The organism is Proteus alimentorum, assembly GCF_002607735.1.
Lineage (GTDB): Bacteria > Pseudomonadota > Gammaproteobacteria > Enterobacterales > Enterobacteriaceae > Proteus > Proteus alimentorum.
Genome location: NZ_NBVR01000043.1, coordinates 57,672 through 143,433, shown reverse-complemented (window position 1 = coordinate 143,433; position 85,762 = coordinate 57,672). Strand labels below are relative to the sequence as shown.

69 protein-coding genes are annotated in these 85,762 nt (G+C 39.0%); 42 read left to right on the top strand and 27 right to left on the bottom strand.

From position 1 onward, the window contains the following. Positions 1–142: 142 nt before the first annotated feature. Together idi and B6258_RS17250 are read right to left on the bottom strand one after the other, a co-directional pair. On the bottom strand, positions 143–679 hold the full coding sequence (gene idi, locus B6258_RS17255) for an isopentenyl-diphosphate Delta-isomerase (protein WP_099076316.1): 537 nt from the start codon (positions 677–679) through the stop codon (positions 143–145). Between the two features lie 134 nt (positions 680–813). Beyond that, positions 814–1,458: an epoxyqueuosine reductase QueH gene (locus B6258_RS17250; RefSeq protein ID WP_099076315.1), complete on the bottom strand. Its 645-nt coding sequence runs from the start codon at positions 1,456–1,458 to the stop codon at positions 814–816. A gap of 252 nt (positions 1,459–1,710) precedes the next feature. Here B6258_RS17250 and B6258_RS17245 point away from each other — a divergent pair, with 252 nt between their 5' ends. Next, a complete protein-coding gene (locus tag B6258_RS17245) occupies positions 1,711–2,814 on the top strand; it encodes a glycerol dehydrogenase (RefSeq protein ID WP_099076314.1) in 1,104 nt (367 codons plus the stop codon). A gap of 56 nt (positions 2,815–2,870) precedes the next feature. Here the strand turns inward: B6258_RS17245 and metA are convergent, their stop codons facing one another. Beyond that, on the bottom strand, positions 2,871–3,800 hold the full coding sequence (gene metA / locus B6258_RS17240; RefSeq protein WP_099076319.1) for a homoserine O-acetyltransferase MetA: 930 nt from the start codon (positions 3,798–3,800) through the stop codon (positions 2,871–2,873). Positions 3,801–4,139: 339 nt separating this feature from the next. Between metA and aceB the strand changes: the two genes are divergently transcribed. From aceB to aceK, 3 genes are all read left to right on the top strand, one after another. After that, positions 4,140–5,732, top strand: coding sequence for a malate synthase A (aceB, locus tag B6258_RS17235; RefSeq protein WP_099076313.1), 1,593 nt, complete (start codon positions 4,140–4,142; stop codon positions 5,730–5,732). Between the two features lie 69 nt (positions 5,733–5,801). Continuing rightward, the gene (aceA, locus tag B6258_RS17230) at positions 5,802–7,109 is read left to right on the top strand and encodes an isocitrate lyase (protein ID WP_072065199.1); all 1,308 of its coding nucleotides are present in this window, start codon (positions 5,802–5,804) and stop codon (positions 7,107–7,109) included. A gap of 70 nt (positions 7,110–7,179) precedes the next feature. Beyond that, positions 7,180–8,892, top strand: coding sequence for a bifunctional isocitrate dehydrogenase kinase/phosphatase (gene aceK / locus B6258_RS17225; protein ID WP_420820602.1), 1,713 nt, complete (start codon positions 7,180–7,182; stop codon positions 8,890–8,892). Positions 8,893–8,978: 86 nt separating this feature from the next. On the opposite strand, the gene B6258_RS17220 is transcribed toward aceK, so the two are convergent. The 3 genes from B6258_RS17220 to iclR all read right to left on the bottom strand — a co-directional run bounded on the left by B6258_RS17220 (position 8,979) and on the right by iclR (position 12,698). Further along, a complete protein-coding gene (locus B6258_RS17220; protein ID WP_099076311.1) occupies positions 8,979–9,620 on the bottom strand; it encodes a bifunctional 4-hydroxy-2-oxoglutarate aldolase/2-dehydro-3-deoxy-phosphogluconate aldolase in 642 nt (213 codons plus the stop codon). Positions 9,621–9,697: 77 nt separating this feature from the next. Next, positions 9,698–11,554, bottom strand: coding sequence for a phosphogluconate dehydratase (gene edd / locus B6258_RS17215; protein WP_099076310.1), 1,857 nt, complete (start codon positions 11,552–11,554; stop codon positions 9,698–9,700). 307 nt (positions 11,555–11,861) lie between these two features. Further along, a complete protein-coding gene (gene iclR, locus B6258_RS17210; protein ID WP_075673076.1) occupies positions 11,862–12,698 on the bottom strand; it encodes a glyoxylate bypass operon transcriptional repressor IclR in 837 nt (278 codons plus the stop codon). A 255-nt stretch (positions 12,699–12,953) separates the two neighbouring features. Between iclR and metH the strand changes: the two genes are divergently transcribed. After that, a complete protein-coding gene (gene metH / locus B6258_RS17205; RefSeq protein ID WP_099076309.1) occupies positions 12,954–16,631 on the top strand; it encodes a methionine synthase in 3,678 nt (1,225 codons plus the stop codon). A 133-nt stretch (positions 16,632–16,764) separates the two neighbouring features. Beyond that, positions 16,765–17,343 (top strand): hypothetical protein, encoded by a 579-nt coding sequence (locus tag B6258_RS17200; RefSeq protein ID WP_240531621.1) that lies wholly within the window; start codon positions 16,765–16,767, stop codon positions 17,341–17,343. Positions 17,344–17,405: 62 nt separating this feature from the next. Here the strand turns inward: B6258_RS17200 and lysC are convergent, their stop codons facing one another. Then, the gene (gene lysC / locus B6258_RS17195; RefSeq protein WP_099076307.1) at positions 17,406–18,785 is read right to left on the bottom strand and encodes a lysine-sensitive aspartokinase 3; all 1,380 of its coding nucleotides are present in this window, start codon (positions 18,783–18,785) and stop codon (positions 17,406–17,408) included. Positions 18,786–19,050: 265 nt separating this feature from the next. Between lysC and pgi the strand changes: the two genes are divergently transcribed. The 3 genes from pgi to ubiA all read left to right on the top strand — a co-directional run bounded on the left by pgi (position 19,051) and on the right by ubiA (position 22,311). Beyond that, positions 19,051–20,697 carry a glucose-6-phosphate isomerase gene (gene pgi, locus B6258_RS17190; RefSeq protein ID WP_099076306.1) on the top strand — a complete coding sequence of 549 codons (1,647 nt, stop codon included), beginning with the start codon at positions 19,051–19,053 and terminating at the stop codon, positions 20,695–20,697. Between the two features lie 221 nt (positions 20,698–20,918). Then, positions 20,919–21,428, top strand: a complete 510-nt coding sequence (ubiC, locus tag B6258_RS17185; RefSeq protein ID WP_099076305.1) for a chorismate lyase — start codon at positions 20,919–20,921, stop codon at positions 21,426–21,428. 28 nt (positions 21,429–21,456) lie between these two features. Next, the gene (gene ubiA / locus B6258_RS17180) at positions 21,457–22,311 is read left to right on the top strand and encodes a 4-hydroxybenzoate octaprenyltransferase (RefSeq protein ID WP_023583077.1); all 855 of its coding nucleotides are present in this window, start codon (positions 21,457–21,459) and stop codon (positions 22,309–22,311) included. Between the two features lie 102 nt (positions 22,312–22,413). Here ubiA and plsB read toward each other — a convergent pair whose 3' ends face one another. Then, a complete protein-coding gene (gene plsB / locus B6258_RS17175) occupies positions 22,414–24,897 on the bottom strand; it encodes a glycerol-3-phosphate 1-O-acyltransferase PlsB (protein ID WP_099076304.1) in 2,484 nt (827 codons plus the stop codon). Between the two features lie 130 nt (positions 24,898–25,027). On the opposite strand from plsB, the gene B6258_RS17170 reads away from it, so the two are divergent. The 4 genes from B6258_RS17170 (at position 25,028) to B6258_RS17155 (ending at position 26,830) form a co-directional block, all read left to right on the top strand. After that, positions 25,028–25,399 (top strand): diacylglycerol kinase, encoded by a 372-nt coding sequence (locus B6258_RS17170; protein WP_006536373.1) that lies wholly within the window; start codon positions 25,028–25,030, stop codon positions 25,397–25,399. Positions 25,400–25,526: 127 nt separating this feature from the next. Then, complete coding sequence (lexA, locus tag B6258_RS17165) at positions 25,527–26,138, top strand: transcriptional repressor LexA (RefSeq protein ID WP_023583074.1); 612 nt, start codon at positions 25,527–25,529, stop codon at positions 26,136–26,138. A 154-nt stretch (positions 26,139–26,292) separates the two neighbouring features. Next, positions 26,293–26,547, top strand: a complete 255-nt coding sequence (locus B6258_RS17160) for a type II toxin-antitoxin system RelB/DinJ family antitoxin (RefSeq protein ID WP_099076303.1) — start codon at positions 26,293–26,295, stop codon at positions 26,545–26,547. Continuing rightward, the gene (locus tag B6258_RS17155) at positions 26,537–26,830 is read left to right on the top strand and encodes a type II toxin-antitoxin system RelE family toxin (protein WP_099076302.1); all 294 of its coding nucleotides are present in this window, start codon (positions 26,537–26,539) and stop codon (positions 26,828–26,830) included. The genes B6258_RS17160 and B6258_RS17155 overlap by 11 nt, the downstream gene beginning before the upstream one ends. A gap of 46 nt (positions 26,831–26,876) precedes the next feature. Here the strand turns inward: B6258_RS17155 and zur are convergent, their stop codons facing one another. From zur to ssb1, 5 genes are all read right to left on the bottom strand, one after another. Next, on the bottom strand, positions 26,877–27,407 hold the full coding sequence (gene zur, locus B6258_RS17150) for a zinc uptake transcriptional repressor Zur (RefSeq protein ID WP_099076301.1): 531 nt from the start codon (positions 27,405–27,407) through the stop codon (positions 26,877–26,879). Between the two features lie 401 nt (positions 27,408–27,808). Then, a complete protein-coding gene (locus B6258_RS17145; protein WP_099076300.1) occupies positions 27,809–28,477 on the bottom strand; it encodes a DUF2290 domain-containing protein in 669 nt (222 codons plus the stop codon). Beyond that, on the bottom strand, positions 28,474–30,714 hold the full coding sequence (locus B6258_RS17140) for a DEAD/DEAH box helicase (protein WP_099076299.1): 2,241 nt from the start codon (positions 30,712–30,714) through the stop codon (positions 28,474–28,476). The genes B6258_RS17145 and B6258_RS17140 overlap by 4 nt, the downstream gene beginning before the upstream one ends. Positions 30,715–31,914: 1,200 nt before the next feature. Next, positions 31,915–33,819 (bottom strand): reverse transcriptase domain-containing protein, encoded by a 1,905-nt coding sequence (locus B6258_RS17130; protein WP_099076297.1) that lies wholly within the window; start codon positions 33,817–33,819, stop codon positions 31,915–31,917. 621 nt (positions 33,820–34,440) lie between these two features. Continuing rightward, positions 34,441–34,968 (bottom strand): single-stranded DNA-binding protein SSB1, encoded by a 528-nt coding sequence (gene ssb1 / locus B6258_RS17125; protein ID WP_099076296.1) that lies wholly within the window; start codon positions 34,966–34,968, stop codon positions 34,441–34,443. Positions 34,969–35,220: 252 nt separating this feature from the next. Here ssb1 and uvrA point away from each other — a divergent pair, with 252 nt between their 5' ends. From uvrA to B6258_RS17110, 3 genes are all read left to right on the top strand, one after another. Then, positions 35,221–38,055, top strand: a complete 2,835-nt coding sequence (uvrA, locus tag B6258_RS17120) for an excinuclease ABC subunit UvrA (RefSeq protein WP_099076295.1) — start codon at positions 35,221–35,223, stop codon at positions 38,053–38,055. A 667-nt stretch (positions 38,056–38,722) separates the two neighbouring features. Then, positions 38,723–40,054 (top strand): SLC5/6 family protein, encoded by a 1,332-nt coding sequence (locus B6258_RS17115; protein WP_098941756.1) that lies wholly within the window; start codon positions 38,723–38,725, stop codon positions 40,052–40,054. A gap of 64 nt (positions 40,055–40,118) precedes the next feature. Beyond that, the gene (locus B6258_RS17110; protein WP_099076294.1) at positions 40,119–41,468 is read left to right on the top strand and encodes an L-cysteine desulfidase family protein; all 1,350 of its coding nucleotides are present in this window, start codon (positions 40,119–40,121) and stop codon (positions 41,466–41,468) included. 105 nt (positions 41,469–41,573) lie between these two features. On the opposite strand, the gene B6258_RS17105 is transcribed toward B6258_RS17110, so the two are convergent. Genes B6258_RS17105 through dnaB form a run of 3 tightly spaced genes read right to left on the bottom strand, consistent with a single transcriptional unit; the run spans position 41,574 to position 45,365 of the window. After that, positions 41,574–42,770: an amino acid aminotransferase gene (locus tag B6258_RS17105; protein WP_099076293.1), complete on the bottom strand. Its 1,197-nt coding sequence runs from the start codon at positions 42,768–42,770 to the stop codon at positions 41,574–41,576. 53 nt (positions 42,771–42,823) lie between these two features. Further along, entirely contained in the window at positions 42,824–43,915 is a 1,092-nt protein-coding gene (gene alr / locus B6258_RS17100) for an alanine racemase (protein WP_099076292.1), read from the bottom strand. Positions 43,916–43,955: 40 nt separating this feature from the next. Beyond that, a complete protein-coding gene (gene dnaB, locus B6258_RS17095; RefSeq protein WP_099076291.1) occupies positions 43,956–45,365 on the bottom strand; it encodes a replicative DNA helicase in 1,410 nt (469 codons plus the stop codon). Between the two features lie 155 nt (positions 45,366–45,520). Between dnaB and B6258_RS17090 the strand changes: the two genes are divergently transcribed. Continuing rightward, on the top strand, positions 45,521–46,504 hold the full coding sequence (locus tag B6258_RS17090; RefSeq protein ID WP_099076290.1) for a quinone oxidoreductase: 984 nt from the start codon (positions 45,521–45,523) through the stop codon (positions 46,502–46,504). Positions 46,505–46,573: 69 nt separating this feature from the next. Here B6258_RS17090 and dusA read toward each other — a convergent pair whose 3' ends face one another. Next, positions 46,574–47,545: a tRNA dihydrouridine(20/20a) synthase DusA gene (gene dusA / locus B6258_RS17085; protein ID WP_099076289.1), complete on the bottom strand. Its 972-nt coding sequence runs from the start codon at positions 47,543–47,545 to the stop codon at positions 46,574–46,576. A 478-nt stretch (positions 47,546–48,023) separates the two neighbouring features. Here dusA and B6258_RS17080 point away from each other — a divergent pair, with 478 nt between their 5' ends. From B6258_RS17080 to potD, 6 genes are all read left to right on the top strand, one after another. Further along, entirely contained in the window at positions 48,024–49,379 is a 1,356-nt protein-coding gene (locus B6258_RS17080) for an ATP-binding protein (protein WP_099076288.1), read from the top strand. A gap of 177 nt (positions 49,380–49,556) precedes the next feature. Beyond that, positions 49,557–50,843: a S8 family peptidase gene (locus B6258_RS17075; protein WP_099076287.1), complete on the top strand. Its 1,287-nt coding sequence runs from the start codon at positions 49,557–49,559 to the stop codon at positions 50,841–50,843. Positions 50,844–51,348: 505 nt separating this feature from the next. After that, complete coding sequence (gene potA / locus B6258_RS17070) at positions 51,349–52,464, top strand: spermidine/putrescine ABC transporter ATP-binding protein PotA (RefSeq protein ID WP_098941766.1); 1,116 nt, start codon at positions 51,349–51,351, stop codon at positions 52,462–52,464. Further along, positions 52,448–53,308 (top strand): spermidine/putrescine ABC transporter permease PotB, encoded by an 861-nt coding sequence (gene potB / locus B6258_RS17065; RefSeq protein ID WP_099076286.1) that lies wholly within the window; start codon positions 52,448–52,450, stop codon positions 53,306–53,308. The genes potA and potB overlap by 17 nt, the downstream gene beginning before the upstream one ends. Then, positions 53,305–54,084 (top strand): spermidine/putrescine ABC transporter permease PotC, encoded by a 780-nt coding sequence (gene potC, locus B6258_RS17060; protein ID WP_099076285.1) that lies wholly within the window; start codon positions 53,305–53,307, stop codon positions 54,082–54,084. The genes potB and potC overlap by 4 nt, the downstream gene beginning before the upstream one ends. 112 nt (positions 54,085–54,196) lie before the next feature. Then, entirely contained in the window at positions 54,197–55,240 is a 1,044-nt protein-coding gene (gene potD, locus B6258_RS17055; RefSeq protein WP_099076284.1) for a spermidine/putrescine ABC transporter substrate-binding protein PotD, read from the top strand. Between the two features lie 129 nt (positions 55,241–55,369). Here the strand turns inward: potD and B6258_RS17050 are convergent, their stop codons facing one another. From B6258_RS17050 to B6258_RS17025, 6 genes are all read right to left on the bottom strand, one after another. Further along, positions 55,370–55,681 carry a helix-turn-helix domain-containing protein gene (locus B6258_RS17050; RefSeq protein WP_099076283.1) on the bottom strand — a complete coding sequence of 104 codons (312 nt, stop codon included), beginning with the start codon at positions 55,679–55,681 and terminating at the stop codon, positions 55,370–55,372. Positions 55,682–55,707: 26 nt separating this feature from the next. Beyond that, positions 55,708–56,781: a fimbrial protein gene (locus B6258_RS17045; protein WP_099076282.1), complete on the bottom strand. Its 1,074-nt coding sequence runs from the start codon at positions 56,779–56,781 to the stop codon at positions 55,708–55,710. Then, complete coding sequence (locus tag B6258_RS17040) at positions 56,781–57,299, bottom strand: fimbrial protein (RefSeq protein ID WP_099076281.1); 519 nt, start codon at positions 57,297–57,299, stop codon at positions 56,781–56,783. The genes B6258_RS17045 and B6258_RS17040 overlap by 1 nt, the downstream gene beginning before the upstream one ends. After that, complete coding sequence (locus B6258_RS17035) at positions 57,299–59,818, bottom strand: fimbria/pilus outer membrane usher protein (protein ID WP_099076280.1); 2,520 nt, start codon at positions 59,816–59,818, stop codon at positions 57,299–57,301. The genes B6258_RS17040 and B6258_RS17035 overlap by 1 nt, the downstream gene beginning before the upstream one ends. A gap of 36 nt (positions 59,819–59,854) precedes the next feature. Beyond that, the gene (locus tag B6258_RS17030) at positions 59,855–60,535 is read right to left on the bottom strand and encodes a fimbrial biogenesis chaperone (RefSeq protein ID WP_099076318.1); all 681 of its coding nucleotides are present in this window, start codon (positions 60,533–60,535) and stop codon (positions 59,855–59,857) included. Positions 60,536–60,633: 98 nt separating this feature from the next. Beyond that, positions 60,634–61,173 (bottom strand): fimbrial protein, encoded by a 540-nt coding sequence (locus tag B6258_RS17025; RefSeq protein WP_099076279.1) that lies wholly within the window; start codon positions 61,171–61,173, stop codon positions 60,634–60,636. Positions 61,174–62,045: 872 nt separating this feature from the next. On the opposite strand from B6258_RS17025, the gene yddG reads away from it, so the two are divergent. The 18 genes from yddG to B6258_RS16935 all read left to right on the top strand — a co-directional run bounded on the left by yddG (position 62,046) and on the right by B6258_RS16935 (position 78,994). Then, positions 62,046–62,960 carry an aromatic amino acid DMT transporter YddG gene (yddG, locus tag B6258_RS17020; RefSeq protein WP_099076278.1) on the top strand — a complete coding sequence of 305 codons (915 nt, stop codon included), beginning with the start codon at positions 62,046–62,048 and terminating at the stop codon, positions 62,958–62,960. 265 nt (positions 62,961–63,225) lie between these two features. Further along, positions 63,226–64,500: a bifunctional O-acetylhomoserine aminocarboxypropyltransferase/cysteine synthase gene (locus tag B6258_RS17015; protein ID WP_099076277.1), complete on the top strand. Its 1,275-nt coding sequence runs from the start codon at positions 63,226–63,228 to the stop codon at positions 64,498–64,500. Between the two features lie 465 nt (positions 64,501–64,965). Then, entirely contained in the window at positions 64,966–65,553 is a 588-nt protein-coding gene (locus B6258_RS17010; protein WP_099076276.1) for a TetR/AcrR family transcriptional regulator, read from the top strand. Between the two features lie 26 nt (positions 65,554–65,579). Further along, positions 65,580–66,440, top strand: coding sequence for a transcriptional regulator (locus tag B6258_RS17005; protein WP_099076275.1), 861 nt, complete (start codon positions 65,580–65,582; stop codon positions 66,438–66,440). After that, a complete protein-coding gene (locus B6258_RS17000; protein WP_099076274.1) occupies positions 66,440–66,958 on the top strand; it encodes a FidL-like protein in 519 nt (172 codons plus the stop codon). Before B6258_RS17005 ends, B6258_RS17000 begins: the two co-directional genes overlap by 1 nt. 678 nt (positions 66,959–67,636) lie before the next feature. Next, complete coding sequence (locus B6258_RS16995) at positions 67,637–67,915, top strand: BMC domain-containing protein (RefSeq protein ID WP_004249182.1); 279 nt, start codon at positions 67,637–67,639, stop codon at positions 67,913–67,915. A 20-nt stretch (positions 67,916–67,935) separates the two neighbouring features. Further along, positions 67,936–68,220, top strand: a complete 285-nt coding sequence (locus tag B6258_RS16990) for a BMC domain-containing protein (RefSeq protein WP_006536329.1) — start codon at positions 67,936–67,938, stop codon at positions 68,218–68,220. Positions 68,221–68,234: 14 nt separating this feature from the next. Continuing rightward, a complete protein-coding gene (locus B6258_RS16985) occupies positions 68,235–68,513 on the top strand; it encodes a BMC domain-containing protein (RefSeq protein ID WP_006536328.1) in 279 nt (92 codons plus the stop codon). 73 nt (positions 68,514–68,586) lie between these two features. Then, the gene (locus B6258_RS16980; protein ID WP_099076273.1) at positions 68,587–70,254 is read left to right on the top strand and encodes an acetaldehyde dehydrogenase (acetylating); all 1,668 of its coding nucleotides are present in this window, start codon (positions 68,587–68,589) and stop codon (positions 70,252–70,254) included. 26 nt (positions 70,255–70,280) lie between these two features. Further along, complete coding sequence (locus tag B6258_RS16975; RefSeq protein WP_064721253.1) at positions 70,281–70,544, top strand: EutN/CcmL family microcompartment protein; 264 nt, start codon at positions 70,281–70,283, stop codon at positions 70,542–70,544. 7 nt (positions 70,545–70,551) lie between these two features. Beyond that, complete coding sequence (locus B6258_RS16970) at positions 70,552–71,700, top strand: 1-propanol dehydrogenase PduQ (RefSeq protein WP_099076272.1); 1,149 nt, start codon at positions 70,552–70,554, stop codon at positions 71,698–71,700. Between the two features lie 56 nt (positions 71,701–71,756). Then, positions 71,757–75,185 (top strand): choline trimethylamine-lyase, encoded by a 3,429-nt coding sequence (gene cutC / locus B6258_RS16965; RefSeq protein ID WP_099076271.1) that lies wholly within the window; start codon positions 71,757–71,759, stop codon positions 75,183–75,185. A 100-nt stretch (positions 75,186–75,285) separates the two neighbouring features. Continuing rightward, a complete protein-coding gene (gene cutD / locus B6258_RS16960) occupies positions 75,286–76,236 on the top strand; it encodes a choline TMA-lyase-activating enzyme (protein ID WP_099076270.1) in 951 nt (316 codons plus the stop codon). 13 nt (positions 76,237–76,249) lie between these two features. Further along, positions 76,250–76,765, top strand: a complete 516-nt coding sequence (locus B6258_RS16955) for a BMC domain-containing protein (RefSeq protein ID WP_099076269.1) — start codon at positions 76,250–76,252, stop codon at positions 76,763–76,765. After that, on the top strand, positions 76,765–77,409 hold the full coding sequence (locus tag B6258_RS16950) for a phosphate propanoyltransferase (RefSeq protein WP_099076268.1): 645 nt from the start codon (positions 76,765–76,767) through the stop codon (positions 77,407–77,409). Before B6258_RS16955 ends, B6258_RS16950 begins: the two co-directional genes overlap by 1 nt. A 17-nt stretch (positions 77,410–77,426) precedes the next feature. Then, positions 77,427–78,131, top strand: a complete 705-nt coding sequence (locus tag B6258_RS16945; RefSeq protein WP_099076267.1) for a hypothetical protein — start codon at positions 77,427–77,429, stop codon at positions 78,129–78,131. Between the two features lie 35 nt (positions 78,132–78,166). Further along, on the top strand, positions 78,167–78,583 hold the full coding sequence (locus tag B6258_RS16940) for a DMT family transporter (RefSeq protein WP_099076266.1): 417 nt from the start codon (positions 78,167–78,169) through the stop codon (positions 78,581–78,583). 84 nt (positions 78,584–78,667) lie between these two features. Then, a complete protein-coding gene (locus tag B6258_RS16935) occupies positions 78,668–78,994 on the top strand; it encodes a DMT family transporter (RefSeq protein WP_004245856.1) in 327 nt (108 codons plus the stop codon). A 111-nt stretch (positions 78,995–79,105) separates the two neighbouring features. On the opposite strand, the gene B6258_RS16930 is transcribed toward B6258_RS16935, so the two are convergent. The 3 genes from B6258_RS16930 to B6258_RS16920 form a co-directional block, all read right to left on the bottom strand. Next, complete coding sequence (locus B6258_RS16930) at positions 79,106–79,510, bottom strand: hypothetical protein (RefSeq protein WP_129586869.1); 405 nt, start codon at positions 79,508–79,510, stop codon at positions 79,106–79,108. A 182-nt stretch (positions 79,511–79,692) separates the two neighbouring features. Beyond that, entirely contained in the window at positions 79,693–82,770 is a 3,078-nt protein-coding gene (locus tag B6258_RS16925) for a MexW/MexI family multidrug efflux RND transporter permease subunit (RefSeq protein ID WP_099076264.1), read from the bottom strand. A 12-nt stretch (positions 82,771–82,782) separates the two neighbouring features. Further along, the gene (locus B6258_RS16920) at positions 82,783–83,889 is read right to left on the bottom strand and encodes an efflux RND transporter periplasmic adaptor subunit (protein ID WP_099076263.1); all 1,107 of its coding nucleotides are present in this window, start codon (positions 83,887–83,889) and stop codon (positions 82,783–82,785) included. Between the two features lie 214 nt (positions 83,890–84,103). On the opposite strand from B6258_RS16920, the gene soxR reads away from it, so the two are divergent. Further along, positions 84,104–84,553 carry a redox-sensitive transcriptional activator SoxR gene (gene soxR / locus B6258_RS16915; protein ID WP_099076262.1) on the top strand — a complete coding sequence of 150 codons (450 nt, stop codon included), beginning with the start codon at positions 84,104–84,106 and terminating at the stop codon, positions 84,551–84,553. 5 nt (positions 84,554–84,558) lie between these two features. Here soxR and B6258_RS16910 read toward each other — a convergent pair whose 3' ends face one another. Further along, complete coding sequence (locus tag B6258_RS16910; protein ID WP_099076261.1) at positions 84,559–84,990, bottom strand: hypothetical protein; 432 nt, start codon at positions 84,988–84,990, stop codon at positions 84,559–84,561. Between the last annotated feature and the right edge of the window lie 772 nt (positions 84,991–85,762).

The window sequence follows — 85,762 nt, the reverse complement described above, 5'->3', positions numbered from 1 at the left end:
CCATGTGAGAGTAGGGAACTGCCAGGCATTAAATAAGACGAGAAAGCCAACCCAATGGGTTGGCTTTTTTGCGTTTGGGGGGGTTAAAAGATCAAAAGAATAAGCTATTTATTTTATATTTAGGTTGTTAATAAGATAATTGTTAAATAATACCTTGGCTCCAACGAGAAAATTGTTCAATTCCCATCCGATTTAATATATAACAAAACCAAACACTGTAATTTTTTGCATTATCTTCAATATCTTGATAAAGCGAATCGAGGGAGATCCAGTGGTAACTCATCACTTCATCTGGATTGCTATGCGGTAATTCGTCACTAAACCCAAGAAATAGATGATCAAATTCATGCTCTATCAGATTATCTGTCACTTTTTCGTTATACAGAATAGTTCCAATAGATTGCATATCACATTTCATGCCTAATTCTTCATCTAAACGACGATGAATAGCATCTGAAAGTAATTCGTTTGGAAGCGGGTGGCTACAACATGTATTTGCCCATAAACCACCAGAGTGATATTTAGATATTGCACGTTGTTGAATAAGTAATTGTTGCTTTGAATTAAAAATAAATATTGAAAAGGCTCGATGTAAGGCGCCTACAATATGAGCTTCAAGTTTTGGCATTGTTCCCAGCTCATTATCATTTTGATCTACGAGAATAACAGCGTCTTCCACAAGAAATCACCTTAATAAAATAATATATTGTTATAACGTGAATATAACATGACTGTATATCAAATAACGATTTATTGTGTTGTTCTTTTTATGGCATCACTGTAATGATGCCTAGAATAAGAGGAAAGAAAGATCTAAGGGGTATAATATTGGACACCAATCTTAATAAGTTCTCTACCTTGTGATTTGCGATGTTTATTTGTATCTCTTAATGAATAAATACATCCACAATATTCTTGTTGGTAGAATTGTTCTCGTTTACTTATTTCGATCATTCTGGCTGAGCCACCTTTTTTACGCCAATTATAATCCCAATAAACCATATTAGGATAAGGTGATACTGCTCTTTCACCACAGCCATTTATTTGTTTCATATCTTTCCAACGTGAGATCCCAAGTGAACTGGAAATAACGGAAAAACCATTTTCAGCGGCATAAAGGGCAGTTCTTTCAAAGCGCATATCAAAACACATTGTGCATCGAATACCTCGTTCAGGCTCTTTTTCCATTCCTTTTGCTCTTTCAAACCAATTATCAGTATCATAATCAGCGTCAACAAAAGGAATATTATGTTTTTTAGCAAAACGAATATTTTCTTCTTTACGAATTAAATACTCTTTTTGAGGATGAATATTGGGATTATAGAAAAAGATAGTGTAATCAATACCTGAAGCTTGTAATGCTTCCATGACTTCACCAGAACAAGGAGCACAGCAAGAGTGTAGTAAAAGCTTATTTGCATTTGCAGGTAATGTGAGCTTTTCTCGTATAAGAGTCATAGATGATCCTGAATAGCATTATTTTAGTTGTAAAATGATGCCTTTATTATAGTGATAAATACGTAGATAATCTGCTTTTTTAAAACTATTTAAAAATAACCATTTGTTTTATATAAATTAAATATAATGAGCGAAAATGATTTAGGTAATGACTATCAGAGAGTTTACTAGATTCATATTATGATGAGAGGTAAGATGAAATACTAATTCTGCTGCTGTTTGTAGCAAAATCTAAAATAAAGGAATTTAGTTATGTCATCTATATTACCTCGCTCTGTAACTTCGCCAAAAAAATTCTTTATTGGCAGCCAATTACTCTCTTCTGTCGGTAAATATGTAAAAGATTTTGGTGATAATGCATTTATTATTAGTGATGAGTTTTTTTTAGAAAAAGTAACTAAAGAAGCCGCTCCTTCTCTAAAAGAAAATGGCATTGTTTCGTTGGTTGAAAAATTTAATTACGAATGTACTGAGGCAGAAGTTAATCGCCTTGGTAAAATTGCTGTTGAAAATAAAGCGAACGTTATTATTGGTATTGGGGGCGGTAAGACATTAGATGTGTCTAAAGCGGTTGCTTATTACCAGCACATTCCTGTTATTTTATTCCCAACTATCGCTTCAACTGACGCACCTTGTACTGCATTATCTGTGTTGTACAAAGAAAATGGTGAGTTTGATAAATATTTATTCTTACCACAAAATCCAGATGTTGTTATTGCTGATACTGCTATTATTGCGTCTGCCCCACAGCGCTTTTTCTCAGCAGGTGTTGGTGATGCCCTAGCAACTTACTTTGAAGCGCGTGCTTGCTATCAAGCAGATGGCTTAAACTTAGTCAATCAACGTCCATCACGTACAGGCCTAGGTTTAGCACAACTTTGCTTTGAAATGTTAAGTGAAAATATTGATAAAGCAATGGATGCTATTCGTCATAAAATTACTACTCCTGCGTTAGAGCAAACAATTGAAGCGACAATCTACCTTAGTGGGGTTGGTGCGGAAGCCGGTGGCTTAGCGGCTGCTCACGCAGTAAATAATGGTATGTCTGCGGTCGAGTCTTTACACCGTGTCCAACATGGTGAAAAAGTAGTATTTGGTTTATTAACTCAATTAGTGTTAGAAAATGCACCACAAGAAGAAATTGATGAAGTAATCCGTATTATTAAAGCAGCAGAATTACCACTAACACTTGAAGATATGGGCATGAAAGAATTCATTGAAAGTGAATGGCGCACTGTTGCTAAAATCGCCTGTGCTGAAGGTGACACTATGGGTAATATGCCAATGAGAGTGACTGAAGAAGATGTTTATAATGCAATGATTGCAGCTAACGCATTAGCGCATCGTTATAAATAATTCTTAGTTTGGTAAATGATTATCTTAAAACCCCAAATTGATTTTGGGGTTTTTCTTTAATCTAATGTTGGATTCATTTGGGCAAGATCGAAAGGTGTTATCTGATAAACATAGTAGTTCAACCAATTTGCAAACAATAAATGTCCATGACTACGCCAAGAAGCGATTGGTTTTTTACTCGGATCATTATTAGGAAAATAGTTTTCGGGTAATTGAGGATCTAGCCCTGCTTTAACATCACGATGATATTCATCTGCGAGTGTATTGGGATCGTATTCTGGATGGCCAGTTGCAAAAACAACTCTTTTATCTTTTGATGCAAATAAATAAGCGCCTGCGTCATCTGAAGTCGCCAGGATCTCCAAATCAGTATTATTTTGAATAAAGTCGATAGGAAAATCGGCATAACGAGAATGTGGAGCAAAAAAAGTCTCATCAAATCCGCGAGTTAACAGTGAAAATGGTGAGCAAGTATGATGACTATATACCCCTGAAATTTTTTGTTCTAGCGTGTATTTAGGCAGGCCGTATAAGATATTCAACCCAGCTTGAGCCGCCCAACAAATAAAGAGTGTAGAAGTAACATGCTCTTTAGCCCATGTAATGACTTCCTTTATTTCATCCCAATAAGCCACATCTTCAAATTCAACTAGCCCTAATGGTGCGCCAGTGACAATCAGCCCATCAAAATTTTGTTCTTTAATTTGGTCAAAATCACAATAAAAAGTATCGAGATGCTCTACTGGAGTATTTTTAGGAATACGAGAGTCAATACGCAATAATTGAATATCAATTTGAAGAGGGCTATTAGAAAGCAATCGCAGAAATTGATTTTCTGTTTCGATTTTCTTTGGCATTAAATTAAGGATAAGCACTTTTAATGGGCGAATATCTTGAATCCTCGCCCTGCTGGATGTCATAACAAAGACATTCTCTTTTTGTAAGCAACTGACTGCGGGTAGCTCATCGGGTACTCTAATTGGCATTTCAATAACCTCTAAAAAACATCTAGACATCTAGAAGCCTGAATTTAGCTAATAACTTTTTGAATGTCGAGGTCTTCATGTTGTGTATGAAGAATATTCATATAAGAAAAAGCTATATAGTGAAAATCATCAAGTATTAACCTTCCTCTTTTCTTTCGATTATCGATCTTTTCTAGATGCCTAGAGTTATTTTGAAATTTTTATTTTTGTACAATAAAAAAACACCGATGTAATCACATTGTTAAAAATTATTTAAATAAAAATGGAATTCATTTTTGATTTTTGTGAAAACTGCATTAATCTTAATCAGGTGTGTAAAAGCTTTTAGGGGAATGCAGAATGTCACAACCGTTAACTACAGAAGAATTAAATTTTACGCAATCTTTTAGCGAACAGGATAAAGAGATATTAAATCATGATGTTAAATCATTTTTGATTGATTTAGCATCTCATTTCTCAGATAGACGCCATGCTTTATTAGCTGAAAGAGATAGCTGGAAACATAAGGTTGATAATGGTGAGCTTCCTAATTTTATTTCGGAATCTAATTCCATTATACAATCAGAGTGGAAAGTTAATTCTATACCTAAAGATCTTCAAGACCGTCGTGTTGAAATAACAGGGCCAGTTGATCGCAAAATGGTTATCAATGCACTAAATGCCAATGTGAAAGTCTTTATGGCGGACTTTGAAGATTCCTTAGCGCCCACATGGGACAAAGTAATTGATGGTCAAATCAATTTGCGCGATGCCGTCAAGGGCACCATTTCTTATACCAATGAACAAGGCAAATGTTATCAGCTCAAAGCGTCACCTGCGGTTTTGATTGCAAGAGTAAGAGGGCTCCACCTTCCTGAGAAGCACGTGCTATGGCAAGGGAAACCTATTGCAGGGGGATTATTTGATTTTGCTTTGTATTTTTACCATAACCACAAAGCCTTATTAGAAAAAGGGAGTGGCCCTTATTTTTACATTCCTAAATTGCAAACATGGCAAGAAGCTAAATGGTGGAGTGATGTTTTTCATTTCACTGAAAAGCGCTTTGGCTTGGCGACAGGCACCATTAAAGCCACAGTATTAATTGAAACCTTACCCGCCGTTTTCCAAATGGAAGAAATTCTCTTTCATATGAAAGAGCATATTGTTGGACTTAATTGTGGTCGTTGGGATTATATTTTTAGCTATATCAAGACATTAAAAAATTACCCTGATCGTGTATTACCTGATAGACAGGGGATCACGATGACTCAACCTTTCTTAAGTGCTTATTCTCGCTTGCTTATTCAAACTTGCCATAAACGAGGTGCGTTTGCGATGGGCGGAATGTCTGCATTTATCCCAAGTCGAGATCCTGAGCAAAATGGCATCATTTTGAAAAAGGTATTTGACGATAAAGAGCTTGAAGCCACCAATGGTCATGATGGCACTTGGATAGCTCATCCTGGACTTGCTGAAACGGTATTAGCTGCTTTTGATCCTATTTTAGGATCTCGACAAAACCAACTTGATGTTCAACGTAATGAAAAAATTACGGCAGAAATGTTATTAGCACCTTGTGCTGGTGAACGCACAGAAAAGGGCATGAGAGCGAATATCCGTGTTGCTGTGCAATATATCGAAGCGTGGATTTCTGGTAATGGTTGCGTACCTATCTATGGATTAATGGAAGACGCCGCAACAGCGGAAATATCACGTACCTCTATTTGGCAATGGATCCGCCATCAAAAAACCCTGACTGATGGGCAAGTCGTGACGAAAGATCTCTTTCGTAAAATGCTGAAAGAAGAGCTTGAAGTAATACACCAAGAAGTCGGTGATACTCGCTTTGAGGAAGGGCGCTTTAAAGAAGCGGCTTCTTTGATGGATAAGATTACAACCCAAGATGAATTAGTCGATTTTCTGACTTTACCGGGTTACCAACTTTTAAATTAAAAAAGATACGTCAAAACGTATTTATAAACTGCAAACATCATCACTACCGTATTTATAGGAGCTGTTTTTATGACTATTAGTAGATCAGAGCAAATCGCCCAATTAGAGAAAGAGTGGGAACAACCTCGCTGGAAAGGCATTACCCGTCCTTATAGCGCTGAAGATGTCATTAAATTAAGAGGTTCGGTTAACCCAGAACATACCTTAGCAAGACGTGGCGCTCAAAGGCTTTGGTCATCATTAAATGGAAAATCAAAGAAGGGCTATGTTAATGCATTAGGTGCTTTAACGGGTGGGCAAGCGTTGCAACAAGCAAAAGCAGGGTTAGAAGCTGTTTATCTTTCAGGATGGCAAGTGGCTGCAGATGCTAACACCGCAGCAAGCATGTACCCTGATCAGTCGCTATATCCAGTTGATTCTGTTCCTAATGTTGTTCAACGTATCAATAATACGTTTAGACGAGCTGATCAAATTCAGTGGTCCAATGGTATTGGTCCTCAACATAAAGATTATATTGATTTTTTCCTGCCTATTGTGGCTGATGCGGAAGCAGGCTTTGGTGGCGTATTAAATGCCTTTGAATTAATGAAGGCGATGATTGAAGCTGGGGCGGCAGGTGTTCATTTTGAAGATCAGTTAGCAGCAGTGAAAAAATGTGGTCATATGGGTGGGAAAGTGCTTGTTCCGACTCAAGAAGCTGTACAAAAACTGGTTGCTGCACGTTTAGCCGCTGATGTGTCTGATGTACCTACATTGCTTGTTGCCAGAACGGATGCTGATGCTGCCGATCTCTTAACTTCAGATTGCGATCCTTATGATAGCTCGTTCTTAACAGGAGAACGCACACCTGAAGGTTTCTTCTGTACTCACGCGGGTATTGATCAAGCCATTAGTCGTGGGCTTGCTTATGCACCTTATGCTGATCTGGTGTGGTGTGAAACATCACTGCCTGATCTGAAAATGGCGGCTAAGTTTGCAGAAGCTATTCACGATAAATATCCTGGAAAAATGCTGGCTTATAACTGTTCGCCTTCCTTTAACTGGAAAAAGAATCTTGATGATCGCACGATCGCACATTTCCAAGATGAGCTTTCCGCAATGGGATATAAATTCCAGTTTATTACTTTGGCTGGCATTCACAGCATGTGGTTTAACATGTTCGATCTGGCACATGATTATGCCAAAGGTGAAGGTATGAAACACTACGTTGAGAAGGTGCAAGAAAAAGAGTTTGCTGCACTTAATCAAGGTTATACCTTCTCATCGCATCAACAAGAGGTGGGAACAGGGTATTTCGATAAAGTCACGACGATTATTCAAGGTGGTATGTCTTCGGTAACGGCATTAACTGGCTCAACCGAAGAGCAGCAATTCTAAGATCCAAAAATATTGTTATCTGTTTTTGTGGTGATAATTCAGGAGCAGGATGCTCCTCTTTTTCGTGAGGTTGTTAATGACGCCAGAAGATTTAATTGCTCAAACAATTTTACAAGGCTTTGATGCCCAATATGGTCGCTTCCTTGAGATAACCTCAGGGGCACAATATCGTTTTGAGCAAGCGGATTGGCATGGTGTTCAAATCGCGATGAAAGAGCGCATCCGTTTATATGATAATCATGTTGGATTAGTGGTCGAACAGCTTAGATGTATTCGTCATGATATTGATAAAGAAAGTCTTTTTTTACAAAAAGTAAAAGAAAACTATACATTATTACTCCCCAATTATCCTCGATTTGAGATTGCAGAGAGCTTTTTTAATTCTGTTTATTGTCGTCTATTTCATCATCGTGAATTGAATAAAAAAAATCTATTTGTTTTTTCATCACAACCAGCTTATCGCTTTACACAAGCCCCGCGACCGTTATCAAAGCAGTTTGTTATTCAGAGTGATTTACCCACATTACTACAAGACATTTTATCACGCTTACCTTTGCGGTTGCCGTGGCAAAATAAACAACGCGATATTCACGCTATTTGTCATGTACTTACTGCCCAGTTCTCTTCTGAACAGTTACAGAGTGCGGTATTTCATATCGCAAACGAACTCTTTTATCGTAATAAAGCGGCTTGGTTGATTGGCAAAATAGTGATTAATGATCAATATATTCCATTCTTATTACCCATTCATAATATTGAGCAGCAATTACTGATTGATACTTGTCTTATCTCAACAGATGAAGCGAGTATTGTCTTTGGTTTTGCCCGTTCTTATTTTATGGTTTATGCTCCATTTCCTGCAGCATTAGTGGCATGGCTAAGAGATATATTACCGAGCAAATCTACCGCTGAGCTTTATATGTCGATAGGATGTCAAAAACACGGTAAAACGGAATACTATCGTGAATACCTTGCCTTTATGAATTTTTCATCAGAGCAATTTATTGAAGCGCCCGGCGTAAAAGGTATGGTGATGTTGGTATTTACATTACCGACTTATGATCGTGTTTTTAAAGTGATCAAAGATAAGTTTGCACCACAAAAAACGATCACTGCGGAGCGTGTAAAAGAGTGCTATCAATTGGTTAAAGAGCACGATCGTGTTGGACGAATGGCAGATACTCAAGAATTTGAGAATTTTGTGATCGATAAGAAAAGAATTAGCCCTGAATTAATGGCGATCTTTGAACAAGAGATCCCCAATAAATTGGAAGATCTAGGCGATAAAATACTGATCCGTCATCTGTATATGGAACGAAGAATGATACCGCTCAATATCTATATGGAGCAGTGCGATGACAATCAACTTAAAGCGGTTGTTGAAGATTATGGGCAAGCGTTGAAAGAGCTTATTGCGGCGAATATTTTTCCCGGCGATATGCTGTTTAAAAACTTTGGTGTGACTCGGCATCATCGTGTGATTTTCTATGACTATGATGAAATTAGTTATATGACAGATATGAATTTTCGTGCGATCCCTCCCGCTCGTTACCCTGAAGATGAATTAGCGAGCGAGCCTTGGTATAGCGTTGCACTCAATGATGTTTTTCCAGAAGAGTTTCGCTATTTTCTATGTAGTGATAAGCGAGTTTGCCACTATTTTGAAGCGCAACATCGAGAGCTTTTATCACCCGAATATTGGCAACTACGACAGCAAAAAATTAAAGAAGGGTATATCGAAGATGTTTATGCCTATTCCCAAGCTAAGCGATTTACTGAATAAATAACCTTAGGAAAAGATAAAAATAAAGATAGGTACAAGGGGATACCTATCTTTATTGGATAAAACCTATTTTTGTACAGGGATAATTAACGCTGTGTGCCCGCAACGGCTTCTTTAGCTAATTCAGTAATACGTTGGAAATCACCTGCTTTCACTGCATCATTAGGCACTAACCAAGAACCACCAATACAAAGCACACTTTCTAGTGCAAGGTAGTTACGATAATTCTCAGGGGAAATTCCTCCGGTTGGGCAGAAACGGATTTTTGAAAATGGCCCTGAAATGGCTTTTAAGGCTTTTACACCACCATTGGCTTCTGCTGGGAAAAATTTAAATTCATTTAGACCGTAGCTCATTCCCAGCATTAATTCAGAAACGGTTGAAATACCTGGAATTAAAGGAATCGTTCCCGCAACAGCCGCTTTGAGTAATGCTTCTGTTAATCCTGGGCTAATAGCAAATTGAGCACCCGCTTCCGTGACTTGTGCTAATTGTTGGGGGTTAATTACCGTCCCCGCACCCACAATGGCTTCAGGAACTTCTTTTGCAATACGGCGGATAGCCTCAATTGCACATTCTGTGCGTAATGTCACTTCTAAAACTTTTACACCACCGGCGACTAAAGCTTTGGCAACAGGGACGGCATCATCAATATGGTTGATAACAATAACAGGAACAACAGGCCCTGATTTTAGTACAGACTCTGCACTTGTATTCCAATGATCCATGATTGTATTTCCTAATCAGAAAGTGGTGAGCAAATAAATGTAATCTGCTCCTCGTTAAGCCTCAAAACTTGTCTACATTAAAAATCAATGCAACAAGCACCTTGTTCAGCACCTGATAAATGACGACGTAAATTAACGAATAACTCACGACCACAGCCTGTATTATTGGCACTTAAATCAGGAATTTCATCTTGGCGAGCATTTAATGTTTGCTCATCGACAAGCAACGTTAACTCACCTGTTTTACCATTAACACGAATGATATCACCATCACGCACTTTGGATAATAAACCACCATTTACAGCCTCTGGTGTAACATGAATGGCGGCGGGAACTTTACCTGAAGCGCCTGAAAGTCGGCCATCTGTAACTAATGCGACTTTATAGCCTTTATCCATTAATACACCTAAAGGTGGCATCAGTTTATGCAATTCAGGCATACCGTTTGCTTGTGGTCCTTGATAACGCACAACAACCACACAATCTTTATTTAGCTCGCCGGCTTCAAACTTAGCGGCAATATCATGTTGACTATTAAACACAATTGCAGGGGCTTCGATAATTTTATTTTCATCAGGTACCGCAGAGGTTTTCATTACGGCTCGACCTAAATTACCTTGCATCACTTGTGTGCCACCATGCGATGAGAACGGGGTATTTATATCAGCAATCACCTCTTTATCTAAAGAGCTTATCGCGCCTTCACGCCAATCAAGTTTGCCGTCATTTAACCAAGGTTCTAAGGTATAACGCTCAATACCAAATCCAGCAACAGTGTTTACATCACGATGAATTAAGCCTTTTTTCAATAATTCACGAATGATCAGTGCAATGCCACCAGCGGCTTGAAATTGGTTGATATCGGCAGGGCCATTAGGATAAATACGTGCAATAAGAGGAACAACTTGTGACAGTTCAGAAAAATCATCCCAATTAATAATAATACCTGCTGCACGAGCAATGGCGACTAAATGCATGGTTAGATTAGTTGAACCCCCCGTTGTTAGCAGCGCAATAATGCCGTTAACAATGACTTTTTCATCAACTAATTGACCGATAGGAAGATAATTACCTGCGTTTTCGGTTAATCGAACAATCTGATTTGCCGCAGCATCCGTCAATGCATCACGCAACGGTGTATCTGGATGGACAAAAGAAGCACCGGGTAAATGTAACCCCATCATTTCCATGACCATCTGATTAGAGTTTGCTGTGCCGTAAAAGGTACAGGTCCCAATGCTATGATAAGACGCCGCTTCGGCTTCTAACAAAGCATTACGATCAACTTTACCTTCAGCATAGAGTTGGCGAATACGGACTTTTTCTTTATTGGGTAAACCGCTTGTCATGGGGCCTGCTGGCACAAAAATCGCAGGAAGATGACCAAAAGAGAGCGCCGCCATAGTCAGCCCAGGAACGATTTTATCGCAGATCCCTAAATAGAGCGCACCATCAAACATATTATGGGATAAACCCACAGCCGCTGACATTGCAATCACATCACGACTGAGGAGCGATAGTTCCATCCCATCTTGACCCTGAGTGACACCATCGCACATTGCTGGAACGCCACCTGCCACTTGTCCTACAGCACCAACAGCATGTAATGCTTTTTTAATTTTTTGAGGATAATCTTCATACGGCTTATGGGCTGACAACATATCATTGTAAGCAGTGATAATGGCAATGTCATTATGAACCATATTTTTCAGGCGATTTTTATCATCAGCCTGACAAGCAGCAAAACCATGAGCCAAATTACCGCAAGCCAATTGAGCACGATGTACTGTTTGACTTTTTGCGGCTTCAATTTTTTTCAGATAAGCTCGACGAGTCGCTTGTGAGCGAACAATAATACGTTCAGTCACTTGTTTTACTGTTTCGTTAAGGGGAACGACGTCGTTCTGAATTGGGTCATGATTTTTAGGGGTCATAATGATGCTTCCTTTATTCACACAAGGGTGATGAGCGTTACTATTAGCTTTAAAAAAGAGAATATTTAAATTCGCTATAGTATTTGTTACCGGTAACATTGTTACGGGTAACAAGAAGAGTTGCAATACTCTTAATACGTCTTAGACAACATCTGTGATCGACATCAATTTTTTAAGGTGATAAGTAACAGTTTTTTAATATTTGATGGGAATAAAGAGAAAAAAGTTGGCTTTTTACAAAGCTGAATCGTTTTATTTTGGAAAATACCTTCCTCGTTATTGATGACAAGGAAGGCAAAAATTGAGATTAACTTTTTACACCACCGTATTCACGGCTAATTTGTTTTGCTGCTTTGATAACCATTGCACCTAATTCAGTGATACGTGAGTCCGTCATTCTCGAAACTGGGCCTGAAAGTGAAATCGCCGCAAAAGGCTGGTGGTGTTCATCATAAATGCAAGCACCTATGCAGCGCAGCCCTAAAGCATGTTCTTCATCATCAAAAGAAAAACCTTGTTTACGAGCTTGCTCTAAGTTTTCTTTCAGAGAAGAAGGGAGTGTTCGGGTGTGAGGTGTATAAGCCATTAAGCCTTTTTTCTGGAGCAAAGGCAGTAATTTATTTTCTGGCAAAGTAGAAAGGAATGCCTTACCTGCACCGGATGCATGCATCGGTAATTTACCGCCAATAGGTGCTGACATTCGCATTAGCGCATTACATTGCACTTGATCGACAATTACTGCATCAAATTCAATTTGGTCAAGAATGGCCAGATTAACGGTTTCACCAGAGTCTTCCATCAATTGACGTAAAATAGGATGCACCATTACCAAAAGATTGCGGGTTTGTAGAAAGCTACTGCCAACAATAAAGGCGTGTGTGCCTACAACCCATAAGCCTAAATCTCCGACTTGACGAACAAAACCATGCTGTTGAAGTGTAGTGAGTAGGCGGTGTGTTGTGGAATTGGGTAACCCAGCTTGAAAGGCAAGATCTGTTAGGGCGATACCACCAGGAGATTCGGAAATATATTCCAATAATGTCAGTCCACGACTTAACGACTGAACAGGGCCTCCTTGTGCAGTACTTTGAGTGGCAGTTGTTTTCGTCTTACGCACTTTTTTATTTGTAGGGGAAACTGTCATGCATACACTCCAGAAATGCTATCCATATTAATGTCTATTATGAACTATATGGCGTAATAAAACTCCTCTGATCTCTGCATTTTTCAAAACAAAATGTGTGATAAGGAATATTTATTAAAAGCGTTTATCACTGAGTGAAAATCTCTCATCTTCGACTTAGAAATCTTTGTAAAAAGATATGGTAGGATAAAAAAACAACGAAATAACAATAAAGAAAAACAAGCACAAAAGCATTCTCGATTAAGAGGAAACAACGTGGCAAACATAAAACAACAACTGGTAGAAGCATTAGAAAAACGTATCTTAGTACTTGATGGCGCAATGGGAACGATGATCCAGCAATATCAACTTACAGAAGCTGATTATCGAGGTGTGCGTTTTGCTAATTGGGAATGTGATGTTAAAGGGAATAATGATCTTTTAGTCTTAACACAACCTCAGATCATTACAGATATACATAATGCTTATTTTCAAGCTGGCGCGGATATTGTTGAAACTAACACCTTTAACTCGACGTCCATTGCGATGGCTGATTATCAGATGGAGTCACTCTGTTTTGAGCTGAACGAAGAAGCCGCAAAATTAGCTAAAGCCTGTGCAGAGAAATGGAGTGCCTTAACACCTGATAAACCCCGCTATGTAGCGGGTGTTTTGGGGCCAACAAACAGAACGGCATCTATATCTCCTGATGTGAATGATCCGGCTTTTCGTAATGTTTCATTTGATAAGCTGGTGGAAGCTTATCGAGAAGCAACGCGCGGATTAATTAAAGGCGGTGTTGATTTAATCATGGTCGAAACTATTTTCGACACACTAAACGCGAAAGCGGCTATTTTCGCCCTTAAATGCGAATTTGAATCACTCAATATTGAATTGCCTGTGATGATCTCTGGCACCATTACAGATGCGTCAGGAAGAACCTTAACGGGTCAAACAACAGAAGCGTTTTACCACTCTTTACGTCATGCCGATGCGCTCTCATTTGGTTTAAATTGCGCGTTAGGTCCTAAAGAATTACGCCAATATATTCAAACGCTTTCACAAATTTCCGAAACTTACGTGAGTGCTCACCCTAATGCGGGTTTGCCTAACGCATTTGGCGGCTATGATTTAGATGCCCAAGAAATGGCTGAGCAAATTAAAGAGTGGGCACAAGCTGGTTTTCTCAATATTGTGGGGGGATGCTGCGGAACAACACCTGCGCATATTCTCGCCATTTCACAAGCGGTAGACGGTATTGCACCAAGAGCATTACCTTCCTTGAAAAGAGCATGCCGTCTTTCAGGTCTTGAACCCTTAGTCATTGATGAGAATTCACTGTTTGTGAATGTGGGTGAACGAACCAATGTCACAGGTTCAGCTAAATTTAAGCGCTTGATAAAAGAAGGTCATTATCAAGAAGCGTTAGATGTTGCGCGTCAGCAAGTTGAAAATGGTGCTCAAATCATCGATATCAACATGGATGAAGGCATGTTAGATGCAGTCGAAGCCATGACACGTTTTCTTAATCTTATTGCGGGTGAGCCTGATATTGCTAAAGTTCCTGTGATGATTGACTCCTCTAAATGGGAAGTGATTGAAGAAGGACTAAAATGCATTCAAGGCAAAGGCATTGTTAACTCCATTTCGATGAAAGAAGGAGAAAAACCCTTTCTTGAGCACGCTAAATTAGTCCGTAAATACGGTGCCGCTGTTGTTGTTATGGCGTTTGATGAAGTAGGACAAGCTGATACTCGAGAACGCAAAATTGAAATTTGTCGCCGAGCTTATCAGCTATTAACAGAGCAGGCAGGTTTCCCTCCAGAAGACATTATTTTTGACCCTAATATCTTTGCCGTCGCAACAGGCATTGCAGAACATAATAATTACGCCGTCGATTTTATTGAAGTTTGTGCGGATATTAAATCTCAACTGCCTTATGCCTTAATTTCTGGCGGGGTATCTAACGTTTCATTCTCATTTAGGGGTAACGATCCTGTTCGTGAAGCTATTCACTCTGTTTTTCTTTATTACGCAGTAAAAAATGGCATGGATATGGGGATTGTCAATGCAGGGCAACTTGCTATTTACGATTCATTACCAGATGAACTGCGTAATGCGGTTGAAGACGTCATTTTAAATCGCCATGAAGAAAGCACAGATAATTTACTTGCATTGGCAGAGCGTTATCGTGGTAGTAAAAGTGATGAGCAAAATCATCAGCTTGCTGAGTGGCGACAATGGGATGTTGAGAAACGTCTAGAGTACGCGTTAGTTAAAGGGATAACCGAGTTTATTGTTGAAGATACCGAAGCTTGTCGCCAACAAGCATCAAGTCCCATCGAAGTGATTGAAGGGCCATTGATGAATGGTATGAATACTGTTGGTGATTTATTTGGTGAAGGAAAAATGTTTTTACCTCAAGTTGTGAAGTCAGCTAGAGTGATGAAACAAGCCGTTGCTTATCTTGAACCTTATATTCAGGCCTCTAAGCAAGCTGGGAGTTCAGCCGGTAAAATCTTACTGGCTACCGTAAAAGGTGATGTTCATGATATTGGGAAAAATATTGTCGGTGTGGTTTTGCAATGTAATAACTATGAGATCATCGATCTTGGTGTGATGGTACCTTGCGATAAGATCCTACAAACAGCGATTGATGAAAAAGTGGATATTATTGGTCTTTCAGGGCTGATCACACCTTCATTAGATGAAATGGTGAATGTGGCCAAAGAGATGGAAAGGCGTGGTTTTTCTTTACCATTAATGATTGGCGGAGCTACAACGTCCAAAGCGCATACAGCAGTAAAAATAGAACCCAATTACAGCCATCCTACTGTTTATGTACAAAATGCATCAAGAACTGTCGGTGTTGTTGCTGCACTATTATCTGAAACACAAAAAGCCGATTTTGTTGCTAAAACACGTCGTGAATATGAAGTAGTACGTCAGCAATACGCCAGAAAAAAACCTCGTACGCCCCCAGTTTCTTTAGCGGTTGCGCGAAAAAATGCGCTACAAATTGATTGGCAAAATTACACACCACCAAAGCCCAATCAATTAGGCGTGCAGGAGATCACTGTAAGTATTGAAACCTTGCGTGAATATATCGATTGGACGCCTTTCTTTATGACGTGGTCTTTAGCGGGGAAATATCCGCGTATTTTAGAAGATGACGTGGTTGGTGAAGAGGCAAGGCGTGTATTTGTCGATGCAAATGCGATGCTGGATAAATTAAGTCGTGAAAAATTATTAACTCCTAAAGGGATTATGGGGCTATTTCCTGCCAATCGTCTGGGTGATGATATTGTGGTTTATCAAGATGAAAGCCGGCAACATGCATTATTACACAGTTGCCATTTGCGTCAGCAAACAGAGAAAAATGATTTTCCTAATTACTGCTTAGCAGACTTTATTGCCCCTGTTGAAAGTGGTGTTGCTGACTATTTTGGTGCTTTTGCCGTCACGGGGGGATTAGAAGAAGATGCTCTCGCAAATGCTTATGATAATGTCCATGATGACTACAATAAAATCATGGTCAAAGCATTATCAGATAGATTAGCAGAGGCCTTTGCTGAATATCTTCATCAACGGGTCAGAACAAAGATTTGGGGTTATAGTCCCGATGAAAACCTTTCCAATGACGAATTGATTCGAGAAAAATATCAAGGAACACGACCTGCGCCGGGATATCCTGCCTGCCCTGAGCACACCGAAAAAGCAAAAATTTGGCAATTACTTGATGTTGAAAATCGCATTGGGATGAAGCTGACAGATGCTTATGCTATGTGGCCGGGTGCTTCAGTATCGGGTTGGTATTTTAGTCATCCTGATAGTAAATATTTCGCTGTTGCTCAAATCCAAAAAGATCAGGTCGAAGATTACGCAAAACGCCGAAAAATGAGTGTGAGTGAAGTTGAACGTTGGTTAGCGCCTAATTTAGGGTATGAGTCTTAGTTTATTTTTATTGTCAGATCTCAATAATGTAATAAATAGTGAGGGGATAATCATATCCCCTTGTTATTCTCACTAGTCGATCCCATTAAAGATGTTTAAGCTGTGAACCTGTATCAGAAAAAAGGACATTACAATGAACTATACTTTGTACCTTCAGAAAACCCCACCTGCTGGCGCTGAGGTGCCGTTTCCTTCTTTAGCAAAAGGAAATTATCCATTAAGTGAAGTTTTAATTAATGCTTTTTTAAATCTGATGCAACTAACAGGAAGCTTAGATACTGATGCTATTTTAGATGAAAAAGCATTTGATAAAATTTGGCTGAAAGCCGAAATGACACCCGCACGAATCGAAGAGGTCGGTGACTATATTTATCATAAAATTCCGACTTCTCCTGAGCCTGTTGAAGAAGAAATTGTGTTATTTAAGCAAGCCATGAAAGAAGAAGAAGCGTTATTAGCGAAAGAAAGCGAGAAAGAAGGTCATATCCCCATTCGTAAGTTTGCCACTAATGATGGTTGGATAGTGACCCCAAAAGAGTGTGAAATAATTGCTTCTACATTGACCGCTAAATTGCTGGAAGATAACCGAGTTTTTGTTGAAAAAATTGCAAAAATGTCTCATCTTTCGCATAAAACGTTAGAGATTGCCTTAATTGATTTAGGTAAATTTAATCAGTTTGCAAAAAAACATGGTGGTTATCGGGTATATTGAAAATAAAAGAGAAATCATTTTTGATTTCTCTTTTATCGTATATGGGGGAATAGAACGGTTATTTAAAACAACGTATCATGCAGTTTTCTCACAATATTATCGGCATCTTTCCCATCAACCAATAAGCATAAGTTGTGGGTACTTGCGCCGTGACTTATCATTCGAATATTGTAGCTTTCTAATGCGCCAAAAATCTGGCTTCCTAAGCCATTCACTTGTGAGAGTGAATTACCGATGATCGCAACCAATGCGAGATCTTCGTCAACTTCAACACGACATAATGCGGAGAGTTCTGTTAAGAGTGCGTTGGTTAATAAACTCCCTGATGCGCTAGTGGTGCCGGTTGTATCGAGTGTTAACGCAATACTCACTTCAGATGTGGTTATCACATCAACAGAGATATGATGACGCGACAAAATAGTAAATATCTCAGCTAAGAAACCGCGAGCATGGAGCATTTTAAGGCTATGTAATGTGAGCAACGTCTGTTTTCTACGTAATGCAATCGCACGGAATATCGGCGGGTTTTCAGTCTGAGCACAAACCAATGTGCCCCCTTCTTCTGGTGCTTTACTCGATCCCACAAAAACCGGAATACCGCTACGAACTGCGGGTAATAATGTTGCAGGATGCAAAATTTTAGCGCCAAACGTTGCCATTTCTGCGGCTTCATCAAAGGCAATTTGATCAATACGATGTGCCTCTGGCACTATTCTTGGATCCGTGCTGTAAATACCCGGTACATCCGTCCAGATATCCACACGAGACATGCCGAGTGCTTCACCAATCAATGCAGCGGTATAGTCGCTACCACCACGACCTAATGTTGTTGTTCTACCTTTAGGCTCTTGACCAATAAAACCTTGGGTTACAATAACGGTTTCTTCTAAACGAGGCTGAATAAGGCTCTTTGTGAGTTCGGTAAGCAACGCCATATCGGGTTCCGCATGACAAAAGAGATCATTCGTTTTCATCACTTTTCTGACATCAAACCAATCTGCCTGTATGCCTTTTTCACGTAATAATTCAACAAAAAGCAATGTTGACATTAATTCACCGTGACTGACTAATTCGTCTGTTAAGGCATCAGATGTAGCAAGTGAAGCGGCTTCAGAGAGCATCTCAATATTCTCAAGCAAGCGATTTATTTCTTGAGAAATAATTTCTGGCTGAGAAAGTTGGTTGATAATTGCATACTTAATATCACGAACTTGTGAGAGTAAAGCTTCCCGTTGTGAAGGTTCAGTACCCGCTGCAAGTTCAATTAATAAATTAGTCATTCCTGCAGATGCCGAAAGAACGACGACACGAACTGACTTTTGTTTAAGAATAATATCTGCACACTTTTCCATTGCTGAAAAGTTAGCAACGCTGGTGCCACCAAATTTAGCGATAGTGTATGGCGATGATATAGATGAAGGCGTAGCAGTATTATCAGTCATTGTCGTATTCCTTTAGGCAAAAATGAGATGTTGGACACATTTAGGAATATCGGTTATTAAGTAGAGAGTCAATGCAGAGTGAAGAATAATCAATTTAATTAATAATCAGCTCCACATTATCGGTTTTACCTATGTAAGTAATTAGTACTAGATTTGTTGAATGGTTTTGACCAATATCATCAAATGAGAAAGAATTGACTGTAACTATTAAATGTCAGGCTACAATCTGAGAATATTGGATTGTAATATTAAGAGAGTATTGTGAATGAAAAATGTAAACCCAACCCAAACCTTAGCCTGGAAGGCATTAGAAAACCATTTTTCGGTGATCAAAGATACCGAGATGAAAACACTGTTTTCTCAGGAACCATCACGCTTTGAGCAATTTTCAAAAACGTTTTCAGACCAAATTCTAGTGGATTTTTCAAAAAACCGTATTACGAAAGAAACATTAGAAAAATTGCAGGCTTTGGCTAAGGAATGTGATGTTGAAGGTGCGATAAATAGCATGTTTACGGGTGAAAAAATCAACCGTACTGAAGATCGTGCTGTATTGCATACCGCATTACGTAATCGTAGCAATGCTCCCGTCATCGTTGATGGCAAAGATGTCATGCCAGACGTTAATGCTGTACTGAATAAAATGAAAGCGTTCAGTGAGCGCATTATTAGTGGTGAATGGAAAGGTTATACAGGCAAGGCGATTACTGATGTTGTAAATATTGGTATCGGTGGTTCTGATCTTGGTCCTTATATGGTGACAGAAGCATTACGTCCGTATAAAAATCATCTTACTATGCATTTTGTTTCTAATGTTGATGGTACGCATATCGCAGAAACACTGAAAAAATGTGATCCTGAAACGACACTGTTCCTCATCGCATCAAAAACATTTACCACACAAGAAACCATGACAAATGCACACTCAGCAAGAGATTGGTTCTTAGACTCTGCTAAAGAGAGTGCATTTGTTGCTAAACACTTTGTGGCGTTATCGACAAACAGCACTGAAGTGGCAAAATTTGGTATTGATACTGCCAATATGTTTGAATTCTGGGATTGGGTTGGTGGCCGTTATTCATTATGGTCAGCAATTGGCTTATCTATCGCACTATCTGTGGGTTATGACAACTTTGAGCAATTGCTGGAAGGTGCTCATGCAATGGATAATCACTTTAGAACAACAGATGCTGAAAATAACATCCCAATGATCCTCGCTCTGATTGGCATTTGGTATAACAATTTTTTTGGCACAGAAACTGAAGCGATTCTGCCATACGATCAATACATGCATCGTTTTGCTGCTTACTTCCAACAAGGCAATATGGAATCTAATGGTAAGTATATTGATCGTGATGGAAACAAAGTTAATTACCAAACAGGTCCTATCATTTGGGGTGAGCCGGGTACAAACGGGCAACATGCGTTTTACCAACTGATTCACCAAGGTACAAAAATCATTCCTTGTGATTTTATTGCGCCTGCAATTAGCCACAATCCACTCTCCGATCATCACGCTAAATTGATGTCTAACTTTTTTGCTCAAACAGAAGCGCTTGCTTTTGGTAAAACGCGTGAGCAAGTTGATGCTGAATTTGCCGCAGCAGGAAAAGATCCTAAAACGATGGGCTATGTTGCACCTTTCAAAGTGTTCGAAGGTAATCGCCCAACGAACTCTATTCTGTTAAAAGAAATTACGCCTTATTCCTTAGGTGCATTGATTGCAATGTATGAACATAAGATCTTTGTACAAGGTGTTATTTTCAACATCTTCACGTTTGACCAATGGGGTGTTGAATTAGGTAAACAGTTGGCTAATCGTATTCTTCCTGAATTAAAAGGTAAGGAAAGTGTTAACAGCCATGATAGCTCAACAAATAATCTGATTAATCGTTATAAAGCATGGCGTTAATCGAATAAACTGAATATAAGTAGTTGGTTAGATAAAAAGGAGGTTTTTATAACCTCCTTTGTTTTTTGATTATTTAACACTCAATCTGATTTTCTTTTAACGCTTTTTTAGATTATTTATGCGAAATGTTATCAGCTTTTAACTTCCATTAGTCACATCATGATATCCTTATGCATCATGACTCACACAAGCTAGGATCATCAAAGCGTGATGATGAATAAATGTTCAAAAAATCAATAATTACCCCTGCACCTATCCATTGGCTACCCAGTGAGGAACATGCAAATATTCAAGAAAGTACATTAAGTTGGTTAATGGAATTAGGCTCAATGACACGGCGATTTGAACAATATTGCCAAAAAGTCACAGTAATGCCTTATCAAGAAGGATTTATTGACATTGTTGAACCCGCTGACGAAAGAGCGTGTTTACCCAAAAGTCAGCGTTATTGGTTAAGAGAAGTGGTATTGTGTGGTGACGATATACCTTGGTTATTAGGGCGAACGTTAGTACCAGAAGAGACATTGACAGGCGAAGATAGAAAACTGGTCAATCTAAGAACCGTTCCTCTTGGGCGTTATCTGTTTCAGGAAACAACCTTAAGTCGTGATTTTATTCATATCGGGCAACAAAATGGGTATTGGTTACGCCGTTCTCGTTTTCAGCTTTCAGATAAACCTTTATTATTAACCGAGATGTTTCTACCTGCATCACCAGTGTATGAGAAGTAATTAGGGGGAGCTAAAATTGGAGGGAAGTATGACGCAAAGTAAATGGCAAGCATATAGCCGTTTAATGCGTATAGATAAACCTATCGGAGCGCTATTATTACTTTGGCCAACTTATTGGGCTTTATGGATTGCCGCTAAAGGTTTTCCAGATTGGCATATTCTGATTGTCTTTACTATTGGCGTGTTCTCTATGCGTGCCGCTGGGTGTGTAATAAACGACTTTGCTGACCGAAAAATTGATGGCAGTGTTGAACGAACAAAAAATCGACCATTACCTAGTGGGGCTGTGACAGAAAAAGAGAGCAAAATTTTATTTATTGTTTTGGTACTCTTGTCCTTTGCATTAGTCCTAACACTTAATACCATGACTATTTGGCTTTCAGTGGCAGGGCTTGCATTGGCGTGGTTTTATCCTTTCGTTAAACGGTTTAGTCATTTACCTCAGCTTATTTTAGGTATGGCTTTTGGCTGGTCAATCCCAATGGGATTTGCTGCTGTTTCTGAAAGCCTGCCTTTGGTTTGTTGGTTATTGTTTCTTGTTAATATTGTCTGGTCAGTTGTTTATGATACGCAATATGCAATGGTTGATCGTAATGATGATATAAAAATTGGGGTTAAATCTACCGCCATTCTATTCGGTCGTTATGACAAAATTATTATCGGTATTTTACAACTGGTGATGTTGGCATTATTAGTGGGTATCGGTATTTTGCTGAACCTGAAAGGTATCTATTACTGGTCGCTATTGTTAGTCACAGCACTGTTTATTTATCAACAGAAGCTTATTGCAGAGCGTGAAAGAGCACCGTGTTTCCAAGCTTTTATGAATAATAACTATGTTGGTTTTGTTTTATTTGCGGGTATTTTATTTAGTTATTTTTAAGCTAAGTAAGCGCTGAAGTATTCTCTATCATTGAGTAGAAACAAAAAGGGATAAGCAATGTGCTTATCCCTTTTCTATTTCGGTCATGGCGCGATTTACTGATTATTCATCAGCTTTAGGCTCATTTTTTTCGTCAATCATTTGTTCTGAATTGTTATCTTCAGTGATCCCCACGCTTTCAATGGTTAAGCGAATTTCTGGTGACATTAGTTTTGCAATCACTTGGTAAAGGGCAGAGGCATCTGCTTTTAAGATATCTTCATTATCATTGAGATACCCTTCTTCACGTAGCGTTGAAACTAAGGTAGAGAATACCGCTTTATCAAAGAATTCAGGTGCGTTGATACCATGCAAGACTGAAAGACGTTGTGCCAAGATACGGCTCTCTTTTTCCAATAATGCACGGCTAATTTCAGGCGCAAAATTGAGTAAAGAGAGTGTAATACCATAGCGTTGTAATGTTTCTCTGACGCTGGCAGCTAAAAGCTGTAGTGGGCGAATACGCGCTGGATTGATACGCAGTAAGCCATCACTATCACAACAAATCAGACGCTGACGGCACAGTTCTGCAATCAAAGTATTAATGACTTCAGGGAGTTCTTCTTTCTCATAACGAATAAATAGTTCCGCTTTAATAAGAGGGAAGATTAGCTCAACTTGTTTCATTAAATCATCACGATGAATTTTTTCATGATGTAAGACGATGCTGGCAATTAATGATGGAGTGACCATTAAGTGGATTGTGTTATTACGGTAATAAGTCATTAATACCGCGCTTTCACGAGGAAGTACCACAATATCACCCAAGCTGTCTTTTTCGACTTGGAATTTATCTGATTGTAGTGCGTGTTCTAATAAGGCTTCAGCATTTTTATCAGACACAATCATATCTGTCGAATAAGGCACATTGCGTAATAATTGCAGATAACAATCTACTTGTTCTAACAGTTGCTCTCTTGTGAGTGCACGCTGACGTGAGGCTAACAAAGCTGTTGAAACAAGGTTGATCGCATTAATCGATGCTGCATTATTGATATGAACCATAATGTTATCAGCCAGTGTGCTTACGGCTGGGTTTAACCAACTTGGGCGTTGTGGCTCAATGGGGTCAATATCATCACGCCATTGTGGTACAGCTTGATTTAAATATTGTACAACAGAAATCGGCTCACCAAAGTTCACATAGCCTTGACCAAGGTTACGTAATTTACGTAAACCTCTGACCATCTGCATAAAGCCTTCTTTCTCTTTTGTTGCTCCACGTAACTCCTTGGCATAGGTTGCCACTTCCATAACGTGCTCATAGCCAATGTAAATTGGAACAACAGAGATAGGGCGTGTTTCACCGCGCAACATGGCTTGTACCGTCATTGAAAGTGTTCCTGTTTTAGGATCTAACAATCGACCTGTACGAGAGCGTCCACCTTCAACAAAATATTCAATGGAGTAGCCGCGTGTAAATAGCTCACCTAAATATTCGCGGAAAATGGTGGAGTAAAGCTTGTTACCTTTAAAGGTTCTTCGGATAAAGAAAGCCCCTAAACGGCGGAAAATAGGACCTGCTGGCCAGAAATTGAGGTTAATACCTGCCGCGATATGTGGTGGTACTAAACCTTGGTGATAAAGTACATACGAAAGTAGTAAGTAGTCCATGTGGCTACGGTGACAAGGAACATAAACGATTTCATGCCCATCTTGCGCGAGTTTACGCACGCGTTCAGCATTATAAACGTTAATACCTTGGTAGAGCTTATTCCATGTCCAACTTAATACGCGATCACTAATACGCACCGCTTCATATGAGAAATTAGCGGCAATTTCTTCCATGATATCGGTGGCATTTTTACGCGCTTTATCCAGTGAGATTTTCTTCGCTTTTGATTCATCTTCAATCGCTTTTTCAATGGCTTTCGATGAAAGCAATTTATTGAAGAGATCTTGGCGTGCTGGCAATTTGGGGCCAACAGCCGCTAAACGTTGGCGTGAAAAGTGGATACGTGCAACACGCGCGAGTTTTCGGGCTATACTGGTGTCGGTACCGTGTTCGTTCGCCATTTCACGCATTGATACCGTGGGTGAAAAACGAACAAAACTATCACGACCTAACCAGAGAATAGCGATAAATTTTTGGATACCGTTAAGCACACGTAAATGTGGAACGCCATTATGACCTTCACGACCTGGAGAGCGTCCAAACATCACAGAAACTGGCAACATCTCGATATCAAGATGTGGGTTATTACGATGTGCGTCAAGATAAGCGTGGAATGTCTTCACGGAATCTTTACGAGGATCGGGCGAGTAGTAACGGAATACTCTTGGGCCGTCATCAATAAAGACATACGCAGGAAGCTTAGTGCCGCCGATCTCAATAGGTTGCAGCGGATCAGGCAATCCTAAAGAGAGACACTGCTGTCTTAATGTCAGTAAGTCAGCCTTTGAATGATAAGGCAGAACATAAAGGAATGATCGCGACGTATCTAACCCTAATTCAGTGATAGGATCAGTCGGAACTCGTTTGCTTTTTACCAATAATTTTAGTGGTAAATTCAATGTGTTATAATATAGTTTACGCCAAGCTGACATAAATAGTTGTAGCCTCTTATTAGCAATACTTCGAAAGCATAACAGAAAGTCTTTCGTAGATCTGTGGTGCTGTGACAATATTAATAGAGAAAAGTGGCAAAATAATCGTTTGTTTTCGATAGAGTTTATTATGGCTAATCAAAATAAAGGTCTTACCCGAATCATCAAAGCAGGTGGCTATTCATACAAGGGCATTCGTGCCGCTTGGATTAATGAAGCCGCTTTTAGACAAGAAGCAATTGTGACCTTGGTTGCAATTATCCTTTCATTTTTCATCGATGTCAGTGGTCTAGAGCGCATTTTACTCATTGGTTCCGTTGTATTGGTTGTGATCTTGGAACTGGTAAATAGTGCAATAGAAGCCGTTGTCGATCGAATTGGATCTGAATACCACGAATTATCCGGACGTGCAAAAGATATGGGTTCTGCCGCCGTTCTGATTGCTATTATATTGGGATTATTTACTTGGGTAACCATTCTTTGGGGGCATTTCTTCGCATAAAGTTAAAAAATTCGATTTTTGTCGAAAAATAATCCAAAGATGCGTGTTTTATATTCATTTAAGGTTTCAAATCGTCATATACCTGTATATACTCACAGTCTGACTGTATAAACAAACAGGGGGCGGAATGAAAGCATTAACTGCAAGGCAGCAGCAGGTTTACGATTTGGTTCGTGATCACATTTCGCAAACGGGTATGCCACCAACACGGGCTGAAATAGCTTCCCAACTTGGGTTTCGCTCACCAAATGCGGCAGAAGAGCACTTAAAAGCTCTTGCTCGTAAAGGCGTGATAGAAATTGTCTCTGGTGCATCTAGAGGTATCCGTTTGCTAATGGAAGAAGAGCCAGAAGGATTGCCATTAATTGGGCGAGTCGCTGCGGGTGAACCACTTTTAGCGCAAGAGCATATTGAAAGCCATTATCAAGTTGACCCAATGCTATTTAAACCAAGTGCGGATTTTTTATTGCGCGTTAATGGTATGTCAATGAAAGATATCGGTATTATGGATGGTGATTTACTTGCTGTGCATAAAACGCAAGATGTTCACAACGGGCAAGTGATCGTAGCGCGTATTGAAGATGAAGTAACCGTGAAGCGCTTTAAGAAAAGCGGTAATAAAATTGAGCTTCATGCAGAAAACCCAGAGTTTTCACCAATTATTGTCGATTTACGCGAACAAAGCTTTACTGTGGAAGGTTTAGCAGTCGGGGTTATTCGTAACGGCGAATGGCTGTAATTTGTACCAAAGTAAGTCAATACAACGTATTTTATCAAGATGCAGATGATGTGTAAAAACACAAAATCATCTGCATTTTTTATTTTGTATAAAAAAACATCATTGCACTACAAATGTAATTACAATATTATGAGTTTTAATTATGGAGGTGTTTATGACAACAATACAAGTTAGAGTAGACGATGAGCTAAAAAAAGAAGCTTATCAAGTATTTGAAAAAATGAATCTATCTCCTTCAGATGCTATAAGATTGTTTCTACGTTATGTTTCTGAAAATGAAAAGTTACCTTTCTCTGAAGTTTCTGTCATTGTTGGTGAACAAGATGAAGATGAGGATATTTTAGCTGTTGTACGTGAGCGTTTGAAGAAACCATGTAAACGTATAAGAGTAAATATTGATGATCTTTAATATTGAGTTTGATAAGCGTGCATTAAAAGAATGGCAGAAACTTGATCAAAGCATTAAAGAACAATTTAAAAAGAAATTAAAAAAATTACAGGAAAACCCTTATATAGAGTCTGCTCGCTTAAAAGGTGATCTCTCGGGTTGCTATAAGATTAAATTACGAGCATCTGGTTTTCGATTGGTTTACCAAATCATTGATTCAGAAGTCGTTATTTTAGTTATTGCTATTGGTAAGCGTGAAGAAAGTAAAGCGTATTCATTAGCTGAAATGAGAATTCAAAAGTAGAACACGTATTAGCCAGCATTTAGCTGGCTTTTTGTATTTTATAAGCTTAACGAGGCTTATAGTCGCCCGTTTTTTTCTGCTTAAGATTATCATCCATACTGTGATCATGATGACAACCTTCAGGATGTGTACACTCTTGTGCTTCGTGGCACTGTGAACATAATCCATGAATTTCTATCACACTGTGGCGTAAATGAAAGCCATTCTCTTGTGCCAGTGATGAAATCGAATTTTCGATTTTATGGCTACTCTTCTCAGTGACAGATAGACAACGGTCACAAATCAGCATTACTGACGTATGTTCAACATCATCAAAATGATGACAAAGCACATAACTGTTGGTGGATTCTATTTTATGGATAAATCCTTGCTCAAGTAAAAACTCTAACCCGCGATAGACGGTGGGGGGTTTTGCTTGTGGCTCAACTTGGCGTAATAAGTCCAATAAGTCGTATGCGCTGATAGCAGAAGGTTGCTGCATGATCAGACGTAATACTGCCAGACGTTGTGAAGTCAGGCGAACACCTCGTTTCTGGCAGATCTTTTCTGCCTGAGCGAGCAATTTATCTTCATTCATGGGGATCAGATGCTCTCAGACGTTGTTAATGGCACAGATCCTATCATATTTTTCAAGAGTAAACCTTTGTGTAAAGTGGGGTTTTATAAAAATAACTTTTCATGGTGATATGTAATGATCATCAATAAAAAACCCAGCCTAAGCTGGGTTTTTTATTGATGGTTTTAGATAATTTGTTCTGAAACTAGGTTTCAGGCGACCGTTAAAACGGTTCTGTTTACCTAATAGCTACAAATTAACAATAATCTATTTAAATACAATAAGTTAACAACAAAAAATAAATTAATGTAAAGATTTTCGTAAATTTTAAATGTTTTTCGCTTCAAATTATTTACAAAGATGATGAAGGTCTAATGTACAATATTCTCCACAACCCACTTAAAGAGCTAGCCGATTTCACGTTAACAGTTGATAGTAAAAATGTCATTCTCAGAGAATTCATATGCCTTTTTAGTAGCATGCCTTAGCCCTGAATTAAACGCAGGCTTGTCAGTCTTTCCTTCTAGTAAACTAGGCGCAAAGTCAGACACAATTTTTGAGAAAAAAGCAAACGGTAAAACTAGATGCCTCGATGCTATACGAAAATCATTGATACCACCAAACTGAAGATGGCACTTAGAGTGGGATTTAACTTCAGAATCGTAGTCAAATCTCAAATGGGAGTTTTGAGTCAGTCTAGTTTCATGTTCTAACATTTCTAAAGCAACTTCATCCATGATGTCGGCAAGAAAGTCACTCGCAGTTGAGGAGTACTCCGCCAAATCATCAGCAGTCTCGGGGGCTAGCTCTGGCTTCGGGTAATATGCCAAACGACATTTGACCAATTCTCCTTTGGAATTGTAATCAAAATAGAACTGGAAAAATGAGTTATCAATCAGCAAATATGAGTATTGCTGGCTATCCAACAGTTTTTGATACTCTCTCAGGTAGCTGACATTAGAAATAATTCCTGGTTTATAGTTATCCCAAGAAATTACATTTGTATTGATGTTGACATTATTTGACTGAATTATTGAACCAAATAATGTTTTTATATTTATTAGACTTTGCTCTACGGCTGCCTTGCTCATTCTAAGCCCTCCGCGATGTATCTCAGAAGGTCTGGGTTATTTCTAATCTCTTGAAGCAAAACCTCTGGATTAGATTTAAGTTTATCCATAGATTTTTCGAGCATTAAAAGCTCTGCTTGTGATGTGTTTATTAGCTGTCGCACATGAGCAATCTTGCTATCACTTGGACGTACAAAGTTAAAATTAGGGAAATCCGATTTTATTTGTCTAATTTCTAACTCTAGTGCGTCCATTGAATCTGAATGGCCAGTGATGTAGCACCAACCTCGGGAACGTGTTAAAGAGGTAAAGAATGCATTCCTAGCACGCAAGGTCGAATCTTGCACCACCTTTTGGCAGTTGAACACGAAAACGATGTTAGATTCATTACCTTTTGCTCTAAACGGAGTCGCAAGGGTTACGCACCCTGGAACTTTAAATACATCGGCACTCTCAACAAAACCCGGAGAAACACATTTTATATCAAGCTCATTCAGTTCAATTCTTAGTCTAGATATTTCTTCCTTTGAGCCAGTTCGGTTGTTCAGGTTTACAACGATAATATCTTCAGGTTTAACATTTTGGTTATTAATTAACCAGCCTATCTTTTGTGCAATATACTTTATTTCAGCATGAACGTTTTCACGCTTAATACAGTTAATTAGATCTGTTGCATTGTATTGATGCTGACAGATAAGAGCCTCGAGTTTGTTTTTTGAACTAGCTTCAGACCTTGTCAATTTGACTTGATCACCTTCAACCAGAGTATCTTTATTTGGGCTGAGTAATTGGTACCCAACTGCTTCCCAATCAGTTCGATTGTCAAAAGGTTGCATTATTTTATCTTTATTATACAGACCCATTGCCACACCGTGAGCGGTCATAAGAACTGGACGAGGAGTTCGATAACAGTTTGGCAACACGAAATCCTTCGAAATACCACCAATGTATTCGCCTGTAAGGCTATCTTGAGTGATATTCGGTTGACCTTCACTATTCAAGCCAAAAAGAACGTCAGGCTCTTTAATCTTCATATCCCTTAGAGATTGGAAATCATCATAAGCCCAGATAATTCGCTTAGGATCTTTAGTTATTTTATATACAGTCTCAAACAATGCAGGTGGGAAGTCTTGAGCTTCATCTATCAGCACCATGTCGTACATAGGTTCAATAGAAGAACCTACTTTATCCAAGAGATCTTTAAAAATGAATTCTAATGGGTCTTGCTTACTACGTACTTCACTGAATGTTTTAGGTGCTAACCCTAACGTGTTGCATAGTGTAGAATATAAACCTTGTTTATTTTTTCCTCCCCACGCATGATACACATGTAGTTTTTCTTCGAAGTCAGGAGCTCTTTTGGCTTCAGAAACGTAATACTTGCTAATGTGCTGAGTAATAGTTTGGTAAAGACTTTGAGTATTGAACAGATATAGAATTTTGTAATCTTTTAACCTTCGATGGGTAATTGCAGCCTTAAGTGAAAGTACAATCGTTTTACCTGTACCTGCCAGACCACGAATACGTTGTGGCCCATCAGGAATTTGCATAGAAATAACACGCTGAGCTTCGTCTTGCTTGAATGTACGATTCAAAGATTCTTGGATCAAATCGTCCATTGTCAATTTGTCACTATCAACTTTAGAAGTGCTAATACGGTACTTATCTTCAAAAATATAAGTTCCTTCAATAAGGCTTACGATTTTATCGAATACAGTATCCTCACAATCAAAGCGTTCGAGATCTTCACGAAAAGACGTAATATTTGAAACGAGGTCTTCACAAGTTATCAATTCTGCAAAAGCATCTTCAACATCAATGATGCTTGATAAACTTGTAGAGGTATTACATGGAAATACAATGGCACTAGTGGTTGGAACAATTACTTTGCGTTTCTTTCTTGAGTAGAATGCAGGATCGTTTTTCAGTCTACTTTCTATTTCATCAGTATACATGTCAATGAAATAGTCTCGAGAAACCACTTGTTCATCATCAACGTCCCATACATCAAGATCATCATGCTCTGAAATAGACTTTAAGGTACCTTCCAGTACATCAATCAGTGTAACACCGTACTCTTTAGTAATGAGAATAAAGGTAGGAGTTTCATCATCACTATCTCGCCCTAACGTTGTTAACTTGTAACCAAAGTAGCCATGACAATCCGAAAATACAGCTTCAATAACTCCACTAATGACTTTTGCGTGTACTTTATCTTCAAGCTCAATACTACCTGGTAAAAATTGAAAGGTTTTCATGGTTTCAGCCTTTTTCTTGAACGCCACGTTAATTATGCATAGTTGTTATTAATGTAGCTCAGGTATCCCAACCAAGACAATAACTCATTGAAAATTTAAACTGTTTTCCAATCAACTTGATCTTAATTCGCTAACATTAAAACAAAGTATGTAAAGTGGTGGAATTTACCCACGTAATACATCATGGGATTCAAAGCTAATCATAGATAACTTTTAGTAGAGTAAAAATAATGGACAGAATGCGAATGAGTAAAGGCACTAAGCAGCAATGGAGCGAACCGATTTAGGATAACCAGTCAGTTCAAGTCACATCAAGGTGACGAAGCTGACAGATTTCATTCAGACTAATTCACTACACGCTTAGAAGCTGCTGTTCTATTTAGTTTTGCACTATGGCTCATTGCTACCACATCCGTGGCAGACTGTGTTTCTTTTCATGACATGAATTTAGCTAAACTTTCATCAGTTTGCGAACCATAGAGTTCCATAGCTACTTTGCTCATTGAGCATTCATTTTTTTTGTTTAGTTTCCAATGGTTCGTTTAGTTGCTCAATCGTAATTCCATGCTGGGTGGCGTTGTACAACCAAGTATGGAATTGCTCAAGTAGTCGGCTGTTCTCGGCTTCAAGTCGCGCAATAGTTCGCTCCCGCTTTTCTAGTTGATCAGCCGCAACCTTCAAACTGGATGGAAGGTGTCTATTACGTGTAGCAACAGCTTGAGGTGAATTACCCGATACAAGCGCTTTAACCTCAGTAAATGCGCGCTTGATACGTACCTGCTTTTGCAGTATTTGTCTCGTGGTTGAAAGCTTGTAATCGTGTGCAACAGCATCTACCAACCTATCCCATGTAATGCAGGGTGACAAAGAGATTATGGTAAGGCAATGGCATACCATCCTCACCTAAAAGAATTGAGTAGCTTTTTCTGCTCGCCATTTGAAATACTTTTGTTTTCATTCTGTCCTTAAATCCATTAAGACTTAACAAATTCTCAAGGTAACTCCGAAGCATAAGATTAGCATAAAAAAAGTTTACAGAAGTTGTAAGGCTCGCTGTAAACTTTTTCTCAAACCATTGTTATATTTAAATTAAATAATCAAATTTAATAAAACTAGGTTTCAGGTAAACCGTTGGGTAGGACACGTGCGCCCTCAAAAGGGTTAGCCGTTGTCCCCCCACCGAACCGTACGTGCACATTTCTATGCATACGGCTCTCCGCTAGACTTAGCAAAGTTTCTATAGTCTGGCAGCTTCCCTCTGTGAAGATCGACATGACAGTCCTTACATAAAACTAACGTCTTCCGATGTCGGGCAATCATCAGTCTTTTCCAAGGCTCTGTACCATCCTTAATATCCTTCAGTTTACGCACATGGTGAACTTCAAGATATCCAGTAACGGTGCCGCAGTATTCACATTTGTTACCTGCCATTCTGTCTAGCAATTCAGTTCTGCTCGAATATTTATAAACATTCGGAAACGGGTCGGCAAAACTTGCTAGAGACACACTTCGATTTTTAAGTTGAAAAACTTCAAGTTCATAAAGTTTTCCATTACGAATTTCTCTGTGGATATATCGACCATCAGCCTGCTTCAATCGTTTAGCGATTTTAGTTCTAGATGAACGATGTTTTCCAGCCAGCGTCTTTAACAGACTATTCATCCATATCCAATGTAGCTTATTCAGATATAGAACTGGTGCTAAGTTATAGTAATTGGCATAGCCACGCATTTCAGCATTGTATTGACTAATAATTTCATAGTCAGACAAATACATCATTGCAGGCTTTCCTCTGCAACCGTCCATGCCAGATTCGTAATTCCCGTAGTCACGGAGCGCACAGAATTTCTGTATTTTCGCTCTCGGAACACCAAGGTGAATGTGTTCAGTAATGGTGCGCTTAACGGCGTGAGTTTTACTGCCATCCGAGTTGTGTCCCACAACACATTTAACTCGTTTATTTTCTCTACGACATAGAATTTCATATCCGAGAAAGATAAAACCTTGTTTCGGGTCAACTACGCTTGATTTCTCTTTCGATACTTCAAGCTTTAATTCCGACTCAACAAATTCAGTAATGTCAGACATTACTTGCATTGCTTCCTGTTTAGAACCAATGATCCCAATTAGAAAGTCGTCAGCATACCGAACATAACGCATACGCTTAAAGTCAGGGTCGTCCATAAGAACACTTGAGGTATTAACCAATTGCTCTTCAAGATTTTTGATTTCCATTTCCCACTTGGCAATTTTCTGCTCATCAGCAGGGTAGCCAGATGCACCAAAGCCTTGTCTTATCCACTTTATACGATTAGCTCGATTTTGTAGTGCCCGCTTGTATTCAGGATTAGGTTTTCTTCGTCCTCCATTGCTAAACTCTTTGATTTTAATTTTCATAAACTCATCAAGTTCATGGAGAAAAACATTGGCTAGTATAGGGGATATGATTCCCCCTTGCGGTGTCCCACTGTGGGTGCCAAAGTAACGCCATTCTTCCATGTAACCAGCTTTCAGAAACTTCTTTAGAAGCCCAAGAAAAGCCCGGTCATCAATCTTATTGCTAAGAAATTTCAGCAATAAGTCATGGTTAATGTTGTCGAAGTATCCCTTAATATCGACATCACAAACCCATTTGGTGCTTTTCCAACCATTACGTATTTCAGTAAGTGCTGTGTGGCATGATTTGTTGGGTCGAAATCCATAGCTCCAATCGCTAAAGACTGGTTCATAAATTTCCTCAAGGATCATTCTCATGACCTCTTGAATCAACTTGTCGTCACCACTGGGAATTCCTAAAGGTCGTTTCTTACCATTCGGATTCCTAGCATCCTTGGGGATGTGTGTGCGTCTGCAAGGTTTTGGACGATAGTCACCTGATTTAATTAGGTTGATAATATTTTGAACTCTATCAACACCCATACCATCAAGTGTGTTTGAGTCTACCCCTTTCGTCATGGCTCCACGATTAGAGTAGATGTTGGCATACGCCTGCATCCAAAGATCTTGATGGTTACACATTATTTTATGTAATTTCTTGACCTTATAGCCTTGCTTACTTGCTTTATTAATACCAATCAGAGCATTGAGTGTTCTTTGTAATAGCACTGACTATTGAACCTCGCTTCTTTTAGTATCGTGTCTAACTGTCTCCCTTCCCCCCTACATTTAAGCTTTCGTATGAGTTACCTCGATACTTATACTCAAATTTCAGGTCGGATTTAAACCGACTGCTACCTCATTACAAGGCTACGTTGGGTACTATGGAGCCTCCGTCACCATATTGGTTGTTTATCTCAAACCAACTTAGGTGATCCCGCATTTCTTTATAAACAAGATGCGTCCCACTTAGGTTCCACTTACGTCCAATTACCACTCTCACCGAGCAGGTGCCAAGATTGTTGGATACGATAGCCTTCTAACAATAATTATCGTAAATCTTGGTATGACTCCTGAACTATCGTGAGTCAAAGATATCCCGAAACCCACTATGGACTATGATTCAACCAATCAGGTTTAACCTTATGGGACTTGCAATGACTGGCGCAAAGTAGATAGTTTCCCCGCCACCAGCCTTTTGACCTAACATGCTGCACTCCCCTCCCTCTTTCGAGGTTCAAGTCTATTACTAGACAAGGATAAGTTAGGCTTGCAATAGGCTTTCCAACAGCCTATACTTGCGACATAAATTTTCCGTAAGCGCTTGATTTATAAAGCAAAGCGGCGCACTCAAAACGGAATGTCGTCATCAAAATCCATTGGTGGTTCATTGCTTGGCGCTGGAGCCGCTGCGGGTTGTTGTGCAGGGCGAGATTGTGCACCACCGCTAAATTGCTGTGATGCTTGTGGCTGTTGTGGTTGACCCCAACCGCCTTGGCCACCTTGAGAAGGTGCGCCATCTTGACCACCACGGCCGCCTAACATTTGCATTGAGCCGCCAATGTTAACGACAACCTCAGTGCTATATCTGTCTTGACCGCTTTGGTCTTGCCATTTACGTGTTTGCAATTGGCCTTCGATATACACTTGTGAACCTTTACGCAGATATTCGCCTGCAATTTCCGCTAATTTGCCGAAAATTACCACACGGTGCCACTCGGTTTTTTCTTTCATTTCACCGGTTTGTTTATCGCGCCAGCTTTCTGATGTTGCCAGTGTTAGGTTGGCAACTGCACCGCCACTTGGCATATAACGGATTTCTGGATCCTGCCCTAAATTACCGATAAGAATAACTTTGTTTACGCCTCTGCTCGCCATGTGAGGTACTCCTGCGAAAGTAAATTTTTTGAAATCATAAGCGAATAAGTTTATCACGTACGCTAAAATTTGAATATGACGTGTGATGAATTTCTCATTTGTGAACATTGTCGATATTTTTCTGTCTCAAAATGACAGAGTTACATCAGCATTCAATTTCACTATATATACTGTATATCCATTCAGTTAACTTTGTGTCATAATTATCCGATTCTTTCTTTTTCGGCGACTCTCTCAATCCGGGATATATTCATGGATAAAATCGAAGTTCGGGGCGCTCGCACCCATAATCTAAAAAATATCAATTTGATCATTCCTCGCGATAAACTGATTGTTATTACGGGGCTTTCTGGTTCAGGTAAATCTTCTTTAGCCTTTGACACGCTTTATGCAGAAGGGCAACGACGTTATGTCGAATCGCTTTCTGCCTATGCTCGTCAGTTTCTTTCGTTGATGGAAAAACCAGACGTTGATCATATTGAAGGTTTATCTCCCGCTATTTCGATTGAGCAGAAATCTACGTCGCACAACCCGCGTTCGACAGTGGGAACAATTACAGAAATTCACGACTATCTGCGTCTCTTATTTGCGCGTGTTGGTGAGCCTCGTTGTCCTGATCACGATATTCCATTAGCCGCTCAAACCGTTAGCCAAATGGTTGATAATGTACTTGAGCAACCAGAAGGCAAGCGCTTAATGTTGTTAGCGCCTGTGGTGAAAGAGCGTAAAGGTGAGCATATTAAGCTACTCAACAATCTTGCCGCCCAAGGTTATATTCGTGCGCGTATTGATGGTGAAGTGTGCGATCTTTCTGATCCGCCGACATTAGAATTACAGAAAAAACATACCATTGAAGTGGTGATTGACCGTTTTAAAGTGCGTGACGATCTCGCCCAACGTTTAGCAGAATCTTTTGAAACCGCATTAGAGTTATCCGGTGGCACTGCTGTTATTTCGGATATGGATGATAACAATGCCGATGATATTGTTTTCTCTGCAAACTTTGCTTGTCCTGTTTGTGGTTACAGTATGAGCGAGCTAGAGCCTCGTTTATTCTCCTTTAATAATCCAGCGGGTGCTTGTCCAACGTGTGATGGTTTAGGTGTTCAGCAATTTTTTGATCCTGAATTAGTGATCCAAAATAGAGAAATCTCTCTTGCTGGTGGCGCAATTAAAGGATGGGATCGCCGTAACTTCTACTATTTCCAAATGCTTCGTTCATTGGGTGAACACTATCATTTTGATGTTGAAGCGCCGTTTGATTCGTTACCCGATAATATTCAAAAAGTCATTTTAACGGGTTCAGGTAAAGAGAATATTGAATTTAAATACACAAACGATCGTGGTGATGTTGTTGTTCGTCATCATCCTTTTGAAGGTGTCTTAAATAATATGGAACGTCGTTACCGCGAGACAGAATCGAGTGCGGTACGTGAAGAGCTTTCTAAATATATTAGTAATCGCTCTTGCGCTTCTTGTGGTGGTACTCGTTTACGCAGAGAAGCGCGCCATGTGTATGTTGAAAATACCACATTACCTGAAATAGCAGATTACAGTATTGGTCATGCAATGACCTTTTTCCAAAATCTAAAATTGAGCGGTCAGCGTGCGAAGATTGCAGAAAAAGTCTTAAAAGAGATTAGTGACCGATTAAAATTCTTGGTCAATGTGGGATTAAATTACCTCACACTTTCTCGTTCTGCGGAAACTTTATCAGGCGGTGAAGCACAACGTATTCGCTTAGCCAGCCAGATTGGTGCGGGATTAGTTGGCGTAATGTATGTCTTGGATGAACCTTCAATTGGGTTACATCAACGAGATAACGATCGTCTACTTGAAACACTGATCCACTTACGTAATTTGGGTAATACCGTGATCGTCGTAGAGCATGACGAAGATGCCATCCGTGCCGCTGATCATGTTATCGATATTGGCCCAGGTGCGGGTGTTCATGGGGGCGAAATTGTCGCTCAAGGTACGCTTGAAGATATCATCAATAATCCGAATTCATTAACAGGCAAATTCTTAAGCGGTGAACGTCGTATCGCAATTCCAGAGCAACGAGTGCCTGTTGATCGCGAAAAAATGCTGACCATCCTTGGCGCAAAAGGCAATAACTTAAGAAATGTAAATCTAAAATTACCCGTCGGTTTATTTACCTGCATTACAGGTGTTTCGGGATCTGGTAAATCAACGCTGATCAACGATACGTTATTCCCTATTGCACAACGCCAATTAAATGGGGCTACAAATAGTGTACCTGCGCCTTATTTAGATGTTGAAGGGTTAGAATATTTCGATAAAGTTATTGATATTAACCAAAGCCCAATTGGTCGTACTCCTCGTTCAAACCCTGCAACTTATACGGGTGTCTTTACGCCTATTCGTGAGCTATTTGCGGGTGTACCTGAATCTCGTACTCGTGGTTATACACCGGGTCGGTTCAGTTTCAACGTAAAAGGGGGGCGTTGTGAGGCTTGCCAAGGTGATGGCGTTTTAAAAGTTGAAATGCATTTCTTACCGGATGTGTATGTACCTTGTGATCAATGTAAAGGTCAACGTTATAACCGTGAAACCCTTGAAGTTAAATACAAAGGAAAAAATATTCACGAAGCGTTGGATATGACCATTGAAGAGGCGAGAGAGTTCTTTGATGCAGTGCCTGCATTGGCGCGTAAACTACAAACATTGATTGATGTTGGTCTTTCTTATATTCGCTTGGGGCAATCAGCAACGACTTTATCCGGTGGTGAAGCGCAGCGAGTTAAGTTAGCAAAAGAGTTGTCAAAACGTGGTACGGGACAGACTCTCTATATTCTCGATGAGCCGACAACTGGGCTTCATTTTGCTGATATTGAGTTGTTACTTGAAGTGCTTCATCAGTTACGCGACCAAGGTAATACTATTGTTGTTATTGAGCACAACCTTGATGTGATCAAAACAGCGGACTGGATTGTGGATCTGGGTCCTGAAGGCGGAAGTGGTGGTGGCCAAATTTTAGTGTCAGGCACACCAGAGCAAGTTGCAGAGTTTGAAGGCTCGCATACTGCAAGATTCTTAAAACCAATCCTAGAACGTGGTTATTAAAGTTACGCCACTTATTCCCTTATGATCTAAGCGCTACAGACAATAAACGTTTTACTGTTTGTAGCGCGCTTTCTTCAAGAAAAGTAAATCCATGGAGTATGATAGAATTTAATTCTATCGAAAAAAGTATTCTCTTTTGGTTATACACTTCCTTATCTATTTTTATCTTATTAATCGCTTATTTTTATAAAAAGTAGATTAAATGGTTAATTATGCTGTTTTGTAACGGTATTTTAACCAAATACGAGATAACGAAGCTAAATAGAAAGGATTATCATAGTATATCGTGATGGACTGCACAGTTTATTTGGTGATTTGTTTCAATTGTTATACTTGACTATTATTGTATAACAATAGGTATTTTTCATTATTAATCAGCTGGTTATCTATTTGTAAGGGTTGTAATAGAGGGAAGGTTATTATTTACTATGCTCTTTGAACAGATAATCCTACTTTTCTCCTTACGATAGAATTTTTTTCCAAATCATTTCGGGCTATCACGATTTATAACAACTTTTTTCTCCGTAATATTCCCTATCATTTACCCATAATAAATAATACCTGCAAAGAGTAAGGCTATTTCGACATCGCAATGTTAGATAGACTTTTTTTACCCCCAAGATTCGTTTTGCTATTAACAATTACAATATAAAAAGTGAGTACTAATATGGAAACGGCTTCCTCAAAAACAGAGACAACAAGCTATCCCGCAACTAGTGCTGGCGCTCGCCGCGCAGGTATGACTGAACAAGAATGGCGTGCAGCAATTAAATTTGACGGCAATGATGTGGGCTGGGTTATCATGAGTATCGGTATGGCTATCGGTGCAGGTATTGTGTTTTTACCTGTGCAGGTAGGTCTTATGGGATTATGGGTTTTCCTACTATCCTCGATCATTGGTTATCCAGCAATGTACCTTTTTCAACGTCTATTTATTAATACGTTGGCTGAATCTCCAGAGTGTAAAGACTACCCAAGCGTTATCACTGGTTATCTCGGTAAAAACTGGGGTATCTTATTGGGCGCACTTTACTTCGTGATGTTAGTTATTTGGATGTTTGTGTATTCAACAGCAATCACCAATGACAGCGCTTCTTACTTACAAACATTTGGTGTTACTGAAGGTTTACTGTCAGAAAATCCATTCTATGGTTTGATCCTGATTTGTGCTTTAGTTGCTATCTCTTCTCGTGGTGAACAATTACTGTTTAAAGTATCAAGCTTTATGGTACTAACTAAACTATTTGTTGTTGCAGCGTTAGGGATCTCCATGATTGGTATGTGGCATCTTTATAACGTGGGCGCATTACCACCCGCTGGACGTTTAATCAAAGAAGCAATCATTACATTACCATTTACACTGACTTCAATTCTGTTTATCCAAACATTAAGCCCAATGGTTATCTCTTATCGTGGTCGTAATAAAAACCGTGAAGTGGCTCGTCACAAAGCATTACGTGCAATGAACATCGCGTTCGGTGTGCTGTTCTGTACAGTTTTCTTCTATGCAATCTCATTCACATTAGCAATGGGTCATGATGAAGCAGTTAAAGCGTATGAACAAAATATCTCTGCGTTAGCGATTGCTGCGAAATTCTTCCCTGGTGGTTGGGTAACGGTTGTCAGCGTTATGCTGAATATCTTCGCCGTAATGACTGCATTCTTTGGTGTCTACTTAGGTTTCCGTGAAGCGACACAAGGGATCGTTATGAATATTCTGCAACGTTATCTCCCAGCAGAGAAAATCAACCAAAAATGGGTGCAAAACGGCATCATGATTTTCGCTGTGCTACTGGCATGGGGTGCAATCATTCTTAATGCACCAGTACTGAGCTTCACTTCAATTTGTAGCCCAATCTTCGGTATGGTGGGTTGTCTTATCCCTGCATACTTAGTGTACAAAGTACCCATGTTACACAAATACAAAGGTGCATCACTCTACCTGATTATCTTTACCGGTTTACTGCTCGTTATCTCTCCGTTCTTGGCATTCTCATAGTCGCCAACTTCGGTTCTAGTTAGGCGTTGTTTTTAAAAACTAAATTAATCCAAGGTGTTAGATTATGAGCCAGAACAAAAATTCTCATTTATGGTCACAGTTCGTTCATCAGTTACGTGAAGGTGTGAAGCCTGCAGTAGGTTGTACTGAGCCAATTTCATTAGCATTGGCAGCCGCGAAAGCAACGGCACTTTTAGGCGAGCCTGTTGTTCGTGTCGAAGCTTGGGTTTCACCAAACTTGATGAAAAACGGAATGGGCGTAACAGTGCCGGGAACGGGAATGGCTGGGCTACCTATTGCAGCAGCATTAGGTGCGACAGGAGGAGATCCTGATGCTGGATTGGAGGTCTTGTTAAAAGCATCCACTGATGCAATTGCTCAAGCTAAAACACTGGTTGCTCAAGGTAAAGTTACAGTGGGTGTAAAAGCACCTTGTGAAGATGTTCTTTACTCTGAAGCGAAAGTGTATAGCCAATCTGGTTATGCCATCGTCAGTATTGCAAGAGAGCATACACACGTTGTTCGTTGTGAATGTAACGGTAACGTTGTTTTTGAAGAAGATAAATCAGCACTTACCAATAATTGTGAATGTACTGATGAAAAACCTTTTACTGATGTTTGTGCTGAAGATATCTATAACTTCGCACTTAATGTGCCCGTGAGTGAAATTGAGTTTATGCTCAATGCCGCTCGTTTAAATGGCGCTTTATCAGAAGAGGGGTTACAAAACACCTATGGATTAGCTATTGGTCGTACCTTAGTTCTGCAACAAGAGAAAGGTTTGTTAGGTAAAGACTTACTTAATGAAATCATGATCAGAGCATCAGCAGCATCTGATGCTCGTATGGGTGGCGCGGTATTACCTGCAATGAGTAATTCAGGCTCAGGTAATCAGGGCATTGCCGCAACATTACCTGTAATGGTTGTTGCTGAATTTATTAAAGCAGATGATGAAACCTTACTGCGTGCGTTGGTTTTATCTCATTTAATGGCTATTTATGTTCATAGCCATTTTCCACCACTTTCTGCCCTTTGTGCTGCAACAACTGCTTCAATGGGAGCAGCCGCAGGAATGGCATGGTTACTTACCAAAAATTTCACCACAGTGAGTATGTCTATCAACAGTATGATTGGTGATATCAGTGGCATTATCTGTGATGGCGCATCGAATAGCTGTGCAATGAAAGTCTCAAGTAGTGCAGCGAGTGCCTATAAAGCGGTATTAATGGCGATGCAAAATCAAAGTGTTGCGGGTACTGATGGTATTGTCAGTGACGATGTCGATAGTTCAATCGCGAATCTCTGTGCATTAGCCAGTCATGCAATGCAACATACAGATATTCAAATCATTGAGATTATGGAAGAAAAAGCGCGTCGTAATGCTGGGGAAAAGAAGCAAGCTGTCAATATATAAAAGGCGAAAACCTAAAGCGACAGTGATGTTGTGATGCAGTAAAAAGAAATACCTGCTTATGAAAATAGGCAGGTATTTTTTTATCATGAAATCACGTTAATTGGCTTAAATACTCACAGCCGCAAAAGCTTGAGCAATGCGCTGAACATTACCTGTATTAACACCAGCCATACAAACACGGCCAGTACCAACAAGATAAATACCAAATTCGTCACGTAATCTATCAACCTGTGCTTGTGTAAAACCGGTATAGCTGAACATACCGCGTTGCGTTAATAGATGATCAAAATTCTTTTCAGGCAGTGCAACTTTTAAAGCTTCGACTAAGGTAACGCGCATCTCTTTAATGCGATCACGCATATGCGCGACTTCTTTTTGCCATTGTGCCGTTAAAACTTGGTCTGATAGCACTTTATTGACAATTTGCGCCCCATAGTTTGCAGGGCTTGAATAGATACGACGTACACCTGCTTTCAACTGACCTAACACATGTTCGCATTCAGTGGCATTATCACAAACAATCGATAAGCCACCGGCACGTTCACCGTAGATCCCGAATATTTTTGAGAAAGAGTTACTGATAAGTATCGGTAATCCTGCTTTTGCCATAGTACGAATAGCGTAAGCATCTTCATCTAAATTTTCAGCAAAGCCTTGATAAGCAATATCTAAGAATGGAATTGCTTGGCGAGCTTTTAATACTTCAGTGACTTGATCCCATTGATCTTTAGTCAGATCAGAGCCTGTTGGATTGTGGCAACATGGGTGCATTAATACGATGCTTTTTTCAGGCAGGTTTTTAAAGCAATCTAATAGTGCTTCAAATTTTACACCTTTGGTTTCAGGATCAAAGTATGGGTAATAATTCACTTTGAAACCCGAGCCCGCAAAAATAGAAGCATGATTATCCCAAGTCGGATCACTTATCCACACTTCGGATCCTGGGAAATAGCGATGGAGAAAATCAGCACCCACTTTTAATGCGCCTGATCCACCTAATGTTTGGATTGTGGCAATTTTCTTTTCTGTAATTAGAGGATTATCTGCACCGAAAAGGAGATCTTGAATTTCGCTACGATAAGGCGCCAGCCCTTCCATTGGTAAATAAAGTGTTGCGGTGGGTGTCATGGCATTAAGTTGCTGACGTGCAACTGAAACTGTTCCTAAAATAGGAGTCTTGCCTTCTTCGTCATAATAAAGACCAATACTTAAATTAATTTTATCCTGACGTGGGTCTTTGTTATAAACATCCATTAATGAGAGAATCGGATCTCCCGGAAACGCTTCAACCTGTTGAAACACGGCTTCTTCTCCAATCACTTTTAGTGTGTCATAGGGATACAATATCGTGTGTATTATTGTTCGTCTAGGTATTCCATGATGACGCGTGAGGTTAATTTCGTAATCAACTCATAGGCGCTAATACCACTATATTTGGCAATTTCTTCTACGGGCAACACATCTCCCCATAAAATAGCTTCATCACCAACACTATCAATCAGTTCACTCCCTAAATCGACGCTGATCATATCCATCGAAACGCGGCCAACAATAGGCACTTTTCGACCATTGATCCACACAGGGGTACCTGACGGTGCGCTACGAGGATAGCCATCGCCATAACCGATAGCGATCACACCAAGATAAGTGTCTTTTTCACTGATCCATGTGCCTCCATAGCCAACAGGCTCACCCGCTTTATGTTTACGAACGGCAATCAGGCTTGTTTTCAGTGTCATTGCAGGGGTTAAGCCAAAGTCTTTACCTGTTCTTTCATCACCAGTAGGAGAGATACCATAAGTAATAATGCCGGGGCGAACCCACTGATAATGGACTTGGGGCCAAAATAAAATACCAGCAGAAGCTGCGATAGACTTATCACCGGATTTATCTTGAATAAAATCTTGAAATAGTGAGATTTGTTTTTGTGTTGCTTCAGGAACATCAGGCTCATCAGCGCGGCTAAAATGACTCACAATATTGACAGGTTGTTGTACATTTTTGCAGGCGGATAGTCGTAAATAGAAGGCTTGTGCATCTTCAGGTCGTACCCCTAAGCGGTGCATTCCCGTATCAATTTTCATCCATACTTTGACGGGTTCATCTAAGTCGGCCTGTTCTAATGCTTCTAATTGTTCTTGGCTATGAACAACCGTTTCAATGTGATTGACGACTAAAATAGGCAGGTCAGCGACATCAAAAAAGCCTTCTAACAGAAGAATGGGTTTTACAATACCCCCACTTCGTAAGGTTAATGCTTCACCAATACGTGCAACACCAAAACAATCAGCATTATCCATTAAGGTATATGCTGTTTCTAATAACCCATGACCATAAGCGTTTGCTTTCACGACAGCTATCAGGTGGCTATGTGGGGCATAGTCTCTCACATGCTGAAAATTGTGACGCAGAGCGCGGCGATCTATCACTGCGGTTGCCGCTTTCATATTATTCCAATACTTCCTTTAATTAAGTCAAGGTGAGTGATTATTCATCGTCGTAAGCAGGGCCAGCATAGTTATCAAAGCGTGACCATTGGCCGTTAAAGGTAAGCCTTACTGTACCGATTGGACCGTTACGTTGTTTACCGATGATGATTTCTGCAACCCCTTTTAAATCGCTACTTTCGTGGTAAACCTCGTCACGATAAATAAACATGATAAGGTCAGCATCTTGCTCAATAGAGCCTGATTCACGTAAGTCGGAGTTAACAGGGCGTTTATCAGCACGTTGTTCCAAACTACGGTTTAACTGTGATAGTGCAACCACGGGAACTTGTAATTCTTTAGCTAACGCTTTTAAAGAACGAGAAATTTCAGCAATTTCTAGTGTTCTATTTTCAGATAATGAAGGTACTCTCATTAGCTGTAAGTAGTCAATCATGATAAGGCTTAAACCGCCATGTTCACGATAAATTCGACGAGCGCGAGAACGTACTTCTGTTGGTGTTAAACCCGATGAGTCATCGATATACATATTGCGTTTTTCAAGCAAAATCCCCATGGTACTTGAAATACGTGCCCAATCCTCATCATCAAGCTGGCCTGTACGAATTCTTGTCTGATCGACGCGAGATAATGATGCCAACATACGCATCATGATTTGGTTGCCGGGCATCTCTAAGCTGAAGATAAGTACGGGTTTTTCTTCCGTCATTGCCGCATTTTCACATAAGTTCATGGCAAACGTGGTTTTACCCATTGAAGGACGGGCTGCAACAATGATTAAATCTGACTTTTGTAATCCTGCGGTTTTTTTATCAAGATCTTGATAACCACTTGAAACCCCAGTGACACCATCATGAGGTTTTTGATAGAGCTGTTCTATCTTTTCAACCGTCTCTTCTAAAATGGCATCTATTGCTTTAGGGCCTTCGTCTTTATTGGCTCTTGTTTCAGCAATTTGGAACACTCTTGATTCAGCAAAGTCGAGTAGATCTTCACTGGTACGTCCTTGAGGATCAAAACCTGCATCTGCAATTTCGTTAGCCACTTTTATCATATCACGAACAACAGCACGTTCTCGGACGATATCTGCATAAGCGTTGATGTTCGCTGCACTTGGCGTATTTTTTGAAAGCTCAGCTAAATAGGCAAAACCACCTACACTGTCTAACTCTGCATTTTGTTCTAATGCTTCTGAGAGCGTAATAAGGTCGATAGGTTTACCTAATTCCAACAAACGTTGCATTTGCGAGAAAATAGTACGATGAGGTCGGCTATAAAAGTCTTCTGCGGTGACACGTTCAGAAACATTATCCCAACGTTCATTATCTATCATCAGACCGCCTAACACGGACTGCTCTGCTTCCAGCGAATGGGGAGGTAGCTTTAATCCCTCCATTTGTCGGTCTTTACTATCAGACATCAGCTTGTCAGTGGTCTTGTTTCTGGCCATAAATCCTGCATAAAATCGAAAAAGTATCAGTCAGGGTATTAGTATACGCTAACCCAATTATCTGTGCCTTGTAGAAATAGCTATCCTTTGTCATTATCTCTAACGGTCTTTTTACGCTCGCTTATTTAACCTCTTATCCTACAAAGGAGATAGTAATGGCTAAACGTATTCAATTTTCAACTCATGGCGATGCAGATGTTCTTGAGTTAGCAACATTTACACCGGCTCCTCTTGGCGATCATGAAGTTCAAGTTGCCAATAAGGCAATTGGCATTAACTACATTGATACTTATGTACGTAGCGGATTATATCCTGTAAGCCAGTTTCCAAGTGGATTAGGCACTGAAGCTGCGGGCATTATTATCAAAACAGGCGCTAAAGTGACTTCACTAAAAGAAGGGGACAGAGTTGTGTATGCGCAATCTCCGCTAGGGGCTTATAGCGACACGCATAATGTACCAGAAAATAAAGTGGCACGTCTGCCTGATAATATCTCTTTTGAACAAGCCGCAGCCTCTTTCTTAAAAGGATTAACGGTTTATTATCTCTTCAATGAAACCTATAAATTACAAGCGGGTGAAACTTTCTTATTCCACGCAGCTGCTGGTGGTGTTGGTTTAATTGCAAGCCAATGGGCGAAAGCAATTGGTGCAAAAATGATTGGCACAGCAGGCAGTGATGAAAAAGTGGCTAAAGCAAAAGCGGCTGGTGCATGGGAAGTGATTAATTATCAGACTGAGTCGATTGTGGAACGTGTGTTGGCGCTAACGAATAACCAAAAAGTGCCTGTTGTTTATGACTCTGTTGGTAAAGCAACTTGGCTTGATTCGTTAGACTGCTTGCAACGCCGTGGCTTAATGGTGAGTTTTGGTAATGCATCAGGTGCTGTAACAGGTGTTGATTTAGGTATTCTCAATAAAAAAGGTTCTCTGTATGTGACACGCCCCTCTATTTCAGGTTATATCACAACGCGTGAAGAGCTAGATGCTGCAAGTGAAGCGTTATTTGCGTTAATTGGTAGCGGTAAAATTGATGTCAGTGTGCCAGATAATCAGAAATTTGCTTTAGCCGATGCGAAAGATGCTCATCGTTATCTTGAAAGTAGACAATCTCAAGGTTCCAGCCTGTTAATTCCGTAATTAACAAATATGAATTATAAAAAATCCATCTTTATCAATAAGATGGATTTTTAGTTTCATCAATAAATATTATTTTTCAGTCACAAATTTCAGCGCATTTTCTAAAACAGTTAAATCAGCCCCTTGTTTATGCGCATTTTCGCTTAAGTGACGACGCCATTGTCTCGCACCCGGAATACCTTGGAAAATGCCTAACATATGACGCGTAACATGACCTAAATAAGTACCTTGTGAGAGCTCTTTTTCAATATAAGGATACATTGCTCTTACCGCAGCGACTGTATCAGCAATAGGCAACTGATTATCGAAAAGCTCATGATCAACATGCGCCAAAATAGAGGGATTTTGATAAGCCTCACGACCAACCATAACACCATCCATATATTTTAGGTGTTCCTTCGCTTCTTCTAGTGACTTAATACCGCCATTAATCGCCATAGTGAGATGTGAAAAATCACGTTTTAATTGATAAACTCGAGGATAATCTAAAGGTGGAACTTCACGGTTCTCTTTTGGACTTAAACCTGATAACCAGGCTTTACGTGCATGAATAATAAAAGTATCGCAGTTATTATCACGGCTAACTGTATCAATAAAATCGCAGAGAAATTCATAGCTATCCAGCTCGTCAATACCAATACGTGTTTTTACTGTTACAGGGATATCAACCACATCACGCATAGCCTTCACACAATCTGCAACGAGTTGTGCATCTCCCATTAAACAGGCACCAAAGCGCCCATTTTGTACGCGATCTGAAGGGCATCCCACATTTAAATTAATTTCATCATAGCCACGCTCTTGTGCCAATTTTGCACATTGCGCTAAAGCTTGGGGATCGCTTCCGCCTAACTGCAAAGAGACTGGATGTTCTTCCTCGCTGTATTTTAGATAGTCGCCTTTACCATGAATGATGGCGCCTGTCGTGACCATTTCAGTATAAAGCAGCGTATTTTTACTTAATTGACGAAAGAAATAACGACAATGACGATCAGTCCAATCGAGCATGGGCGCGACAGAAAAACGGCAGTTTGGATACATAAATAAATTCTCTAAATTATCAATCACTTAAAGCTATTTTCTACACAGTTAAAACTGGGTTTCAGTGATAGTTAAGGGCAATTTGCCTTTTTTGGGGCAATTAGGGCAAACGAAAAACCCTGATTGGCAGGATTATACATACGCATCCTAAGAGCAACAAGAAACCAATACCTTCATATTCAAACCGACTATGAGGTGAACATGGTTTCTATATCAATGGAGAAAATTCACAATAAAAATCAAGACACGAGGCAGAGTCTTTGAATAAAGAGTTAAAATCTTTGAAGAATACAAAAGTTTTCAACTAAACCTCTTGCCAATGAGTGGGAAAAAGATCTAACTCACTCTATTGAAGAATTAGGTATAACCATTAAGCTAAAAATAGTTAAACTAACGAAAATTAGCTTAGTTAATTTTAGCTTAATGAATTTTGATGTATAATCATTCTAAACTTTATCGCTAGTTAGAGGGTCACTGCATGCAAAAATTCTACAATAGACAAATTGAACTAAGCGAACTTCGTAATGTTACTGAAAACATCAAAAAAACTCATGGTCAATTATCTGTAGTTGTAGGTAAAAGACGTGTAGGTAAAACACGACTACTGCGTGAAGCTTTTTTCAATGAAAATAACAAACTAAAGAAACTATACTTTTTCATTAGCCGAAAAAGCGAAATCATGTTGGTTAAAGAATTTTCACAACTAATCAATGATGAACTCGGTGCTAAATTCTTTAACCCAGAATCATTGCGAGATATATTTGAATTTTTACTCGATTATTCAAAAACTAACCCTATCACATTGATTGTCGATGAATTCCAAGACATTCAAAGAGTGAATGAATCACTATTTTCTGACATTCAGAATCTTTGGGATCAATACAAACATGGATCCATGATGCACCTCGTTTGTTGTGGCAGTATGTACAACATGATGACAAAGCTTTTTAAAGACAAAGATGAGCCATTAATGAACCGAGATGATCGTTTCTTTCATATTCAAGCACTCAAACCTTCTTATATAAAAGAAGTTATGGATGATTTGAATATCTTTTCATCTTCAAAACTACTTGAATGGTGGTGTCTAAGTGGCGGTATTCCAAAGTATCTTGAGTTGTTGTCTCATTCTATTGACCACAAATCTGTTTTTGATTATGTCATATCAGACTCATCCCCATTTATAAAAGAAGGAACGCACCGTTTAGTTGAAGATTTTGGCTCAGAACATCAACAATACTTCGATATTTTGAATGCTATTTCTAACGGTAAAACCACTCGCTCAGAAATCACCAATTACCTTGGTATCGGTGTTGATGTTCACTTAGAAAGATTGGAACATAACTTCAACGTTATCACCAAAGCAAAGCCTATTTCATCTAAACCACAAGCAAGAGATGCTCGTTTTATCATTGAAGACCCGTTTTTGAATTTCTGGTTTAAGTTTATTCATTCAAATAACAGTGCTGTTGAAATGAATAACTATGAATATATCCGTGCACATATTGAACGTGACTTTTCGACCTTTTCAGGCATTCAGTTAGAAGGGTTGTTTAAAGCTATTCTATCGGAATCGAAACGGTTTAATAAAATTGGTGGCTATTGGAATAGCAAAGGCAAAGATGAGATCGATATCGTTGCAATTAACGATCTTGAAAAAACTGTACTGATTGGTGAAGTGAAACGAAACCACAGTAAATACAATGAAAACAAGCTAATACAAAAAGCACAAAGTTTGATTTCCAAGATGAATCTTCATAAGTATACCATTATTTATCGAGGTTTTTCTTTGGATAACTTAGAAGATGTGATGTTAGAGTTTAAGCTGCTTAACTGATCGGATTAATTTTAGTTAATAAATATTATTCAAATAATATTAAGCCTATTGTTAAAACATAGGCTTGATATTTTTTTTATAAAATAGCCTATATATATTATCTCTATTAAAAATGGAAATAGTCACTGCCCAATATTTTACGTTATAAAGCTAAAAATAAAAAGTGGAGCATTGAATATGAACATTAAAAGAAAGATCCTTATAAAATTAAACAATATTGATTGTGATAATAAAAAACTGTCATTTTCTACTTCCCATAAAATGCATCATTCCCTTTTAACGAATATACTTTTAATTCCAGTAATATCATCTATTCATCAATTACCGCCTAAGAGTTATCTTGATTCTATTTCAATAAACTTTAATGATCTAAATAAATATTATTACCTTAATTTACCAGAGAATAATCATTATTCTTTAGATGAAGTAATTAAAGTATTACAACAACACCCTGATATTGAATATGTACAAACGGTACCTGTACAGCCTATTGAACCTCCTAATATTACACCTGACTTTACTCAATATCAGCAATACTTAAATACGCCAGAAAAAACGGTGAATGTTAATAAAATTAAAGGGTTAGGGATTTGTGAAGCATGGAAACAAGAAGCCTATGGTCAAGGAATACAACTCGCTGATATTGAATGGGATTTCAATCTTTCTCATTATGATTTATCAACGGATAATATTACACCGTTATTACCATTTAATGAAAAAACCAGTCAGGCCGATCATGGCACAGCCGTTGCCGGTTTAATTATGGGGAAAAATAATGGTAAAGGGATCACTGGACTCGCTTATAAATTAGATATGTTTTATGCCATCTCTGAATTAACTTGTGGGCGTATTGATGCGATCATTGCGAGTAAAAACATATTACATGCTGGTGATATTGTTTTATATGAAATGCAGACAATTTGTGAACATCAAGCTTATGTACCTGCGGATTATGAAATGCATATTTGGGAAGCGACTCGCGCATTAACAGATGCTGGGATCATTGTGATTATGGCCGCAGGTAATGGGGGGGTAGATCTGGATTTACCTGCTTACGAAAGTTATCGACAACGTCATGATAATAATTCAATACGTGTTGGTGCAGGTTCGCCTTATACATTAAATCGATTACCTTTTTCAACGTATGGTTCACCTATTCATGTACAAGCGTGGGGAGAGGATGTTGTAACGGCGGGTTATGGTGACCTGTTTCGAAGCGATGATAACCATACGTATACGGCTAATTTTAGTGGAACATCGTCAGCTAGTGCGTTAGTTGCAGGAGCCGTTGCTGTGATCCAATCTTGGTATAAAGACCATACAAACAGTGTGTTAACCCCGATACAAATGCGAGACTTATTAATTAGAACAGGTACTTTTCCACCGTTAAATGACAAAATTGGTCCTTTACCCAATGTAAATAACGCCATTTTGTATTTAAAAAAACTCATAAAACGTCATTAAGTACAATAGTATTAATTCTTTTAACACCTCTTAAATGTTAGGAGGTGTTATTAAAGTTTCATCTATATGATATATAAAGTTTTTATTATCATAATAAGATGAAAATAATGGCCATAGAATAGTGTTGCAAATAAGCGGGCTAATAAGTTTTTATAGTAAAATAAGGCGATTAGACAACATCTAAGAGAAAATTTATTTAATCATAAACTTAGTCGATTTTTACGATTTATATAAATTAATAGCATTTTGATTTTATTGTATTTTTAGCATAAACCCTAAAGAGCATGGTTTATGATGAAAAACTTAAATATGAATAGTTTTTCATTGTTTATGCACCTTTTTGCTTTCAATTTCACGCCACTGCGTTTATCATTTTCCGCTTGTACTATACATACGGCGTCGCTGGTTTTGGGCTTCTGTGGAGCATAATGCTCCGGCAGCTCACACAGTCTTTTCCAGTGGCGGTTCTATCTGCATTATTCTTCGGGATAGAGTATTACCTTAAATGACTGAGAAAACATCTCTGACACCAGTTGTCGAATTAAAATCCTTAAGTAAAGGTTTCGACGGAAAACAAATTATTTCCCGCCTCGATCTCACTATCAACCATGGCGAGTTTTTAACCATCCTTGGTCCTTCGGGCTGTGGTAAGACGACGGTTTTGCGTTTAATCGCGGGTTTAGAAGACGTTGACGATGGGCAAATTATCCTCGATGGGCAAGATATTACGGATATCCCAGCGGAACAACGCTTTGTAAATACGGTTTTTCAAAGTTACGCGCTTTTCCCACATATGACTGTTTTTGAAAACGTCGCATTTGGTCTTCGTATGCAAAAAACACCTGCTGATGAGATCAATATTCGCGTTGAAGAAGCCTTGCGTATGGTGCAACTTGAAGATTTCGCACAACGCCGTCCTGCACACCTTTCTGGTGGACAACAACAACGTGTCGCGATTGCGCGTGCTGTTGTGAATAAACCAAAGGTTTTATTGCTTGATGAATCATTATCTGCACTGGATTACAAATTACGTAAACAGATGCAAAATGAATTAAAAGCCTTACAACGTAAATTAGGGATCACCTTTATTTTCGTGACTCATGACCAAGAAGAGGCGCTGACCATGTCAGACCGGATCGTGGTGATGCGTGAAGGGCGTATTGAGCAAGATGGCACTCCGCGTGAAATTTATGAAGAACCAACAAACCTGTTTGTTGCGCAATTTATAGGTGAAATTAATATCTTTGATGCGCGTGTGCTCCATCGTATTGATGAAACGCGTATTCGTGCTGATGTTGAAGGTCATGAATGTGATATTTATACCACATTACCCGTGACACAAAACCAGCAACTCAAAGTATTACTTCGACCTGAAGATCTCCGTGTTGAAGAAATTCACGATCTTGAAAACCTTCCTGGACTAATTGGTTATGTTCGTGAACGTAACTATAAAGGCATGACGCTAGATTCTGTTGTTGAAATGGAAAATGGCAAAGTAGTGATGGTCAGTGAATTCTTTAATGAAGATGATCCGGATGTTGATCACTCGTTAGACCAAAAAATTGCAGTAACTTGGGTTGAAAGCTGGGAGGTCGTGCTGGCAGATGAAGAAAACACGTAAACTATTTCAAAACATCGTAATTACAGGTGTTGTGGGTTGGTTGATGGTGTTCGTCTTCTTGCCGAATATCATGATCATTGCGACCAGCTTTTTAACGCGTGATGATGCCAACCTTGTCGAGATGGTCTTTACACTCGATAACTACAATCGCTTATTTGATCCTATGTATGCAGAAGTGTTGCTACATTCTATTAATATGGCGGTGGTCGCAACATTAGCGTGTTTATTATTAGGCTATCCCTTTGCTTATTTCCTTGCAAAAATGCCTAAGAAAATACAGCCATTAATGTTGTTTTTATTGATTGTGCCTTTTTGGACAAACTCGCTTATTCGTATTTATGGATTAAAGATATTCCTAAGTACTAAAGGTTATTTTAACGAATTCCTGTTGTGGATTGGACTTATTGATAAGCCACTCAGAATTATTTATACCCCAGAAGCCGTTGTACTGGGGCTGGTTTATATTTTATTACCTTTCATGGTATTACCGTTATATTCCAGCATTGAAAAGTTAGATAAACCTTGTTTAGAAGCAGCACGCGATTTAGGTGCTAATAAATTTCAAACCTTTATTCGTATTATTATTCCATTAACAATGCCAGGTATTATTGCAGGTTGTTTACTCGTGATGTTACCCGCAATGGGCTTATTCTTTGTTGCTGATTTAATGGGTGGCGCGAAAAACTTATTAATTGGTAACGTAATTAAGAGCCAGTTCTTAAATATTCGTGACTGGCCTTTCGGTGCAGCCACAAGTATTTGTTTAACATTGGTGATGGGATTAATGCTGTTTGTGTATTACCGAGCCGTGAAGCTACTGCATAAGAAGGTAGAAATAGAATGATAGGACGGTTATTGCGTGGTGGGTTTATGTCCATTATTTACGCGTATCTTTATATCCCGATCATCATTCTGATAGTTAACTCTTTTAACTCATCACGTTTCGGGATTAATTGGAAAGGATTTACCACAGATTGGTACGCCATTTTATTTAATAATGACAGTCTGCTTCAAGCCGCTGGGCATTCATTAATAATGGCCGTCACGTCTGCGACATTTGCGACATTAATTGGCTCATTAGCGGCAGTTGCGCTTTATCGCTACCGTTTTCGTGGCAAAAAATTTGTGGGTGGAATGCTGTTTGTTGTGATGATGTCGCCGGATATTGTAATGGCGATCTCTTTGCTTGTACTGTTTATGATCCTAGGGGTCTCATTAGGATTTTGGTCACTTCTATTTTCACATATTACATTTTGTCTGCCTTTTGTTGTAGTCACTGTGTACTCACGATTAAGTGGATTTGATGTGAAAATGTTGGAAGCGGCTAAAGATTTAGGGGCGGGTGAATTTACTATTTTACGTAAAATCATTATGCCTCTGGCAATGCCAGCAGTGGCTTCAGGTTGGTTACTCAGCTTTACGTTATCCATGGATGACGTTGTAGTTTCCTCTTTTGTGACGGGACCAAGCTATGAAATTTTACCACTGAAAATTTATTCAATGGTAAAAGTGGGGGTTTCGCCAGAAGTGAATGCGCTCGCAACCATCCTTTTAGGTCTATCCTTAGTATTAGTATTAATTAGTCAGTTGATCTTAAGAGACAGAACTGGCAAAGCGTAAACATGTATTAGTGCGAGTTTCTCGCACTTTTTGGGGTCTTGAAGACCAATCTGTTGGAGGTAGGCTAGCTGCCTATTTGATATTAACGCATCAACCACTGAAGGAAATATAAATGAAAAAGTGGTCCTCAGTACTTGCTGCCAGCGTAATGGCATTAAGTATCGGCACAGCTTCGGCTGATGATGGTAAGACATTATATTTCTACAACTGGACGGAGTATGTGCCGCCTGGTCTGCTTGAACAGTTTACAAAAGAAACTGGGATTAAGGTGATTTATTCCACCTATGAATCCAATGAAAGCATGTATACCAAGTTAAAGACCTATAAAGAGGGGGCTTATGACTTGGTGGTTCCTTCTACTTATTTTATTTCTAAGATGAGTCATGAAGGCATGCTACAAAAAATCGATAAATCAAAATTAACGCATTTTGATAATCTCGACCCTAGCTTATTACATAAATCATTCGACCCCCAAAACGACTATTCCATTCCTTACATTTGGGGGGCGACCGCGATTGGTATTAATAGCGATGAAGTTGATGTGAGTGACATTACTTCATGGGCAGATTTATGGAAGCCTGAATATAAAGATAGCCTGTTATTAACTGATGATGCCCGTGAAGTTTTCCAAATGGCATTATTGAAATTAGGCTATTCAGGTAATACAACCGATCCTAAAGAGATTGAAGAAGCCTATAAAGAGCTACAAAAGCTGATGCCAAACGTATTAGCATTCAATTCAGATAACCCTGCTAACCCTTATATGCAAGGGGAAGTTAATTTAGGGATGATTTGGAATGGCTCGGCATTTATTGCTCGCGATGCTGGAGCGCCAATTGAAATGGTGTGGCCAAAAGAAGGGGGCATTTTCTGGATGGATAGCTTAGCTATTCCTGCTAATGCCAAGAATGTCGAAGGTGCTCATAAACTTATCGATTTCTTATTACGCCCTGAAATTGCAGCAAAAGTCGCTGAAAACATTGGTTATCCAACACCTAATCTAGCAGCACAAAAGTTACTGCCAAATGTGATCACTAAAGATAATTCTCTTTATCCAACAGAAGAGATTATCAATAAGGGCGAATGGCAAAATGATGTGGGTGATGCGACAGTGTTGTATGAAAGCTATTATCAAAAACTAAAAGCGGGACGTTAAAGCGTTTCACGCTAAAGCCACCTTTTAAGGTGGCTTTTTTATAACAGAAGAGAATATATTTTTATTTAATTAAAAATAAAGAGAAGTAAAAGAGAGCCCGTGATGAGAAAAAGCGTAAATAGGCTACGCTCAATTAATATCATTCTTAATACAGCTTTCGGCAATTAACCGATTATTTTTTTCCTGAGTTTTTCTTCGCTGTTCAATACTTGAAGCATGATTACTTTGTAAGAAATAACTAATATGAACATCAAATTTTTCAGAAATCAGATAAATAAATTCAATACTTATCCTATTTGTTCCCCGTTCATAACGAGAAAGTTGTTGTTGGCTTATTCCTAACTCTTGAGCAAAAAGGGTTCCTGAGTATTTTAATTTCTTTCGTAAATGACGTATTCGTTGTCCTATACGAAAATTAATGGTTTTGCTGTTATCAATCATTTAATCAGCCTTAAAAATTCAAATCATTATTGATAAGAAAAAGTCAGACTGGCTAACCCGTTTGCTTTACCAGGTTTTAGTGTTCCAGTCGTGATATAGCGAGTTGACAGGTTTAATGTGTAGTTTTCGTTATTAGACGTTGTTATATGAAGTAAACGTTGATTAGGTTGTCCAATCGCGCTGATATCAGGTCCATAAACGACGGGGGTTGGATTATCATTAAAAAGAAATTGGATCCCAATACCCGAAGCATCAGAGTCTGATGTTAGTGTGAGTACATCTGTATTATTAGAATAGGTAGATTGATCGGTCATGCTGGCATATAGGTGAACGTTGGTATCACAAGTGACAGAAATGGGCTTACTTTGTGTTTTTGACGTTGAGCCAATGGTTGCCATATCTCGCATTGAGATATCGCCTAATTCATAGGTGAGATTTTTCGTATTGATCGTACAACCTCTGGCTTTAATGGTGATTGTCACCGGATTAATAGCAACGAGAGAGGTGTTATTACCTTTATGTGCACCACCATATTCAGACCAAGTATTGGCGATAACGGTATAAGGAATATTATAAATACCCGTTTCTAAGTGTTCATCTGTGACAACAAACACAACTTTGCCTTTTAACGAAACGCGGTCAACACTATGGTTAACAGTAGAGCCTGCTGCTGGATAAATAATGGTTGCACCCGAGCCACCATCTACATCAATTGGGACATAAGAAACATTGTCATTATTATCTTTTAGGCCAAAGGCATAGCCAATGCCTTTAACACCAGGCAGTGAATAAACAGGGTAACGATTTCCGCCCTCGTAATAGTAGATCCCACTTATTTTTGAACCTAAGGCATTGGCATACAGTGTTTCTACCCAACATTTTTGTAAGAACTTATTTTCACATTTAAAGCCATTATGAACAGAAGTTTCACCGATCCATGTTGAGGTAATGGGGGTGCCTGCGGGGGTGCCATCCGCAGCGCCATCAAAATTCATTGGAGGCGGCGAAACCACAAGAGGATCTGCCACTGCCCATGCCATTTCTATAGGAAGAAAAACAAGGGAAACCAGTAATGTAAGGGGGAATAAAGTACGTTTCATTATTGGTACTCCAATAAAAATGTGGTGGTTGCATTGGCTTGCCCTGCACCGACTGGCACCTGAGTGGCGACATAGCGAGCGTAAAATTGCAGGGTATTATCTTGATTAGGTAACAGGGGATAAGATTGGCTTTTATCATTAACCGAGATTGATGTTTTATTTTTATCCATAATTGAAATAGCGACACCTTTTGCGCCATTATCATTAATCGCCAGTAATGTATTATCAGAGAGATCCCCCGTACCGTTAAAACTGACTTTCACCGCACTGGCCTCTGGCTGACAGTCCACTAATTTAAGACTAAAAGGAATAACGGGTGTTCGTTGTTGGCTCATCACCGTTGATGTGAAGTCTTTCGTCGCAATGTCACCAAGTTTCACTGTAATATTTTCTGAGTTTGTCTCAACGGTACAGGTGTTGCCTGTCACTCGTGCATGCACTTGCACTAAGGTGTCATAGGCGTACCCTTTAGTTATAAAAAGGAGTGGTAGAGCCAAAATAAGCGTGAGTTTATGCATTATTGGCACTCCTGTGTCATTTTTACAAAAGGTTCATCATGTTGATTTTCAGGTAATGTATAATTAACTTGGCAATGTTCAGATGTGTTATTCCCCCAGCGAATATCTAATACGCCAGACTTTGGTACACCTGAAAGGTAAAGTAAGCCATCGTCACCAATAATGCCGGAGAGGTGATTTTGTTTGTCGGATGCAATGGCACCAAAAGGCAGTGGACGCCCTTGTCGTTGCAGTGTTAGCAGTAGACGATATCCAGTTTTAGCCTCAAAATTGACTTTGATAACAGCACCTTGAGTTGGGATAACTTGCTGAATATTCTGTTCAATTTCGACATTATCAGGAAGTGCAGTGGTATCAAGCGCGACTTTATTTTGGCGATAAGCGGTTGCATAAGGAATAACGGCGAATCCCCGCCAGTCGGTATAAATCCCGGTTGCATTATCGATAGGTACGTCTGCGGTTTTGCGAGCATCAACGAGAATGGCATTTGAGCTTAAAGGCTGGCTTAATGTTAAACCTTCGCTGTGAAGTAACATCCCTCCAGCAACGCTATAATTCAGTTGTTGAACCTCTTTATTGTAGTTATAACCCACATTAAGGTTGCCATAGCGGCTTTGATAACCTAATGCTGCATTACCTGTATAACTTCCGCCTTGATTGCTATAGCCTTGCTGAACACTGTAATTAAGCGTGTTGTCTTCAAATAATGTACCTGCTACACCAGTATTATGTGCTGAATAACCATTATCATTATGGCTATAGTTATAAGTAAGATAAGCGCTATTTGCGGGTTGATAGCTTGAAGGCATTAATAATTGCAATGGAATCGAAATACCCAAAGAGAGCGTTTGGTCGCGCTCACCGCTATTCATTATGCGGTTGTATCCATAAATAATATTGTAAGAGAGACCTTTTACATTGCCGTTATAGCCAGCTTGAAACAGCACATTTTTTTCATTGGTTTCCCAATAGTTTTGCCAATTTGTTGTCATAAAAACAGAGCCATAATCGCTAAGTTGCTGTGATAAATTCACTTGAAGACTACCTTTTTTGCGATTATTCAAATTAAAGTATCTTGATGGTACTTCTTGATTGTTTTCATTGAGATAGCCTGACATTCGAGTATTAAGAGTTTCATCTAACGTATAAAAACCCGAAGTAGAGTAGCGATATCCTAATAATTGAAAATTTGTTCCAAATTGGTTTAATGATTTGGCATAGAGAAAGCGCAGGGAATACCCTTCAGAAGTTGAATTATCAGGCAATTGACTATGGGCAAAGGTAATATCCGTTGAGAAGGCACCTAAAGTTCCCATATTCCGGCCTACACCTAGCGCATAAGATTGATAATCTGAGGTAATTAATGCACCACCGTAAAGGGTACTGTCATAAGGCAGACCATAAATAAGATGGCCTTGGATAAAGCGTGGTTTTTTATTTTGGTTATCTTGGCGAACCTCACCCGCTTGAATAACAAACTTTTTTTGACCTTCTCGTTGTAAAACAGGCACCGCAGAATAAGGCACAATGTAATCGTGTTTACTTCCATCGTTTTCTTCAACCGAAACATATAAATCACCACTGTTTGAAGTGGGATAAAGATCGCGAATTTCAAATGCGCCTGGAGAGACAAAAGTTTGGTAAATGACATAACCATTTTGTCGAATAACAACTTTAGCATTACCACTTGCAATACCTCTTACAACGGGTGCAAATCCTCGTTGGCTATCTGGCAACATGGTGTCATCACTTTCTAAAGAAACACCTCGAAAATTAATGCTGTCAAATAATGTTGATGAGGTATAACTATCGCCAACTTTTAATTGGCTTCTTAATGACACAATATTTCGTTGAAGATAAGTATTGATGTGATCCCATTGATGCTTTCCATTTGATGAATTCCATGTGGAATAATCTCTCAATCGCCAAGCGCCAATATTGATCCCGCTACGTAGATTAAGGTAATAGCTATTATTATGAGAATTTCCCCAGTTATTGGCACCACTAAAACTGTAATTTAATAAACCTGCGGTAATTCCGTTATCCCATTTTTCCGGTGGAATATAACCTCGTGCTTGGATATTTAATGCGGCTTGAGGTACTTGAATTTTTAATGCTTGTTTTTCAATATCATAATTAACGCTGGTATCAGGTATAGAATCCGAAATATCAATACATTCTTTTTCTGATTTTAAATCAAAATCAGTAATTAACTTAATGTTAATCCCTAGTGACTGTAAAAAAGTTTTATTTAAACAAGGGATCACATTTTTATTATTGCTAATAAAATGAATGCTTTCATTTCGTAGGTATTCATTATTAAGAATAATATCCAGAGGATAATCACCGGGTTTAATACTGTTTCCTGCTTCAAAATAACTTAGGTCAGTGACTGCTTCAGGTGAGTCAGATAAAAATGCAGGATTGAATCGGTTTGCACTATATAAAGGAAATGGCAATATTAATGAAATCGTGATGATGCCAGAAAAAAGAAAATAAACTGTATTTTTATTAACCATGATTTTTAACCAACAAGCTAAAAGCAGATGTAATTATTAATGAGTAATTTCTTTTTTTAATACTGGGGTCTGTGCACCGTAATCATTAATTGTTTGGAATGAAATTGTATTTTCATTTTTATTTATTTTTCCCAACGTTAATTGAGATAAAGGATTGAGCATGATACTTGATGGAAGTGGACTATTTGTAACAGTTAGATTTACCATCGTAATATAATAAGGCGTTGGATTATTGGCAATAAGTTCCCCATGTTGATAAAAAAACTTGATTTCATTAGCTATTTTTTCACTATAAGCCGGTAAAATACTTGGGCGATAAAATAATTTAATTCGACTTTGTATTGCAATTTGCATGGTGTTTTCTTTATCAAGTCCTTCTTGTAATGAAGGTATAACTTTTACATTCATCCAAAATAAACTTTCTTTATCTTTTGGTAATGACTTACCGACATACATAATTCTTAATGCATTTTCTTTATTGGCATCTAAAATATATAAAGGAGGCGTAACAATAAAATCAGTTGTTTTATTTCCGTCGATATCTGAAACCCATGACTGAATAAGGAAATTATTTTCTTTATCTGAATTTGTTACCACAAGATTCGTTTGTTTAATATTGGAATTATAAATAATACGTGTTGCACCTAATGAAACGCCACTAGAGTAAGAAAATAACGGAAATAAAAACGTAATAAGGAAAATAAGAGTCTTTTTCATAATAAAAATTATCAAGTAATAAAGATATCGCAATAACATTTTGATAGAAAAATATGCCGTCCTTGGCAATAAGACATCAATCAAAAGTCATAAAGCAATTAAGAGTAAGTCACCATAAAGTTTGTGGTAACGTTTGCGCTACCTGCCTTAACAGCATCTTCAGTTGAAATAAGGGAAGCGTTGTAATTTAATTGGTTTTCACCATCAATCAGTTTTTGAGTTGTTGAAGCTTGGTTTGGTGCAACAATTGCACTGGTAGAATCTGTGATTTTTAAGGCAATATTTTTTGCTGCATCAGCACCTTGTAATGCAAACGCATTTGCATCACCGCTTGAAGCTGTACCGTTGAAAGTAATTGCAGCATTAGCCGATACTGTAGTATCACAATTATTTAATTTGATACTAAAAGGAATACGGCCTGTTTCATCACCTTTCGCAGTGAATTCAGCAACACGGAATTGACCTAAGCGAACAGTTTGGTTTGATGAGCTACTATCAACGCCACAAGCTGCATTAACAACAGAACCTTCGAAATTAACAGAACCGCCATTTACGGTAGTAGTAGTTGCAGCTAGTGCGGGTGCAGCCATTACTGCGATTGTTGAAGTAATAATTGCAGACAATAATAACTTTTTCATTCATTGTTCCTATATTTTCAATATATATCTTTGTTTTTAGCTTAATAAACTAGCTATATTTAACTCTGCTTATCATTTCTATATAAATGAAGAAACAGTGATTAAAATATGTTTGAGAAGCGTAATTAGAATTATTAATACACTTATTAAGGTAAGAATGGATAGATTAATTTTTAATTACGCAGAGGTAAAATACCTCTCACACTTAAGTCAAATTTACAAAAATTATAGATGGGCTAAAAAAATTATAGAAATCGTTTAAAATGATCATTTTTGATAGGTTTGATAGCTAAAACCTACTGATAATCTATTAACTATAGGTGGGATTTAATGTTAAAAAATAGAAAAATACATAAGATTATATAATGTATGTTGATTTTTAGTTTATCTTATTGATATTTATTATATTTTTTATCGGTCAAATAAAGAGTTTCTAAAATAGATAGGGTGTTTATACGTATAACATGATGTTTCATAATATTTATTTTATGGTGAAAACATTTACAGAGTGAAACAAAGTTTTACACACAATGAGAGTAAAAAAACGTGGAAGAATGTTTTTTACAGAAATAATAGATTTAAATTTGTTTTTAATAAAATAAAGTAGAAATAATATTAATTCATTTTTTTTTGAAATTAGATACCATAATTTTTTCATTTATCATGGATACTCCTTTTTTTACAATCAAGGAGAGTAGATCAATATATTTTATTTTTAATGTAAATTGTAACAAAATGTTTCATTGTTCAAATTTTTTCTTTTTATTTTTGCATGATTTCTTTTTATTTTTGCATGATAGTAATTAAAGCAATTACATTGGTTCTGTTTTAATATCGGCTCTGATAATAAACCTTAAATCTGAAGGCACAAAATGATATCTAGCTCATCAAAAGGAACGTTATATGGCATTGTTGCTATTCTTCTTTGGAGCACCATTGTTGGCTTAATCCGCAATATCAGTGAGTACTTTGGTGCCGTAGGAGGTGCCGCACTGATTTATACCACAGGCACACTCTTTCTTATTTTGATCTTAGGTGTACCTAAGTTATCACGCTTTCCTAAACGCTATCTTTTCTGGGGAGGCCTATTATTTGTTACTTATGAAGTGTGTTTATCTCTGGCTTTAGGATTTGCAACAGACCGAACGCAAGCCATAGAGCTAGGAATGGTTAACTATTTATGGCCTAGTTTTACGTTAGCCCTTGCTGTCATACTTAATAAGCAGCGATTCTCTATTTTACTGATGGTCGGATTATTATGTGCATTTAGTGGATTAATCTGGGTTGTTAGTGGCGATAATCCGCTGACAATTGACGGTTTATGGAAAAATATTCAAAGCAATCCATTAAGCTATATATTGGCGTTTTCAGGTGCCATTCTATGGGCATTTTATAGTAATTTGACTCGACTTATGTCTGGCGGGAATAACGGCATTGTGCCTTTCTTTTTATTAACGTCACTTGCATTGTGGGGACAATATCTTTTTTCAACACCCGTAGAGTGGATCGTGAATACAAAAAGTCTCACGCTATTATTAATAACGGGTGCTGCTATTGGGCTTGCAAATGCGGCTTGGACAATCGGCATGATCAGAGGTAATGTGACCTTATTAGCCACACTCTCTTATTTTACCCCCGTTATTTCTACTGCATTCTCATCAATATTATTGTCTACAGCACTCTCTTTTTCATTTTGGCAAGGCGTCTTGATGGTGACTGGAGGCTCTTTAATTTGCTGGTTAGCAACGCGTCAAAAAACGATAAAACCACTTAAAATGGCCAAATAACATAAAATAGAGGTTTTTTAAGTTAAATATTGATGTAAATAGAGGTTGTTGGATCAATAGGTTTTATTTAAAAAAAGAGGCATTTGTGTAAGTTGAAATTTTTTCACTATGCGATGAGGGAAATATCGGCTTATCTATACTGATCATACTTCACGTTACAGCGTTGCTGATTAATGGCTTATTTATTTGTCAGCTTAGCTGCATCTCGAATTATTTAGAGTATAAGTAATACGATAAGAACAAATGCAACAAAAAAGGAATTGCTATGAAACTTGAGACACTCTCTGTTCACGCTGGTTATTCACCTGATCCAACCACAAAAGCCGTTGCTGTACCTATTTACCAAACGACATCTTATGCATTTGATGATACGCAGCATGGTGCGGATCTTTTTGACTTAAAAGTGCCCGGTAATATTTATACCCGTATAATGAATCCAACCAATGACGTATTAGAAAAACGTGTTGCAGCATTAGAAGGGGGAATTGCGGCAGTTGCCGTCGCATCGGGTATGGCAGCGATTACTTATGCAATTCAAACGATTGCACAAGTGGGTGACAATATTGTTTCTGTCGCTAAGCTTTATGGCGGTACTTATAACTTAATGGCGCACACTTTTCCGCGTATTGGTATTGAAGCACGTTTTGCACCTCATGATGATATTGCTGCTCTTGAAGCGTTAATTAACGACAAAACAAAAGCGGTATTTTGTGAAACTATCACAAACCCAAGCGGAAATATTGTCGATATTCAAGCCTTGGCCGATGTCGCTCATCGTCATGGTGTCCCTTTAATTGTTGATAATACGGTTGCAACCCCTTATTTATGCCGTCCTTTTGAACATGGCGCGGATATTATTATTCACTCTTTAACCAAATATATTGGTGGCCACGGCAATTCGATTGGCGGCATTGTTGTTGATTCAGGTAAATTCCCTTGGGCGGAACATAAAGATCGTTTTGAAATACTTAATACACCTGATGTGTCTTATCACGGGGTAAATTATGTTGAGCACTTTGGTGCGGCTGCTTATATCGCAAGATGTCGTGTTGCACCTTTGCGTGGAACGGGGGCAGCGCTGTCACCTTTCAATGCTTTTTTAATTCTACAAGGTTTAGAGACATTGGCATTGCGTATGGATCGCCACACTGAAAATGCACAAAAAGTGGCAGAATATTTGCAAAATCATCCTCAAGTTGCATGGGTTAAATATGCGGGTTTAAGCAATCACCCTGAGCATGATTTAGCGTTACGTTATATGTCGGGTAAACCTGCGGGTATTCTCTCTTTTGGTATTAAAGGGGGAGCTGAAGCGGGGGCTAGATTTATTGACGCATTACAACTCATTGTTCGTCTTGTGAATATTGGTGATGCAAAATCATTAGCATGTCATCCTGCATCAACGACACATCGCCAATTAAATGATGAAGAATTAGAACGTGCAGGGGTTTCACGTGATTTAATTCGCCTTTCCATTGGTATTGAGCATATTGACGATATTCTTGCAGATTTAGAACAAGCATTAAAAGGCAGTATTTAATTAATTTTATTCGTTAATAAACCACCTTCTTTAATATAAAGAAGGTGGTTTTTATATGTTTCATTTTTTGATAAGAAGTAAAATGCAGTTTTTAATACATAAAGATGACGTGTGATTTTTTAACTAAAATTAAAAAAGAGAATTTATCTAATTCTATTAATGTAAAAAAATGGAAGGTATAAATGTAGGAGTAAATAAAACTATGACCGTTTTGATAAAAAACAAATTATCATTTCTAATGAGTACTGATTTTTGATTATTATCAATTGTTGTTTTATTTTACTTAGGTGATTATGATATTTGAATCAAAATTTGTTTATTTATTTTATTTTTTTAAAAATAATTTAATTGAATAAATAAGGAATGTGAAGTCAACTCCATTATTTACATATAATAAGGATCAGTCGAAAACAGATTGATTTCGATCAATAAGGAACATACCGACTGGTCGGTATCATCCTATGTATGAATACCACTGCGCATCACCGAAAAAAAGACCCTATTCGCGTTCAAGAACAATTATTGGAAGCGGCAAGCATTATTGTGGCTAATGAAGGAATAGCCTCTCTCTCTTTAAATGCCGTAGCAAAAGAAGCCGGGGTAAGTAAAGGTGGTCTACTTCATCATTTCCCTGGGAAATTAGAATTAGTGCAGGCAGTATTTAAACGGCTATTAGGTATTATGGATAGTCGCATTGCAGTTATTATGGAAAATGATCCTATTGAAGTAGGGCGTTTTTCTCGCGCATATTTAACTTATATTTCTGATTTAAAACAGTCAGACGAAAGTCGCCAATTAGCCATACTGTCTTTAGCAATGCCAAACGAACCTATTATGCGTAAATGCTGGCGAGATTGGATGTTAGATCATTTAGCCAAAGGCGATAAATTAGATAATAGTTATTTAGGTACATTAATTCGTTATGCCGCAGATGGTCTTTGGTTATCTGAATTAACAGAAGGCCCTACGATTTCACAAGAAGAGCGTAGCGCATTAGTTGAAAGATTATCTGAGATGACATTTGACTATATAGCAAACACAGCAGATCAGTAATTTTAATCAGGATGAATGAGGGCACAATGAAATACAAAATAAATGCCTCAATTTATTACGACGCAACGGATGGCGCAATATCGTTAGAAAAAGAGAGTGTTGATACACATCTTTCTATTACCGCAAATGCGTTACTCTTTTATTTTATTCAGCATCCTGGCGTTGTTAATCGTGATGAAGTCTTAAAACGTGTTTGGGATGATAATGGATTAGTTTCATCAAACAGTAATTTAAACCAATATTTGAGTTTATTACGAAAAACATTTCGCCATTATGGTATTGAAAATATCATTGTGACCATTGCGAAAGGACGATTAGAGTTTAATCCGGATATTTCAGTTGAACTCATTGATGATTCAACGCTATTGCCTTCAATTCAAACAAATGAAGAAGCGCCTATTTTAGTTAAAGATGAAAATCAAGTCGCCATTGAAACAACGACATCTTTATCTTTAACGCAAACTCAGGCACCTTTAGAGTTAACGCAAGAAGAAGCACCCCAAAAAACACAGAAACCAGAAATTTGTTGGTATTTAGCCAGCATCGGTTTTTTATTTGGCGCGATATTTCTTGCTGTGATCATCTTTTTTAATCAGCATCAATCCAAGCCAATTACACTGACACCATTAACGCATAATGATTGTGAGTTGCTTTCTAATGAAGCCATGATTAATTCTGCGGTAAGTGATAATTATGTTCGCAATTTTGACGCTGTAAGAAAGAAGCTTAATTTACAGTGTGTGAAAGGTGAGCGATTTGTTTTCTTTTATGGTGATAAATTACAAACAAATGGATTGGGACGCGTATTTTTAGCGCACTGTGCTAAGAATGAAGATAATCCATTTAGTTATTGTGACAATTACTTTTACTATTCATGGAAATACTAATGAAAATCTCAGGGAAACTTTTATGTTTTTTATCGGCCCTGATTTTTATCTTGGTCGCCACTTATGCAGCAACAAGATTATTAACCGTTAAAAATGAAGGTGTCATGGTTTGCTCAACCAAAGGCATTATGCGTTTTGAAAATATGGAAGATGAAAATGTAAATGGTAATATTCATTTTTCATTTGGTGCTAATGGTAAAGGGTCAATTGTCGTTGAAGGCTATACCACCTCAAAAGCAGGATGGCTGTATTTACAACGTTATGTGAAATTTGATTATACAACTAAGCGTGTTTCACCAACAGAACGTCACTATTTTGTTAGCCAATGGGATGCGAGCGCATCATCAATTGATGAATCCCCAGACGTTATTTTTGACTATTTTATGCGTGAAATGTCAGACAGTCATGATGGGTTATTTATTAATGCGCAGAAGCTAAATGAGAAAACATTACTATTAAGTTCGCTCAATTCACCGCTCTATATTTGTACTTTAAAGCCGGGTAGTAAATTCGATTAATTGTCCTGATCATCTGATCTTATTTTTGCAAGGTGGCCTCTATATAGCCACCTTTTTGTTTATCTAAAACTGAATATATCCCATCCCTTTAATTGGTCTTATCTTCTCTCATATTCCTGATTTTAGCTCTTTAGGCTATTGCGTGATTTGCACAGATTATCTGCATAACTTTTATCGTGAAGAGTACTCACCATTATTTTATATACACAGTTTTTTATACGCAGTAGTGAAGATTTAAATTTGATAAATACGTTATCAACAAAAAAATAGCACGATTTGTATATAGACTCGATTTAGCCTTTTTCAATTATTGATCTCACATTGAAATATCAGTGATATTCCGCACATCTTTCTCGTCGATATGTACTGCCTTTTTTCACCTTTTCAACATCCTTCTAACAAAGTTAATTCGCCTGTTTTTTCATCTATTTTTTGTAAAAATCAATAAACTTATAACGATGAAAAAAATAAATTAACAGCATGGATGTATAAATAGAGAGGTAAAAAACACTAAATTGCAGAATTAAATTCTATATGCGCTCGTATGGTGGATTTATATTTTGTTTTGATTTTTAAGCGCTATAGTGATTTTGAAACCAACGTCTGCGTTTAAAAAATCACCACGCAGACACAATGGGCAAACGTAAACCGTTAAACGGCTTCTCGGAGGAAATGAAAATGGGTGATGCATTAGGTCTGATCGAAACCAAAGGTCTGGTGGCATGTATTGAAGCCGCTGACGCTATGTGTAAAGCCGCGAACGTTGAACTTATTGGCTATGAAAATGTGGGTTCAGGTCTCGTGACTGCGATGGTGAAAGGCGACGTAGGCGCAGTGAAAGCTGCTGTGGATTCAGGTGTGGAGTCAGCACAACGCGTGGGTGAAGTTGTTACATCGCTCGTGATTGCTCGTCCTCACAATGACATCAACAAGATTGTTATCAAACACAAGGCATAGTTTTTGCCTTAGGAGAACGTATGGGTGATGCATTAGGACTTATTGAAACTCAAGGGCTGGTTGCTTGTATTGAAGCGGCTGACGCGATGTGTAAAGCGGCAAATGTTGAGTTAATTGGCTACGAAAATGTGGGTTCAGGTTTAGTGACAGCAATGGTGAAAGGTGATGTAGGTGCCGTTAAAGCCGCTGTGGAATCTGGCTTAGAAGCTGCTCAACGTGTTGGTACTGTTGTGACTTCATTAGTCATCGCTCGTCCACATAACGATATTCAAAAAATCGTTGCCCAGTACAAAGTGACTGAATAACGAAGGAAATAAATATGAAAGAAGCACTAGGTCTAGTTGAAACCAAAGGTCTTGTCGCTTGCATTGAAGCTGCTGATGCAATGTGCAAAGCAGCCAATGTTGAACTGATTGGCTATGAAAACGTCGGTTCAGGTTTAGTGACAGCAATGGTGAAAGGCGATGTCGGTGCAGTAAATGCAGCGGTTGAGTCAGGTGTTGAAGCGGCAAAACGTATCGGCACCGTAGTGACTTCTCGTGTTATTGCAAGACCGCATAACGATATCGAGAAAATCGCACAACAGCATAAAGCCTAATTATTCAGGCGTGCTGTAAAGCAAAGAAATAAGTTATTCAGCTAAATTTTTTAACTCCTGTATGGGGGAAGACATGGTTGCATTAGATAAAGATTTGCAATCCAGACAACTGGCTCGTGAGCTAGTTCGTAACGCGAAAAATGCACAACTTGTTTATGCTAAATTTTCGCAGGAAAAAATCGACAGTATTGTAAAACACATTGCATTTGAAGCCGCTCGTCATGCAGAAGAGCTGGCGAAAATGGCAAACGAAGAAACAGGCTTTGGTAAGTGGGAAGACAAAGTTCTGAAGAATACCTTCGCGTCATTGCGTGTGTATGAACATATGAAAGACATGAAGACCGTTGGCATTATCAATGACGATAAAGTGAAAAAAGTCATGGATGTTGGCGTGCCTTTAGGTGTTATCACGGCGTTAGTTCCTTCAACTAACCCAACATCAACCATTATCTATAAAACCCTAATTGCACTGAAAGCGGGTAATGCGATTATTTTCTCTCCGCATCCAAATGCAAAACAGTGTAGTTTCCGTGCGTTAGAAATTGTTAAAAAAGCGGCGCTAGAAGCCGGTGCACCAGCAGGTATTGTTGATGGTGTGACATTACTGACTCTGGAAGCAACAAAAGAATTAATGCACAGCAAAGATGTGTCATTAATTTTAGCGACGGGTGGTGAAGGTATGGTGCGTGCAGCTTATGCATCAGGTACACCAACAATCAGTGGTGGCCCAGGTAATGGTCCTGCTTTTATCGAACGTAGTGCCGATATCAAAAAAGCAGTGAGTGATATCATCACCAGTAAAACATTCGATAACGGCGTTATCTGTGCATCAGAGCAATCCATTATCGTCGAACGTTGCATTTATAACGAAGTTCACCGCGAGCTATTAGCGCAAGGTGCTTACTTTATGAATGACGAAGAAGCAACTAAAGTGGCTTCTATGTTACTGCGTGCTAACGGTACCATTAACCCTGCGGTTGTGGGTAAAGATGCGATTTATTTAAGTCAGCGTGCAGGTTTTAGTGTACCCACAAATACGCGTGTATTAATCGCACTGCAAGATACCGTTTCACCGAAAAACCCGTATTCACGCGAAAAATTATGCCCAATCTTAGGCATGTATATCGAAGAAGATTGGCAATCAGCGTGTAATCGCGTGGTGCAATTACTGACTAACGAAGGGTTAGGTCATACCTTAGTTATTCATACCAAAAATGAAGATGTTATTCGTCAATTCTCTTTAGAAAAACCCGTTAACCGTATTCTGATTAATACCCCTGCGGCATTAGGCGGTATCGGTGCAACAACCAATATTACTCCTGCACTTACTTTAGGTTGCGGTGCTGTTGGTGGCGGTTCTAGCTCTGACAACGTAGGCCCAATGAACTTACTGAATATTCGTAAAGTAGGTTATGGCGTGCGTACGGTTGAAGAGTTGAAACAACCTTGTCCTTTAGCACAAGAAGTGGCTCAACCTGCTGTTTCTGCTTGTGCTGTTTCTAGCGCAAATCACCAGACCAGCATTCTTGATGATGAGCGTTTTCGTTCACCTTCTTTAACGCCTGTTCATGCTGAATGTGCCACTGCACAACGTCAAACTCAAGGTGATGATCGTTTTGGTGCATCTCCTTATGCGACGACAGTCAGTGCTTGTGCGCAGCAAGTGATTGAACAAGGCGATATTACCGAAGAAAACGTGGAACGCATTATCAAGGAAGTTCTCGGACGTCTGAGTAAATAACTCATTGATATAAGGCGATATAAACCATGATCCTCGCAAAGGTAATCGGACACGTAGTAGCGACACAAAAAAGCCCTGAGCTTAAAGGTAGCAATTTATTAATGATTGCCACTTTAGATGATGAGCTTAAACCACTGAAAAACAAAACGTATGTTGCAGTGGACAGTGTAGGTGCAGGTATCAACGATGTTGTGTTGGCTGAAGAGTACTTTGCACTAAACAAAGATCGTTACAAGGCGATGTCAGTGGTTGCCATTGTTGAGAAGGTTTATCGGGACAGTAAGGAGTAATAACGACATGAGTGAGTTTCTGATAAAACCCCAAATTCAGTTTGGCACCAATGCACTGAATTTTCTTTCTGGGTTAACTGCCCGCCGCGCATTTGTGGTGACAGATAAAGCAATGGTGAAGTTTGGCTTTGCAAATAAAGTCACTGATAAGTTAGTGCAACGGGGTATCGAGTTCCAAGTTTACGATGATGTTGCGTCAGATCCGGATATTTCAGCCATCGTCAGTGGTATGAAGATCATGGATGCCCATTATCCAGACTTGGTTATCGCACTCGGTGGTGGGTCGGTGATTGATGCCGCGAAAGCCGTTATGTACTCCCTCTGGCATACCCGTAAAGAGAGCAACAGAATAAAACCGCAATTTATTGCGATCCCAACCACGAGTGGTACGGGCTCTGAAGTGACCTCTTTTTCAGTGATCAAATCACGCAGTGAAAAACTGGTCTTGGTGGATGCGTTTATGTTGCCTGATGTCGCCATTCTCGATCCTGAGTTGGTGAAATCTGTGCCTCCTGCCATTACGGCAGATACTGGTATGGATGTCCTTTGCCATGCACTCGAAGCGTATGTTTCTAAAGCGGCATCTGATTTTTCTGATGCGATGGCAGAGAAAGCCGTCAAGTTAGTCTTTGGTCATCTTATTGATTGCCACCATCAAGGTGACAACTTATTTGCTCGCGAAAAAATGCATAACGCATCTTGTATTGCTGGCATGGCATTTACTAACGCCTCGCTGGGTATTACTCACAGTCTTGCCCACGCATTAGGCGGTGTATTCCACGTTCCTCACGGTCGTGCAAATGCGTTATTGATGACACATGTCATCGCCTTTAACGCCAATCTTCATGGTGATTGTAATAGTGAAGCAGCGAAACGTTACGCCTATCTTGCTCAAAGTTTAGGGCTTCCAGCCAACACAGTAAGAGAAGGGGTAACCAGTTTAATCGTCGCCATTAATGTATTGAAAGATGAAATGGGTATGCCGAAGAGTATTCGCGATACCGGTGTCAGTGAAGCGGACTTTTATGCCCGTTTAACGGAAATGGTCGGACAGGCTTTACGAGATAGCTGTACGCCGACAAATCCGCGTGACGTGAACACACACCAATTAGAAACATTGTATCGTCAGGCATTTGCCGGTGTATCACACAGTTAATGCTCAACCGAATTAATACCGATTAGGTCAAGTAAAGAACATCAGGAGAGCCTCACATGGCCAAATATTCTTTGACGCCACGCGTAAAAATGCTGGCAGAACGTTTAGTTTCACGTAATAGCTCAATCAGTACAGAGCGTGCAACCATTTTTGATTCATTAGACAACAGCATTGCGGGTGTTCCACAAGCGATTAAACCTGCACAACGTTTTTATGAGTTTATCCGCCATTTTCCAAGCTATATTGCACAAGATGAACTGATTATCGGCAGCCAGTCATCAACACCACGCGGTGCAATTTTTCACACTGAAGAAGAAGTGCGTAGCGACTCTATCTATCGCTTCTTAAGTATTAACAATAGCGTTGCATCACCTGATTATATGCTGGTGGTAAACCAAGGTTTCTTAGCCATCAAAGCACAGCTTGAAGACAGAATTAGAAGCATTGGTAGTGCTGTAAATCGTAGCAGTATGGACGAGGCTAATTATTGTAAATCAGCCATTTATGCATGTGATGCAGCACTGTATTTTGCACAAATTCTGTCTGCAAAAGCAGAGAATTTAGCGGCAATGGAAGGTAATCCATACCGTAAAGCCGAATTATTAGATAGTGCAGCAATCTTACGTAAAGTCCCTGCAAAACCAGCAGAAACCTTTAAAGAAGCGGTTCAAGTATTCTATTTACTGCAATTAGTCTTACATCTGGAAAATGGTAGCTATGCCATTAATCCAATGGGATTTGATAAAGCACTTTATCCATTCTATCAACGTGATATCGACCAAGGTCGTTTAACACAAGCACAAGCGTATGAAATTGTTGAAAGCGTATGGCTGAAATTAGCCGAGCTTTCAGAAGTGCGTGCAACCAAAGAAATTGATGGTTATCCAATGTTCGATGCCATGACTCAAGGTGTTGATATCAACGATCCGCGTGTCAGCATTAACGAATTGTCAGCGATGCTGTTATCAGCGCGTGCTAATCTGTCAACCTTACACAGTTCACTGCAAGTGCGTTTATATAATGGTCGTGTGAATTCACAACCTCAATACGCTGCACCTTCTGCAAACTTTGTTGCACCAAGCGCTGATGCAGGCGAATTCAAAGTGATGGAAGGTTTAACACCTCGCTTACAACGCTTACGTAATCGCTATTTAGAAGCACGCCCAAGTGTCTCTATTTATAGAGCATTAGCATTTACTGAAATTGTCCGAAATAACCCGGGTTTACCACCGATTTTACTGCGCGCTAAAGCATTTCGTCGTGCATGTGAAACCGCACCTATCTTAATTCAAGATGAAGAGCTGATTGTTGGACATCCTTGTGGAAAGGCGCGTGCGGGTGCTTTCTCTCCTGATATCGCATGGCGTTGGGTTCGTGATGAACTCGATACCATGAGCACACGTCCACAAGATCCGTTCCAAATTTCAGAAGAAGACAAAAAAGTTATTCGCGAAGAGATTGTTCCATTCTGGGAAGGTCGTTCTTTAGATGAGATCTGTGAAGCACAATATCGCGAAGCAGGTGTGTGGGAATTTAGTGGTGAAACCTTTGTCAGTGACCTTTCTTATCACCAAATCAATGGTGGTGGTGATACTTGCCCAGGTTATGACGTATTGCTTTTCACTAAGGGTATGAACGGTATTAAAGCCGATGCGCAAGCAAAACTGGCTGAATTAAGCATGGAAAATCCTGCTGATATCGACCGTATCTACTTCTATAAAGCGTCTATTGAAAGCTGTGAAGGTGTGATTGCTTACGCACATCGCATTGCCGAACATGCGCGTGAGTTAGCCTCAAAAGAGAGCAATCCACAACGTCGAGAAGAGTTACTGACGATTGCCCAAGTCAACGAAAACGTACCCGCTAACCCACCAAAAACACTGCAAGAAGCACTGCAAAGTATTTGGACGGTGGAATCACTGTTTGAAGTAGAAGAAAACCAAACCGGTCTTTCTTTAGGTCGTTTAGACCAATACTGCTTCCCAATGTATGAAAACGATATCAAAACAGGCCGTTTAACCCGTGAACAAGCACTGGAAATGATGCAAGCCTTTATCATCAAGTGTGCTGAGTTAATGTGGATGTCGAGTGAGCTAGGCGCGAAATATTTTGCGGGTTATCAACCTTTTATCAACTTAACCATTGGTGGACAAAAACGTTCTGGTGGCGATGCGTGTAACGACTTAACTTACCTGATTATGGATGCAGTGCGCTTTGTGAAAGTGTATCAACCCTCACTCGCATGTCGTATCCATAACCAATCACCACAGCAATATATGGAAAAAATCGTTGATGTAGTAAAAGCGGGTATGGGTTTCCCAGCCTGTCACTTCGATGATTCTCATATCAAGATGATGCTACGTAAAGGCTTCGATTTTGAAGATGCGCGAGACTACTGCTTAATGGGTTGTGTAGAGCCACAAAAATCAGGTCGTATTTATCAGTGGACATCAACTGGTTATACCCAATGGCCTATCGCAATTGAGTTTGTATTAAATCGTGGTCGTATGGTGTTGTTTGATAGCTACCAAGGTTTAGATACCGGCGATTTACGTGACCTGCGTACTTATGAAGATTTCGATCGCGCTGTAAAAGAGCAAGTGGCACATATCGTTCGTTTATCCGCAATTGGTACTGTGATCAGCCAACGTGTTCACCGCGATGTTGCACCAAAACCATTAATGTCTCTGCTGGTTGAAGGCTGTATGGAACAAGGTAAAGACGTCACTGCGGGTGGTGCAATGGTTAATCATGGTCCAGGTCTTATCTTCTCAGGTTTGGCGACTTATGTGGACTCAATGGCGGCCATTCGCAAACTTGTTTATGAAGATAGAAAATACACCTTAGAGCAAATCCGTGATGCGCTATTAGCTAACTTTGAAGGCCATGATGAGTTATTACGTGACTGCTTAAATGCGCCGAAATTTGGTAACGACGACGATGTTGTTGACCAATATGCGTTAGATATTACGGAATGGACAGAGCGTGAATGTCGTAAATACAAAATGCTCTATTCGACTCTGAGCCACGGCACGCTGTCTATCTCTAACAATACACCAATTGGTGAATTAACGGCTGCCACACCAAATGGTCGCTTTGCATGGAAACCATTATCCGATGGTATCAGCCCAACACAAGGCGCTGATAAACATGGCCCAACAGCGATTATCAAATCTATCAGTAAGATGAATGTTGAAACCATGAACATCGGTATGGTTCATAACTTCAAATTCCTGAAAGGTTTGTTAGATACCAATGAAGGACGCCAAGGTTTAATTACCTTATTAAGAACGGCTTCAATTCTGGGTAACGGCCAGATGCAATTTAGCTATGTTGATAATGAAGTACTGAAAAAAGCGCAACTTGAGCCTGAAAAATATCGTGACTTAATCGTCCGTGTTGCTGGCTACAGTGCTTACTTCGTTGAATTATGTAAAGAAGTTCAGGATGAAATTATCAGTCGTACTGTGATTGAGAAGTTCTAATCATAGCCATAGGGATGGCACAAGCTATCCCTTTTAATCGACAAGACAAGATTTAAATTTATCGAACAGGGATGTTTGATGCAGATTTGGAGGCGTAAAGATGGAGACGGCGGCAGAAACAAGAGGTCGGATATTTAATATCCAGAAATACTCTATTTATGACGGTGATGGTATTCGTACTCTCGTTTTTTTAAAAGGCTGTAATATCCGCTGCCCTTGGTGTTCAAATCCAGAAGGTCTTAGCAGTGAATTTCAGGTGATGTACTCTCACGACAAATGTGTAGATTGCGGTAAATGTGTTGATGTTTGTCCGGCGGGTGTGCATTACATGACAACCAATGAAAGTGGTAAACAAGTTCATCGTGTTGATCGCGCTGTTGATTGTATCGGTTGTCGCAAATGTGAAGAAGTTTGTATCTCTGATGCGCTTGATATTATGGGAAAAGATGTTTCTGTCTCTGAGTTAATGAAAGTCATCATGCAAGATTATGACTTTTACATCTCTTCGGGAGGTGGTGTCACAATCGGTGGCGGTGAAATGAGTTTACAAACTGATTTTGCGGTTGCGCTTTTACGAGAATGTAAAAAGATGATGATCAATACCGCAGTGGAAACACAAGCGACGACTAATGTGGCGAATTATGAAAAATTAGCGGAAGTTGTTGATCAATTTCTGATTGATATCAAACACATTGATACCACTCAACATAAAGCGTTATTCGGCATTGGTAATGAGAATGTCCGCCGTAATCTAGAGCGTTTAATGGATCTCGGTGCAAATGTGGTGATCCGTATGCCTTTAGTGCGAGGTTATAACGACTCTTATGATGCGATCACGGGAGCAATTAACTACGCAATGGAACTCTCCAAACGCGGCAATATTCAGCGTATCGATATTCTTCCTTATCACCAATTTGGACGTAATAAGTACGAAAAATTGGAAATGATCTATCCGATAAAAACCGATCCCAGTTATACGCCAGAAGAGTTAGACCGTTTAGAAGCCTTCTTTAAGAAATTTGATTTCGATATCCGTCTTGTCCGTCACTAAGTAGGAGAGAAAGATGAACAGTTTAGGTGTGATTGAAACACGAGGGTTAACCGCAGCTATTCAAGCGGCAGATGCTGCTTGTAAAGCCGCAAACGTAGAAATTATCGGATACCGAAAAGTAGGATCTGGCTTGGTATCAATCTGTTTTCAGGGTGAGATCAGCGCAGTAAGAACGGCGGTTGATCATGGTGTTGATGTCGTAAGCCAAAAAGAGTTAGTGATTGGATCATTAGTGATCGCAAGACCAGAGCCAAGTGTTATTACTAAATTACTGTCAGTGAAAAGCAAGAAAAAAGCCCCTGCCGTTGCTGAAAAAACGCAAGAGGCAGCGCTTGAAAAAGTTGTTGAAACAGTCGTTGAAACAATCGTTGAAGCCCCTGTTAAAAATGAAATTGAGAGCCTTGGAGTCACAAAAGCAGTTGCAGATTTACAGGCTCAAAATATTGCTTCTGAAACTAAGGCCGCGACAGATAAAGCACAAAGCAGTAAAAAAGAGATCAAATCAGAGAGCCGTAAAGGTAAAAAATAATGATTAATCAACAACTCATGGGAAAAATTCTCTCTCGCTTACCCGCACATGGCGTGATGTTGGGAGAGACGCAAGAAATGGCTATCCCTGTTGGTATTTCTAATCGTCATGTGCATCTTTCACAACAAGATGTTGAAGCATTATTTGGCAAAGGTTATCAACTCACCCCGTTTAAAGATCTTAAACAACCAGGTCAGTTTGCAGCAAAAGAGTGTGTGATTGTTGTAGGGCCTAAAGGCTCGATCAGTAAAGTGCGTGTTTTAGGGCCAGTTCGTCCACAAAGCCAATTAGAAATTTCAAAAGCGGACTGTTTTGCTTTAGGTGTCAAAGCACCAGTACGTGAATCGGGTGATTTAGTCGGTTCTGGCAATGCTGTTTTAATGGGGCCTGCGGGTCATGTTGAATTAAAAGAGCAAGTGATTTGCGCTCAACGTCATATTCATATGAGTGAAATTGACGCCAGAATGTTAAACGTTATCAATGGGCAAAAAGTCCATATTAAAACAGAAGGTGAGCGTAGCCTGATTTTTGATGAGGTCGTTGTTCGCGTTAGTGAGAAATTTGCTTTGGAATTTCATATAGATACTGATGAGGCCAATGCAGCAGGACTTCGTAACAACGATAGCGTATTTATTGTCAGCTAAGGCAATGAGGTGGCGTAATGGACAATCAGTTAATTGAAAGGATAGTGGCTGAAATAGAAAAAAGAATGAAAAAGTCGGTGCTGTTAGCGCTTACACCTGCACCGGGATACCAAGATGAAATCTGTCAACGTATCAACACGTTTTCTCATATTCGATTTTCTCTTTTTGTCACAACACAGGCACAAGTCAGTCATGATTTGTCGAAATGGCGTCATCTAGGAGAAATGCATAACGCGAGTGAGTTCGATTGCCAGCAGTTATCGACTTACCACGCACTGTTTGTTCCTTATTTTGATAAAAAGCTGGTGGGTGAAATTATTAACGGGCTATTTATCAGTGAAGAAGGGAAGTTAATTCATTCTGCACTGGCTCAAAATATTCCTGTTATTGCATTACCTTATTTTTGCCAACCAGAAAGTGAATTAAATGAGATTTTAGGTTTAAATAAAAATAAAGAGTATAACCTGCTTATTCAGGAAAATATTAGCCGATTAAAATCAATGGGTATTATGTTTCACCCTATAAATGATGTTGAAGCTAATTTAATAAATTATGACGTTAGCCATCAAGTTAAACCTGAATATAAACCTGAAATTAAACAAGAGAATAATAATCGCTATATTACTTTAAATGAAGTAATGAATAAGCCTGGAGAATATCATTTATCGCAAGATAAATTGACAGATTCTGCTATTGAATATTTAAAAAGTTTGAAAAATTAATTTTAAATCATATCTGATAACTCAGGAGTCTTATTATGTCACCAAAAGCTAAATCATGGCTTTGGATGCTGGCGGTTATTATCTCAGAAACCTCAGCAACCTCTACCTTAAAAATGTTTGATAATAGTGAAGGTACAACTAAAACATTATTATTAGGCTTAATTGTTGTTCTTTATGTTATTTGTTACTACTCATTATCACGCGCAGTAAAAAATATTCCAGTGGGTTTAGCTTACGCAACATGGTCTGGTACCGGTATATTAGTGGTTTCTTCTTTAGGTATGTTGTTTTATGGTCAACACCCCGACACTGCAGCAATGATAGGTATGGCCGTTATTGCCAGTGGTATTGTGATTATGAATCTCTTCTCCAAAATGGGATCAGAAGAAGAGGAAGAAGAGACAACGGAAGCTTCTAATATTAAACAGGCAGCATCGCCAGTTAATAAATAAATCTATTTCTTAATAAATCTATTTTTTAATAAAAATATTCTTTGATAAATAAATATTTTATTAAAATAAATAAGGATAAAAATTATGTTTACCGGATTCTTATGGCTGGCACTGTCTATCGGTTCTGAAATCACAGGCACGTCTATGATCAAAAAGACCAATGGCTTTAGTAAATTAGCGCCTTCGGTTTTAGTGATTGCTGCTTACTGTATTTGTTATTTTGCCTTAACACGTGCAATGGGATATATCCCTGTTGGTGTAGCGTATTCACTGTGGTGTGGATTTGGTATTGTGGGTGTAACATTAGTTGCTATGATTTTATATAAACAAAAACCAGACTTACCCGCTATATTTTCAATGGCATTAATTATCTCTGGCGGGATAATTATGAATACATTCTCTACGATGTAACTACACTATTAATTAGTCTTAATAGAAACACGGGGTGCTATATGAAATAGGATCCGTGTTTCTATTTTTTGAAATATAAAAACTATTATATCGTATTTTAATACTATAATTTTAGTTAATTATTTTATTGTTGTTTTTCTTATTTGAACTAAAAAACTTAGAATCAGTTTGCATAAGTTCTAATATAAAATCATCAGTTAAATCATCCGGATGCGAACAGACATAAGCCATTACTTTCTTACGTTTAGGTGTAATGAATTGAGTGAGATCCCGAAAAGCTCTTGATTCTACAGAAGATAGTCCATCTTCTAACATACTTTTGGGATGCACCATAACAATATAGTTAGGTGGGAGAATGTGCCACCATAAAGGAATAGGAGCCAAAAGGCGTTTTACACCTGTATTTAATGTTTTTCCTGCAGATATCATATTTCCTATTAATAAACGGCGTGTTGTAAAAGGGGTTTCTGCTAACTCGACAACTTCTTTGTGTGTTTCTATATCTCGAATAATCATTTTATTTTCCCAAATACGGATATAGAGATAGCAATTGTACATAATGTTGTTCCTTAACTTTAATTAAATCAATAATTAAGTAGAGTCTATCTTGATAATATTAAATATAACATCCCCATTGTGAATACAATGGGGATGTTTCGACGACATTACTGCTTTTAATTGCTTTTTATTTTGTAGGCCTACAACTCTTGGACTTGCTGTAACTGTTTTTGGCGCTCAGTTTGAGCGCTGACTTGATGGTTTCGCGCTAAAAAACTATACATGGTTGGCAAGACAAACAGGGTAAACAGTGTGCCAACTAACATACCTGATACGATAATCAGCCCTAACCCATAACGGCTATTCGCGCCAGCACCACTGGCAAATAACAGTGGAATAAGCCCAATAACCATTGCCGCAGTGGTCATTAATACAGGACGTAAGCGTATTTTTGCTGCTTCAATAATGGCATCACGACGGCTTAGGTTTTTATGAACTTGCAATTCATTAGCGAATTCCACCATTAAAATTCCGTGCTTACTGATAAGTCCTATTAGGGTAACTAAACCAATTTGCGTGTAGATATTGAGCGTTACCATACCTAAGGCTAATGGCACTAATGCACCACAAATTGATAATGGAACCGTAATTAAGATAATCAAAGGATCGACCAAGCTTTCATACTGTGCCGCTAACACTAAATAAATAATGAGCAGTGCTGCGATAAAGGCAAAGACTAATGTATTTCCTTCTTGAGTAAATTGGCGAGAATCGGATTGCCAGTCATGGCTAAAGCCTGCGGGTAATGAGTCTGCCACAGTTTCAAGAAATGCGACTGCTTGCCCCATGGTGACACCGGGGGCAGGAATAGCTTGAAATATTGCGGCATTTTGTTGATTAAACTGCGTGAGTTTATTGGGTTCAACTTGCGTTGTAATATTGACAACCGTTGATAATGGAATCAATACGTTATCTTGAGTGCGAACATAGTGCCCTGCAAGTGCTGCTGGTGTTAAACGTTGATGACGTACACTCTGTGGGATCACATCATAAGAGCGACCATCTATACCAAAACGATTGATATAGTGTTCACCCACTAATAGTGAGAGTGATTCACCAATATCTTGCATACGAATACCTAAACTATTGGCTTTCGCTCTGTCTATGGCGACTTGAACGACAGGGTTGTTGTAATCTAAATCGCTATCCACCACGACAAACAGACCGCTTTCTCGTGCTTGTTGTTTGATTTGCTCCATTGTTTCAAATAAAACGGGATAACCTAACGGGCTACGTAATACCATTTGTACAGGTAATCCCCCCACAGAGCCGGGTAACGAGGCTAATTGGAACGCAAAAATGCTGGTTCCTTCAACATTATTGACGCGGTTTTGCAAATCAGCTTGGATTTGATCTGCATTGCGATCACGTAAATCCCAACCATCAAAGTTAATGCCCCCAAAGCTGGCAGAAGGGCCATCAGTGCCATTGATGATCCATGTACTATCTGTTTCAGGCAGACTCATATAAATTTCATCAAGCTTCTGATTAAAGCGTTCAGCATAGGCAAGATTTGCATGTTGTGGTGCTTTTACGGCAGTTAAGACACTTGCCTGATCTTCGGATGGTGCCAACTCTTGCTTTGTCTGGCTATATAAAAACGGCAAACTGACAAACACAGCTAAAGCGAAAACGAGGGTTAACCAGCGATGAGCTAACGAAAAATGGAGGACGCAACTATAGTAATGAGCCAACTTATCAAAGACATACTCGGCCATTTTAGCCATTCTGCCTTCATTTTCTTTGGGTTTTAACATTAATGAACTCATCACCGGTGATAAGGTTAATGCCACAATACCGGATACAATCACACTGCCTGCCAATGTTATGGCAAATTCTTTAAATAATGCACCTGTTAATCCAGCCATTAAACCAATCGGTGCATAAACTGCTGCTAACGTGATGGTCATTGCAATAACTGGGCCTGCCACTTCTCGTGCCCCCACTAAAGCCGCTTGAACAGGGGATAATCCTTCTTCAATATGGCGATGCACGTTTTCAACAACCACTATCGCATCATCCACAACTAACCCAATGGCTAACACCATTGCTAGTAACGTGAGCAAATTAATACTAAAACCAAAGGCAAGCATTAAACCTGCGGCACCTAACATCGATAATGGAATGGCAAGTACAGGAATAAGAACAGAGCGAAACGATCCCAGACAGAGATAAATAACAGCAATAACAATTAAAATCGCTTCAATTAATGTTTGTACTACTTGGTTAATAGAAGCTTTGATAAAGCGTGAAGTTTCAAAAGCAAGCTCAACATCGACACTAGGCGGTAAGGTTTTTTGAATATCAACAAGATGTTCGCGAATACCATCAACAATCACTAACGGATTACCTGTTGGTGTAGGGAATAGCCCTAAAAAGACGGCTTTTTTACCATTCATAATACCGCTGGTTTCAGTGGCGGCAGCCCCTAGCTCAACAGTACCAATATCACGTAAGCGGACAAGATTATTGCCATCATTACTGATAACCATGTCTTTAAATTCTTCGACATTAGTGAGATCCGTATTGACATAAACGTTGGCAATCACAAACTCACCTTCGACTTTTCCGGGTGCTGCTTGATAGTTATTACGGCGTACTGCCTCAGCGACATCACTCGCTATTAAGTTGCGACCCGCCAGTTTGTCTGCATCCAACCACAGGCGCATTGCCAATTGTTGTCCACCAAAAACCTGCACTTTGGCAACGCCATTGATGGATGAGAACATCGGTTCAACAACACGAGAAAGGTAGTCAGTGAGTTCAGGGATAGAAAGTTGCTCACTTGAAAATCCCACATAAGCTACCGCCGTAGATTCGCCAGATGAAAGCTCGATAACAGGATCATAGGCTTGCTCAGGTAGCTTATAGCGTACTTGATTTACCTTCGCCATCACTTGCGTTAAGGCTTGAGTAGGATCACGGTTTAATTCCATTCTGACAGTGACTAAGCTTTTTCCTTGTACAGAAGAAGAGGAAATATAATCCACGCCTTCAACAGAGGAAACGGCTTGTGTGATCGGTTGTGTCACAAACCCTTGCATCAGTTCAGATGATGCTCCTGGGTAGTTTGTTGCAATCGTTATGGTTGAATTTTGCAACATTGGGTATTGGCGAATGGGCAGTTTACTGAATGCAAATGCACCCAGTAAAAAAATGAGTGTGCTAACCACTAATGCCAAAACAGGGCGCCGAACAAAAATATCGGTAAATTTCATTATTAGCTCCCGTTATGGTTTTGTTGTCGCTGATTGAGCCAACGCTAATGTATCTTGCTCAATGGGTTCAATTGAGATCCCATCACTTAACTTAATTTGCCCTGATGAAACGACACTTTCGCCGAGGGATAAACCCTCTTTAATTTCAATCATGCCGTTGTAGCGCAATCCAACTTTCACAGAGACACGCTTAGCGATAAGGTTTTTTTGATTGTCAGATTGCGCTACAAACACGGTATCTCCATAGGCAGTATAAGTGACTGCCGTCTCTGGTACGGTTAATACCATCGGACTATCAGGAGAAGTAACTTGAACACGAGCAAACATGCCCGCTTTTAATTTATTGTCAGTATTCGGTAAAACAGCTTGTATTTGCACTGTACGTGATGGGCCAATAAGCGGATCGACGGCATTAATAGCGCCTGTAAATACCATCTCTGGATAAGCATCGACCTCGATATTGATGGGCTGCTTTGTTGAAATTTTTGGTGCAGCTTGTTCATCAAGGGAGAAATTGAGTTTTAAATGGCTTGCATCAACGAGAGAAGCAACTCGTTCACCCGCATGAAGATATTGCCCTTCATGAACAAGTTTTATCCCAACAATGCCATCAAAGGGGGCTTTAATGGCTTTTTGTGCAATTCGCGCTTTCACTTCACGAATGGATGCCGAAATCATATCGCGCTCTGATAACGTGCTATCTACTTGCGCTGTTGCTACCATATTTTTACGATAAAGTTGTCTTGTTCGGGAATAGAGTTTTTCTGCGTTGGTTAATTGCGCTTGTAAACGTAATAATTCGGCTTGTTCAGGTTCATCATTTAATTTAGCTAAAACTTGACCCACTTTAACCGTTTGTCCTGACTCAAAATTAATCACGGCAATACGGCCATTAGTTTCTGCGGATAAGTAGACTTGGCGTGCGGCTTCTAGTTCTCCAACACCTTGCATATTATTAGGTAATTTTGATGATTGTACGGTTGTTAATGCCACTTTAGTGGGTGGGTAAGCAAATTGCTGTGATGCATCTTCATCAGAGGATGTTGTTGCATAAACTGCCGCACCTGCACTGAGTAAAAAAAGTGAGGCACAAACAGTAAGAGTGAGTTTTTTATTCATATTATTGCTTATCCCGTAGTGAGCGTTTTTCTATTTTTATTTATTGGATTGCCACAGTGCTTTGAAATAACGGCTATTTGTTATTGCGATAAATCATTCATTAACAATCGTGAATACAAAAACCCGCATCCCACTGGCTTGACTTAATTTGAGAAGCGGACTATAAAACCTCAAGTTAAGTTGAGGTCAAGCGGAAAATAGAAAAGAGCAGAAAATGAAAAAAGAGAAAATAGATTTCAATAGAGCACTTACTGTCGGCGAAGTAGCAAAACGTAGCGGTGTTGCGATTTCAACGTTACATTTTTATGAAGAAAAAGGATTGATAGAAAGCTATCGAAGTGCCGGTAATCAACGTCGTTACCCACCAGTTGTATTACGTTATGTGGCCATTATCAAAGCCGCTCAAAGTACGGGGATCCCACTAAAAGAAATTCAGGAAATATTAGGAAAATATCCACCAAACAGTAAATTAACGGCGGATCAATGGCATGAAATATCAACGGATTGGAAAGTGCGATTAGATGAGCGAATTCGACGGCTTAAACGTTTACGAAATGGGCTTGATCACTGTATTGGTTGTGGGTGTTTATCGTTAAGTGACTGCCCATTGCGAAACCCTGATGATATTTTAGGTGAAAAAGGTGCAGGCCCTCAGATACTATAATCCAGTTAAAATGAAAACGAAGCACTATCAGGTTTAAAAAATCCCTCATAGTCTTCTTGGTTATCAGTCATACCTAATAAGTCGAGTGTAAATTGGTGATAAAAACCTTGGTAAGAAAGTAGTGAAATCAAAGCCTGATTAATCGCCTCTTTATTATCACTATTTTCTAACTCGCTTTCTTGGCGAGCATACATTAATAGTGTGACTTGGCGTTTTTCTTTTAAAGTTTGATTGCCTTCATTTTTAACATCAAATTGGTTTAATAAAGCTAGGATATCTTTGACTGTATTCACGTTGGTCGTTTTTAAATGTTGGTAAAAAATAGGATTTAGTGTCGTCATTAAAGGGTCTAATTCCTTATTTTCGATGCTTTTTGATGCAGAAGAATGAGGTTGTGGCTCATATAAAGTTTGTGTTTTTAAAGTATCAATCTTCATTATTACCCTCGCTGGATGTTTCTATTTGAGGATGTATATCATCTGATATATCAAACGTATTAATAAATTTCAGCAAAGCCTCTTTAATTTCTTGAGTCAATGTTACTTGATAAGATTCAGAAAAAGGTTGGTGGAATTGTGCTTTTAAATCATGGAGTAACAGTGCGGGATCAAAAAAAGTCACTTGATCACCGACATGAATAGCAATAGTTTTATTGTTATGAGATATCAATTCAATATTAATATTATTTAGCCCTTTCTCAAGATAAGGGCGTAGCGTTGTAGGAACGTTTAGTGTAATTTTCTTCTCTGGAGGTATTGCCGAAATTAAACGGTGTGTAAGTTCTATTTGTATTTCTGGTGAGTCAAAAAATTGAGCAATTGTGGCAATTATTTGCTCTCTTTGTTGAAATTCATAATCTACCAGTTGCTCTTGATATTGAATTGAGAATTTTAATATATCCCCTAATAATGCTTGNGAGTCAAAAAATTGAGCAATTGTGGCAATTATTTGCTCTCTTTGTTGAAATTCATAATCTACCAGTTGCTCTTGATATTGAATTGAGAATTTTAATATATCCCCTAATAATGCTTGTAATCCTTTACCATAAGCTTGATTTGCTATCTCCTTATTATGTGCATCTAATTTATCATTAAAATCTCGGAGAATTTTTTTTGTCGCAAGTTTGGCTGCTAATTCAGCTTTATATATATTATCAAGCCGCCGAACATAGCGAGCCCGTATTAATACACCTTCACGAGTGTATGTTAA

Excerpts from the sequence above, each read along its gene's own strand:
- B6258_RS17250 (WP_099076315.1), bottom strand. The coding sequence starts at position 1,458 with ATGACTCTTATACGAGAAAAGCTCACATTACCTGCAAATGCAAATAAG.
- B6258_RS17245 (WP_099076314.1), top strand. The coding sequence starts at position 1,711 with ATGTCATCTATATTACCTCGCTCTGTAACTTCGCCAAAAAAATTCTTT.
- metA (WP_099076319.1), bottom strand. The coding sequence starts at position 3,800 with ATGCCAATTAGAGTACCCGATGAGCTACCCGCAGTCAGTTGCTTACAA.
- aceB (WP_099076313.1), top strand. The coding sequence starts at position 4,140 with ATGTCACAACCGTTAACTACAGAAGAATTAAATTTTACGCAATCTTTT.
- aceA (WP_072065199.1), top strand. The coding sequence starts at position 5,802 with ATGACTATTAGTAGATCAGAGCAAATCGCCCAATTAGAGAAAGAGTGG.
- B6258_RS17220 (WP_099076311.1), bottom strand. The coding sequence starts at position 9,620 with ATGGATCATTGGAATACAAGTGCAGAGTCTGTACTAAAATCAGGGCCT.
- edd (WP_099076310.1), bottom strand. The coding sequence starts at position 11,554 with ATGACCCCTAAAAATCATGACCCAATTCAGAACGACGTCGTTCCCCTT.
- iclR (WP_075673076.1), bottom strand. The coding sequence starts at position 12,698 with ATGACAGTTTCCCCTACAAATAAAAAAGTGCGTAAGACGAAAACAACT.
- B6258_RS17200 (WP_240531621.1), top strand. The coding sequence starts at position 16,765 with ATGAACTATACTTTGTACCTTCAGAAAACCCCACCTGCTGGCGCTGAG.
- lysC (WP_099076307.1), bottom strand. The coding sequence starts at position 18,785 with ATGACTGATAATACTGCTACGCCTTCATCTATATCATCGCCATACACT.
- pgi (WP_099076306.1), top strand. The coding sequence starts at position 19,051 with ATGAAAAATGTAAACCCAACCCAAACCTTAGCCTGGAAGGCATTAGAA.
- ubiC (WP_099076305.1), top strand. The coding sequence starts at position 20,919 with ATGTTCAAAAAATCAATAATTACCCCTGCACCTATCCATTGGCTACCC.
- ubiA (WP_023583077.1), top strand. The coding sequence starts at position 21,457 with ATGACGCAAAGTAAATGGCAAGCATATAGCCGTTTAATGCGTATAGAT.
- plsB (WP_099076304.1), bottom strand. The coding sequence starts at position 24,897 with ATGTCAGCTTGGCGTAAACTATATTATAACACATTGAATTTACCACTA.
- B6258_RS17170 (WP_006536373.1), top strand. The coding sequence starts at position 25,028 with ATGGCTAATCAAAATAAAGGTCTTACCCGAATCATCAAAGCAGGTGGC.
- lexA (WP_023583074.1), top strand. The coding sequence starts at position 25,527 with ATGAAAGCATTAACTGCAAGGCAGCAGCAGGTTTACGATTTGGTTCGT.
- B6258_RS17160 (WP_099076303.1), top strand. The coding sequence starts at position 26,293 with ATGACAACAATACAAGTTAGAGTAGACGATGAGCTAAAAAAAGAAGCT.
- B6258_RS17155 (WP_099076302.1), top strand. The coding sequence starts at position 26,537 with ATGATCTTTAATATTGAGTTTGATAAGCGTGCATTAAAAGAATGGCAG.
- zur (WP_099076301.1), bottom strand. The coding sequence starts at position 27,407 with ATGAATGAAGATAAATTGCTCGCTCAGGCAGAAAAGATCTGCCAGAAA.
- B6258_RS17145 (WP_099076300.1), bottom strand. The coding sequence starts at position 28,477 with ATGAGCAAGGCAGCCGTAGAGCAAAGTCTAATAAATATAAAAACATTA.
- B6258_RS17140 (WP_099076299.1), bottom strand. The coding sequence starts at position 30,714 with ATGAAAACCTTTCAATTTTTACCAGGTAGTATTGAGCTTGAAGATAAA.
- ssb1 (WP_099076296.1), bottom strand. The coding sequence starts at position 34,968 with ATGGCGAGCAGAGGCGTAAACAAAGTTATTCTTATCGGTAATTTAGGG.
- uvrA (WP_099076295.1), top strand. The coding sequence starts at position 35,221 with ATGGATAAAATCGAAGTTCGGGGCGCTCGCACCCATAATCTAAAAAAT.
- B6258_RS17115 (WP_098941756.1), top strand. The coding sequence starts at position 38,723 with ATGGAAACGGCTTCCTCAAAAACAGAGACAACAAGCTATCCCGCAACT.
- B6258_RS17110 (WP_099076294.1), top strand. The coding sequence starts at position 40,119 with ATGAGCCAGAACAAAAATTCTCATTTATGGTCACAGTTCGTTCATCAG.
- alr (WP_099076292.1), bottom strand. The coding sequence starts at position 43,915 with ATGAAAGCGGCAACCGCAGTGATAGATCGCCGCGCTCTGCGTCACAAT.
- dnaB (WP_099076291.1), bottom strand. The coding sequence starts at position 45,365 with ATGGCCAGAAACAAGACCACTGACAAGCTGATGTCTGATAGTAAAGAC.
- B6258_RS17090 (WP_099076290.1), top strand. The coding sequence starts at position 45,521 with ATGGCTAAACGTATTCAATTTTCAACTCATGGCGATGCAGATGTTCTT.
- dusA (WP_099076289.1), bottom strand. The coding sequence starts at position 47,545 with ATGTATCCAAACTGCCGTTTTTCTGTCGCGCCCATGCTCGATTGGACT.
- B6258_RS17080 (WP_099076288.1), top strand. The coding sequence starts at position 48,024 with ATGCAAAAATTCTACAATAGACAAATTGAACTAAGCGAACTTCGTAAT.
- B6258_RS17075 (WP_099076287.1), top strand. The coding sequence starts at position 49,557 with ATGAACATTAAAAGAAAGATCCTTATAAAATTAAACAATATTGATTGT.
- potA (WP_098941766.1), top strand. The coding sequence starts at position 51,349 with ATGACTGAGAAAACATCTCTGACACCAGTTGTCGAATTAAAATCCTTA.
- potB (WP_099076286.1), top strand. The coding sequence starts at position 52,448 with ATGAAGAAAACACGTAAACTATTTCAAAACATCGTAATTACAGGTGTT.
- potC (WP_099076285.1), top strand. The coding sequence starts at position 53,305 with ATGATAGGACGGTTATTGCGTGGTGGGTTTATGTCCATTATTTACGCG.
- potD (WP_099076284.1), top strand. The coding sequence starts at position 54,197 with ATGAAAAAGTGGTCCTCAGTACTTGCTGCCAGCGTAATGGCATTAAGT.
- B6258_RS17050 (WP_099076283.1), bottom strand. The coding sequence starts at position 55,681 with ATGATTGATAACAGCAAAACCATTAATTTTCGTATAGGACAACGAATA.
- B6258_RS17045 (WP_099076282.1), bottom strand. The coding sequence starts at position 56,781 with ATGAAACGTACTTTATTCCCCCTTACATTACTGGTTTCCCTTGTTTTT.
- B6258_RS17040 (WP_099076281.1), bottom strand. The coding sequence starts at position 57,299 with ATGCATAAACTCACGCTTATTTTGGCTCTACCACTCCTTTTTATAACT.
- B6258_RS17035 (WP_099076280.1), bottom strand. The coding sequence starts at position 59,818 with ATGGTTAATAAAAATACAGTTTATTTTCTTTTTTCTGGCATCATCACG.
- B6258_RS17030 (WP_099076318.1), bottom strand. The coding sequence starts at position 60,535 with ATGAAAAAGACTCTTATTTTCCTTATTACGTTTTTATTTCCGTTATTT.
- B6258_RS17025 (WP_099076279.1), bottom strand. The coding sequence starts at position 61,173 with ATGAAAAAGTTATTATTGTCTGCAATTATTACTTCAACAATCGCAGTA.
- yddG (WP_099076278.1), top strand. The coding sequence starts at position 62,046 with ATGATATCTAGCTCATCAAAAGGAACGTTATATGGCATTGTTGCTATT.
- B6258_RS17015 (WP_099076277.1), top strand. The coding sequence starts at position 63,226 with ATGAAACTTGAGACACTCTCTGTTCACGCTGGTTATTCACCTGATCCA.
- B6258_RS17010 (WP_099076276.1), top strand. The coding sequence starts at position 64,966 with ATGAATACCACTGCGCATCACCGAAAAAAAGACCCTATTCGCGTTCAA.
- B6258_RS17005 (WP_099076275.1), top strand. The coding sequence starts at position 65,580 with ATGAAATACAAAATAAATGCCTCAATTTATTACGACGCAACGGATGGC.
- B6258_RS17000 (WP_099076274.1), top strand. The coding sequence starts at position 66,440 with ATGAAAATCTCAGGGAAACTTTTATGTTTTTTATCGGCCCTGATTTTT.
- B6258_RS16995 (WP_004249182.1), top strand. The coding sequence starts at position 67,637 with ATGGGTGATGCATTAGGTCTGATCGAAACCAAAGGTCTGGTGGCATGT.
- B6258_RS16990 (WP_006536329.1), top strand. The coding sequence starts at position 67,936 with ATGGGTGATGCATTAGGACTTATTGAAACTCAAGGGCTGGTTGCTTGT.
- B6258_RS16985 (WP_006536328.1), top strand. The coding sequence starts at position 68,235 with ATGAAAGAAGCACTAGGTCTAGTTGAAACCAAAGGTCTTGTCGCTTGC.
- B6258_RS16980 (WP_099076273.1), top strand. The coding sequence starts at position 68,587 with ATGGTTGCATTAGATAAAGATTTGCAATCCAGACAACTGGCTCGTGAG.
- B6258_RS16975 (WP_064721253.1), top strand. The coding sequence starts at position 70,281 with ATGATCCTCGCAAAGGTAATCGGACACGTAGTAGCGACACAAAAAAGC.
- B6258_RS16970 (WP_099076272.1), top strand. The coding sequence starts at position 70,552 with ATGAGTGAGTTTCTGATAAAACCCCAAATTCAGTTTGGCACCAATGCA.
- cutC (WP_099076271.1), top strand. The coding sequence starts at position 71,757 with ATGGCCAAATATTCTTTGACGCCACGCGTAAAAATGCTGGCAGAACGT.
- cutD (WP_099076270.1), top strand. The coding sequence starts at position 75,286 with ATGGAGACGGCGGCAGAAACAAGAGGTCGGATATTTAATATCCAGAAA.
- B6258_RS16955 (WP_099076269.1), top strand. The coding sequence starts at position 76,250 with ATGAACAGTTTAGGTGTGATTGAAACACGAGGGTTAACCGCAGCTATT.
- B6258_RS16950 (WP_099076268.1), top strand. The coding sequence starts at position 76,765 with ATGATTAATCAACAACTCATGGGAAAAATTCTCTCTCGCTTACCCGCA.
- B6258_RS16945 (WP_099076267.1), top strand. The coding sequence starts at position 77,427 with ATGGACAATCAGTTAATTGAAAGGATAGTGGCTGAAATAGAAAAAAGA.
- B6258_RS16940 (WP_099076266.1), top strand. The coding sequence starts at position 78,167 with ATGTCACCAAAAGCTAAATCATGGCTTTGGATGCTGGCGGTTATTATC.
- B6258_RS16935 (WP_004245856.1), top strand. The coding sequence starts at position 78,668 with ATGTTTACCGGATTCTTATGGCTGGCACTGTCTATCGGTTCTGAAATC.
- B6258_RS16930 (WP_129586869.1), bottom strand. The coding sequence starts at position 79,510 with ATGATTATTCGAGATATAGAAACACACAAAGAAGTTGTCGAGTTAGCA.
- B6258_RS16925 (WP_099076264.1), bottom strand. The coding sequence starts at position 82,770 with ATGAAATTTACCGATATTTTTGTTCGGCGCCCTGTTTTGGCATTAGTG.
- B6258_RS16920 (WP_099076263.1), bottom strand. The coding sequence starts at position 83,889 with ATGAATAAAAAACTCACTCTTACTGTTTGTGCCTCACTTTTTTTACTC.
- soxR (WP_099076262.1), top strand. The coding sequence starts at position 84,104 with ATGAAAAAAGAGAAAATAGATTTCAATAGAGCACTTACTGTCGGCGAA.
- B6258_RS16910 (WP_099076261.1), bottom strand. The coding sequence starts at position 84,990 with ATGAAGATTGATACTTTAAAAACACAAACTTTATATGAGCCACAACCT.